At 47.8% G+C, this 85,355-nt stretch carries 83 protein-coding genes, 1 tRNA gene and 1 pseudogene; 23 read left to right on the top strand and 62 right to left on the bottom strand.

Features of this window, described 5'->3' with window-relative positions:
• The 3 genes from Q0460_RS02830 to Q0460_RS02820 form a co-directional block, all read right to left on the bottom strand.
• Positions 1-1,037, bottom strand: a 1,037-nt coding sequence (locus Q0460_RS02830; RefSeq protein ID WP_299084611.1) for a UvrD-helicase domain-containing protein, incomplete at its 3' end; no start/stop codon positions are given.
• Positions 1,024-3,933, bottom strand: a complete 2,910-nt coding sequence (locus Q0460_RS02825) for a PD-(D/E)XK nuclease family protein (RefSeq protein ID WP_299084608.1) — start codon at positions 3,931-3,933, stop codon at positions 1,024-1,026. The genes Q0460_RS02830 and Q0460_RS02825, both read right to left, overlap by 14 nt.
• 277 nt (positions 3,934-4,210) lie before the next feature.
• Positions 4,211-4,936, bottom strand: a complete 726-nt coding sequence (locus Q0460_RS02820; protein WP_297894445.1) for a response regulator transcription factor — start codon at positions 4,934-4,936, stop codon at positions 4,211-4,213.
• Positions 4,937-5,044: 108 nt separating this feature from the next.
• On the opposite strand from Q0460_RS02820, the gene Q0460_RS02815 reads away from it, so the two are divergent.
• On the top strand, positions 5,045-5,248 hold the full coding sequence (locus Q0460_RS02815) for a hypothetical protein (protein WP_299084605.1): 204 nt from the start codon (positions 5,045-5,047) through the stop codon (positions 5,246-5,248).
• A gap of 499 nt (positions 5,249-5,747) precedes the next feature.
• Here Q0460_RS02815 and carA read toward each other — a convergent pair whose 3' ends face one another.
• The 10 genes from carA to Q0460_RS02765 all read right to left on the bottom strand — a co-directional run bounded on the left by carA (position 5,748) and on the right by Q0460_RS02765 (position 18,345).
• Complete coding sequence (carA, locus tag Q0460_RS02810) at positions 5,748-6,866, bottom strand: glutamine-hydrolyzing carbamoyl-phosphate synthase small subunit (RefSeq protein WP_299084603.1); 1,119 nt, start codon at positions 6,864-6,866, stop codon at positions 5,748-5,750.
• The gene (locus tag Q0460_RS02805; RefSeq protein ID WP_299084600.1) at positions 6,866-7,417 is read right to left on the bottom strand and encodes a DUF507 family protein; all 552 of its coding nucleotides are present in this window, start codon (positions 7,415-7,417) and stop codon (positions 6,866-6,868) included. The genes carA and Q0460_RS02805 overlap by 1 nt, the downstream gene beginning before the upstream one ends.
• A 91-nt stretch (positions 7,418-7,508) precedes the next feature.
• Positions 7,509-8,759: an adenylosuccinate synthase gene (locus Q0460_RS02800; RefSeq protein WP_297924678.1), complete on the bottom strand. Its 1,251-nt coding sequence runs from the start codon at positions 8,757-8,759 to the stop codon at positions 7,509-7,511.
• Positions 8,756-9,619, bottom strand: a complete 864-nt coding sequence (locus Q0460_RS02795; RefSeq protein ID WP_299084597.1) for an ATP phosphoribosyltransferase regulatory subunit — start codon at positions 9,617-9,619, stop codon at positions 8,756-8,758. The genes Q0460_RS02800 and Q0460_RS02795 overlap by 4 nt, the downstream gene beginning before the upstream one ends.
• A complete protein-coding gene (locus Q0460_RS02790) occupies positions 9,616-13,683 on the bottom strand; it encodes a diguanylate cyclase (RefSeq protein WP_299084593.1) in 4,068 nt (1,355 codons plus the stop codon). The genes Q0460_RS02795 and Q0460_RS02790 overlap by 4 nt, the downstream gene beginning before the upstream one ends.
• 51 nt (positions 13,684-13,734) lie before the next feature.
• A complete protein-coding gene (gene modB, locus Q0460_RS02785) occupies positions 13,735-14,424 on the bottom strand; it encodes a molybdate ABC transporter permease subunit (RefSeq protein WP_299084589.1) in 690 nt (229 codons plus the stop codon).
• 1,036 nt (positions 14,425-15,460) lie between these two features.
• On the bottom strand, positions 15,461-16,309 hold the full coding sequence (locus Q0460_RS02780; protein WP_299084586.1) for an ABC transporter ATP-binding protein: 849 nt from the start codon (positions 16,307-16,309) through the stop codon (positions 15,461-15,463).
• The gene (locus Q0460_RS02775; protein WP_299084583.1) at positions 16,296-16,688 is read right to left on the bottom strand and encodes a hypothetical protein; all 393 of its coding nucleotides are present in this window, start codon (positions 16,686-16,688) and stop codon (positions 16,296-16,298) included. Before Q0460_RS02775 ends, Q0460_RS02780 begins: the two co-directional genes overlap by 14 nt.
• The gene (gene modA / locus Q0460_RS02770) at positions 16,688-17,455 is read right to left on the bottom strand and encodes a molybdate ABC transporter substrate-binding protein (RefSeq protein WP_299084580.1); all 768 of its coding nucleotides are present in this window, start codon (positions 17,453-17,455) and stop codon (positions 16,688-16,690) included. The genes Q0460_RS02775 and modA overlap by 1 nt, the downstream gene beginning before the upstream one ends.
• 101 nt (positions 17,456-17,556) lie before the next feature.
• Positions 17,557-18,345, bottom strand: coding sequence for a TOBE domain-containing protein (locus tag Q0460_RS02765; protein ID WP_299084577.1), 789 nt, complete (start codon positions 18,343-18,345; stop codon positions 17,557-17,559).
• A gap of 183 nt (positions 18,346-18,528) precedes the next feature.
• Here Q0460_RS02765 and Q0460_RS02760 point away from each other — a divergent pair, with 183 nt between their 5' ends.
• The 5 genes from Q0460_RS02760 (at position 18,529) to Q0460_RS02740 (ending at position 23,684) form a co-directional block, all read left to right on the top strand.
• Positions 18,529-19,248 carry a VacJ family lipoprotein gene (locus Q0460_RS02760; protein ID WP_298028797.1) on the top strand — a complete coding sequence of 240 codons (720 nt, stop codon included), beginning with the start codon at positions 18,529-18,531 and terminating at the stop codon, positions 19,246-19,248.
• Between the two features lie 2 nt (positions 19,249-19,250).
• Positions 19,251-19,835, top strand: coding sequence for an ABC transporter substrate-binding protein (locus tag Q0460_RS02755; RefSeq protein ID WP_299084573.1), 585 nt, complete (start codon positions 19,251-19,253; stop codon positions 19,833-19,835).
• A gap of 24 nt (positions 19,836-19,859) precedes the next feature.
• Positions 19,860-22,679 (top strand): MMPL family transporter, encoded by a 2,820-nt coding sequence (locus tag Q0460_RS02750; protein WP_299084570.1) that lies wholly within the window; start codon positions 19,860-19,862, stop codon positions 22,677-22,679.
• 28 nt (positions 22,680-22,707) lie between these two features.
• Positions 22,708-22,805 (top strand) — tRNA-Sec (locus Q0460_RS02745).
• A gap of 150 nt (positions 22,806-22,955) precedes the next feature.
• Positions 22,956-23,684, top strand: a complete 729-nt coding sequence (locus Q0460_RS02740) for a hypothetical protein (RefSeq protein WP_299084567.1) — start codon at positions 22,956-22,958, stop codon at positions 23,682-23,684.
• 156 nt (positions 23,685-23,840) lie between these two features.
• Here the strand turns inward: Q0460_RS02740 and trxB are convergent, their stop codons facing one another.
• From trxB to mqnP, 19 genes and pseudogenes are all read right to left on the bottom strand, one after another.
• Positions 23,841-24,785, bottom strand: a complete 945-nt coding sequence (gene trxB, locus Q0460_RS02735) for a thioredoxin-disulfide reductase (protein WP_299084562.1) — start codon at positions 24,783-24,785, stop codon at positions 23,841-23,843.
• 110 nt (positions 24,786-24,895) lie between these two features.
• A complete protein-coding gene (trxA, locus tag Q0460_RS02730; protein ID WP_005869718.1) occupies positions 24,896-25,210 on the bottom strand; it encodes a thioredoxin in 315 nt (104 codons plus the stop codon).
• Between the two features lie 70 nt (positions 25,211-25,280).
• Complete coding sequence (locus Q0460_RS02725) at positions 25,281-25,619, bottom strand: YraN family protein (RefSeq protein ID WP_299084559.1); 339 nt, start codon at positions 25,617-25,619, stop codon at positions 25,281-25,283.
• Between the two features lies 1 nt (position 25,620).
• On the bottom strand, positions 25,621-26,889 hold the full coding sequence (locus tag Q0460_RS02720) for a homoserine dehydrogenase (protein WP_299084556.1): 1,269 nt from the start codon (positions 26,887-26,889) through the stop codon (positions 25,621-25,623).
• Positions 26,889-28,094, bottom strand: a complete 1,206-nt coding sequence (locus tag Q0460_RS02715; protein WP_299084553.1) for an LL-diaminopimelate aminotransferase — start codon at positions 28,092-28,094, stop codon at positions 26,889-26,891. The genes Q0460_RS02720 and Q0460_RS02715 overlap by 1 nt, the downstream gene beginning before the upstream one ends.
• A gap of 519 nt (positions 28,095-28,613) precedes the next feature.
• Complete coding sequence (locus Q0460_RS02710; RefSeq protein ID WP_299084550.1) at positions 28,614-29,633, bottom strand: hypothetical protein; 1,020 nt, start codon at positions 29,631-29,633, stop codon at positions 28,614-28,616.
• Positions 29,605-30,306, bottom strand: a complete 702-nt coding sequence (gene rlmB / locus Q0460_RS02705; protein ID WP_299084547.1) for a 23S rRNA (guanosine(2251)-2'-O)-methyltransferase RlmB — start codon at positions 30,304-30,306, stop codon at positions 29,605-29,607. Before rlmB ends, Q0460_RS02710 begins: the two co-directional genes overlap by 29 nt.
• Positions 30,307-30,341: 35 nt before the next feature.
• On the bottom strand, positions 30,342-31,157 hold the full coding sequence (rsmI, locus tag Q0460_RS02700; RefSeq protein WP_299084544.1) for a 16S rRNA (cytidine(1402)-2'-O)-methyltransferase: 816 nt from the start codon (positions 31,155-31,157) through the stop codon (positions 30,342-30,344).
• Positions 31,158-31,358: a 50S ribosomal protein L31 gene (gene rpmE / locus Q0460_RS02695; protein ID WP_005869728.1), complete on the bottom strand. Its 201-nt coding sequence runs from the start codon at positions 31,356-31,358 to the stop codon at positions 31,158-31,160. It abuts the gene before it with no gap.
• A 339-nt stretch (positions 31,359-31,697) separates the two neighbouring features.
• Positions 31,698-32,354 carry a 16S rRNA (uracil(1498)-N(3))-methyltransferase gene (locus tag Q0460_RS02690; RefSeq protein WP_299084624.1) on the bottom strand — a complete coding sequence of 219 codons (657 nt, stop codon included), beginning with the start codon at positions 32,352-32,354 and terminating at the stop codon, positions 31,698-31,700.
• A complete protein-coding gene (locus Q0460_RS02685; protein WP_299084541.1) occupies positions 32,354-32,836 on the bottom strand; it encodes a hypothetical protein in 483 nt (160 codons plus the stop codon). Before Q0460_RS02685 ends, Q0460_RS02690 begins: the two co-directional genes overlap by 1 nt.
• Complete coding sequence (locus tag Q0460_RS02680) at positions 32,836-33,201, bottom strand: hypothetical protein (RefSeq protein ID WP_299084538.1); 366 nt, start codon at positions 33,199-33,201, stop codon at positions 32,836-32,838. The genes Q0460_RS02685 and Q0460_RS02680 overlap by 1 nt, the downstream gene beginning before the upstream one ends.
• A 9-nt stretch (positions 33,202-33,210) precedes the next feature.
• Positions 33,211-33,432, bottom strand: a complete 222-nt coding sequence (locus Q0460_RS02675) for a hypothetical protein (RefSeq protein ID WP_298024227.1) — start codon at positions 33,430-33,432, stop codon at positions 33,211-33,213.
• The gene (locus tag Q0460_RS02670) at positions 33,432-34,013 is read right to left on the bottom strand and encodes a 6-carboxytetrahydropterin synthase (protein WP_299084535.1); all 582 of its coding nucleotides are present in this window, start codon (positions 34,011-34,013) and stop codon (positions 33,432-33,434) included. The genes Q0460_RS02675 and Q0460_RS02670 overlap by 1 nt, the downstream gene beginning before the upstream one ends.
• Positions 34,010-34,741: a 4Fe-4S cluster-binding domain-containing protein gene (locus tag Q0460_RS02665; protein ID WP_299084621.1), complete on the bottom strand. Its 732-nt coding sequence runs from the start codon at positions 34,739-34,741 to the stop codon at positions 34,010-34,012. Before Q0460_RS02665 ends, Q0460_RS02670 begins: the two co-directional genes overlap by 4 nt.
• Positions 34,739-34,972 (bottom strand): annotated as a pseudogene (locus Q0460_RS02660) (7-carboxy-7-deazaguanine synthase QueE); the annotation flags it as partial. The gene Q0460_RS02665 and the pseudogene Q0460_RS02660, both read right to left, overlap by 3 nt.
• Positions 34,969-35,934: a GTP 3',8-cyclase MoaA gene (moaA, locus tag Q0460_RS02655; RefSeq protein ID WP_299084532.1), complete on the bottom strand. Its 966-nt coding sequence runs from the start codon at positions 35,932-35,934 to the stop codon at positions 34,969-34,971. The gene moaA and the pseudogene Q0460_RS02660, both read right to left, overlap by 4 nt.
• Before the next feature lie 80 nt (positions 35,935-36,014).
• The gene (locus tag Q0460_RS02650; protein WP_005869739.1) at positions 36,015-36,374 is read right to left on the bottom strand and encodes a hypothetical protein; all 360 of its coding nucleotides are present in this window, start codon (positions 36,372-36,374) and stop codon (positions 36,015-36,017) included.
• Between the two features lie 9 nt (positions 36,375-36,383).
• Positions 36,384-37,253, bottom strand: a complete 870-nt coding sequence (mqnP, locus tag Q0460_RS02645; protein WP_299084529.1) for a menaquinone biosynthesis prenyltransferase MqnP — start codon at positions 37,251-37,253, stop codon at positions 36,384-36,386.
• A 96-nt stretch (positions 37,254-37,349) separates the two neighbouring features.
• On the opposite strand from mqnP, the gene miaA reads away from it, so the two are divergent.
• A complete protein-coding gene (gene miaA / locus Q0460_RS02640) occupies positions 37,350-38,255 on the top strand; it encodes a tRNA (adenosine(37)-N6)-dimethylallyltransferase MiaA (protein WP_299084525.1) in 906 nt (301 codons plus the stop codon).
• A 148-nt stretch (positions 38,256-38,403) separates the two neighbouring features.
• Here the strand turns inward: miaA and Q0460_RS02635 are convergent, their stop codons facing one another.
• From Q0460_RS02635 to Q0460_RS02560, 16 genes are read right to left on the bottom strand one after another with little or no spacing between them, the layout of a single operon-like run.
• The gene (locus Q0460_RS02635) at positions 38,404-38,820 is read right to left on the bottom strand and encodes a hypothetical protein (RefSeq protein ID WP_299084523.1); all 417 of its coding nucleotides are present in this window, start codon (positions 38,818-38,820) and stop codon (positions 38,404-38,406) included.
• 43 nt (positions 38,821-38,863) lie between these two features.
• Positions 38,864-39,007, bottom strand: a complete 144-nt coding sequence (locus Q0460_RS02630) for a hypothetical protein (protein WP_299084520.1) — start codon at positions 39,005-39,007, stop codon at positions 38,864-38,866.
• Between the two features lie 55 nt (positions 39,008-39,062).
• Positions 39,063-40,829 carry an NADH-quinone oxidoreductase subunit N gene (locus tag Q0460_RS02625; RefSeq protein ID WP_299084516.1) on the bottom strand — a complete coding sequence of 589 codons (1,767 nt, stop codon included), beginning with the start codon at positions 40,827-40,829 and terminating at the stop codon, positions 39,063-39,065.
• Positions 40,819-42,348, bottom strand: coding sequence for an NADH-quinone oxidoreductase subunit M (locus Q0460_RS02620; protein ID WP_299084513.1), 1,530 nt, complete (start codon positions 42,346-42,348; stop codon positions 40,819-40,821). Before Q0460_RS02620 ends, Q0460_RS02625 begins: the two co-directional genes overlap by 11 nt.
• A gap of 7 nt (positions 42,349-42,355) precedes the next feature.
• On the bottom strand, positions 42,356-44,203 hold the full coding sequence (gene nuoL / locus Q0460_RS02615; protein ID WP_299084510.1) for an NADH-quinone oxidoreductase subunit L: 1,848 nt from the start codon (positions 44,201-44,203) through the stop codon (positions 42,356-42,358).
• The gene (nuoK, locus tag Q0460_RS02610; RefSeq protein WP_299084507.1) at positions 44,196-44,519 is read right to left on the bottom strand and encodes an NADH-quinone oxidoreductase subunit NuoK; all 324 of its coding nucleotides are present in this window, start codon (positions 44,517-44,519) and stop codon (positions 44,196-44,198) included. The genes nuoL and nuoK overlap by 8 nt, the downstream gene beginning before the upstream one ends.
• Position 44,520: 1 nt before the next feature.
• Positions 44,521-45,048, bottom strand: a complete 528-nt coding sequence (locus Q0460_RS02605) for an NADH-quinone oxidoreductase subunit J (RefSeq protein ID WP_299084503.1) — start codon at positions 45,046-45,048, stop codon at positions 44,521-44,523.
• Positions 45,045-45,962, bottom strand: a complete 918-nt coding sequence (nuoI, locus tag Q0460_RS10605; protein WP_367178647.1) for an NADH-quinone oxidoreductase subunit NuoI — start codon at positions 45,960-45,962, stop codon at positions 45,045-45,047. Before nuoI ends, Q0460_RS02605 begins: the two co-directional genes overlap by 4 nt.
• 10 nt (positions 45,963-45,972) lie before the next feature.
• Complete coding sequence (gene nuoH, locus Q0460_RS02595) at positions 45,973-46,968, bottom strand: NADH-quinone oxidoreductase subunit NuoH (RefSeq protein WP_297881368.1); 996 nt, start codon at positions 46,966-46,968, stop codon at positions 45,973-45,975.
• Positions 46,965-49,652, bottom strand: coding sequence for an NADH-quinone oxidoreductase subunit G (locus Q0460_RS02590; protein WP_299084500.1), 2,688 nt, complete (start codon positions 49,650-49,652; stop codon positions 46,965-46,967). The genes nuoH and Q0460_RS02590 overlap by 4 nt, the downstream gene beginning before the upstream one ends.
• A 1-nt stretch (position 49,653) precedes the next feature.
• The gene (locus Q0460_RS02585; RefSeq protein ID WP_299084497.1) at positions 49,654-50,361 is read right to left on the bottom strand and encodes a hypothetical protein; all 708 of its coding nucleotides are present in this window, start codon (positions 50,359-50,361) and stop codon (positions 49,654-49,656) included.
• Positions 50,358-50,588 carry an NADH-ubiquinone oxidoreductase subunit E family protein gene (locus Q0460_RS02580; RefSeq protein WP_299084494.1) on the bottom strand — a complete coding sequence of 77 codons (231 nt, stop codon included), beginning with the start codon at positions 50,586-50,588 and terminating at the stop codon, positions 50,358-50,360. Before Q0460_RS02580 ends, Q0460_RS02585 begins: the two co-directional genes overlap by 4 nt.
• The gene (gene nuoD, locus Q0460_RS02575) at positions 50,585-51,811 is read right to left on the bottom strand and encodes an NADH dehydrogenase (quinone) subunit D (protein ID WP_299084491.1); all 1,227 of its coding nucleotides are present in this window, start codon (positions 51,809-51,811) and stop codon (positions 50,585-50,587) included. The genes Q0460_RS02580 and nuoD overlap by 4 nt, the downstream gene beginning before the upstream one ends.
• Positions 51,811-52,599, bottom strand: a complete 789-nt coding sequence (locus Q0460_RS02570) for an NADH-quinone oxidoreductase subunit C (RefSeq protein WP_299084489.1) — start codon at positions 52,597-52,599, stop codon at positions 51,811-51,813. Before Q0460_RS02570 ends, nuoD begins: the two co-directional genes overlap by 1 nt.
• Positions 52,599-53,108, bottom strand: coding sequence for an NADH-quinone oxidoreductase subunit B family protein (locus Q0460_RS02565; protein WP_005869772.1), 510 nt, complete (start codon positions 53,106-53,108; stop codon positions 52,599-52,601). The genes Q0460_RS02570 and Q0460_RS02565 overlap by 1 nt, the downstream gene beginning before the upstream one ends.
• On the bottom strand, positions 53,090-53,479 hold the full coding sequence (locus Q0460_RS02560) for an NAD(P)H-quinone oxidoreductase subunit 3 (RefSeq protein WP_299084486.1): 390 nt from the start codon (positions 53,477-53,479) through the stop codon (positions 53,090-53,092). The genes Q0460_RS02565 and Q0460_RS02560 overlap by 19 nt, the downstream gene beginning before the upstream one ends.
• 174 nt (positions 53,480-53,653) lie before the next feature.
• On the opposite strand from Q0460_RS02560, the gene Q0460_RS02555 reads away from it, so the two are divergent.
• The 9 genes from Q0460_RS02555 (at position 53,654) to imm45 (ending at position 60,940) form a co-directional block, all read left to right on the top strand.
• Complete coding sequence (locus Q0460_RS02555) at positions 53,654-55,216, top strand: inorganic phosphate transporter (RefSeq protein ID WP_005869776.1); 1,563 nt, start codon at positions 53,654-53,656, stop codon at positions 55,214-55,216.
• Between the two features lie 220 nt (positions 55,217-55,436).
• On the top strand, positions 55,437-56,195 hold the full coding sequence (locus Q0460_RS02550) for an AzlC family ABC transporter permease (RefSeq protein WP_299084483.1): 759 nt from the start codon (positions 55,437-55,439) through the stop codon (positions 56,193-56,195).
• Complete coding sequence (locus Q0460_RS02545; protein ID WP_299084480.1) at positions 56,195-56,542, top strand: AzlD domain-containing protein; 348 nt, start codon at positions 56,195-56,197, stop codon at positions 56,540-56,542. The genes Q0460_RS02550 and Q0460_RS02545 overlap by 1 nt, the downstream gene beginning before the upstream one ends.
• 69 nt (positions 56,543-56,611) lie before the next feature.
• Positions 56,612-57,964, top strand: a complete 1,353-nt coding sequence (locus Q0460_RS02540) for a coproporphyrinogen III oxidase family protein (protein WP_299084477.1) — start codon at positions 56,612-56,614, stop codon at positions 57,962-57,964.
• A gap of 117 nt (positions 57,965-58,081) precedes the next feature.
• Positions 58,082-58,435, top strand: coding sequence for a hypothetical protein (locus Q0460_RS02535; protein ID WP_298956988.1), 354 nt, complete (start codon positions 58,082-58,084; stop codon positions 58,433-58,435).
• Positions 58,436-58,525: 90 nt separating this feature from the next.
• Positions 58,526-58,801, top strand: coding sequence for an Imm53 family immunity protein (locus Q0460_RS02530; protein WP_299084474.1), 276 nt, complete (start codon positions 58,526-58,528; stop codon positions 58,799-58,801).
• Between the two features lie 29 nt (positions 58,802-58,830).
• Positions 58,831-59,442 carry a hypothetical protein gene (locus Q0460_RS02525; RefSeq protein WP_299084468.1) on the top strand — a complete coding sequence of 204 codons (612 nt, stop codon included), beginning with the start codon at positions 58,831-58,833 and terminating at the stop codon, positions 59,440-59,442.
• Entirely contained in the window at positions 59,432-60,064 is a 633-nt protein-coding gene (locus Q0460_RS02520; RefSeq protein ID WP_299084465.1) for a hypothetical protein, read from the top strand. Before Q0460_RS02525 ends, Q0460_RS02520 begins: the two co-directional genes overlap by 11 nt.
• Positions 60,065-60,133: 69 nt before the next feature.
• A complete protein-coding gene (gene imm45, locus Q0460_RS02515) occupies positions 60,134-60,940 on the top strand; it encodes an Imm45 family immunity protein (RefSeq protein ID WP_299084462.1) in 807 nt (268 codons plus the stop codon).
• 625 nt (positions 60,941-61,565) lie between these two features.
• Here imm45 and Q0460_RS02510 read toward each other — a convergent pair.
• The 7 genes from Q0460_RS02510 to gltX all read right to left on the bottom strand — a co-directional run bounded on the left by Q0460_RS02510 (position 61,566) and on the right by gltX (position 69,382).
• A complete protein-coding gene (locus Q0460_RS02510) occupies positions 61,566-62,297 on the bottom strand; it encodes a DUF4197 domain-containing protein (protein WP_299084457.1) in 732 nt (243 codons plus the stop codon).
• 464 nt (positions 62,298-62,761) lie between these two features.
• The gene (gdhA, locus tag Q0460_RS02505) at positions 62,762-64,120 is read right to left on the bottom strand and encodes an NADP-specific glutamate dehydrogenase (protein WP_299084416.1); all 1,359 of its coding nucleotides are present in this window, start codon (positions 64,118-64,120) and stop codon (positions 62,762-62,764) included.
• Positions 64,117-64,809: an MqnA/MqnD/SBP family protein gene (locus Q0460_RS02500; protein ID WP_299084412.1), complete on the bottom strand. Its 693-nt coding sequence runs from the start codon at positions 64,807-64,809 to the stop codon at positions 64,117-64,119. Before Q0460_RS02500 ends, gdhA begins: the two co-directional genes overlap by 4 nt.
• 77 nt (positions 64,810-64,886) lie before the next feature.
• The gene (locus tag Q0460_RS02495; RefSeq protein ID WP_299084410.1) at positions 64,887-65,258 is read right to left on the bottom strand and encodes a hypothetical protein; all 372 of its coding nucleotides are present in this window, start codon (positions 65,256-65,258) and stop codon (positions 64,887-64,889) included.
• Positions 65,251-66,699, bottom strand: a complete 1,449-nt coding sequence (locus Q0460_RS02490; protein ID WP_299084407.1) for a nicotinate phosphoribosyltransferase — start codon at positions 66,697-66,699, stop codon at positions 65,251-65,253. The genes Q0460_RS02495 and Q0460_RS02490 overlap by 8 nt, the downstream gene beginning before the upstream one ends.
• 45 nt (positions 66,700-66,744) lie before the next feature.
• The gene (locus Q0460_RS02485) at positions 66,745-68,001 is read right to left on the bottom strand and encodes a malic enzyme-like NAD(P)-binding protein (protein ID WP_299084403.1); all 1,257 of its coding nucleotides are present in this window, start codon (positions 67,999-68,001) and stop codon (positions 66,745-66,747) included.
• Position 68,002: 1 nt separating this feature from the next.
• On the bottom strand, positions 68,003-69,382 hold the full coding sequence (gene gltX / locus Q0460_RS02480; protein WP_299084402.1) for a glutamate--tRNA ligase: 1,380 nt from the start codon (positions 69,380-69,382) through the stop codon (positions 68,003-68,005).
• 84 nt (positions 69,383-69,466) lie between these two features.
• On the opposite strand from gltX, the gene Q0460_RS02475 reads away from it, so the two are divergent.
• From Q0460_RS02475 to Q0460_RS02460, 4 genes are all read left to right on the top strand, one after another.
• Positions 69,467-70,357 (top strand): peptidylprolyl isomerase, encoded by an 891-nt coding sequence (locus Q0460_RS02475; protein ID WP_299084400.1) that lies wholly within the window; start codon positions 69,467-69,469, stop codon positions 70,355-70,357.
• A 451-nt stretch (positions 70,358-70,808) separates the two neighbouring features.
• Positions 70,809-71,108 (top strand): hypothetical protein, encoded by a 300-nt coding sequence (locus Q0460_RS02470; RefSeq protein WP_299084398.1) that lies wholly within the window; start codon positions 70,809-70,811, stop codon positions 71,106-71,108.
• 17 nt (positions 71,109-71,125) lie between these two features.
• Positions 71,126-71,518 carry a hypothetical protein gene (locus Q0460_RS02465; RefSeq protein WP_299084395.1) on the top strand — a complete coding sequence of 131 codons (393 nt, stop codon included), beginning with the start codon at positions 71,126-71,128 and terminating at the stop codon, positions 71,516-71,518.
• Between the two features lie 67 nt (positions 71,519-71,585).
• On the top strand, positions 71,586-72,020 hold the full coding sequence (locus Q0460_RS02460; RefSeq protein ID WP_299084392.1) for a hypothetical protein: 435 nt from the start codon (positions 71,586-71,588) through the stop codon (positions 72,018-72,020).
• 145 nt (positions 72,021-72,165) lie between these two features.
• Here Q0460_RS02460 and carB read toward each other — a convergent pair whose 3' ends face one another.
• From carB to Q0460_RS02425, 7 genes are read right to left on the bottom strand one after another with little or no spacing between them, the layout of a single operon-like run.
• Entirely contained in the window at positions 72,166-75,429 is a 3,264-nt protein-coding gene (carB, locus tag Q0460_RS02455) for a carbamoyl-phosphate synthase large subunit (protein WP_299084389.1), read from the bottom strand.
• On the bottom strand, positions 75,429-76,178 hold the full coding sequence (mreC, locus tag Q0460_RS02450) for a rod shape-determining protein MreC (RefSeq protein WP_298956648.1): 750 nt from the start codon (positions 76,176-76,178) through the stop codon (positions 75,429-75,431). Before mreC ends, carB begins: the two co-directional genes overlap by 1 nt.
• Positions 76,171-77,205: a rod shape-determining protein gene (locus tag Q0460_RS02445; protein WP_005869818.1), complete on the bottom strand. Its 1,035-nt coding sequence runs from the start codon at positions 77,203-77,205 to the stop codon at positions 76,171-76,173. The genes mreC and Q0460_RS02445 overlap by 8 nt, the downstream gene beginning before the upstream one ends.
• A gap of 9 nt (positions 77,206-77,214) precedes the next feature.
• A complete protein-coding gene (clpX, locus tag Q0460_RS02440; RefSeq protein WP_299084386.1) occupies positions 77,215-78,453 on the bottom strand; it encodes an ATP-dependent protease ATP-binding subunit ClpX in 1,239 nt (412 codons plus the stop codon).
• Positions 78,453-79,241, bottom strand: coding sequence for an acyl-ACP--UDP-N-acetylglucosamine O-acyltransferase (gene lpxA / locus Q0460_RS02435; RefSeq protein ID WP_299084384.1), 789 nt, complete (start codon positions 79,239-79,241; stop codon positions 78,453-78,455). The genes clpX and lpxA overlap by 1 nt, the downstream gene beginning before the upstream one ends.
• Complete coding sequence (gene fabZ / locus Q0460_RS02430) at positions 79,241-79,690, bottom strand: 3-hydroxyacyl-ACP dehydratase FabZ (protein ID WP_299084382.1); 450 nt, start codon at positions 79,688-79,690, stop codon at positions 79,241-79,243. Before fabZ ends, lpxA begins: the two co-directional genes overlap by 1 nt.
• Before the next feature lie 33 nt (positions 79,691-79,723).
• A complete protein-coding gene (locus Q0460_RS02425) occupies positions 79,724-80,857 on the bottom strand; it encodes an epoxyqueuosine reductase QueH (protein WP_299084380.1) in 1,134 nt (377 codons plus the stop codon).
• Positions 80,858-80,922: 65 nt separating this feature from the next.
• Here Q0460_RS02425 and Q0460_RS02420 point away from each other — a divergent pair, with 65 nt between their 5' ends.
• Genes Q0460_RS02420 through Q0460_RS02410 form a run of 3 tightly spaced genes read left to right on the top strand, consistent with a single transcriptional unit; the run spans position 80,923 to position 85,297 of the window.
• Entirely contained in the window at positions 80,923-84,285 is a 3,363-nt protein-coding gene (locus Q0460_RS02420) for a DUF748 domain-containing protein (RefSeq protein ID WP_299084378.1), read from the top strand.
• Positions 84,286-84,335: 50 nt separating this feature from the next.
• Positions 84,336-85,097 (top strand): 4-hydroxy-tetrahydrodipicolinate reductase, encoded by a 762-nt coding sequence (dapB, locus tag Q0460_RS02415; protein ID WP_299084376.1) that lies wholly within the window; start codon positions 84,336-84,338, stop codon positions 85,095-85,097.
• Between the two features lie 29 nt (positions 85,098-85,126).
• Entirely contained in the window at positions 85,127-85,297 is a 171-nt protein-coding gene (locus Q0460_RS02410) for a nucleotidyltransferase domain-containing protein (RefSeq protein WP_297950239.1), read from the top strand.
• Positions 85,298-85,355: the final 58 nt, after the last annotated feature.

The raw sequence follows: 85,355 nt of genomic DNA, 5'->3' as shown, positions 1-85,355 counted from the left end.
GTGATTTTAGAATCGAGCCTGAAATACAAAAGCTCGCGGTTGCTCTGCAATGCCTCTGCGCTTGGATTTAACAGCGAGTGCACGGCTGCGGTGACATCACCGAACGTAAGCTTGCCACTTTTGCGCTGCACTGATTTAAGCGCTTCGGCATAAATTTTAATTAGTCCTGCCAGCTTAGCCGCATATGCCGCATCCATCCACGCTATTTCGCGAGCTATGGCGTCTTTTAGCCTTGCTAGCTCGCCGTCAAGATGCGAAATTTTTTTAAGCTGCGAGCGCGAATAATCGAAACTGCCGTTGGCAAGAGCCGAAAGAATAAAACCCGAGGATAATTTTGACAGATCGCTAACAGGGCTTAGCCCATTTACGGCTCCAGCGCTTACGCCCGCATTTCTCGCCGCTTTTTGCAAGCGGGATAAAATTTCATTTATCTCTGCCAGCGCGGAGCTTACGGGAAGTGTGGGCGGATTTATGCTTATATCGCCTCTCCAAATGCTTTGTAAGCTATTTAAAAACTCGCTCTTTGTCATTCCTGAGTCGCTTACGTAGTCCACGACCTCTCTTAATAGCGCTTCGTTTTTACAAATCGCGCCTAAAAACGCCGCCTGCTGCACGCCCAAAATCCCTTCATCGTTTTCAAAGCTTGGATCAATGCCGCTGTTTAACGCAAAGGAGCGCAGAGCCTTTGCAAAAAACGCATCAAAGGTAAAGACGTTTAGGCTCTCGCTTAAAAATTTCGGGCTCAGTCGCTCTTGAGCTGCCATAACTTCATCCACGCTTAGCCCTAAATCAGCGCAAATTTGCTCCAGCTCGGCGCTAGGCTTTAGCGAGCCATCCTGAAAAAGCAGCAAATTTTGAAATTTCTCCACGATACGCGTTTTCATCTCAGCAGCCGCTTTTTTAGTAAAGGTAAGCGCTAAAATTTCATTGATCGGCTCGCCTTTTAGCACCAGCTCGATGAACCTTACTGCGAGATTGAAGGTCTTGCCGCTGCCTGCGCTTGCTTCAAGCGCCAGATAATTTTCAAATTTTGCCATCAATCTGCCCCTTGCAAATGATTTTATAATCGCAGTATTCGCAACTTTGCACCGCTTCCGTGCGCATAAAAGCGACCTCGCTTGCAAATTCCTTGCCGATAGAGCTTAGCGTCTCGCGCAGATTTTCTAAGCTAGGCGTTTTATCGCTAGGAGCCGCAAACGCGCAATCTTTTAGCGACAGATAGGCACATTCGCACTCTTGGGCTAAAAGCGCGCGATAAAACGTAAGCTGAAATTTTTCCATATGCTTTTTAGCTGAACCGCGTTTGTAATCGATGATGAACTTCCGCCCTGCCTTATCTTCGTCGATGCGGTCGATCCGCCCGCTCAGCCGCACTCCGTCAAGCTCGCCTTTTAGCGATACTTCACTACCGCTAAAGCTCCAAATTTGCTCATGCCCTTCTAAAAGCCTAGCTAGCTTTTCTACAGCTTTTAGCTCAAGCTCCGCATCAAAGCGCGCGATGCCTGCTTCTCGCGCAAGCTGCGAATAAATATAGCGAAATTTTTCCATACTAAATTTCATCCCCGCTCGCTCATATAAACGCTGAAAACTTGTATGTAAAATTTTGCCTAAAAGCGCATTGTCCTCGCCAAATTTTAGCCCCTCCCTCAGCCCAAAAACGTAGCGGTAATAATACTTCCTCTTGCATTCTAAAAACGTATCCAGCCGCGAAAACGATAGCTCCTCGGCAAAAAAATCATGGCGAGCCACGGGATCTTCTTGTCCGCATAAGGCGGGCTTAAATTCCTCTCTCCCAAAAAGTCGCAAATAATCCTCCTGCGAAAATTCCGCGTCTTGTTGTACTTCAAAGCTTTTCAAAAACCGCGAAAGCAATTTCTCGACGCTTTGCAGATAGCAAATCGCGCTTTTTTTAGCGCCTCTTAGCAAGCCGTCGTAGTAAAATCTTTGTAAATTTTCGCGGTCTGCGTGGCTGATGAGCCCTGCTCTAGCGCGCAAAGCGGAGTTTAAAAACATCTCTCCGCTACTGCGCTTAGGCACCAGATCATCGTTAAAATCAGGAATTATCACGCCGTCAAATTGCAGTCCGCGGCTCTCTAAAAGCCCCATTACCGTGACCTTTCCGCCACGAACATCGTCGAGCTTGATGCGCGAAATTTCTAACAAAAAAAGATCGATCAGATTGCCTAAGCTTAGGTTTTCGTCCTTAAATTTTCGAAGCAAAATTTTAATTAGATATAGCGTCTCTTTTAGCTTTTCTTGCAACAGCGCGTCGCTAATTTTAGGTAAACAGGCAAGCTTGGCAATTAGCGCTTCGAAATGCTCGAAGCTTACTTGCTTTGCAAAATCGCGTGCGAACTCGCCAAAAAGCGCCTCATCCACGCCCACACTCGCAAAAAACAGATCAAGCTCCTGCGGGTTTGAGCGCTGCGGATACTCATCTGCGCCCTCGCGCATTTTAGAGCACCTAAAGCGATCGCGCCGCTCAGGGCTTTTTGAATGCCAATCTTCTTCCTCAAGCTCTATATGCTCCCGCTGCATAGAGTATTTTGGGCTCTCTTGCTGCTTTAAAAACTTTTTTTGTTTTGCACGAGCCGAATAATCGTGCTGCTGCGCACACTCCAAAGGCTCTTGCAACTCTGCAACATCCAAAGAAAAGCTTTGCCCGTACGCGCCATCCGTGCGTTCCGCCGAAATTTCGCGCAGAATTTCAAAATTTTCCGTATTTTCAAACGCCCCTGCAGACATAAAATTTAAATCCGCTTTAGAATTTGAAAAAATTTCGCAATCAAGCTCGAAATTTTGCTGTGCTAAATTTTGCGAAATAGAATTCTCCGAAGCAAAATTCCCAAGCGCTAAATTTTGCTGTATCGCGGAATCCCCCGTATCCAAAAATTCTCCGTCCGGGCTTTTGAATGCGCGGTAATCTACGCCAAATTTCGGCATGAGCGCTTCTTTTAAGCACTGTGAAATTTTCTCTAGCGTTACGTAAAATAGGCTATCTTTAAGCTTCTCGCCCATCGCGAAATTTAGCATGCGGTGCGAGCCGCGAGCCTTTGCGATGCGCTCGTCATAAAGCCGCAGCGTGCCGGCAAAGCTCTCGTCGGGCAAAATCACCGCGATGCTCTCCGGCGCGATGCCCGCGCGCACAAAGGATGAAATTTTTTCAAAAACGTAGCTCGCCTGCAAGCTTCGTAGCTCAAAGCCTCTACACACAACCGCTCCGCCCACGCCTAGCGGCTCGCGGCTTAAAATTTCACCCGTACTAAGATTTACGCGGTATGCAAAACCTGGCTCTAGACTTATGCCGCAAAGCTCCTCCACCGCGCGCACGGGCTTGGAATTTAAAGTCGTGGCTCTAAAGTTCAATACAACCTCGCTAAGCTCCGCAGCGCGCTTAAAAACCTCGAACTCAAATGCGCTAGGATTGCCGTCGATGTTAATTTCTATCCGCTCAAATCCGCGCAGATAGGATTCGTTTAGCTCATAAAGCGCGGGCAGCGTGATCTCGTCGTAAAATCCATGCTCGCGCAAAATCCTTGCATACGCCCCCGCTAGCTCTCGAAGAATTTCAAAATGCTCGGCGTACCACGCGTAGGTGTCGCTAAGATCGAGCGCATCGATACTTACGCGCTCCGTCGCAAGCTCCTTGAAAAAGCCGAAAAGATACTCGCGGTTGCGCATAAACTCGTAAAGCTCGCTAGGGAATTTCAGCCTTTCGCCCGCGCGCTTGCTCTCGCTCACCGCCTGCTTCATAAAAAGCGCGCGATCTATCTCGCCGCAAGCGACAAGATCCGGCACAAAAAGCGCCTTTTCGTAGAATTCCGCCAACGTAATCCTTGGCGCCAGCACGCCGCCACTCTCGCTTTGTAGTGCCGCGCGTAGCGCACGCGAGCTGGTGTAGACAAAGAGATTTTTAGAGGGCAAATTTTTCAAAACAAATCCTTTATGGGCGATTCGCAGAACGCGGAATTTTGCGATATTTTAGCAAGAAAATTTTAGTTTCGCCTTTTAAGCAAAGAAGTTTTTAAAAAGCTTGAGAGGCTAAATTTTATCAAGTCAAATTTAGCAAATTGGACGAGCGTAAAATTTTAATCTATGGCGCTTTGGCGCGGAATTCTACCTCGCTCCGCATTAATCGCGGCATAATTTAAACGCAAAATTTTACGAATAAAATTCCTTAAATTACAAAGCGGCAAAAACGCGATCAAATTTAAGCAGGCTCAAGCTCGATCTTGTATCCCAGGCTTGGGACGTTTTTTATGATTTCGCCACCCACTTTATCGCGGATACGCTTGACGAAGGTACGAAGCGCCGTATCACTCACGGCTCCTTCGGTCCAGACGTAACGCTTGATCTCCTCGTAAAGCACCAGCTCGCCCACGCGACTGGCTAGCAGCGAGACAAAAGAAAGCTCCTTTTTAGTAAGCACGATCTGCTCGCCATCCTTCAGCAAAATACGGCGAAGCCCGTCAAATACGTAGCCTGCGCCCATATTTACGACTCGCACAGAGTCCAGCTTAGACTTCATCAGTGCACTTATCTCTAGCACAAATGCGGCGATATCTACCGGCTTAAAGTAATACCGCTCGACGCCAATCTCCATAACGCCTTTTAGCTGCTCCTCCCTACTGAAGCCGCTAAGCACCACGATAGGGGCATGCGGAAAGATCTGCTTAATCTGACGTATCATCGCTAGCCCATCTTCAATCGGCATTAGAATGTCGGTAATGACGAGATTAGGGCTAAATTTTTTGAATTTTTTTACACCTTCAAGCCCGTTTTGGGCATTGTAAACGTTGTTAAAAATACCCTCAAACGCCTTATGCAGCGAGGCTAGTAATTTAGTATCATCCTCGACTAGCAAGACGTCCAGCTCTTTTAAAGCGCAGCTCATAGCAGACCCCTCAAGGCGAAATTTCAAACGAAATTCTTTCAAATTTTCTCTTTTATTGAGCTTAAAATAATGTTAAGTTAAAAATTTAATTTCATAAAGTAACACAACTCTTATTTTAGGTGCAAATATGGGCGGGATTAAAAAACAGGCGTGAGTAAAAACTGTAGCCTAGGAATGGAGCAAAAATTTAAAGTAACGCGAGCTAAATCTTATCGGTGTGAAAGAGATTTAAAAGGGGTTGAAAGTAAAATTTCAAAGCTGGCGCAGGTAAAATTTCACTACGCGGCGGAGTGGAATTTTATTTTAGGCAAATGGCTTTTAGAGGGAAATGAAACAGCGCTGATAAGATTTTAGTGGATAAATGGCGCTAGATAAAATTTTACGGGCAGCAAAGCGTTTATTGGCATAACTTTGACGGCAACAAGACGACTTCTCAAATTTAAATGGCTTAAGACTGCGCGAAATGTACCGCAGGATCTGTTTTGAAAGGGCTAAGTGCACCAAGTCCAATTTTTAAATTTAAAACGCATGAAATTTAGCCGCGCGTGCGCTTAAAAGCTATGTGGAAGCAAAATCGCACAAATGAGAAGTTACGGCGCGCAGCCAGTTTAAATTTAAAATCGCGACTAGCGCAGATCCGTTTCATCCAAAAAGCTGCTTAATCCAAAATCACCGCGGCAATCCTAAGTCCGTAAAAGCGTGCTTTACACGCTACTCTAGCCTGCAATTATCCAGGCTGCGACAGGCTTTAAATTTACGACGCAAAGACCGCATTAAAATTTAAAGCTTGTCGTAAATTTAAAATTTTACCGCAGGGCCGCGGTAAAATTTCATGCAGGCAAAATTTCAAAAATCATAAAATTTCAAGAAATTCTTTGAATATATATTTGCTCTCGGTAGGCCCCGCGCTGGCTTCGGGGTGGTGCTGCACCGAAAATACGGGATAGTCTTTGTATCGCACCCCCTCGATCGTGCCGTCGAAAAGATTGCGGTGCGTGATCTCGCAGATCTGCGCGATCGTTTCTGGGACGTTGTAGTTGTGGTTTTGCGCGGTGATCTCGATCGATTTGGTGCGCAGGTTTTGTACGGGGTGGTTTGCACCGTGCTGGCCGAATTTCAGCTTGTAGGTCTCATATCCCATCGCGTTGCTTAGCAGTTGATGACCTAGGCAAATTCCAAAAATCGGCACGCGCGCTTCGACCATCTTTTTGATCTGTGCGATCTCCTCTTTAAGCATACGAGGCTCGCCCGGACCGTTTGATAAAAACACACCGTCGATCTGCCCCTCTTTAAGCTTAGCGATCAAGCTCTCCGCTTTAACATCGTGCGGAAAAACCTCTACTCCGAGCCCTAGATCGCAAAGCTCGTTTAGGATATTTCGCTTGACGCCGTAATCGATCACGGCTATCTTTTTGCCGCAGCTTGCGGGCTGAGTGTAGCTTCCGCGCTCGGCATCCCAGCGACCCGAAGTGTGCTTATACGGCGCCTTCGTGCTTACAATGCTTACGTAGTTGATCTCCTCTATGCGCGCAGACTCGCCAAGAGCCTTTTTAAGAGCCGCCTTATCGCTGATCTCGGTAGAGACGAAGGCGCGCAGACTGCCCTGATCGCGCAGCATCTTGGTTAAAAATCTAGTGTCGATGTCGTAAACGCCGAATTTTCCGTTTTGCAGAAAATAATCTTCTAGGCTCATCTGTGAGCGGAAATTTGAAGGCTCGTTGTTAAAATTTCTTACGAAAATTCCGCTGGCGTGGATTTTAGAGCTTTCTTTGTCGTTTTCGTTGATACCTACGATACCGATTTCAGGCATAGTGAAAATAATAAACTGCCCCGCGTAGCTAGGATCGGAGATGATCTCCTCGTAGCCGGTGGCGGAGGTGTTAAACACGAGCTCGCCGAATGCGCTACCGCCCTTGCCGAACGCCTTGGCTTGCAGATAGATGCCGTTTTCTATGTAGATATACGCGTTCATCACAGCATGCCCCGTTTTCTTAGCTCCTCTTCGTAGAGCTTTTCAAACACCAGCTCGTATTCTTCGGTTCCCGGGATCAGTTTTTGCTTGTAGCCCTCGATCTTTTCATAGACCACATCCTCAATCTTTTGATAATTTTTAAGATATTCGTCGATCGCGTTATAAATTATCGTCTTTAGCCTGTTTTCCGAGACTTTGTAATCGATCAAATTTTTCTTCCAAACGGTTTCTAAAATTTTATGCGATATGGTGCCATAGCGATCCTCGAAATTTAGCTCGAAATCCTCGTCGTTTGCGATGTGGCGTTTGATGAGCCAAAACATATCTTTTTTATTCACGCTCATCTCATCTAGCTCGCTTATGCGCTCATCTATCAGCTCATTTGCGCGCTCGTCTATCGCTCTTTCTTTTTGCAGATCGCCCCTTATGATCTCGTCGGCTTCCTTGGCGACGGGCTCTATGCCTGCACTAAGCGTAACGCAGCCCGAGTTTAGCAGATCCAGCGCTATTTTATGCGCGATATATGGCACGTGTGGTAGTCGTATTCGCATGATCGTTCCTTTAAATTCAGTTCTATGAGCGGTCGCGCCGCCCGCGTTTGCAAACGGCGGAATTTTAAAATTCTTAAAATTCCGCCCGATTTTATAAAATTATCGTGTCGCTTCTTTCGGGACTGGTAGAGATAAAGCCCACCTTCGCGCCGCTTAGCTCCTCTATTTTGCGGATATAATTTTGCGCGTTTTGCGGCAGATCCTCAAATTTTGAAATTCCTTTGACGCTGTCCCAGCCGGGCATCTGCTCATAAACCGGCTCGGCAGCTTCCAAATCGATCGGGAAATAATCGATCTCCTCACCCTTGTAGCGATATGCGCGGCAAATTTTAATGCTCTCAAAGCCGTCTAGGACGTCAAGCTTCATAAGCGCGAGCTTGTCGATGCCGCTAAGGCGCACGGCGTATTTCGTAGCCACTCCGTCGAACCAGCCGCAGCGGCGCGCCCGTCCCGTCGTGGTGCCGTACTCTTTGCCGATCTCGCGCATCGCCTCGCCTTGCGGACCCTTATCCTCGGTAGGAAACGCGCCGTTGCCCACGCGGGTGGTGTAGGCTTTTAAAATTCCCATCACCGTGCCGATATCTTTCGGCGCGAGCCCGAGCCCGCTGCAAGCCCCGCCCGCGATGGTAGTCGAGCTCGTGACGTAAGGATAGGTGCCGTGATCGATATCAAGCAAGCTTCCTTGCGCCCCCTCTACGAGTACGCGTTTATCGTAATCAAGTGCCTTCCACAGCATGTGCGTGGTATCGGCGATGTATGGCTCGAGCGCGCTTTTATAGCGCTTTAGCTCATCGTAAATTTCAAGCTTGCTGGGAATTTTAACCCCCGCTTTTTCAAAAACGCTCTCATGCGAAGCAAAATCGCGCGATAGCGCCTCGGCAAGCCTTTCAGGCTCTAAAAGCTCCACTACGCGGTGTCCCGTGCGCGCGATCTTATCGGCATACGCAGGTCCTATGCCCTTGCCGGTAGTGCCGATCGCAAGCTCGCCCTTGCTCTTTTCGCGTGCCTGATCGATCAGTGAGTGATACTGTAAATTTAAAAACGCCTTCTCGCTTATGAAAAATCTGCCCTTTAAATTTTCAAACTGCGCCATCTCGGTAATCAGCACGTCGGGGTTGATCACGACGCCGTTTCCGATGATGTTGATGATATTTTTGTGAAGCACGCCGCTAGGAACTAGATGCAGCGCAAATTTCTCGCCGTTTATGACGATGGTATGGCCCGCGTTGTGCCCGCCGCTGCTGCGGCATACGAAATCGTAATTCGCGCTTATCATATCTACGATCTTACCCTTGCCCTCATCGCCCCACTGGGCGCCGATGACTACGTCAACTTTACTCATTTTTCATCCTTTTGCATAATTTTTTCTATCAAAGCATCCACTAGCAGCGCAAAGCCGCTGGATTTTAGCCCGTCAATCTCGTAATTTCCGCCGTTACAATACACCGCGCCCGCGTCTAAAAATCTAAAAAATAGCGCGTCGTAGTAGCGCATTTTGGAGTAATACAGCAGCGAAACGCAGATACGCTCGTAATCCACGCCCAGGCTTAAAATTTCATCCAAGCAGGGCTTTAGCTCTTCAGGCACCTGCGCGCGCAGAACCTGTACGTCCTTTAGCGACACGGCGCGAGCCGTAGCGTCCAGCCAAGGCAAATTTTGCTCAAGCAACGTCTCAATCTTGCCCTTTTCAAAAATTTCAAGCGGCAAATTTAAAATTTCGCAAATTCTTTTCGGAATTTCGATATTGCTTAGCTGAAGCGCGGGCATAAGATCAAATTCTTTAAAAAATTCCTGCGCGATTTTAATCGCAAGGGGCAAATTTTTCTCTCCGATCAGCTCCGCGCCGATCTGATAAAACTCGTCGCTTGGGTATTTGAAAGTAGGCTGCACGTAAAATAGCCGCCTTAGCTTATCGTCTTTCAGCCGCTTGCGCACGATACGCACGACGTCCACAGTGCTGTCTGCGCGAAGCGCGAGCTCATGATTTGTGGGATCGGAGAGCTTAAGAAGCTTTTGCGGCGCGACGCTTAGGTGCTGATGATATGAAAAATATGGCGTTAAAATTTCGCTAAAGCCGTTTTTAACGAGGATTTCGCTCGCTTTATTTTCCAGCTCGCGCTTGAGCTGCGCGCTCTTTCCGAAATACAGCCTCGAGCCGTTAGGTATCTCGTGATCGAAATCGGCGCTAACGCTATCTATCATGCTGCCTCCAAATCGCTTATGAACTGATTCAACCGCGTTTTAAAGCTCTGAATGAAGCTTACCAAAACGCGGTAATCAAGCGAAAGAATATCTAAAATTTGCTTACGTATTTCTGTAGTTAACGCAAATTTTTCGCTGCCCGCGCTTTGAGTTTTGTTTAAAATTTCGCCGAATTTCGTTTTGAAGCCTTCAAACTCTCCGGGGCTCAGATCGCCCGCATCGGCACGCGAAACGAAGCTTAAAGCAAGCTCTTTGTAATCAAGCGCGTTTAAAAAGCTGATAAACTCATCTTTGTCGATGGCTGCGAGCTTGGGCGTATCTTTAAATCGCGCGATGAAAGCGTCTATCTCTTTGCGATCCAGCGCTTTTGCGATAAAATTTCCCTGCAGATAGTTAAATTTTAGATTATTTAAAAGTCGCAGCGACAGCGCATTTTCGACCCCTTGAGCGCCCAGAGCGAATCCAAACTCCCGCTTTAGCTTACCCGTGATCTCCACCATCGTTCGGATAGCATTTTTTTTCTTGCCTATGTCAAGGCAGAGCTCGCGGTCGATTTTAACGATATCGAAAGGCTGGGCATTCAAGAGCGGGACATTGCTTTTATTTGCGCTATTAAGAGCAAATTTAATCCCAAGATCTGCATAACGCCCACGCGCAGGGGCGAATTCCTTAAAATTTTGCTCGCTAAAATCGGTTATCTCAAACATCAACTCGCCTTTTGCATTAGTCCTGTCTCGCAAGCTATGAGCTACGAAATCGTAAAATTCGTCGTTTGTAAGCACGGCTAGACTTACGTTTATAGAGCAGTTTGCGCCCGTTTGAGCGTTAAATTCCATCATCTTTGAAAACGCAAATTTTGAGATTAGCAACTCAAATCGAGGCTCGCTTAATATCTGCGCAAAATCCTGCGGGGCAAGAATTCCGTGCTTTCCGCGATCCCAGCGTAAAAGCAGCTCATATCCGTAAATCTGCGCGCCGCTAATGATCGGCTGATATAACACGAAAAACTCCCCCTCTTCGATCGCTGCAGCAATCCCTTCCTCGCTAGGTTCGTCTGCTTCGGCGCGCTCAAAGATGCAGTAGCGGTTTTTGCCACTCGTTTTAGCGCGATACATCGCTCTATCCGCGCGCGATAAAAGTCCTGGAAAATCGATCTTTTCGCTGCCGTCGTAAAACGCTGCGCCAACACTGATGCTTGCGCTGATCTCATTGCCTTTGAGGTTAAATTTCATCTTTGAAATTCCAAGCAGGCGATCTAATAGCACATGCGCGGCATCCTTGCTTTGCAGATCACCTATGATGGCGCCAAACTCATCGCCGCCTAAGCGCGCCAAAATATCTCCCTTACGCAGTAGCCCGCTCATCGCCTTTGAGATCGCTTGTAAAAACATATCGCCGACCTCGTGCCCGTAGGTGTCATTGATCGCCTTAAAGCCGTCAAAATCGATGAAAAGCACCGCCATAAGCTTGGAATTTTCGCCCGAGTTTGCGGTAAATCTCTGCGCAGCCTTCATAAAATACACCCTATTTGGAAGCCCGGTAAGCGCGTCGTGGTGGGCGATCTTGGCTAGCTCGCTCTCCTTTTGTTTGATCTGCGAAATTTCGGTAAACATCAAGATGAAATTTGAGGTAAGCGAAAAATCATCCTTTATCGCAATTGCCGTAAATAGCGCAGGAAAGGTGCCGCCGCCTCTTTTTAGTCCGTAAATTTCATCTTTGTAAGAGGTCTGTTTGCCGACGAGATTTTTTCTAATCCTCTCCATCACGTCTGCTCCGCCCTCCGTAGGAGCGAAGAAATTTGGAATTTTGCCGATAGTTTGGCTTTCGCTATAGCCGGTGATTTCATAAAAGGCGTTATTAGCGCGCAGCACTCGACCGCTCTCATCTGTGATTAAGATCGCCTCTAGCGAGCGCGAAAAGACGTTGGCATTTAAATTTAGCTCCAGCTCAGTCTGCTTGCGCGAGCTGATATCTTCAAGCGTAGTTTTTACAAGGCGAGAGCGAGAGCCGTGCTTTTCGGTGACGTAGCCTTGCATACTGATCCAAGTATAGGCATTAGCGGCATTTCGCAGACGGAATTCGCAGCTAAAATCGCTTCTAAGCCCGGCGGTGCATTCGCGGATCATTTTATTGAAATTCTCTAAATCCGCGAAGTAAATTTCATAACTAAACTCCCCAAAGCTCATCGCAGTGTTTAGCCTTTTGCCGCGATATTTTAAAATTTTAAAGTAATTTTTATCAAACGATAGCGTCTGCGCGTTAAGATCGATTAAACAGGTACAAAAATTCCTAGTCTCGATTACGGTGCGGTAAAAGTCCAAATCCTCCTGCAAGCCGCGGATCGCCTTAACATCGTCATCGATATTTTGAAAATAAAACGCAGCCCTGGCGGCGGACTTTTTGACATAGATACTCACTTCGTAGCTATAGCGGATATTGTCGTTGTGGCGAATTTTATAGCTTTGAGAAAAACTTAGCTCTTCTGAGGGCATATCAGCTAAGCGGTTTAAAATTTCATTTTTAGCCTCATTCGCATCCTTTTCATCCAGCAAATCCCATAGCCTTATCTCGCCGCTTAAAAACTGCGCCGCTTCGTAACCCCAAAGCTCTTTTATATTTTTGCTAGCATCCACGATCTTGCCCGAAGTGTAGTCAAACACGAGCGTAACGATAGGCGCGTGATTTAAATACTCATATTTTTGCTTAGTCTCATCGTAAAATCTGCGATATTTTGACGCATCCAGCACCACAAAAAGGGTTGAAATTTTACTTCCGTCGCGAATATAAGATTTTTTAACATAGAGGTCTTTGACGCCATTTTTGGTTTCTTGGCGGGTTACGACATAGTTTTCTTTGACATAATTTGCGCGCTGGGTCTGATAGGCGTGATCGTAAAACGAGCCTGCTTGCAGCGCGAAGATATTCCGCCCCACGACGTCATCGCCATAAAGCTCGCGTGCGCCGTTGCTAGCGCTTTCGATCGTGCCTGCGACATTATCGATGCTAAGCACCGAAAGGGAGCTATATTTTAGCGCATCTTTAAAGCTGAGGCTAAAATCGCCGTGGCGCAGATTAGACTTCAAAACCTCGTCTATGGATTTAGAAATTTCTAAGACGGAGCTTAGTGGATTTAGCGCTTCTATATCGCGAATTTTGGAGTGATAATCCCCTTGGCGCAGAGCGTTTTGAACTGCTGCAAGCGGGATGAAAACGCGCTTTTTTAAAAACGTAAAATTTGAAATTAGAAGGATTAAATAAGCTAAAATCGCCGCTGCTAGCGCTACAACGATAAAATCGTCTGCGCCTAAAAAATAGCCGGCTCGTTCGCGAGCCATTACGAAATTATCTCCAAATTTTGCAAGATAGGCAAAGCTTAGCCCAGATTCGTCTTCGAAGCTTACCACTTCGCCTAGACGCGAAAAATCAAAATCCTGCCCTAATATATCGGTTACACTGCCAGGAGCGTTAAAAAATTTACCTTCGGCGTTAAAGACCAAAATATCACCCAGCGAAGAGAGCCTGGCAATCGGCCTAGCGGTGTTGGCAAAGCCTAGCAGATATGAATCAGCGTTTACGCGCTTGATCAAAAAATACCGCCACGCCCCATCCATCATCATATAGCGCGATACCCATTCATCCTTTTTTAGCTCGCTTGCGATATCCGCAAGCCGTATCTCGCCAAGATCCGAAATGCGCGCATCCGATGAAAAATGTGCTAAGCTCTCCTGCTCCGCGCCGCGGGCGCGCAGATAAAAAATAGCGTCAAATCTATGAGAAGATTTTACGACATTACGGATCAAATCCGCGTAAAGCTCGCTTTGTGCAGCTTCGTGCCTTGCGTCCAAAGAAAGGATAGTTTCTTTTAGAATTTCAAGCTCGCTAAAAAGCGACTCGTCGGTATTTTTAAGTAAAGTAATCGCCGTGCGCGTCCGCAAATCAAGCTGCGTAGCGATCCTAGTGCGCAAAAAGCTAATCTCGCAAACTACTACAAGTGTAAGTAGCGCAGCGCCTAGAATCAAGGCGGCGTTAAATCTTTCGGTAACGAAGTCTTTTTTGTTTTTCATGCCAAATTCCAAATTTTGCAGGATTTTAGCAAATTTCGTTTTAAAGCCTATTTAAGCTTCGATTTTTGCACCGCGCGCACCCAAAAAATGCATGATCAAAAGCACCGCAAAGCTAAAGATAAGCATCAGCGCCGAATATGCGTGAGCCTGCGCAAAATCGAGCGTTTCGGTCGCTTCGTAGATCGCGATGGAGGCGACCTTGGTCTGCTCGCTCACGCTGCCGCCGATCATCAGTACGACGCCGAACTCACCCATAGTATGCGCAAAGCAGATTACCAGCGCACTAAGCAACGAGTGACGAATCGCAGGCAAAGCGACGCGAAAAAGCTTGGAGAAATAGCTCTTATCCAGCGAATCGCACGCCCAAAAAAGTGAGCGCGGAAGCGAGCGAAAGCCCGAAACCAGCGGCGAAAACATAAACGGCAGCGAGTAGATACAGCTCGCGATCACGAGCCCGCTGAAATTAAATACGAGCCTAAGCCCGAAGTGTTTGTCGAAAAACTCGCCCAGCACCGAATACGGCGAGAGAAAAACGAGCAGGTAAAACCCCAGCACCGAAGGCGGCAGCACGAGCGGAAGCGAGATGATCGATTCGATCACGCTTTTGCCGCGGAAATTTTTTCTCGCCATAAAAAATGCAAGCGGCACGCAGATGATAAACAACGCAAATGTCGTTAAGCTCGCAAGCTTTAATGAGACGAGAAACGGCGTGTAATCAAGCCCCTTTAGAATTTCAAACATTTATCCTCCGAGCCGAGCCGCTAGGCCCAAACTATAAAATTTTAAAAGCCTAGCTCCGCTTTAAAATTTAGAGGCAAAGCTAGATAGAATTTGCACAAACGACACAGCCATAAGGCTTTGCATAATAGAATTTTGAAAAATTCTGCGCAGACCTAGCTGCGCAAGAGCTTTAGCGAAATGAAATTTTAAAAATTTCGTACAAGCTAAAGCGAGCGCAATTTATAAAAGTGCTTGGCTAATAAATTCCTTCAAGCGTGCAAATCCTGCCGAATCTTTAAGCTCTCTACCAAGCTGGCAAATTTTTAAGGCCACGAATTTTGCTGAGCTAAATTTCAAAAAGCTTCACTAGGCTTTAAAACTTAAGCGGGCAGGATTTATCTGAGCGCAAATTTCACGCAAGATATAGCCAAACGGCATTCTCTGAACAACTTAATGGGATTACATTGAGCCTGACAAAACAAAATTTTAAAATTTCGCATAAACCCAAAAGACCCGGTTAATGAAATTTTGCCGCAGCTCTTATTAAGCGAGTTTAGCACGCAAGCTTCAAGCCGTTAGAGCTTTTAAAATTTCAAAGCCACAAAATCCAGGTAAAATTCTAAATCTGAAAATTTTAAATTTGCGCGAAGCTTCACATTAAATTTTTTACCAAAATCGCATGATAGAATTCGCGCAACTCCTGCCAAAAAAGTAAGTCAAAAGTCGCTAAATTTAAAGATAAACCGACCGCCGCCAATTAATAAAAAAGAAGAAATTTAACGGCGCCTGCCCGCGCGAAATCTAAAATTTAAAGCTTAATTTCCACACGCTATCTAGTCTAGCGTTGCGGTTTTACTCTAGCCTACGTTTAAATTTTGTGTTTCATGAAAATCTAAACGCGATGCGAATGAAATTTTAAAATCTCACCGTATTTTGCGGGCAAATCTAGCTAAAATTTCGCAAAATCCCTCGTCTAAATTCCATAAAAGCCTGTATTTAAATCTCTAATCTAGTTGAAGTTTCCTACTTAGGCGCACCTAAAAGCTTGTCTGCAAGTTTAAATTTTACGCAGAGTGATATTAAAGGCTTTGGCACCCGCTTTGACCTCATCGCCTACTTGCAAGCCATCGGCTTCTGCATTGCTTAGCACCACTTCGCACAGCTGGCTGCCGATCGCTACGACAGCCACTTTGACCCCGTCGCGTGCTTGCAAATCGACAACCTTGCCCGCGAAAGAAAACTTCTGTGAGCCGCTAGTTTTGAGAAAAATTTCCTCCGGCGTACCGGTGCGGACGATCCTGCCGTCCTTCATCTCATAAACCCGCTTGCAAAGCCTATAAATCTCGCTTACGTCGTGGCTTACCAAAATCACGGTCTGATGAAACTGCTCGTGGATCTTTAGCAAATACTCTTGGATTTTTTCACGCATCGTAAAATCAAGCGCCGAAAGCGGCTCGTCAAGTAGCAAAATTTCAGGTTCTTGCATCAATGCGCGGGCAAGTGCCACGCGCTGCTTCTGTCCGCCGCTAAGACCCTCGACACCGGATTTTGCAAACTCGCTAAGCTCTAAAATTTCAAGCAGCATCGCAGCTTTTTGCGGATCGTTTCTGGCAAAAAGTAGATTGCCCGTCACACTCATATTCTCAAAAAGTGCGTAGTCTTGAAACAAAAAGCCGATCCTGCGCTTGCCCGCACTTAAGAATTCATTGCCTTCTTGCAGCACACGATCGCCGTCTTTTATGCTACCACTATCTGCGCGCAAAAATCCAGCCAAAATGCGCAGCAGTGTAGTCTTACCGCTGCCGCTGCGCCCATATAGGCACACAAACGAGCCTTTGTTAATCTCTAAGCGAGCATCAATCGAGAAATCATCACTGATTTTTTTCTTACAATCAATCGTTATCATATTTTTCTATATATATCGCAGTGGCGCTAATGTATGCGAAAACCTCGTCGCCCTCGCGTAAAGCAAGCTCCTGCGCAGAATGCGCGCTAACGAGCACATCAAAGCTTATCTTGCCTTCAAACCTGAGCGTACATAGAATTTCGCCCAAGCTTAGGCTCGTAATCTTGCCGTGAATTTCGTTTTCGCTAGATATACCGTTTAAGGCTTCGCGGGCTAGAAGCACATCGGTGCTTTTAAAGCCCACGTAAACTTCACTGCCCACCTTAAGCTCGCTACTTAGCTGCAAAAATACGCCACGCAGCTTGATGCCGCCTGCGATAAATCCTACTGAATGGATGCCGTCTTTTTGTAAAATTTCGTTGATTCTCGCTCTAATCATTAAAACTCGTATCCGTATTTAGCAAAGATCGCCTTACCCTTATCGCTTAGGATAAAATCATAAAACGCCTTGGCTTCAGCATTGTCTTTGGCGCGGTTTAGCACGACCATACCTTGAGCTATCGGCTCGTACAGCTTGGTGTCGACTAAGACGAAATTTTCACCCTCTTTGCACGGTTTGTCGTTGCAGCCGTCCTTTGCCATCTTAGGTGCATACATCGCGCTGGCCGCGATAAAGCCGACGTCGGACGCTTTAAGCGCTTGCGAAAGAGCCTCGCCAATCGATTTTGCTTCTACGATTTTGCCTTTGATATCCTCGTAAATTCCCGCTTTTTTGAAAGCTTCCACGCTTGCAGTGCCGTAAGGAGCGGTCTTTGGATTTGCTATCGAAATCGTTTTGACGCTAGGGTCTTTTAAAGCTTCAAGCCCCTTGCTAAGATCTACGCCGCGCACGCTAAACATCGCGACCTTGCCCTTTGCGTAGGTTTTGGCAGGTGCCATCGCAAAGCCCTCTTTATGCAGATCGTCTGCAAATTTCATATCCGCCGCCATAAAAATATCAAACGGCGCGCCGTTTTTGATCTGCGTGCTAAGCGCACCGCTCGCACCCAAGCTCACGTTTAGCGTGGTTTGCGGATGTAGCTTGGCAAATTCCGCCTTGATCTCGTCGAACGCATACGTCGTGTTCGCAGCGGCTGCGATGCTGACCTCGCCTGCGCTAAGCGCGCTTGCGGTTAAAATTCCTAAAAGCACTGCTTTTAACTTCATTTTATGCCTTTCGTTTCGGCTCTCGCCGAGAATTGAATTGTATCTAAAATTTTAAATTTACGCCTTAAATTTTAAAATTTTGTGCGCCCAATTTCACCCTATTACGCGCCAATAATGATCTCGCTAGGCTCGATGATCGCCGTTACTTCATCCCCTACTCCTAGAGCCATCGCGGTGGCAGATTCTCGCGTGATGATCGCGGTAATGTTTTGGTGCGAGCTCGTGCCTAGGCAGATCTCTGCGTTTACCGCGCCGATTTTAACCTCGCTAATCGTGCCCTTGATCTGATTCGTTGTGCTAAGTTTCAGCTTCTCCGAGCCTCCTTTAGCGATGATGACGCTTGGAGCCTTGAATAAAAACAGCACGTCCTTGCCAGCCTTTAGCCCTAAATTCTTTTCGCTTTCTACGGTTACTGTCGCGCATAAAATTTCGCCACCTGCGAGTTTAGCCGTGATTTGAGAATTTACAGCGCCCGTTTGAACATCCGTAATCTCAACACTTAGCTGATTTCGCGCAGAAAGCTTCATACCGATCTTCTCTAAGCTTAGAAGGCTCTCTTCGGTGATCTCGTCAAGCTTTAAAATTTCACTCAAAAACGTCTCGCCCGCGTGGCTGATAGCATCATAAGCGCGAATTAGTTTGTGAGCGTAAGGGGTAAGCTCGGAGCCGCTATTTTTCTTAGTGCCTTGAGTGCGGACGATGAGGGGTTTTTTGCTCGCGTTGTTGATTAAATTTAGCGCATCCCAGCCGTTTTTATACGACACTCCTACGATCTCTGCGGCCTTTGTAATACTTTTAGTTTCGTCCACAGCTTTAAGTAGCTTAATGTGCTTGGCTAAAAGCGATGCTTCGTTGCCAAGCAGAAATTCCAAAGCAAATTTTGCGTCCATTTTCATCCTTTCTTATTTACTTTCGCGTGATTTTATAATATATCCTCTGATATATTTCTTAAACAGCTACGGGCTTTATTCTGCGATATAAAGAGGAAAATTCTATACGAAATTTTACCCTTATTGACAAAATTTCTTTAAATTTGTAAAATCGCCACTTTGATTTATAAAGAAGGGTCGCATTTGAAATTTATAAAAATTCTATTCTTAGCCGCGGCATTGGCACTTTGCGGTTGCTCGCAAAAGCAAGACATAGCGCCTGGCGATACAGATGGTTTTGACGAGGAGTTTGCCAAGCGCGAGGTTTTCGATCCGCTTAGCGGCTATAACCGCGTTATGACGAGCTTTAACGACGTATTTTACTCATACATATTAACCCCCGTAGCCAGCGGCTACGATTACGTAATGCCCGATCCGATCCAGGGCGCGTTTTCAAATTTTTTCTATAATATTTTATATCCGATGAGGCTCGTAAACAACCTATTGCAGGGTAAATTTGAAAATTCTTGGGACGAGACGAAGCGGTTTTTGATCAACTCGACTGTGGGCTTCGGCGGGCTTAACGATATGGCGGGCAAATACTACGGAATTCCGCGCCACGACGAGGATTTCGGGCAGACGCTAGGATACTGGGGTGTGCCGGCAGGTCCGCACATCGTCTGGCCGATTTTGGGGCAGAGCAATCTCCGCGATACAGCAGGACTTGTCGGAGATTATTTTTCAAACCCGATAAATTATATTAAAGATGGCACGGTGCGAAACTCCGTCAATGGATTTAGAATATTTAACGACTACTCGCGCGATCCGAAATTTTATGAAAAAATGACCAAAGATGCAGTGGATCTATATCCGTTTTTGCGCGATGCTTACGAGCAAAATCGCGAGAAATTAATAAAGGAATAAAAATGAAAATTTTAAAAGTTCTAGCGCTTTGCGGAGCGCTTTTGATTTCGGCGCACGCTATTAGCGATGCGGATATCGAGCCGGTGATGAGCCAAAAGGTTGCCGAGGCCGTAAATATTATGCGAAGCAGTACTCCAAAAGACGCAAAGCCCGCAAAAATTTTTGCACTTTTTGACGGCTATTTTGATTATAAAATGATGGCAAAGCTCTCCCTTGCGAAGCATTACGCTAGCCTTAGCCCGGCGCAGATCGCAGAATTTGATAAGGCCTTCGAGGCGCATCTAAAGCGCTCCTTTATCGAAAAGCTTTCGCTTTATACCGATCAAGATATGAAGGTGCTAAGTAAACAAAGCCCGAGCGATAAGCGCCGCGTGCTGAAAACGCAGGTCATCGGCGAGCAGAAAAACTACGACATAGATTTTAAATTTTATCCTAACGGCGCTGATTGGCGTATCTACGACGTCGATATCGTGGGCGTCAGCTTAATTCAGACCTACCGCTCGCAGCTAGGCGACGTAACGCAAAGCTTGGGCTTTGACGAGCTTATAAAGCGGCTAAATTCCACTGTCATCAATAGCGGCGAATAGCGGCGCACTCAAAAAGAGCGGTATTTGAAAAAAATTTTTCGCTTAATCGTAGCGTTTCCGAAAATCACGCTCGCGCTGTTTACGGCGCTGGCGCTGTTTTTCGGATATTACTCCACAAAGCTTGAGATCGATGCTTCGAGCCAGACGCTTCTACTAGATAATGACAAAGACCTTCAAATTTGGCGCGAAGTATCCAAACGCTACGAAACGCCGAATTTCTTGGTGCTTGCATACACTCCCGCAGGCGATCTTTTAGCACCCGAGACGATCCGCAAAATAGCGCAGATGGACGCGGCTTTTTCCAAGCTTGATTTCGTCGCTAGCGTCACGGACATCACGAATGTGCCGCTTTTGCTAAACAAAGGTGGCGGCATGAGCGAGCTGCTTAAACACATACCCACCCTTACCGACGCGGACGTAAATTTAACCGCGGCTAGGCGCGAGTTTGCCACAAGCCCTTTTTATGCGTCAAATTTAGTAAGCGCCGATTTTCACACTACCGCAATTTTGATAAATTTAAAGCCGCAGAGCTGCTACGAGGAGCTTTTGCGCCTAAGAGACGGAGCCAAAAGCGCTCTAGAGCAAGCAGAGCATGAGGGTAACCGCTCAGGGGCTCAAATTTCAGAGCTCAAAAGCGCGCTTAAAGTTGCGGAGCAAAATTTTAAATCCTACCGCGACGAGCTGCGCGAAAAGGATCACCGAGATATTATGGCTTTGCGGGCGCTGATCGCGGGTTTTGAGAAGGAATTTACGGGCGACCGATTGTTTCTAGGCGGACTGAATATGATCGCCGACGATATGGTGGGTTACGTCCGCTCGGATCTGGCGACCTACGGACTCGGCGCTTTGGTGCTTCTGTTAGCTTGCTTTTGGCTCTTTTTTAGACAGGCAAAATTTATCCTACTGCCGCTCATCATCTGCGCGTATTCGGTCGTGCTCGCAGCGGGATTATTCGGCTTTTTGAGCTTTGAGGTCACGGTGATTAGCTCAAATTTCATAGCACTTCAGCTCATCATCACGGTTTCGGTCTGTATCCACTTAATCGTCGCATACCGCGAGTTTAGCGCGCGCTTTCACGCCTTTTCGCAGCGTCAGCTCGTTTACGCAGTGCTTCGCGAGCGCGCGATGCCCTGCTTTTTCGCAATCTTTACGACCGTTATCGGCTTTATGTCGCTAATTTTTTGCGATATAAAACCCGTAATTTCTCTGGGAATTATGATGAGCGTAGGCATCAGTATCTCGCTAGTTACGGCGTTTGGAGTATTCGGCGCGGTTATGTCGCTTCTGCCGCGTACACACAATAATCGCAGCTTCGAGCAGCACTTTAAATTTACCATTTGGTGCGCCGAAACGGCGCTACGCAGCAGAGGCGCGGTCTACGGCGTGTGTGCTGCAGCGGTGATCTTTGGGCTGTACGGTATCTTTCAGCTGCGCGTCGAAAATAGCTTCATCGGCTACTTCAAAAAAAGCACCGACATCCGCGCAGGTATGGAGGTCATCGACACAAATCTCGGCGGAACGATCCCGCTTGATATCGTAGTTAAATTTAAAAGCGCAGGCAGCGCAGATCTCGCTAGCGAGAGTGAAAATTCCGCGAGCGGTAGCGCGAATTCTAAGAACGGCGAAAATTCCAATCCCGCAGGGCGAAATTTTGCGGCAAATTCTACTCAGCAAAATTCTATCGCGCAGAATTCTACCGCCGCGGTGCAAAATTCTATTGCAGGAAATTCCATACCTCAAAGTTCCGTTGCCGCGGCGCAAAATTTAAATGATCAAAATTTTACCGAGCAAAGCTCCGTCACGACATCGCAACCAAGCGGCGCCGTAAATTTAGATCAAACCCATGCCGCAAATTTAGAGCAAAATTCCACTGCGAGCGACGATTTTGGCGATTTTGAAGCCGAATACGCCGCCAACGAAAACAAGCCGCAGTATTGGTTCACCTCCGAAAAGATGCGCATCATCAGTAAAATAGATGATTTTTTGAAGGATAAAAACGTTACGGGGCATGAGTTTATCGGCAACGTAAGCTCGCTAGCATCGCTTTTGAAGCTAGGCAAGCAGATTAATCAGGGGCGCGATCTGGACGATCTGAGCCTTGCTCTAATCTACTCTGAAATGCCGGCAAACTACCGCGAGATGGTGCTTTCGCCCTTTGTGAATATCGAAGCGAACGAGGCGCACTTTAGCGTCCGCACGATAGACAGCGATCCGCGCTTACGCAGAGCAAAATTCCTAAAAGATCTGCAAAGCGGGCTAAATTCTTTGCTCGAAGGCGAGCAGGCAAGCGCGCAGATCAGCGGCATAATGGTGCTTTATAACAATATGCTTCAAAGCCTGATGAGCTCGCAGATAGACACCCTGGGTATCACCGTGCTCGTGCTTTTCGTGCTTTTTGTGATCATCTTTCGCTCGCTTTCATACGCGCTTATCGCGATCGTCGTAAATTTAATCCCGCTTTGCGCCTGCTTCGGCATCATGGGCGTTGCGGGCATTCCGCTGGATATCATGAGTATCACGATAGCGGCGATTAGCATCGGCATCGGCGTGGACGATGTCATCCACTATATCTATCGCTACAAGCGGGAGTTTGCGCGCCTTGGCGACGAGGCCACGGCGATCCGCGCAAGCCACGCAAGTATCGGATACGCGATGTATTATACGTCGTTTGCGATCATTTTGGGCTTTAGCGTGATGATGATGAGTAATTTCTGGCCTACGATCTACTTCGGTATGTTAATATGTCTGGTGATGAGCCTGCTTCTTTTAGGCGCGCTCATAATCCTGCCGTCGCTAATAATGAGCCGAAAGGGTTTGAAATTTAGTCTCTTTAAAGCTAAATAAATTTTATCTCGCTATAATTGCGCCGTTTGGAGAGGATGGCGACCTGGTGGCGTCTGCGGACTTCAAATCCGATAGGAGGGCGGTTGACCGTTTTCCGGGGGGTTCGATTCCCTCCCTCTCTCGCCAAATTCTTTTAAAAATTCCATCTTTAAATTTTATCTTTCACACTTTTAGCCACGTACTTCGCGAATTTATCTCAAATTTCGGCTCTAAATTTATCCGTTATTAAACAGAGATGGATAGCATTGCTTGTTAACTTTTCTTGAAGGAGCGAGTATGAAATACGCATTAGGCGCTGCGCTTGCTACGTTGATTTTAATAGGATGCGGGGCGGATGAGATACAGCTCGTGAAAGACTACACTTTGCCTGATTTCAAGTCGATGAGTATTGGCACGGCGATCGAGGACTCGAAACTCTGCAAAAATGTCACGTGGAGCAAAGAGGAAAACGGCGGATTAAAGACGGTTAAAATGGTCTGCGACGTGGATGTAGAGCATAGGCTTAAATCATATAAACAAGAGATGTTAGACTCATCTTTAAAAAGGGTTATGACTTTTTATGAGGGTAAGGCTTATGACGCGCAGAGTCTGCTCAAGCTAGCAAAAGAACACTGTAAATTAAACGAAGCTAAATTTCAAGAAACGCTTAAAAACCAAAGGCAAAATAGAATTTTTGAGGAGGAATGGAAGTCGGTCGATTGCGACGACAAATTAAAAGGGGAGATACTAAAAGGAAGCGATACCGAAATCTACATAGACTCTATTATGGAGTGCTTAAAAGCAGCCATTTATTACTCGCAAATAACCGCAGAACAATTGGACGCGAGCTTCGGACATAAAGAAGGCGGATCATCAAAGCTTGCTATCGAGCTAAATTTTATCGTAAATGAGGGTAAAAGCGTAAATCTGTCTGATAAATTTAAACTTATCACGAATGGTAAAGAAGATCCCGTAAATAAAATGAAGTCAAAAGATGTCATAGCAGGCTTCTACGAAAGGCAATAAGCGCCCTATCTCGCGGCCAAATTTTATGAAATTTTAAAATTTAGCCGCTTTTTTATATCGAAATTTCATTCAAAATTTCAGGTGTGATTTTAAATTTAAAGCGGGGCGGAAGCAGTTTCGCCCGCCGCGCCGTGAAATTTTACGCCGAAGATAGGCCTATTTATCGTGTCCTTGCAGATACGCGATCGCGCTAAGAGCGGCAACCGCGCCGTCGCCTGCCGCGCAAACGACCTGTTTAGGCGCATCCTGCCTCATATCGCCCGCCGCAAATAGCCCGTGTACGCTTGTTTGCATCTTTAAATTTACCGCGACCTGTCCGCCCGGCGTGACGTCGCAGATGAATTTGCCGCTTTCGTCTTTTAGCACCTCATTTCGCACGTCAAGCCCCACGAATACGAAGATCCCAGGCAGCTGCAGCTCGCGCGTGGCGCCGCTTGTTTTATCCTTGACTACGACGCTAGTTACGCCGCTTGCATCACCCTTGATCTGCTCTACGAGCGCGTTTGTGATGAGCTCGATATTTTTACTTTCGCGCACCTTTTGCACGGTCGAAGGCGCGGCGCGAAACTCGTCCCTGCGGTGGATCAGATAGACTTTAGAGCAAATTTTAGCTAGATACAACGATTCTTCTAGCGCCGTATCGCCGCCGCCGAGGACGGCAACCTCTTTTCCCTTGTAAAAAAATCCGTCGCAGGTCGCGCAGGTACTGACGCCGCGACCGAAGAACTCATCCTCGCCCTCGATCCCCGCGCGGCGCGGAGTAGAGCCGGTAGCCACGATAACGGCGCGTGCGCGACGTGTTTGATCGCCCTCGAGATAGATCGTAAAATTTCCGTCGCCGTCTTTTGTGACGCGCAACACGCGCACCATCTCGTGCTTCAGCCCGAAGCGGAAGCATTGCTCCTGCCAAGGCGCCATAAAGCTCATCCCATCAGTCACCGCGGCGACGCCCGGGTAGTTTTCCATCTCGGAGCTTGAGGTGATCTGCCCGCCGGGCATCCCCATCTCAAACATCACGACATCCTTTAAACCGCCTCTTGTAGCATAAAGCCCCGCCGCTAGCCCCGCAGGACCGCCGCCGATAATTGCTAAATCTAACATTTTTTCTCCTTAATTATTTTATTAAGTAAAGCCGCGAGCGTTAAATTTACGAATTTAATTAATAAAACGATGAGTGAGAGGAGAAAGGGCGAAAGCCGCCCTTTTAAAATTTACAGAAGCGAGTTTAGCTTGTCGGCTATGATCTGCTTGGATTGCGCGCCGATGAGCTGAGCTTTTAGCTCGCCGTCTTTGAAAAATAGTATCGTTGGGATCGAGCGCACGCCGAACTGCACCGCAAGATCCTGCGCTTCGTCGGTATTAACCTTGCAAATTTTAGCCTTGCCGTCGTAATCGTTCGCAAGCTCCTCGATGATCGGGGCAATCATACGGCACGGTCCGCACCAAGGCGCCCAGAAATCGACTAGTGCGACACCCTCTTTAGTAACATCGAAATTCTCCGAAGTAAGCTCTATATACTTTCCCATAATGTTCTCCTTGTGTTAAAATTGCGCGGATTATAGTTCATTATCTTAAATAAATAATAAAAATTCTAATTTAAAAAGATATGTTGGCGATAAATTTTATCTGCTTTGGATAAACTTCCACGACGTTGATCTGCCACGGCTCGTCCGTATCACAGCTCATCAGATAAAATTCCGCCGTCTTTAAAATTTTAGCCATCTTGGCTCCCGTCACGCGCTCCGCGGCGTCGTAATCGCCGCTAGTGGCTTTTACTTCTACGAAGTGTAAAATCCCGTCTTTGCGCGCGATTATGTCGATCTCGCCGAAGCGGCAGCGGAAATTTCGCTTTAAAATTTCAAACCCTTCGCCGCGTAGAAATTCTGCCGCACGGTCCTCGCAAGCAAAGCCGAAAAGATATTCTTTTAAGCCCAACTTAGCTTTCTATCCTGATCATAAAAGGCTTTTGCGTGATGAAATTTTCGCCGCTAATCACGCTTATTGCGCGCTTGATATCCTTCTCACAGCACGTATGCGTCGTAAAAAACAGCGTTACCTCCTCATCCGTTTTGAGCTTCGGCTTTTGCAAAAAGCTGTCGATCGAAAGATCGTTTAAGCTCATAATGTTTGTAAGCTTCGCAAGTACGCCCTTTTCATCGCGCACGCGCAGTCTAAAATAATACTTCGTGCGGATCTGTTCGCTCGGCAGAATTTGCATAAAATTTTCACTCGGCAAAATTTTATATCCGAGCATCGGGTTTTTATTATCGCGCGCAATGTCGATGAGATCGCTTATAACCGCACTTGCCGTAGCGCTTCCGCCCGCGCCAGGGCCATAATACATACTCTCGCCGACGCAATCTCCGTAGATGCTCACGCCGTTCATCACGCCGTCTACTTTTGAAAGCATTTGATCTTTTGAAATAAGAGCGGGATGGACGCGCAGCTCGACTTTGTTGTCGCACGCGCGCTTGGCTACCGCAAGCAGCTTGATTATGAAGTCAAATTCGCGCGCAAAATAGATATCCTCCTGTGTGATCTCCTCAATCCCCTCGATTAGGATGTCTTCCGGATCGCCGTGCACGCCGTATGCGATGCTAGCTAAGATCAAAAGCTTATGTGCCGCATCGAACCCGTCGATATCGAAGCTTGGATCGGCTTCGGCGTAACCGAGCTCTTGAGCTCGCTTTAGCGCGTCTTCAAATTTCTCGTTTTTTTGCATCATATTCGTAAGGATAAAGTTGCTCGTGCCGTTTACGATGCCGATTATCTTTTCGATACGATTGGCGCTTAGCCCCTCGCGTAGGGTTTTTATGATCGGAATTCCGCCCGCCACGCTCGCTTCAAATCCAAAAGGCGTATCGCCCGCCAAAGCCTGGAGCTTGTAGCGATGATAAGCCAAAAGCGCCTTATTTGCGGTAACAACTGCCTTTTTGCGCTTTAAAATTTCACTTACGATCTCGTAGGGCTTTTCTATTCCGCCCATAAGCTCTACAAAAACGTCGATGTCGTCGCGCTCGATGATACTTTGCGCGTCGCTGCTAAGCGGAATTTGCACGCCCTTTTTTTTGCTCGTATCGCGCACGAGCCCGATTACGGGTTCTATGCTAACACCTGCGCGCGCAAGGATGATATCTTTGTTTTTGATCAAAATGTTTGCAACTTCGCTACCTACGGTGCCGACGCCTAAAATCGCTACTTTCATCAGATCTCTTTCAAATATTTTTTTATATTTCTAGCGGCCTGGCGGGTCCTGTTTTCGTTTTCGATAAAAGCGATCCGCACGTAATCATCCCCCGCCGCACCAAAGCCCACGCCCGGGCTTACGGCGACGCGCGCCTTGGTAAGAAGCTGCTTGGAAAACTCCATACTCCTTAGATGAGCCGCCGCGGGCGGTAATTTCGCCCATGCAAACATCGACGCGCTAGGTTTTGCAATCTGCCAGCCCGCATCCGCAAAAGCGTCAATCAAAAAATTTCTACGCTTCTCATAGCTCGTGCGGATCTGCTCTACGCACTCCTGCGGTCCGTCCAGCGCGATCGTGGCGGCTACTTGGATCGGCGTAAACATGCCGTAATCAAACCACGACTTGATCTTTTTAAGCGCGGCTACGAGCTTTTTGTTGCCGCTAACAAAACCCACGCGCCAGCCCGCCATATTGTAGGTTTTAGAGAGAGTGTACGCCTCAACCGCGACGTCCTTTGCGCCCTGGACCTCAAAGATCGACGGCGTTTTGTAATCGTCAAAAGCGATCTCTGCGTAAGCGATATCGCTGATGATATAAAACCGCTCCTGCCGCGCCATCGCCACGAGCCGCTCGTAGAAGCTCTTTTGCACGACGACGGTGGTGGGGTTGTGCGGGAAATTTACGACGACGTATTTTGGACGCGGAATGCTCTCGTCGAAAGTTTTTTGCAGATCGATGAAAAATTTATTCTCATTAAAATTTAAATTTTCATCATAGGCAAGCGGGATTTTAACGACGTTGCCGCCTGCGATGATGAAGGCTTGAGTGTGGATCGGATAGGCAGGATCGGGCACCACCGCGACATCGCCAGGATTTACGATCGCGCTAGTTAGATGCACGAAGCCCTCTTTGGAGCCCATCACCGCGACGATCTCGCTTTCCGGATCCAAGATCACGCCGTATTTGCGCTTGTACCAATTTGCGCACGCAAGTCGCAGCTTGTAGATGCCCTGACTTACGGAGTAGCCGTGCGTTTTGTCCTTTTGCGCGCTTTCGCAAAGCTTGTCGATTATATGCTGCGGCGTCCTGCCGTCGGGATTGCCCATCGAAAAATCGATTATATCCTCGCCGGCTCTGCGCGCCGCCATTTTTATGGCATTGACCTCGGCAAAAACGTAATTGGGCAAACGCTCGATTTTTGAAAAACGGATTTCGTCAAACATCTCAAACCTCTTATCTTAAAGTAATTTTCAAACCCTATTTGAAATTTAGCGCCTTAAACGCCGCGATCTGCTCGTACCGCACGGAGGCAAAATTTCAAGCCTTAGCGGCGATGCGGCGGCGCTTTTGCAACACTTGGGCGGTTTAAACCTTTACCTCGCTAAAATTTTAAAACCGCGGAGGCATTGATCGTTTAAATTTAGCGCGTCGCGGTCCTTTGTGGCGCTGTTTAAATTTACGTCCGATCGAAACGATCGAGGCCTTCATTTTGCAAGGCGCCATGGACGACGCATCTTAAATTTAGTGCTCTACTGCAAGCGCCCGCACCACTTAAAATTTTATCCGCATCATTAAATTTTACCTACGCCGCTTAAAAATTTTATTCAAAGCGGCGCATTTTAAAACTCTTTAAATTTACGCTCCTAGGTTTAATTTAGGTCGCACTCGCCGCAGAAAGCCGAAATTTTACCCTCAGCGTCGGCGAAGCCCTACGAGTGAAAAACCGCGCGAGAGCGAGGATTTTACCACTTTTTGCCCTTGTTTAGGCGCAGAAACTCATCGGCTGAAATTTTAGTAATATTGCCATCTTTGACGTGAAATTTTTGAGTGTTTCTTTCGCTGAAAGTTACGTTGCCATCGGCTTTACCAAGCTCAAACATCCCATGACCGGTAGAGATTAGCAGCTCCTCATCTCCTTGCGAAGCGACGATGTAAGGGGCATTAATGACCATCTCGCGCTTCTTGCCACTTTTTAGATCGATGATGCCGATCCACATCTTACCGCGCGGGCTAAGCACGATATCTTTGCTAGGCACGGGCGCGCTTTGAGTAGCGTTTTCGTCGGTAGAATTTTCCTCAGTCTTAATGCTCGCGCGCTCGATCCTGATAGAGCGGTCCAGCGCATTTAGCGAGCTTAAATTTTCATCCGCAGCAGCGGTTGCATTGGCATCTGACTTTAATGCGAATTTTTCATCTGTAGCGTTGTGCGAAACGACGTCGATACCGATGTTTTCAAGCTTTTTTTGAGTATTGTTTACAATCGGGGCGTCCGAGTAGGTGGTTTTGTTTTGCTCCCATAAAAGCGAGCCCAAAAACTCGCCGAAGCTTTTATAAAGTCCGAAATAAAAGATTGCGCCTATGATTAGCACCATCGCAAGCAGCCATAAAAGCCAACCGCTGCCGCTTTTGTTAGGGCTAACTCTTTGACCATAAACCTGCTCGACTTTGGCCTTTTTAACGGGCGCAAAGCTCTCCTTCGCGACCTCAAACTCGCTAAGCCAGTCCGATAGATCCAGCCCGAACTCGCGCTCTAAAATTTTAATGTAGCCCTTCACGTTAAAATTTGCTAGCTTCTCGAAGTCTTTGTTGATGATGTATTCTAAATTTTGCGCGTTGATGCGCGTCGTGCGCGCTATCTCTATCAGATCCATAGATTTTAATTTATCTAGATCGCTGCTTTTTGGTTGCTGCGTTTGCTCCGGCTTCTCGGTTTGTTCCGCCTGCTCGTCCGTATTATTTAACTTCTCTTTTATTTCTTCCATTTAAAATTCCATCGCATAGTATCGCAAATGCCGCGCTTACATTAAGCGAGTCCCAGCCTTCGCGCATCTTTATTGATACCGCGCGGTCGCATTTTTTAAGCGCCCTAGCGGGTATCCCCTCTTCTTCTTTCCCCATTACGAGTGCGTTTTTCGCGCCGAGCCCTAACTCCTTAAAGCTCGTCCCGCCCGCACTCGCGGCGTAAATTTCAAAGCCGCTTTGTTTAAGCTCGTTTAGCACGCTAAGTCCGTCTGCGGCCTTAACGACGTTTAGCTCATACGCCGCGCCCGAGCTTGCGCGCACTACGCCCGCCATATTTAGATTATTTGCGACGACGATCACGCTGTCCGCGCCCAAAGCATAGGCGCTACGCATTATCGCGCCGATGTTTCCGACGTCGGTAAGCCCATAAAGGATCGGCACGAATTTATCGTCTTTGACGCTAGCTAGATCGCCGAAGCTAAACTCCTCCACCTCGGCTAAGAAGCCTTGATGGTTGCCGCCGCGAGCGAGGGCTTGAGCTTTTTTTGCATCGGCGCGCTCAATCTTTACGCCGGTCGCGGCGATATTTTTAAAAATTTCTTTCTCGCACTCCTTGGCAAGGATGATGCGGATAAATTTCTGCGGATGCCGGTTTAAAAGGTGCAAAAACAGCTGCTTGCCGTAAATAATCATTTTGGGATTTTAGCGAAAAACGGTTAAAATATGACTTAGCGTATCAAATTTTTATATATTTCTTTGGCGGGTTCGCCGTTTATTTTTGAGAGTAGTTTCGCTTTTATTTTCGGCGCGATCTCAAGCGAGAGAATATCTTCTTGCGTGATTTTTTCAAAGCTTTTCTCGCCTGCGCCGTCAATCACGACGCACCATTCGCCGTTTAAATTTGCGCTTTTTAGCTCTAGCAGGACCTCTGCGGCGCTACCAAAAAATTTTTTTTCAAATTTTTTGGTAGCTTCTTTGATCACAAAAATTTTACGCTGTGCATCGATCCCCGCGATCTGCTCTATTAGCTTTACCACGCGCTTGGGAGATTCATAGAGTACGCACGGATAGGGGCTTTGCATTAAATTTAGGATCTGAGCTTTGCGCTGCGCACCGTCATTATTCAAAAAGCCTAAAAAGCTAAATTCTTTCTCCACTAGCCCGCTTGCGGCGGCTGCGAGCAGCAGAGCGTTTGCGCCGCTAAGCACCTCGTAAGGCACGTCGCTTCGCTGCGCAAATTTTACGAGCGCAATCCCAGGATCGCTGATGCAGGGCATGCCTGCGTCGCTTACGTATGCGCAAGCTTTTTCGCGCAAAAGCGCCGCGTTAAAGCTCGCGAAAAACTCCGCTTCGTTGTGCGTGTGCAGAGAGTAAAACTGTGAAATTTTAAATGAGATTTGAAATTTATCGGATAATAAGTTTAGAAGTTTTTTTGAAACCCTCGTATCCTCGCAGATTAGGATTTCGCAGCTTTGCAATACCTCAAGCGCGCGGCTCGAGATATCGCTTAGATTTCCTATCGGCGTAGGAATGAGATATAGCAACTATTTCATTCCATATTTTTGCTTAAATTTCTCGACGCGGCCCGCGCTATCTACGATCTTCTCGCTGCCCGTGAAAAACGGATGGCAATTGGAGCAGATATCGACGCGGATCTCGGCCTTGTTCGAGCGCGTTTTAAAAGTGTTTCCGCAAGCGCAGGTAACGGTCGTTTCGACAAAGTTTGGATGGATATCTTTTTTCATTTTTGATCCTTTTTGATGATTTTAAAAGGTTGCGATTATACAACTTTTTTATCTAAAAAGCAAATTTAAAGGGTTTTAAAAATCTCTCGGCGAAGCGGCGGATTTTCTTTCGAGCGAGCTTTTTGGACGCGAAAATTTTAAAATTTAGTCCGCTTCGTCGGTAAAATTTTATTTCACCGCGGCCTACTGCGGCGTGCAAAATACAGCGCGCGAATATACGCCGCGGCAAATACGCACAGTGCGTCAAGCCGCCGATAAACATAGCGGATCGCGCAGAGCAAATTTTAAATTCCAAAATTTTAAGCGCCCGACTTTTAAATTTTAAAATTTGCCGAGCGCTTAAAACATCAACTTCGCGCAAGTTGCGATCAGCGCGGTGTTTGAGCGCAAAATATAAGGGCTATTAAGCGCATAGGCGTTTTTAAATTTCTCCCTTTCGCGCGGCGAAAACCCACCCTCCGGGCCGATGAAAGCGACCTCATCGCCGCCAAAAATGTCGATATTCTTGCCGCCAAAATCAATCAGGCTTACGTTTTCATACCTTTGCGCGAGCTCGTCCGAGCCGCCCAAAACCTCGATCTGCATGATGGAATTTCGCCCGCATTGCTGAGATGAGTTGATCAAAATCCGCTCCATCCTCTGCAGATCGAGCCGCACGTTTTTCTGCGACAGATCGGCATAGACCAAAACAAGCCGCCCGACGCCCATCTCGTTTAGCGCAGGCAGGCTCTTTTCGATCACGGCGCTCTCGACGACTGCCCAAGCGACGCAAAAATCGTGCGGCGGCGTAAAAACGGAGCTTTTAAAAACTAAATTCAAAGCCGCGCCTTTGCGCGAAATTTCGGCGATCTCATATAGATAACTCGCCCCGTCCTTTAGGTTGCGCACGTCTATGCGTTCGCCCGCCCTTGCTCTCCTAGCCTTTAGGTGCAAAAACTGATCATTCTGCAAAATCAGGCTCTGTTCGCCTGCAAGCTTATCGTAAAAATATACCATCAAATAACACTCGCTATCAAAATTATCACTAAGCTTAGCCCCAAAATCACCCGCATTTTGCGCTGATACGGCGCAAAGTTTTGGCTCAGATACGCGATTTTTAGCCGCTTGTACGACGCCGCGCTAAGTATGATCATCGCTAGCGCTGCGGCCGCCATGAAGTAAATTCTAAAGCTCAAATCGAAGCGCAACACCGGTAGCATCACGCTTCCGCTAATTATCAGCGCCGCGATACACGAATAATAGGTCGGCAAAAACAGCCTGATGCGCCTAAGAAATCTAAGCCCAGATCTGCTCTTTTGCTTTAAATTTTCAGCTTGCGGCGTGGAGGCGGCGGAATTTAAAGCCTCGCTGCGAGGGCGAAATTCCGCTGCCACATCGATCTTAAGCTGGGTAAAAATCAGATAAATTATCGTTAAAATCGCCGCAGCTAGCGCGAAAAACTTATGAAAACCCAGGGCGCTTTGATACAGATAATCCATCACTTCCACCAGTGGGTTAAATTTGCAGTATAAAATTTTGTGCGGCTAGAGCCGAAACGACCGAATTTCAGCGCAAATTTTTTCAGCGCGAGATAAAGCAGACCTGCTCCGCGCCTTTGAAATTTTAAAAACTCTTCAAAGCGGCTGCGGCTATTTGTTGCGTTAAAATTTAGCGCATATTTTAATTGCGGTTCCATGCCGTATTTCTCGTGCCAAGAATGAAATTTTGCAGATAAAGCTTTATAAAATTTAAAATTTATCTGCGTAGATCGCACGGGCAAAAAAGATACTAAAATCGCGCTTGCGCGCCGCATACAAACAACACAAATTTTAAAAATTTTCAAATTTAGCCGCCGATTTTTCAAAGCTCCGTCCTATTCGGTCACCGGAAGCGGCGGCATATCGGCATTTATATCGACTTTGGGCTCGCTAGGCGCGATAGGCACGTCCTTTGGCACCTCGCTATCCACCGGCGGCTTTTGCAAGGTGTCCTTTTTCTCATCGTCGCAACCGCCCAAAGCAAGCGCGCAGACAAAGATCGCGCACGCGGCAAAAACGCGCACAAACCCCGCGCCAAATTTAAAGAAATTTCTCATCAGCAGTCCTTTGGATAGATGATTTTTTCGCCGCGCAGCAGCTTTTGCCAAAGCTCCGGCTGCCTCCACTCCTCGCGCACGGCGGGCGAAAATTCTATCTCATCCAGCGCGATCTCGCCCATCTGCGCGTTGTAAGCATCCTCGCGGAAGCACTGCGCGTAGCCGGTGGCCGTTTCGTGCACGATGACGCTGTGAAGCTTTACTTCGCGCTCGCCGTTTTGCATCTGAGTTAAGCTCAAAAGTCGGTCAATTAGAACGAAAAAAATTCTACAAAACTGCTCCGCGCTCGGATTTAGCGGTATCTGCACCCAGCGCGCGCTGTGTTTTTTTAGATCCGCGATATAGCCCGCATCATCGCGCGCATAGATCGTCGTAGCGTGGTCGAAACTATCGATAAGCTCGCGAATACCGAGCTTCATGTAGCCGAAATCATATACCATCCCCGCTTCATCCAAAAAATTTGAGCTAAGCAAAATTTCGCATTTGTAGGAGTGGCCGTGGATGCTCGTGCGACACCGCTTAGAGCCGCACAGGCGCACGATGTGAGCGTTTTCGAATTCGTATAATTTCCTGATTATCATACCCCGTCCTTCTCGCCCCAAATTCTAATGTGCAGGCGATCGGAGTAATTATAGCCGTTTTTTAGGCAAAAATCCACGCAAAATTGCGCGGCGCTTTCCAGCTCGCGACGATCTGCACCGCACGGCATACAATAAACTTCGCCGCCGCACGCCGCTAAAATTTCAGCGATCTCAGGCTGCGCGTCAAATTCTGGCGAGATCACGAACTTGTAAAAGCTATCCTTTGCGTTTTGTTTTAAGCTTCGTAGCGCGGCGAAACTCAGCCTGCGTTCACGCGGCTCGGCGGAGTTTGAGAGCTTAGGAGATATCGCAAAGACGCAGTTTTTGTAGGCGGGAAAATTTTCAAAATCCACTAAAATCGTGCCGTTGGTTTCGAAATGCACCGCGTATCCGCGTGCTAGCAGCTCGCAGACGAACTCGTAAAATAGCGCCTCTTTATGGTGCAGTAGCGGCTCGCCGCCGGTAATAACGACGATCGGCTTTTGATAAAGCTTAGCGCTCCGCGGCAAGACGGAGCTTTGCGGATTTAAATTTGAAGAATTTTGCGCCGCGAAATTTAAAGAATTTTCGCTCGTTAAATTTAAAGATTTTTCTGCGTTACCGTTTAGGCAGGGAGGCGTTTGCGCGGCGGAATTTAACGTATCGCTTTCGGAAAAAGACTCTGCGCCGCAAAAACCTGGTACAGGGCGCGCAGGTGCGGAGTAAGAGAGATCGGATAAATTTGGAATTTTATTTAAAAGCTGCGCTAAATTTAAAATTTCTTCATGCTCGAAGTGTTTTGTAAAAACCGCGCGGATCGTATCACAGCCGTGCAAGATCTCGCCGGTCTTTGGCGAAATACGCGTACTGCCGAAGCCCGCACAGCGCAGATTGCAGCCCGCAAAGCGAAAGAAAAATGCGAGCCTGCCTGCGTATTTGCCCTCGCCTTGGATACTTAAAAAGCTCTCAACAAGCCTCATCCGCCCGTCTCGTAAAATGCGCGGCTTGAAATTTCATTCGAAGCGTCAGTTTGCCAACGATTTTTTTCGGGCTTATTCGCTAAAATTTTAGCCAAAATTTCGGCGGCTGCGGCGATGTCGCCCTCTTTGACCGCCTTTTTGATACTTAGCGCGTCCTCGAAGTAAAGACACGGGATCAAAAGCCCCTCGGCGCTTAGTCTGATGCGGTTGCAGCTCTCGCAAAAATCGTGCTTGTGCGGATCGATGATACCGAAGGTGTAGCCGTCCCCGAGCGCGTAAAGCGACGCGGGCGAGCTTTGCGATTTCGGCAGAGCGGTAAAGATAAATTTACGCCTTAAAATATCTAAAATTTCGTTTGATTTTAAGCCTGTAAGGTCGCCGGCATGGGTGTTTTCCATAAATTCTATGAAGCGGATCTGACAATCCTTCTCGCGGGCAAATTCCAGCAAATAAATAAGCTCGTCGTCGTTGATGCCTTTTAGCGCGACAGTGTTTAGCTTGACCTTTAGTCCCGCTTCAAGCGCGGCGTCAAGGCCTTCTAATACGTTATAAAGCACTCCGCGCTGAGCTATAAATTTAGCCCGCTCCGGACGCAGAGAGTCAAGCGACATATTGATGCGCTTTAGCCCCGCATTTTTCAAGGCGCGCGCGTAGTTTTTGAGATAATATCCGTTGGTAGTAAGCGCAAGATCGATGTCCGGGGCATAATCCGCGATCATCTTTATAAAATCTTCGATCCCCTTTCGCACCAGCGGTTCGCCGCCGGTTATACGGATCTTTTTTACGCCGCCGTCGATCGCAACCTTGACGAATAAAAACATCTCCTCAAAGCTTAAAATATTCTCTCGCGGCACCCAGTTAAACGGCGTAGCAGGCATGCAATATCTGCATCTGAAATTACACCGCTGCGTAACTGAAATGCGCAAATAATCGATCGTTCGTCCAAATTTATCAATTAGCATATTTTGCCTTAATATCAATTTGCGGCGATTATATAAAAAACAAAGCGATTTTGCAAAATTTTATTTTTATATTGCTCTGGCTATTTTCTTACCGAGCCGATGAGCTCTTTAAGCTGATCCAGAAGCGGTCTGATCTGCTTTTCTACCCGCTCGTCGATCATCGTAGGCACTACGTCTAGTCTCTGCTCTATCGTCTCGTCGATTACGTCGGCGATCGCGTTTATATCGATATTAGGAGCGACTTTACCGCCCGAATCGATCATCTCTTTTAGCTCCTCGACCTTCTTTTTAAGCAGATAGTTTTCTTGCATAGCGTCGGTTAGCACCTGATCGAAGCGCTCGAATTTTTTATCCGCTTGCTTATCCTTAAAATATATGACGAAAAACATCAAAAATATAACGACGCAAAGTCCTAAAATGATGATAGTGTTAAGATCCATAGGGGTTCCTTAAAATAAATTTACAAAAACAAAAGCGAAAAACGCAATGCCCAAGTAACCGTTGAGCGTAAAAAAGGCGCGATCGATCTTACTAAAATCACTACGTACGATCTTATGCTCGAAGTACAAAATCGTCGCGCACGCAGCCACGCCCAGATAGGCAAAAAAGCCTAAATTTGCCGCCGCGCAAAACAGTAGCCAAAAAAGCACCGCCACGGCGTGAAAAATTTTGGAGATAAACATCGAAGCTTCCCTGCCGTAAAGCGCAGGGATGCTGTAAAGCCCAGCCGTGCGGTCAAATTCCATATCTTGAAGCGAATACAACACGTCAAAGCCGCCTACCCAAAATACTACTCCAAAGCACAGCAGCACCGACCATAGCGGAATTCCGCCGCTAACGGCGATCGCTCCCGCAATCGGCGCAAGCCCTAAGCAAAAGCCGAGCATCAAATGCGCAGTCTCGCTAAAGCGCTTAAAATACGAATACCCACCCAATGCCGCTAAAATAGGTACTGAAAGCTTAAGCGCCAAAGGATTTATAAACGCCGAAACCGCTATGAAAACCACCGCGTTTGCGATGATGAAAAGCAGCAAATTCCCACGTCCGATCCGCCCGTCCACGCTAGGGCGCGAAGCGCAACGCGGATTGGCGCGGTCGATATCCTCGTCTAAGTAGCGATTTAGCGCCATTGCGAAACTTCTCGCACTTACCGCACATAAAATCCCCAAAAAAAGCAACTTCCAGCCGAACCATACCGAGCCGCTTTGCAGCTTGCTCGCGGTAATCATCGCCGTAAAGATAAACGGCAACGCGAAAACCGAGTGTTTAAAAACTATTAATTCGTTGATGTCGGATAAAATTTCTTTAAATTTAGCCATTTTGCCCCTTATTTTGGGCACCATTGTATCAAAAAAAAGTAAGAATAGCTCTAAATTTGATATAATTTGAACGAAAAATTTACGAAAGGAAACGCCTTGAGCCAAAATCAAAACTCGCACGCAAGCCCGCAGATCGCGATCATCGGCACTACTGCAAGCGGCAAAAGTGATCTTGCGCTAAGTATCGCGCGCGAGATGGACGCCGTGATTTTGAGCCTCGATTCGCTCTGCATTTACCGGCAGATCGACATCGCAAGCGCTAAGCCAAGCGAGGAGCAGCTGAGCGAGATCAGGCACTTCGGCGTAAATTTAATCTACCCAAACGAGTACTTCAGCGTCGGCGAGTTTATTAAAGAATACGCAGCAGCGCGGGCTTTTGCGGGGCGTAGCGGCGTGCCTTTGATAATCACGGGCGGCAGCGGGTTTTATCTCAAAGCGATGTTAAGCGGGCTGGCGCCGAAGGTTCCCGATTTTAAAAGCGAAATTTCAAACGATGAAATTTACGCCCTAGCGCAGCGGATCGATCCGCAATTTGCCGCGAAATTTAGCGCGGCGGACAGCTTTCGGTTAAGAAAATGGCTAAGCATCTATAAATTTTGCGGCGAGGCTCCGAGTAAATTTTTGCGCGAGAACACCGCCCCGCCCGTGATTTCTGATATTAAAATTTTTGAGATCGACGCGCCTAAGCAGTGGCTTGCGCAGCGCATCGAAGCGCGCACGAAAGCGATGTTTGAGCGCGGGCTTTTAGAGGAGGCGGAGTTTTTATTCGCTCGCTACGGCGCGGAATGTAGGGCATTAGGCTGCATCGGGCTAAAGGAGTGCGGGCAGCTTTTGCGCGGGCAGATCTCGCGGGCGCAGTGCGGGCAGCTCGTAAGCCTGCACACGATACAGCTTGCAAAGCGCCAACGCACCTTCAACCGCTCGCAGTTTGCGGATAAAATTTCGGCGCCGCCACAAGAGCTGGAGCGTGAAATTTTAAAATTTCTTCGCCGCGAGATTTAAAATCGAAATTTATCAAAATTTGTGTGTTTGCTAGGAGGCAGTGGGGTAAAGGGAGTAAAATTTAGATTTAATTTACCGCGCTGAATCGCGTCTTTAAAATTTTGCGGGTCGCGCCAAGGTCTCGTGCGGCGCGGAATTTCGATTAAATTTAATCGCCTTCGCAAATATCAAAGCTAAATTTATCGTTGTCAAGCCTACTGAAATTTTGATTTTCCGCACTTGCATTGCGCTTGAAAATAAAGGCGTAACCGTATTTCTCGGGGTGCTGCGAGCTGTTTTTTAGCCCAACGACGCAAAGCTCGTAAGTGCCGCTTTGCAAGCCAAGTTTGAGCGTGGAATTAAATTTTCGTATCTTGCCCGCAGCGCCGCTTTGGCACTCATAGCCTAGCTCGAGTTCGCCGCTTTTTAGCTTATCGAAACGATACTGCAAAGCATCGAAGCTCGCTAGGATCGCGGAGTCGCTTTGCGGGGCGAAATACAGCTTATCGCGCTTGAAAGCTACTTCGTAGCCCGCAGGCGGCGCAAACTCCTCGTCCATGCAAACGAAGATCTCATAGCTGCGCACCGTAAGCGGGTAGAAGGGTAAAGCTTTAGCGCCCTTTACGGCGTCATAAAACAGCTGCTTGTGCGCGTCCCAGTAGCTTAGAAGCTTTTTTTGCTCTGCATTTTCGCTCCTTTAAAAACTCACTCAAATCGCGCACATCAAGCAGCGCAAAACCGTAGCCGTCAGCACTTAGCTCGCCCAAAAACATATCTCTCCTTTGCTAACAAAGCGCGGCGAGTTCAGCTCGCGCTTAAAATTTCAGCTCAATACCCGCTTAAAAAGACGAAATTATTTACCGCTCCGGTTAGAAATTTCACTAAAAACGGCGCCAGCACGCATGCTACGCTAGCTAGCACGACGGCAAATTTTATCTGCACCGAGACCGCGCTCAGTGAGCCATCAAGCTCCGCGTCCTTTCGCGGCTCGTGCAAAAACATACGCACGATGAGGCGCAGGTAGTAATACAGCGCGAGCGCGCTATTTACCGCCATGATGACGGCGAGGGCGAAGTAGCCCGAATTGACCGCGGCGCTTAGTAGATACATCTTGCCCCAAAACACGCTGAATGGCGGAATGCCCGCAAGCGAGAGCATAAAGATCGCCGCGCATAGCGCAAAGAGCGGATGGGTGCGGATCAGCCCGTCAAATTTCTCAAAAGGATGCTCGAAGCGAGCTGTAAATTTAGAGCTTTGCTCGCAAATTTCGGTGCCTGGCTCGCAAGTTTTAGTGCCAAAAAGGGTCGCTTCGGCGCCGGGCTTGCTCGCTTTAAAATTTTGCTCGTTTTCTTTGGAATTCTGCTCGCCGCAAGCTAAATTTTGTCCGTTCTCGCCTAAATTTAACTCGCCGATAGCGCCTGACTCGTAATCTTGCGAAAAAGAAAGCTTTGCGTTTGAGATAAAATTCCTCTCATCCTCGTTGCCGTTTGTATTTAAATTTAAAGCGGGGCTTTCGGTTTTAAATTTTAAATTTAACGAGCGTGCGCGCCTTTGCCGTACGCACCAGATGAACGCAAACGCCCCGAGATTTGCCACGGCGTATAGAATCCAGTAGGTGAAAAGCGCCGCATTTGCCTGCGTCGAGCCGATCACGATCGCGCAGAGTACGAAGCCTGCGTGCGAAACGGAGCTGAAAGCGAGCATCCGCTTGACGTCGCGCTGCACGAGCGCCATGAGGTTCGCTAAGCTCATCGTAACCACCGCTACGGCGTAGAGCACGATGTTTAGCCACTGCACGCCGATACTTCCCAGCGCCTCAAACAGCCTGATCGCCACGACAAAGCCCGCGATCTTAGGCACTACGGACATAAAGCCTGCCATGGCAGAACTCGCACCTTCGTAAACGTCGGGCGTCCAGGTGTGAAACGGGATCAGCGAGAGCTTAAATCCTATCGAGACGATCATAAATGAGCAGGCGGCGAAAAGCAGGACGCTGGTTTGTAAATTTGAACTCTTGGCGATCTGCGCGATATTTGAAATTTCCATAGAGCCGGTCGATAGAAAAAACATCGCCGCACCGAATGCGAAAAAGCCCGATCCCAGCGCGCCCATTATGAAGTATTTTAGCGCCGCTTCGATTGATCTGGCGCGGTTATGAAGAGCGATTAGCGTATAAAGCGCCAGCGAACCCGTCTCAAGCCCCACGAGGATCATCATTAAGCTTTCGCTCGCGACCATAAACTCATACCCCACGAGCACGAATAAAAACAGCACGAAAAACTCCGCCGTGTGGTACTCGTGCGCGCTTCTTGCGCCCAAAGACAGAAAGATGAAAAATATCGAACCTGCGAGCATGATAAGCATCGATAGCGTCGCGATTCCATCCACCAGCATCACGTCGAAAAGCCCGCGTATGCCGCTGTTGTAACCAAAAACGAGCCCGAAGCCGAGAGCTAGTGCTAGTATCGTGATAACGGCGTAAAATTTATACGATAGCGTGCGCGCAAAAAGCGAAACCGCGAGCATCAGCAGGGCAAATCCTCCAAGTATCGCCATAGGCGCGATCGAGGCTAAATTTAAAAGATTATTTTGCATCGCTTCTTACCTTAAAATTTGCTTTTTCCATATAGGCGCGAGTCGCGGTCTGAGAGGCTTTATTAAACATCAGCTCAAGGCTTTGCGTAACGCTAGGCTCGATACTCTTTAACATCAGATTCGGCGCGACGCCCAGCACTACCACCAGCACGCAGATCGGGACGATAGAGCAAAGCTCGGTCCTGTTTAGATCGCTTAGCTTTTTATTCTCCTCATACACGAGCGCGCCGAAGAAGGTCTTTTTATAAAGATTCATCGAATAGATCGCGCCCATTATGATGCCGAGTCCGCCCAAAAGCGCGTAGCTAAAGCTGATTTTAAAAATCCCCGCGAGGCTTAGGAATTCTCCCACGAAGCCGATCGTAAGCGGAAGACCTATCGAGCCTAGTAGCACGACGCAAAAACAAAACGCATAAAGCGGCATCACCCGCGTAAGCCCGCCGAACTCGCTGAAAAGCTTCGTGTGCCTGCGGTCGTACAAAAAGCCCACGAGCATAAAAAGCCCACCGCTTACGATACCGTGGCTGATCATCAAAAATACCGCACCGCTCATTCCTTCGCGGCTCATTGAAAAAATTCCAAGCATTATGACGCCCATATGCGCGATCGAGCTATACGCGATTACCTGTTTGATGTCCTTTTGCGCAAAGGCGATGAAGCTCGCGTAGATGATCATAACGATCGCTACGGCGCACATCATCCCGCTAAAATAGACGCTCGCATCCGGAAACAGCGGTAGCGAAAATCGCACGAAGCCGTATGTGCCCATCTTAAGAAGCACCGCGGCAAGCAGAACCGAGCCTATCGTAGGAGCCTGCCCGTGCGCGTACGGAAGCCAGGTATGAAAAGGAAAGCAAGGCGTCTTGATCGCAAAAGCTACCGAAAATGCCAAAAACAGAGGAATTTGCGTGCTAAGCGGCAGCGATAGGCTCTGCCAGTCTAGGATATTAAAGCTATACTCGCCCGTAGCCTCGTGGTATAAGTAGCTCATCGCTACGAGTCCTACAAGTAGAAACATCGAACCCAGGAAGGTGTATATGAAAAATTTTACCGCAGCGTAAATCCTCTTGCCGCTGCCCCACGCGCCGATAATATAGAGCATCGGAATGAGCGAAAGCTCCCAAAAGATGTAAAACAAAATCGCATCCAGCGCCACGAAAACGCCCACCATCGTCATCTCTAAAAATAGAATGCAGATGATTAAATTTTTGGCGCGCTCTTTAATGCTTAGGCTAAGCAGCGCCAAAAATGTAACCAGCGTGCTTAGGATCACTAAAAACAGCGAAATTCCATCCACACCGATAAAGTAGTTGATGCCGTATTCGCTTATGAAAGGGTGTAGCACACTAAACGCGATGCCGTCCACCGGCTCGTAAAGTATCCACAAAACGAGCGAAAGCACGAACTCTATAAAGCTCATCGTAACGGCGTAGGTCTTGATGCTCGCTTCGTCGATCAAAAAGCCCAAAACCGCAGCTACTGCTGGGAAAAATATAACCAAACTTAAAAAGTATTCCATGCCCACCTCACAGCGCAAACGCCAAAATCAGCAAAATGAAAGATCCCAAAACCATCCACCTTAAATTTGCGCTCAAATCTCCGCTATTGCTTACGCGATCCGCACCCTCGCCGCTTTTTACCGCGATGCGAGCGATCAGATCGACGCTGGCGTCTATGATCGCGTCGTCGCATTTAGCGCAGATCTCGCTAAGCCTTTCGTATCCGCGCACGATCACGCGCTCGTAAATTTGCGGGATAAAATACTGCGCGATCAAAATTTTATAAAATTTGCAATTCTTTAAATTCAGGCTAAATTTACCCTTGCCGTATGTCCAAATCGTTCCGATCGCCACCGCGCTTATCATCGCTAGCGTTAGGGCGATCAAAATTACTTCTATGCCGTGCGGGATCGAAGCTTTAAAGCCCGGTAGTATGTTAAGCACGAACTCCGCAAAATCGTGCTCGAAAAAGCCCGCGATCACTGCAGGCACGGCTAACACGCCCATCGCGACGAGAGCAAAGCCTTTCGCCTCGTGCGAATGGTGGGTAAATTTTTGCTTACCGAAGAACACGAGCATTATCAGCCGCACGCTGTAAAACGTCGTCATCGCGGCGCCCGCAAACAGCAGCGCCCAGATAAAATACGCGTCCGCGCTCCACGCCGCTTCCAAAATTTTATCTTTTGAGAAAAAGCCCGCGAACGGATAAAATCCGCAAAGCGCAAGCGAGCCTATGCACATTAAAATCGCCGTAGGCCGCATAAACTTATATAATCCGCCCATATTTTGGATATTTAGATCATCCTTCATCGCGTGCATTACGTTGCCCGCGCCCAAAAATAGAAGTGCCTTGAAAAACGCATGCGTCGCCAGATGAAATAGCGCGATCCAATACGCCCCGAGCCCCGCGGCTACGAACATATAGCCAAGCTGCGAAAGCGTGGAGTAAGCGATGATCTTTTTAAGATCGTTATGAACTAGCGCCATCGACGCCGCAAAGACCGCTACGAAGGCGCCCAAGCAGACGATAAAGCCGCTTACTTCTGGCGCGAGCGCGAAAATAGAGTTTGCGCGGATCACTAGATAAACGCCCGCCGTAACCATCGTCGCTGCGTGAATGAGCGCAGACACGGGCGTTGGACCCGCCATCGCGTCTGCCAGCCAGGTATGGAATGGAAACTGCGCGCTTTTGCCTATCGCACCGATAAATAAAAGCGCGGCGATCAGAGTTAAAATTTCAGGCTCCAAGCCCGCTGCGTTCGCAAATACAACTTCGTAGCGCAGCGAGCCGAAATTTAAATAGATCAAGAAAATTCCAAGCAGCATCCCAAGATCTGCGATGCGGTTCATTATGAAAGCCTCGTTGGCGCACCAGCTGTAATTGCTCCTATCATACCAAAAGCCGATCAGCAGCCACGAGCAGAGTCCGACCCCCTCCCAGCCGATGAAAAGCCCTAAAAAATTATCGCTCGTTACCAAAACCAGCATCGAAAATACGAAAAGCCCCAGGAAGCTGAAAAATTTAGAGAAGTTTTCATCATCCCACATATAGTAGATCGAATACACGTGCACGACGCTGGAAACGATGCCTACGACCACCATCATCACCGCACTTACGCTATCTATGAGAAAGCTAAATTTTGCGTCCAAAAATCCCGTGCTTATGAAATCGGCTAAGCTTACGCTGATTAGGCGGTTGTCAGAGACGAGCTCCATCAAAGCAAGCGACGCGATAGTGCTTAAAATCACCAGCGCCGAGCAGATTACGCCGATAAACATCTTATCTTTGGCGCGAATGAAAACGCCTGCGAAGATCGCCGAGGCAAGCGGTGCGAAAAGGGCGATTAAAAGCCACACAAAAACGGTATCAAGCATCCGGTCCATCCTTGGAAGGATTTTTAAAATTTACGAAGCTGTCAAGTTCGATGCTGCCCGTCTTCTTATACCACAAGATGAGTAGCCCAAGACCCACGGCCATCTCGCTCGCGGCAATCGCGACGATGAAAAGCGCAAAAATTTCGCCGTTTATGTTGTCGTAAAATTTCGCCACGGCGACAAGAGCTAAATTTGCGGCGTTTAATAAAATTTCGCTCGAAAAAAAGAGCATGATCAAATTTCTTCGCTTCATCATACCCGCAAGCCCGAGCCCAAACATCATCGTAGCAACGATTAGATAGTGATTTAGACCCATTTTATCCCTCGCTCTCTTCGTATGTCAAGCTCGCATCCATCTGCTTATGCGCAAGCACGATAGCGCAGATCATCGCCACGAGCAGCATCACGGCTGCAAGCTCGAAAATCGCCAGATATTTCGTAAAAATAATCATCCCAAGCGCCTCGGTATCGTCGGTGTTTAAAATTTTAAGCGTTTCTACGTTGTTCGCAACCACCGCGCCAAGCACGATAATCACGAGCAAAAATGCGATCACGCCGCTAAGCGCGAAAAATAGCCTTGCGCCCTTTTTCGGCTCGCTTACATTTTTATTCGCCCCCAAAAACATCAGCGCGAAGCCGTAAAGCACGATCACGGCGCCCGTGTAAACTATGATCTGCACTACGCCTAAAAACTCCGCATCCAGCAAGAAGAAAAATCCGCTCATAAAAACCATGCCGCCGGCCAGCGCGCTAAGGGCGTAAAGGACGTTTTTGCTAAAAACGCTGATGCCGAAAAGCGCCAGGCAAACCGCGCTGAAAAAATAAAATGCAAGCGTTTGTATCATTGCTCATCCCCCTGCGCGGCGGAGTCTTCTGCGCTTTGCGAGGCGGAATTTTCTTTAGAATTTCGCTGCGAATCAAGCGTGGAATTTCGAGCGTCCCTAGCGGAATTTTCTTTAGAATTTTCAGTGTCCGCGGCGGAGCTTTCCTTTAAGCTCGCCAGCTTGGTATTTTGTCGCTCGGCTAAAATTTCGCCGCTTAAGCCAGCACCCTTTGAAAATAAAATTTTATCGTTAGCAGCACCCTCTTTTTTAGAGCTTTCCGCGGCGCTATTTTTTAAATTTGAATCCGCGCTCTTTAAGCTTAGCTCATCGCTTGCGGCGTCGCTTTTTATATAAGCGTTCGGCGTCACCTTGATCCGAGCGCCTGCGTTTTCATCCAGGCTGCCATAGCCTGCAAACTCCTGCGCCGCGCCGTTTAAACATAAATTTTCGCCGCGAATCAAAAGATCCTCTTTGAAGCCGTAGTAGGCTCGCTGTTCGCTAGCAAGCTCATATTCGCAGCCGTGCACGATAGCGATCTCGGGGCAAACGTCCGCGCAAAGCCCGCAATAGACGCAGCGCCCTAAATTTATCGAGTAGTTATCTACCTTTTTGCGGCCGTCGCTGCCGAGGCTGGTCTCCATCGCGATGCAGTTCGCCACGCAGATCTTCTCGCACAAGCCACATCCGATGCAGCGTTCGCTGCCGCTTTCAAGCAGGCGCATAAGCTTGTGCACGCCGCGGTATCTAGGCGGCATGACAAATTTTTCCATAGGATACCGAAGCGTATGCGAGCCGCCGCGCTTAAACATATTTTTTAGCACCACCCACAGCCCCACGAAAAGCTCGCCGTTAAAGGTGCGGGCTAGGAATCTGCGAAGCTTATCGCCGCCGGATTTAATAGGGCCTCGTTTATCGATCTGGGCGTATCTTGCCATCGTACCCTCCTTAAACGATCGCTAGCGCAGTAATTAGCACGCAAGCAAGAGCTAGCGGCATGCAGACTTTCCAGCAAAGCCCCATCAGCTGATCGGGGCGCAGATGCGGCCACGCCGCGCGAGCCCATAGGAAGCAGAAAAACACGAGGCTTGATTTTAATACCATCATAACGCCGCCAGGGATAAACCAAAACGCGTTAAATCCGCCCAAAAACAGCAGCGTCGTAACGACGGAGTATGTTATGATATTGGCGTATTCGCCGATAAAAAACATACCCCAGCGCATACCCGAATATGCCGTACCCGCGCCTGCTACGATCTCGGTTTCGTTTTCGGTAAGACACAGCGGCGTGCGGTTGCACTCTACAAAGGCTGCGATGAGAAATAGCGCGAAGCAAACGGGCTCTTTCCAGATAAACCACTTATCTATGCCGCCGCTTTGCGCGCTTACGATGTCGATGAGCGAGAGCGAGCCCGTGATCATCACGATAGGGATCAGGCTAAGGCCGTTTATCACCTCAAAGCAGGTGATCTGCAAAAACGCGCGAAACGCGCCTATCGTGCCCCATTTATTGTAGCTCGCAAGCCCTCCGATCAGTAGACCATAAACGCAGGTGCCGCTAGCTCCGAGCAAAAATAAAATTCCCACATTTATATCGCTTAAAATCGGCTGGATGGTTCGCCCGCCGATCGTAAACTCCGGCAGCAGCGGCACTACCGAAAGCGCCACGAAAGCGCCCGTAGCCGATATTATCGGCGCGATTTTAAAAAGAAGCTTATTCGCTCGCGCAGGGATCGCGTCCTCTTTAGTAAAAAGCTTTATCATATCCGCGCCCACCTGCAAAAGCCCCGCAGGCCCGACCATAGAGGGTCCGATCCTGCGCTGCATAAAGGCAAGCACCTTGCGCTCGGCGTAGGTCGCAAGCCCCGAGAGCAGCGCGATGACGGCTAAAATCACGAGCGCCTTTAAGACGGTAGCTACGAAATAAAATGCACTATCGCTCATCTGCCCTCTCCTTTGGAATTTGAAATTTTCTTGATTTTCACGCTGGCGTAGCGCGAGGTTTTGAAAAATATCTCGCCGCGAAGCTTCTCGTCAAAATACGGCAGATACGCTCCGCTAAAGCCCGGATCGATCTTTACGCTAGCGACGATTTCGCGGTTTAAGCTTACGAACTCAGTCGCGCCGCTTTCGCTATTTTCGCTATTTTCATCACCGGCGCCACCGGCTTTGTGCGCGTCGCTTGCGCGATCCGTTTTTTTCGCACGACCGGCACCGCTTTTATCATTAGCGCCGCTAGTTTTTTCATCATTGCTCACGCCGTCCGATTTGTAAATTTTAACTACGTCGCCCGCGCTCACGCCCAAGCTTTCGGCGATGCCGGAGCTTAGATATAGTGTGCCCGCTTCGCCCAGTCCGCTGCTTGCGCCGCTAAATTTATTGAATTGATGCAACGGATTCGCCTCATAGATTAAAATTTCGCCCTCGCCTGCTCTAAGCGGCGCGGAAGGAGAAATTTCAAACTCCTCCTCGCTAGCGACAAACTCCTCATTTCGCAGCTCATATCCGCGGTGATTTGCGCCGCCATTGTCGTAAAAATTTTCTAAATCGTCAAATTTAACCTGCTCAAAATCTGCGCCCAAGCTTGACGTATAGCTGATCGCGTGTTCCGCGCAAACTCCCAGCGCACAGGCGATGTCGTTTAGCTCGTATCCGCCGTAATCAAGCGCCGCATTGGTAGGCACTACGCGCTTGTCGTAGTTCGTAAATGTACCCTCTTGCTGCACCAAGCTAGGCGCGTCCAGATCGGCTTCCAGCACGCCGAAGCTTATATCGCCCGCTTCGTTGTAGCCTAGCGTCTCGCCCGCGCTCATTTGCGCGCTAAGTTTACAGATGAGCGCGACGCCAAGGCTATTCGTGCGCGGCGGCACCACTAGCACTTTTAGCGGCGTGTAGCGCTGCACCAAACCGGTCAGGCGCGCGAGCATGGCGCTATTTGGCGTGCGGATAAAATCCTCGCCGATGATGAGCGAAAAACTCTCCTTTTTAGCCAAAATTTCATCTATTTTTTGCTCGTCCAGACCTAGCGCGCGGGCAAAATTTGAAATTTTACTTTCCGCAGGATTTTCGGAATTCTGCGCGGAATTTTTTGCGGGATTTTCAGCGCCATCCGCGCTTGCGGGATTTTCAGCACCGCTGGCACTCGCAACATTCCCGACGCCATTTGCCTCCGTAGAATTCTCAGGATTTTGCAAATCCACGGATTTCTCATCTAAATTTTCCTTCGCCGCGGCGCGCGAAATTTTAAATTCCGCCGCGAGTTTCGCATCCAGCCACTCAGGCAGATCGCGCCCGAATTTCTGCAAGATCCAAAGTAGGATCTGCGCCTCCAACCCCGCGGCGTGCGGCTGATGGATGAAATTTTTACTAAAGCCCTTAATGCCCTCGTCGCAAAACGGATGAAAATAGATTCCGCTTGCCTTATTTAGCTTGCAGGCGCTGTTTACCGCATAGCCCAGATTTGGAGCGTCACTGCGCAAAAATGTGCCGCAAACGACGATGAAATCGCTATTTTTAATCGTCTGAGAATCCGCATTATAAAATTTCGTGCCACTAAATTTTGAAAATTCGCGCAGGAATCTTTGATACACAAGCGCTTCGTCGTTGATCAAAGCGAGTTTAAATTTTTGCCGCAAAAGCTCTAAAATCCGAGCTTCTTCATTGGTGATGAAACTATTAAATTTAATATTTTTGATCTCGCCGTCCTCGATGCCGCGCACGATACGGCTAAAAACCGCTTCGTTTTTGCTCGCCCGCTCGTTTGAAAAATCCCAGCCAAAGCGCGCTGCGGCGTGCAGGACGCTAAAATTTATGTCGCTGCCAACGCGATAAATTTTTTCACGCGGGTCGCCTATGCCGCGGCGCTTGATCTCGTAATAAAGTAGCTCGCAATCGCTGCTGTGCGGGTTGGAAGCGGGTATTTGACGCAGCTCCCAGGCGTTTGAAACGTATTTAAACGCGCTCTCTACCAAAGCCCCCGTCGGGCAGACCGCCGCGCTCTCGCCGTAGTTTACGCAATCATCCTCATCGTTAACCCGCGCGATTAGACTTTTTTGTAGCTTATTCCACACGGCGTAGGCGTCTTTGGGCATCGCGTCCTTTTGCTCCTTACTAAGCGCGTCTCCGCCGCGCGGGACGAGCTTAAACGCATCTACGCCCAAGCGGTCCTTCGCGGCGGTAATACAGCGCTCACAGACGATACAAAGGCTAGGATCGTAACTCAAATATCCCCAATCCTGCACCTCGCGCGCCGTATCGCGGATAGCGTAGCTTTGGGTATTTGTGCGCATCAGATGGGCTAAATTTTGAAGCTCACACTCGCCGCTTTGATCGCAAACCCCGCACGCCATCGGATGGTTGATGCAATAAACCTGCGTGATCGCCTCGCGCTCGGCGTCAATCTCGGGGCTGCGGCTGTAAACGACCATGCCGTCCTTGGTCTTGGCGTTGCAGCTATAGACGCGCTTGCCGTCCGCTTCGACCATACAAAGCCTGCATGCGAGCGTCGGCGTACCGCCGCTTAGATAACAAAGCGCAGGGATAAAAACGCCGCAGCGACGTGCGACCTGCAAGATATACTCGCCCTCGTCGCACTCGCAAGCTTTACCGTCGATCGTGATCTTTGCCATTTTAAACCTTAGAAATTTCTGCGAGTTCGAAATTATAACCGCCAAAGCCCTGCCCGCCCGAGCCCAAAAGCGCGATCGTGCCCTTTAGCTCCTCATCCAAAATAAATTCTTTTTCCAAATTTAGGTGCGGCGTTTTGATGCGGACGCGATCGCCGCCCTTGATCTTTGCAACCATGCTAAAATACCTTCCGCCGATTAGTTTATCGTCCGCATCGTGTTTGAAAACCACGGCGCCGTCGAAATTCTCAGGCTCTTTTAGAGGGCTTAAATTTGCCCGCTCTTGTGCGCCCAAATCCGCTTGCTCGCCGCGTAAGCTTAAAATTTTAACCCCGAATTTTGCCGCTATGAGAGATAGAAAGACTTTGATATTTTCGGTGTCCGGATGAGTTTTAATGAGCGCATCGTCGATCAAAAGCGCGTCGCAGCCGTTTTGGAGAAACTCCGCGATCTGCTCGATCTCCTCCTCGCCCACGCTGCTTTCACCGCTTAGATACTCCAGATCCAGATCCACAAAATATTGCTCGTCGCAAAAACCAGCGCAGATTAGCGCCAGCACGAAGCTTTGCGCGCCGATCTCGCATTTTATCAGCTCGCCCGGAAGATGCGGGTCTTGCAGCGGCGATACGCTTAAAATTTCAGCGCTCTTAAAACCTTCTGCAAGCGCGGGATTTTGCAAGCTAAGCAGCGACGCAAAATTTAAAATTTTCATCCTCTCCCCTTTTTGGCGACGACCATCCAATCGACTTGGTTATAACGGATCAAGCTTAAAAGCGTAGAATTTAGCCCCTCCACCAGATCGGCGCTCTTTTGAACCGCGCTAAAATCACCCATCTCAAACATAAAGATCATTGTCTCGCCGCGAGCGGAATTTTTTAAAATTTCGCCCATGCGGTTTAAAAATTTATCGCCCAGATGCCTCAAATCGTAGCGTTTCATCGATCCACCTCGCCTAAGATAATATTCGTGCTGCCGATGATCGCCGCGGCGTCGGCAAGATACTGCCCGGGTAAAATTTCCTCATAGACCGCGCAATGCCAAAAGCTCGGCGTGCGGATCTTAAGGCGGTACGGGCGGCTTTCGCCCATCGAGCGGATATAAAATCCAAGCTCGCCCTTAGGGCTCTCGCTCGCGGCGTAAATTTCGCCCACCGGCGGGCGCAGGCCCTGCGTAACCAGCACAAAATGCTGCATCAGCGAGTAGTTTTGCGTCATGATCTGCTCTTTGCTAGGATTTACGAAGCGCGGATCGATCGCTAAAATTTGCGGATCGCTTAGCGGATAGTGTTTCGCGCACTGGCGCAAAATTTTAAGGCTCTCGCGCATCTCCGCCATATAGCACTTATAGCGCGCGTAACAGTCGCCCTCGCTCGCATACGGCACGTCGAAATCAAGCTCGTCGTAGATGAGATAGGGCTCCTCTTTTCGAATATCCCAAGCATGCCCGCTAGCGCGCAGGCTCACGCCGCTACAGCCGCAGCTAAGAGCTGCTTCGTGCGAGATCACGCCTACCCCCTCGGTTCGCATCAGCCAAATTCTATTCGTATCGAGCATATCTTCAAATTCTTTAATATCGCTCGGGAATTCGTCGCAAAATTTCAACATCTCCTCTAACCAGCCCGCAGGCAGGTCCAAAAATACGCCGCCGATTTTGATATTATTGTGCGTAAGGCGCGCGCCGCAGTATTTTTCTATGAGATCGAGTATGTATTCGCGCGAACGAAAGCAGTAGAGAAATACCGTCATCGCGCCGATATCAAGCGCGTGCGTACCCAAAAACAGAAGGTGCGAGCTGATGCGATTAAGCTCCAATAAGATCGTGCGGATGATCTGCGCGCGGCGCGGCACTTCGATGCCGCATAGCTTCTCGACCGCGGCGCAAAAGCCGTAGTTGTTCGAGCCCGATGCGACGTAATCGATGCGGTCTGTTACGGGGACGAACTCCGCGTAGATCATATTTTCTGCCATCTTTTCGATGCCTCGGTGCATATAGCCCACGCCCGGGCGGGCGCGCACGATGCGCTCGCCGTCAAGCTCCAGCACGAGCTTTAGTTGGCCGTGCGCGCTTGGATGCTGCGGACCGAAATTTAAGATCATATTCGCGCCCTCGCGCTCGTACTCGATGTTTTCGAAAAACGGTCTTAGCTTGCTTGGATTTTGCATTATTTTCTCTTTGTGATGATCTTGTAAATTCCGCGTTTAGCGCGTTTTACGAAGCGCACGCCGCCCTCTTCTTGGTATTCTTGTAAAATTTTCTCTTGCGGGCGCGGCTCGCCTCTAGCGCCCTCATGATAGAGCCGCGCAAAGTTAAAGGTATCCTTTTCATCTACGAATGCGGAATTTCGGTTTTCTTCGCCGATCCGCTCGCGCGCGCCAACCCCAAAAATTTTATCCACCTCGTACCACTTGGCAAACTCGTCTCCTTGCAGCGGATAGGACTTTAAAAGCGGGTGTCCGAACCAATCATCGGGCATTATTAGGCGCGCTAAGTTCGGATGAGCCTCTATCCAAACGCCCATCATATCGTATAGCTCGCGCTCCGCCCAGTTCGCGCTTTTGTAGATACCCGCAGCGCTTTGCAAAAAGCTCTCATTCGGCACGAAGCACTTTAGCCGTGCGCGGCGCGCTCTTTTGATATCCAAAAGCTGATAGAAAACCTCGATGCCGCCGCGAGCCTCGATAAAATCCACGCCGCTTAGCTCGCACAAAATTTCATATCCCGCGCTCTTAAGCGCACGCAGCGCCGCTAAATTTTGCGCGGGCTCCACGTAGAGCACGAGAGTGCTAAATTCCACGTATGAGTTTAAAATTTGAACGCCCCCAAGCGCGTCCAGATCGTCTTCAAAATCGCTCTCGTTTGCGCTGGATTTAGGCGTTTCCTCGGGAATGAAAAATCTGTCTTTGTAGTAATTTTTTTTACTCTGATCGCCTTTGGGATTAAATTTTCTCATCAGATCAGCCTTTTTGCCTTTTGTGCGCGGCGCGGAGTTTGAGTGCGGATCTTTTTTTGTAGCACCATCATCGCAAACTGCAGCGTCTCAGGGCGCGGCGCGCATCCGGGCAGATAGATATCCACAGGCACTATGCGGTCGCAGCCCTGCACCGTAGCGTAGGTATTAAACATCCCCCCGGTATTGGCGCAGCTGCCCATGCTGATGACCCATTTGGGCTCGGGCATCGCGTCGTATAGGCGGCGCGTAAACTCGGCGTGCTTTTTGCTAAGCGTGCCTGCGATTATCATCACGTCCGATTGCTTGGCGCTTGCGCGAAATATCGTGCCGAAGCGGTCAAAGTCAAATCTGCCCGCGCCCGCCGCCATCATCTCGATCGCACAGCACGCAAGTCCGTACGTCATCGCCCACAAGGAGTTGCTCCTGCCCCACGCGATCAGTTTATCGACGGTCGTTAGCACTACGGGAAGCCCGTTTTCGCGCGCGTAGTTTATCTTATGCTCTGCCAATTTAGCGCTCCTTTTTTCCAGGCGTAGATGAAACCGACGCCTAATAATACAATGAAAAACGCCATCTCTACAAGCCCGAACACGCCTAAAATTTTAAAATTTACCGCCCACGGAAACATAAAGATAATCTCGACGTCAAAAAGTATGAAAAGCACGGCTATTAAAAAAAAGTGGGAGTTCATTCGGTTGGGCTGTTTGACGGCTTCGGGGCCGCTTTCATAAATTTCACCCTTTAGCCGCTCGTCGCGTCTATCTGCCAAACGCGAGCCTACCAAAGAGGATAGTTTAACGATGAGCGAAAAGACGCAAAAGGCTAGGATTAGCATTACGAATATTCCGAAATACGGGCTTTGCAGCGGAATTCTAGACATTTTTCGCCTCGGTTTTAAAATTTAATGTGGATTGTAACGAAGTATTGATTTAATAAAGCTTAGCGCGCGCCACTAAATTCGCTTTTAAAAGTAAAATTTAATATACCTCGCCCGTGCGATTTAGTGGGGATTAAGGCACGTGTGGTAAAATTTCGCGGATTTTAAGGGAGAGCTATGAAATCTAGCAAGATAAGTCTCATTTTCTACGGCATATTCTGCGGCGTAACAATCTATTTTCTTATCTGGGGATTCGGTTTTATAGGAAGCGGCGATAAAATGCTATTTTTGGTTTCGGTATTTTTGGGCATCTTTATGGCCTTTAATATCGGCGGAAACGACGTGGCAAATTCCTTCGGCACCAGCGTCGGAAGCGGCACTCTTAGCATCGCGCAAGCCCTTTGCATCGCGGCGGTATTTGAAGCAAGCGGCGCGGTAATCGCAGGCGGCGAAGTAACCTCGACGATCAGAAGCGGTATAATTGATCTTAGCAAAATGGACGTGCATCCAAGAGACTTTATCTACGTAATGATGAGTGCGCTTTTTGCGGCGGGCGCATGGCTGCTTTTTGCCAGCAGAAAGGGGCTGCCCGTATCCACTACTCATGCGATCATCGGCGGTATCGTGGGCTCGGGGCTTACGCTAGGCGCCCTGCTTAATACCGCAGAGACTTCCGCATTGTGGCTCGTGCAGTGGGATAAGATCGGCAAAATAGCGATCTCTTGGGTGCTCTCGCCGATTTTGGGCGGAGTGATCTCCTTTGGAATTTTCTGGCTCATCAAACATTATATTTTGGATTACAACCGCTACGCTCAAATAAAGATCGACCGCATAAAGCGCGAAAAAAAATCCCTCCGCAAGCTGCATAAAAAGACCTTCGAGACCCTGGACGACATTCAAAAGATCGCCTATGCAGAGGCGCTAAATCACGATATTTACGCGATGCGCGATCCAGATTTCGACCCAAGCGAGCTGGATAGCGAGTATTATAAAAAGGTGATCGAGCTTGACGCGAAAAAAGAGAAGCTCAAATCCCACAAGGCCCTAGAGTACGGGATTCCTGCCGTAGCGGGTATCGGCGCCTTCGTGATCTCGGCGATGCTGATATTTAAGGGGCTGCATAATCTAAATTTCGGGCTTACGAATTTTTACAACTACCTCATCATCGGTATGTCGACGCTGATTACCTGGCTTTTGATGTTTATTTTCGCTAAAACCCTGCGCCGCTCAAATTTAAACAAATCCGCGTTTTTGATGTTTAGCTGGCTGCAGGTGCTCACCGCTAGCGGCTTTGCCTTTTCGCACGGCAGCAACGACATCGCAAACGCCGTGGGTCCGTTTGCCGCCATCATCGATACGATGGCTACGAATAGTATCAATCCTTCCACTCCCGTGCCGCAGCAGATTATGATAATGTTCGCAGTAGCCCTCATAGCGGGGCTTTGGTTCATCGGCAAAGAGGTAATCGCCACCGTAGGCACCAATCTTACGAAAATCCACCCAGCCTCTGGCTTTAGTGCCGAGCTCGCAAGCGCCGTCGTCGTAATGGCGGCGTCGGTGCTGGGGCTTCCGATCTCCTCGACGCACGTGCTAATAGGCGCGATTTTGGGAATCGGCTTGGTAAATCACAGCACGAACTGGTCGCTGATGAAGCCGATCGGGCTAGCGTGGATCATCACCCTGCCCGTCTCGGCGCTGCTTTCGGCGTTTGCATTCGTACTTTTGCGCCACGTATTTTAGGCTAAATTTAAAAATCTGCTCCCCGGAATTTTAAAATTTCGCGAATTTCTACGCAAGCTAAATTTTAAAATTTCACGGCGTCTAAGCGAGTAAATTTTGCAACTCCTCTTGCGGCGAATGACAGCGCAAAACTCGCTAGCGACGGCACAGATTCGCCCGTATGCCCTGTAAAATTTAATAAAATTTTAGCTACAATCGCGCTTTTAAATTTAGGAAAAATATGAGTAAATTTGAAATTTTTAGATCCACCCTCGCCGTGATGATGGGCTACGTGCCGCTAGGGCTAGCGTTTGGTATCTACGGTATCAGCCAAGACCTGCCCGTATGGGCGCTGGCGCTAACCTCGCTGCTGATCTACGCAGGCAGCGTGGAGTTTGTGTTGATCGCCTTCATCGTAACCCACGCCTCGCTCGTAGATACCTTCGTCGTGGCGTTTTTGCTAAATTTCCGCCATTTTTTCTATACGATGTCGCTGTTGGACGAGCTGCGCTTCGTGCGCCATAAAATTTACGCCGTATATGCCCTTACGGATGAAACCTTTGCGCTGCTAAAAGCGCGTGCGTTTTTGCGCCCCGAGGAGCTTAGCGGCGAACAGCCCGTAACGCCGCAAAGGCTAAAAGAGCTTGATCTGCTTTATAATCTAACCGCGGTCTTAAATCATTCCTACTGGGTTGCGGGCGTCGTTGCGGGGGCTGTTTTGGGAGCAAGCTTAAAACTTGATTTTAGCGGGATCGAGTTTAGTCTGACGGCGCTTTTTGCGATGCTAACCTATAAGGTTTTTAAAGCAAACCCGCAATACAAAGTGCTATTGCTAGGATTTGCCTGCGCATTTGCGGGGCTTTTTATCTTTCCTACAAAATACTTTTTATTCGGCACTCTGATTTTCGGCACAGCGGTATTGCTGCTCTTTCGCAAATACTTCGAGCGACCTTCGCACGCGGGACGCAGGCTGCGAAAGTTCCTAAAAAGGAGCAGATAGTGGAAATTTTGCCCTATATCTTTCTAGCCTCGATCGCTACGATTTTGACGCGATTTTTGCCGCTGCTTCTTTTTAAGAAAAAGACTGCGAGTCCAAATCTGGCGTATCTGCAGAAAAACTCCGGACTTTTGATAATGGTCGTTTTGACGATCTATGCGCTTAAGACGATGCTGCCTAGCTTTTCGGGCGAGCGGACTTTTAGCGCGGACGTGCTGCAAACGGCGGCGCTGCTACTTTGCCTGATTATGGCGTTTGTCGTGCATGCTAAATTTCGCAATTCCCTCGTTACGATAGCGCTTCCTACGCTAAGTTATATGGCGGCGCTACGCTTTTTATTGAATTATTGATAAATTTATAAGTTAGTTTTCGATAAACTTTAAGAGTTAATTTTTAAGTTTAAAAAAGGTTAAAGTTTTATGAATTTTATAAGTCAAGTGGTGCATAATTTCGCTAAAAAATACGCCGCCGAAACTATGCAAAAATCCCTATACAACTCCCTTAGAATCGACATCACGCAGGAAAATATCGCTAAAATTCCAAACCCCGATAAAAAATATATGCTCTACATGCACGTGCCCTTTTGCCACACGTTTTGCCCGTACTGCTCCTTTCATAAATACGCCTACGAGCGCGGCGCGTGCAAGGCGTATTTCAGCGCGCTGCGCACCGAGATGCAGCGCACGAAGGACGCAGGCTACGACTTTGAGACGCTTTATGTAGGCGGCGGCACGACGCTCATCGACGAGGATGAGCTAGCACGCACGCTAGAGCTTGCCAAGTCGCTTTTTAGCATCAAAGAGGTCTCGTGCGAAAGCGATCCCAACCACATCGAGCCTGAGAGTTTGCTGCGATTTCGCGGGCTAATAGACCGCCTAAGCGTGGGGGTGCAGAGCTTTGATGATGATATTTTACGCAAAGCTTCACGCTATGACAAATTCGGCTCGGGCGAAATTTTGCAAGAAAAGCTATCCCGAGCGGTCGGAATTTTGCCGATTTTAAGCCTGGATCTGATCTTTAACTTTCCGTTTCAAACGCGCGAAATTTTACTTCGCGACATTGAAGCGGCAAAAGCGGTGAAGCCCGAACAGATCACGCTGTATCCGCTGATGAAATCGCCTTTGATGCGCGATCAAATAGCACGGAGCCTCGGCGTTAGCAATGTAGATCACGAGGAGGAGTTTTACTCCATCATCTGCAAGGAATTTGCAAGCTGGCACCGCAGCAACGCATGGGCCTTCGCTCGCGAAAAATCAAATATGAGCGACGAGTATGTAGGCACGAATCACGAATACGTAGGCATCGGAAGCGGCGCGTTTAGTTTCTTAGGCGGCAGACTGCTCGTAAATGCGTTTAATCTCGAAGACTACGCAAGCAGAGTGCGCAAAAACGAAAGTACCGTCATCGCCACTTGCGATTTTAGCAGATCCGAGCGCGCGAAATACCTCTTTTTGACCGAGCTTTTCAACGGCGAGATCGATATCGCTAAATTTAACTCCGCAAACGATCTAAACCTGCGCCGCGAACTGGGCAGAGAGCTTAGCCTGCTAAGGCTTGCAGGAGCCGTGCGGATCGAGGGCGAGATTATCCGCACGACGGAATTCGGCGCGTATTTGTGCCTTGTTTTGATGAAAGAATTTTACACCGGCATGGACAAGGTGCGCGCGGCGTTTCGCGACGATGCCAAGATTAAGCGCGCAAAACAGCTCATCATCATGGACGAAAGCGAATCCGCCGCAACCAGCGCGGCAAAAAGCGAGATAGCGTCGTAATTTTGCGCCCGACCGCTGCTACTAGCGCTTGGGTGCGCCCGTGACTTGAGCGCAAATACCGTTTATGTATTTAAAACACAAACGAATCTTTGATTTCAAAATTTAGGAAATGCCGCAATGAAACGCAGAATGATCAAGCTATTCATTTTATTTCTGTTTTTTGTCCTTGTATTTGAGCTCGTCGGCAATCTTTTTAACTTCGGTCGCTTTCCGTTTCATAAAAGCTGCGAGGCGTTTATGATGATAAACCGCCATATAACCGGTGATTCAAACGATAGGTGCATAATGCAACTTATGGAGCAGGGCAACAAAAGAGATCTTTCGCTATATTACTATAAAACTAAATTTAATCTTGAGGAGCCATTGTCAGAGCTGGACGAAAAAGCTATAAAATTTTTAAATATTCCGAACTCGAAGATAATCACCGTAAATAAAGATGGCTTGGAAAAGAAATTTTTAATAAGCGATTAAATTTAAATAGCAAAGAAGCCCTGCTTCAATTGCAATATCAAAGCCTAACAAATCGAGAATTTTAAAATTTATAAAATTAAAGGAGTAGCAATGAATAATCTAAAACTCATACAAAACTGGTATGCTTCCAAATGCGACGGAGAATGGGAGCATCAATACGGACTTACGCTGGAGACGGTCGATAATCCCGGCTGGTTGATTAAAATCGATGGCGAGAGCGGGAAAAAGCCGATCAAAATAAATATCGATAGAGATGACGAGGATTGGTTTTTCATCAATGCCACGGAAAACGAACTCAAAGGAAGTTGCGGAGCCGAAAATTTAGAGGAATTATTGGAGCATGTGGTAAAATGGCTAACGGATTAAAATTTAGCAAGACAAATAAAGGAGCTTAGATGATCGAAGTCGAGATAAAAAACGAATCTTGCAAAAAGACCGAAGTTACGCTTGCAAATATCGAAATTGTTAAGGATGCCGTAAAGGAATTCGCCTATAAAAGCTTTAAGGGCAGCTATCTGTTTTTTGATATTTACGGCGAGATAGATAGGGATTTCCGCGTGCTTGGAGCAATCGGCGAAGGAGATGAAAACAATATCCGAAAAATAGATCTTAAAAAATATGAAAAAAGCTCCTTAGGCGCCACCAACATATCGCAAGATATAGAGGGCGTGGAATTCTGCACCTATTTCAAGCTGGATCAAAGTGAAATTTTAAAGCAAATATTATATTGTATGTCCTATGAAAGATTCGAAGGCGGTTATTACGCAAAGGGTAAATTTATAGGCAAAAACAGAGGCGATCTTATTTTTATCGGTATCTGCGGCGATATAAAAAATTGCGCCGAAATAAAGAGCGTCGATTTAGATGAAATAATAAAAAGTATGCCCAAGCTCTCGGAATCAAATAATTTTTATATTAACGAGTTTATGAGATCAACCAAACGGATCGATGAGGTAAATTCTATCGGCAACCGATTAAATTTAAAAAGGAGATACTATGAAATTTAAAATTTTGAAACCGAATGAACTATACGGCTGGGTTTTTAACAAAGATGAAGAACTTTATAAGGCTTTAGGATTTGATTGCTGGATGGATTCGTTTATTCGCATATTAGCTCAAATTCCCGGTACCAGAAAAAAAGATATTTTGGATTACCTTGAATATGAAATCTTTGATTGGTACGAATGGTTTGAACTATATGGGATTATCCGAAGCGACTATATGCTAGCGGACGAAGATAACCCTGAAATTTCAGCCTATCCGACATATGCGGGAGAGTATTTCGGAGTAATGGGTCAGCTGTTTTTAGGGGGTATGATAGACTTCGGCGTAGAGGGCGAAAATTTAAGACAGGAATGGGCTGACTTTGATACGAATTTATCCAAGATCGATCTAGGTATGTCGCTTTATGAGAAGTGGATCTATTTTAGAGATAACTTCTTTTTTGGATATAAATTTTTAGAGGAGGAGAACATAACTCCCAAATCAGAGATAACTTGGAAAAATCCTGATACCTGGAGTAGATTTAGCCACTGGATGTGTATGACTAAGGCGGGCAAAGAGTATCGTGATAAAATTTTAAAGCCGAGGCTTTATGAAAAGTATAAAGATGTGGTTATAGAGGCATAATTTAGCGATTACAAATAACGAAAATTTATTATGAACATGTTTAATCTAGCAAGCAAAAAAGGACTTTGAATGACTATCTTACCAATATCAACCTTCGACAATGATTTACAAAGAGGCGATATTATAAAATTTAACGACGATGAGCTTATGGTCTGCGATGAGCGCTGTTTCTGGACAGAAAATCCTTGCCTTTTAAATTTAAAAGATACCAGATATTTTGAGCTTTCGGATGAGATGCTATCAAGCAAAGCGGGGTTTGTCGTGGACAAGGAGCAATTGATTCGTAATTTAGCAAATTTCGGTATCAATGCGAGCCCCCAGGAGGTATTTATATGCTCCGATAATTACCTTAGTAGCGATGAACTCAAAGATTACAAAGAAGATTGCGACGAAACAATCCCTGGTTTCAGACTGATAAAACCTAGGGATAAATTCGGACGCAATAGACGCATAAAGACAAATTTGATAGAAAAGCTTAGTATTCCTCTCTTGAAATTTCGCGGAAAGATCGAGGTTGGAGATATTATCGAATGTGGAAAATCCTGCTATCCATACGAGAAAAATGTAAGCTTTATCGTAGTAAAAGCAAAAGACGATGATGGAGCAAATTTTATAAAATTGATCGTAATTAGCGGCTACAAGGCGGGTTTATGGGTTTTGCCGTTTTTATTTAAAACAGATAAAAGCGCCATTGATACGGACTGGCTAATTAAAAATTGGAAATATATTTTTTATAAGTGCTGCGATATAAGGCACACCTACGTAAATTTGCAAAATCGAAAAGAAATTTTAAATTTTACCGATAAGCAACTGGAAAATTTTATAAAAATTAAGCGAAAGAGATTAAAATTTAAAAATAAAAGGAAAGGCTTTTGAGCAAACTATTGATAGTAACAGATATGAAAGGTATAAATTTAGTAAGATATATTGCTGCTGAAGGTGAGCTTACAAGAAAGCTAATGTCCATAATAGAACGCTTAAGGAATTAAGAAAAATGGAATCGGAAAATAATAGGACTAATGAGTAAACCGGGTTTTGTGGAACATAAAGAGAGATATGAAAGAAGCGAAATTTACAAGACGGCTTTCTTTCTTTACCCTTGCTCTTTTATCGGCTACCGCCATACTTTCCGATACTCCGTCGCTTTGTAAAATTTCAGACGCTAGATATACGCGCATTCAATTGCCGCACGAATTTCTAAAACTCCGCGTGAAATTTTAAAATTTCAAATCCTTTGCGTCTTGCTAAATTTCTAAATTTTACAGTTTCAAATTTCGCGGATTAAACTCCGCGCTAAGATTATCGTCTAAAGCAAACCTACCGTAAGCGCGCGACAAACGAACTTCTAAATTTCGCCGCGCGCCCGATGATTTGCCGCAAGCAGCCGCTTCGCGCGAGCGGGCACTTTGCGCGCAGCTTTAGACTACGCGGGCGGCAGCGCGAAGCAACAGGAAGCAGCTAGCTATACGGCGAAATTTACGCCAAAGCCTCGCCGCGAGCTTTATTGAAGCACCTTGCCTAAAATCCCAGCACCTTTGCCGACGGCGCTACCGCGAAGCGCGCTTTCTTTTTCCCTCATCACCGCAAATAGCCCATCCAGCGTCTTTTTCGTGATGTAATCGTTCAAATCCTCGCCCTGCTTAGGCAGATACTCGCTCGCACCCAGCCCGCGCGCGATGTTTTGCACCGCTTCATTGCCCGCAATCTTGCTTTGCGCGAAGGAATTTAGCCCGTTATACGCCGTTGCGAAGCTGTTTTTGCTCATCATATCGCTTACGATCGGCCTAAAAACCGCCCGCAGCTTCGCGCCCGATTTGCTCTGCAGATACTCGCTAAGCGCCGTGTCGCCGCCGCCGATGAGCTTTTTAACGTCGGCATCGCTCATCGATTTCATATCTTGCAAAAATATCTTGCTCGCACCGCTAACCGCCTTGGTAGCGGCATCGTTCATACTCACGACGAGCTCACGTTCCCATTTATCGCCGCCCACCTTTCTCGCAAGCTTCGCAGCCGCCTTAAGCGAAGGAGGAAGCTCGATTTTAGCGGTCTTGCTGTGGATGTAGCCCTTGGCGAGCTCGGCTACGGCGCGGTTCGTAGCGGAAGCGAGCAGCTCTTTGTAGTTTCCGCTCCGAGTCGCACCGAGCACGTCCGCGCCCTGCTTTAGAATATCCGTCACGTCCGCATGCGCAAGCGACAGCGACGCAGCGGCGAGTAAAACCATAAATTTTTTCATATTGCAACCTTTGGATAAAATTTGCGCCATTATGCCAAACTGCGGTAAACGCTCAGCCCGTGCTCGGCTTAAATTTACGCACTGCGTGGACGATTTAAAATAAAATTTTAGGTTAAATTTTAAACACAAAATTTCAAAGCTAAATTTAACGGGCGGAATTTACCTGCCAATTTAAAGATGAAATTAGGATGCGTCGGTCTTTGTCGTGCTTGCGACTAAAATTTAAAAGCATCGCTACGACGAGCTAAAATTTTAAAACCGCACTGCTTGGCGCTATTTAAATTTACGCAGCGAACGATGCCAGCGCAAGCCGCGCAGAGCGAATTATGTCGAGAAGCTCGCATATCCTATCCTCCGCGCAAACGATTGGAATTTTATCAAAGCAGCCAAAAAGCTCGCCGCAAATTTAAAGAGCTAAATTTAAAAGCGAGCTACCGCTTTTTACAAAATAAAGCGAGTTGAGCTTAAACCAGACCTTGATCCAGCATCGCATCGGCTACGCGGCGAAAGCCCGCGATATTCGAGCCTAGCACGAGATTGCCCTCCGCGCCGAATTCCTTCGAGGTCTCGTAGCTGGTGCGAAATATGTGACACATGATCTCGCGCAGCTTGCCGTCGACCTCCTCGAAGCTCCACGACGCCATCTGCGCGTTTTGCGCCATCTCAAGCCCGCTTGTAGCCACGCCGCCAGCATTCGCCGCTTTCGCAGGGCCGAAAAGAAAGTCTTTTTGCGCGAGCATAAAATCTATCGCTTCAAGCGTACTTGGCATATTCGCGCCCTCGCAAACCATGCGACATCCGTTGGCATAGAGAGTCTTTACGTCTTGCAGATTAAGCTCGTTTTGCGTAGCGCTCGGAAACGCGGCGTCGCACGGCACGCTCCACACGCCGTTGCGACCCGCGGGATAGGCGCTTACGGGGATAAATTTTGCGTTAGGACGCTCTTTAATATATTCGCAAAGCCCTACGCGCAGCTGCTCTTTTAGCTTTTTAAGAAGCGCCACGTCAATTCCCTCGGCATCATAGATAAAGCCCGTAGAATCACTTACGGTGACGGGCTTAGCCTGCATTTGATAGAGCTTTTCGGCTGTGTAGATCGCGACATTGCCGGCGCCCGAGATCGTGCAAATTTTGCCGTGCAGCGAATCGCCTCTGGTAGCGAGCATCTCGTTTGCAAAATAGACCGAGCCGTAGCCTGTAGCCTCAGTGCGCGCGAGGCTGCCGCCCCAGCTTAGCCCCTTGCCCGTAAGCGCGCCGTCGAATCTGCGGGTGAGCTTTTTATATGCGCCGTACATATAACCGATCTCGCGACCGCCCACACCGATGTCGCCTGCGGGCACGTCGGTATTGGAGCTGATTAGGCGGTGAAGTTCTAACATAAAAGCTTGGCAAAATCTCATAATCTCGCCGTCGCTCTTGCCCTTGGGATCGAAATTTGCGCCGCCTTTTGCGCCGCCGATATTAAGACCTGTGAGGGAATTTTTAAAAATTTGCTCAAACCCTAAAAATTTTAAAACGCCCAAATTTACGCTCGGATGAAAGCGCAGGCCGCCTTTGTAAGGGCCCAGAGCGGAGTTGAACTCTATGCGATATCCCGTATGCACGCAAGGCTCGCCGCCGTCGCTCATATAGACGACGCGAAACATCATCGTGCGCTCGGGCGCCAAAATGCGCTCTAAAATTTTATTTTTCACATACCTCTCATCGCGCTTTAGAAGCGGTATGAGCGAGTATAAAATTTCGGTCGATGCCTGGATAAAGACCTCCTGACCGGGATTGGCACGCTTTAAATTTAGCAGCAAGCCGTCGATGTAAGATTTCATAGTTCCTCCTTTTGAACCGGATTAAATTTTAATTTTTTGGCTTTGGCGATAAATTTTTTCAGCGCCAGCTCCTCGCGGACGCCGATCTTATAACCAATAAATTTCAGATAATTTAAAATTTCGCGCTCTTTTATGCCGCGCGAAAGGGCGTAGCTTTGCAGGATATATCTTGGAATTTTAATACGCGAACGTAAAAATTTCGTCGCTAGGCGCGCGTAAGCCTTATCGTTTTTCACGCAGCACAGCCGCCCAAAAACAAAGGGCAAGCCCGTGCGCTGCTGCCAAATTTCGCCCAGATCGTAAAATTTATTCTTGCCCTGCGAAAGCAGTGCCTTTAGAGCATTATCGCCGATTAGCACTTCGCCGCTAAGATCCAGCACGCGAGCTAGCATATTTGAGCTCATCGACGCGGGATCAAGCCTAGGCGACGAGTTTTTGCGCACGAGTACGCTTAGTACTTCGCGCTTTGCGACGATTCCCAAAGGCAGTTTGCGATATTTTGCGCGGCGGCTTTCGATGCTGGAGATTACCGCGGCGTCTATCCTGCAATTATAAAGATCGGCGCAGAGTTTGCTCGGCACCCCTTTTTTAAATTCTATCGATTTTTTAACATAAGACGGTAGCGGAAGTGATTTTAAAAATACGTGAAATGGGAGCAAATTTAGATAATCGATTTTGCCTAATAACATAACTTTCTCCGAATTTAGCGCAGGAAAAGAGGTTAAATTCCGGCGCTAAATCGGAATTTAACCAAAAATTTCAGGATTTATTTGACCTCGGTGATCGGGATGGATTTGTATTTGCTAAACTCCACTATACCCTCACCTTTTTTGAAGTGAATGCTCACTCCGTCTTTGTTATCCATATAAATGCCGTCGGCGGCGCGGTCGCGCTTAAGATCGTAGCTCTTGCCGCTATCGTCCTTTAACACGGCGGTATTGAAATCGTCGTTTGAGCTAAGCGAAAGCTTTTTACCCTTGTCATCGACGAAATAGAAGGTCTTTGCGTTCTCTTGAGTTATTGTTTTTTCGCTCTGTGCTTGCTTATTCATAGCGCTATCCGGGGATTGGCGGAGCTGGTTTGAGCCGCATCCTAGCAAAACTAACGCCAAAGCGGCGCACGATAGAACTTTAAACATATTTCTCCTTTAAATTTAGGTTACACTCGTTGATGAGTGATTTTCGGATATCCCAAAGCTTTTGAGAGAGATCCACTTTGTAGCTTTGCGGATGGACGTTGCGAAGGTGCTCGAGCCAAAATTTGCTCTTTTGCTCCTTGCTAAAACGCGCGATCTCGCTTACCGTGCGGCGCACGCCTACGAATTTGCCCTCCTTGAAAACGGGACGTAAGAGCTTATGCGCGCTGAAATTCGTTAAAATTTTACGCTTGTAGGTGTAAAGCGGATGGAAAATTTCAAGCGGCGCGCTCTCGTCTATGCTCTCTTCATCAAGCGCGATCAGATCGGCAAGCGCCATGCCGTTATCTTTGTCGTAGAGTCTAAAGACCTGCTTGTAGCCGGGATTATTGATTTTGCGCGGATCGTTTGAAATTTTGATCTTAGCTATGATCTCGCCATCTTTTTCGATACCGCTTAGCTTATACACACCGCCGAGACTCGAACTATCTCCGCCGGTGATGAGCCTCGTGCCGATCCCCCAGTTGTCGATTTTGGCGTCGAAGAGCTTAAGCTGATCGATCGCGTATTCGTCCAGATCGTTAGATGCGGTGATCTTTGCGTTCTCAAAGCCCGCCGCATCGAGCATCTTACGCGCCTGCTTGGTCAAATACTCCAGATCGCCCGAATCTATGCGGATTCCAAGCGGCTCATGACCGCTGGCGCGAAGCTCTTTAAAAACCTTGATCGCATTCGGCACGCCGCTTGCGAGAGTATCGTAGGTATCGACGAGCAAAAGCGTGCTGTTTGGATAAATTTTAGCGTAGGCACGAAATGCCTCCAGCTCGCTATCAAAGCTCTGAATCCACGAGTGCGAGTGGGTGCCGATCGCAGGGACGTCAAATTTCTTTGCGGCGAGTACGTTTGACGTGGCGCTGCAGCCGCCTATAATCGCAGCCTTTGCACCGTAGATGCCGGCACTTTGCCCCTGCGCGCGGCGCAAGCCAAATTCCATCACCGAATCACCCTTAGCGCTAAAATTGATGCGCGAGCTTTTTGTAGCGATTAGAGTTTGAAAATTTATAGTATTTAGGATCGCGGTCTCGATGAGCTGCGCTTCCATGATATTTGCCTTGACGCGAATTAGCGGCTCGTGCGGAAATACGATCTGCCCCTCGTCCATGGCGTAAATTTCGCCACTAAATTTAAAGCCTCTTAGAAATTCCAAGAATTCCGGCTTAAAGAAATTTAAACTTTTTAGATACGCGATGTCGTCCTCGCTAAATTTTAAGTTTTCGATATAATCCACGACCTCGCTTAGGCCACAAAATATCGCATAACCGCCGCCGCTTGGGTTTTTGCGATAAAAAACGTCAAAAACCGCCGTCTGATCGGACTTCGTAAAAAAATAGCCCTGCATCATGCTAAGCTGATAAAAATCGGTAAGTAAAGCCAAATCTTTCATTTATGCCTCTTAAAATTTAATCTCGCCTCGTGCGGGAGCAAAAAATCATAGCTTTTTGGCTTCCAGGCTCTTTTTATAATCCGCAGCGTCGAACTCTTTGACGCGAGCGACGCCGTCATCTACCGCAGCTTTTGCGACCGCCGTCGAGATCACGGCAAATACGCGCGGATCGAAAGGATTTGGGATCACGTAGTCTTTACCGAATTTTAAGTTATCCTTGCCCAACATCTTGCGGATTTCCGCAGGAACCTCTTCGCGAGCAAGATCCGCCATCGCGCGCGCCGCCGCAATCTTCATATTTTCGGTGATCTTTTTGGCTCTTACGTCAAGCGCGCCGCGGAAGATATACGGAAAGCCCAAAACGTTATTGATCTGATTTGCAAAATCGCTTCTGCCCGTGCCTACGATCGCGTCGTTTCTTACTTCCTCGACCTCGCTTGGATAAATTTCGGGTACCGGATTTGCAAGCGCGAAAATGATTGGATGCGGCGCCATAGTCTTTACCATCTCTTTGGTTAAAATTCCTGGCTTACTAAGTCCTAAAAACATATCCGCACCCTTCATCGCGTCCTCTAGCGTGCGATCTGCGGTATCTAGGGCAAATTCTTTCTTTTGCTCGGTAAGATCGGTGCGGCCCTTATGGATCACTCCTTTGGAATCGAGCATTATGATATGTTTAGCGCCTAAATTACGATACATCTTTGCACACGCTATGCCAGCAGCGCCCGAGCCGCTGACTACGATCTTCATATCCTCGATCTTTTTGCCGCTGATGAGGGCTGCATTGATTAGCCCTGCGCCCGTAATCATCGCGGTGCCGTGCTGATCGTCGTGCATGACGGGGATATCGACGGCTTTTTGCAGCTCGCGCTCGATCTCGAAGCACTCGGGAGCTTTGATATCCTCTAAATTTATACCGCCGAACGTAGGCGCAAGCGCTTTGCAAATTTCAATTATCTTTTTAGGATCTTTTTCATCGATTTCGATATCGAAGGCATCTACGCCGCCAAATTTTTTAAACAAAACCGCCTTGCCCTCCATTACGGGCTTTCCGGCGATCGCGCCGATATCTCCGAGGCCCAAAACCGCCGTGCCGTTAGTGATAACGGCTACGAGATTGGCTTTATTCGTGTATTTAAACGCAGCCTCGTGATCACCTTCGATCACCTTGCAAGGCTCCGCGACGCCCGGCGTGTATGCAAGCGCCAAATCCTCCGCCGTAGCGCAGGGTGTTTTTACATTCGTTCCGATTTTACCGCCTATGTGGTACTTCAAAGCCGCTTCAACGTTTACTTTAGCCATTTTATAATCCTTTTTTGATTAAATTTGAAATTCTCGTTTTAACTTCGTCGCTTCCTAAAATTTCGCAAATTTCAAAAATCGACGGACTTACGCTTCCTCCCGTGATCGCAACGCGCAGCGGCTGGGCAAGATCCTTTAGCTTGGCGCCATTTGCGTCCAAAAACTCCATCGTCTCCTCCTCGCACTCCTTTGCATTTAAATTTGCGCTTAGGGTATCCGAAAATTTTGCGAGTAAGCTTAGCGAACTTTCGGTTACAAATTTCTTATACGCCTTCTCGTCGTAGCAGCTCGGGCGGTTTAGAAGAGCCTTGATGCCCTCAGCCATCTCCACTAGCGTCTTTGCGCGCTGTTTGTACTGCTGCGCGATGAGATGTTTTTTCGCGTGCGAACGGATATCGACGCCGAATTCCACAAGCTGCAAGACAAGCTCGTCGTCGTCAGAGTTTTTAATATAATGCGCGTTTAGCCACTCAAGCTTGGTTTGATTGAAGGTGCTGGAGCTCTTGCTGATATGGTTAGGATCGAAATATCGCTTCATCTCCTCCATGCTAAAAATTTCATCATCCCCGTGGCTCCAGCCCAGGCGCACTAAGAAATTTAGCAGAGCTTGCGGTAGATAGCCCATACGTTTGTACTCCATCACGTCGGTAGCACCGTGGCGCTTGCTTAGCTTGCTGCCGTCTGTGCCGTTGATCATCGCGACGTGGTAAAATTTCGGGATTTTAAAGCCTAGCGCGTTATACAGCACGATCTGCTTCGGGGTGTTGCTTAGATGATCGTCGCCGCGGATCACGTCCGTGACACCCATCAGCGCGTCGTCGATCACGACCGTGAAGTTGTACGTAGGCGTGCCGTCGCTTCTGGCGATGATGAAATCGTCCAAAATATCGACGGCATTAAATTTTATCTCACCCTTGATGCCGTCGTTAAATTCTATCGTTCCGCTAAGCGGGGCTTTTATACGCACTACAGGCTCGATCCCAGCAGGCGGCGTGCCTGTAAAGTCGCGATAGCGGTTATCGTAGCGCGGGCGCTCTTTGCGAGCTTCCTGCTGCGCGCGCAGCTCGTCTAGCTCATCCTTGCTCATATAGCATCTATACGCTTTGCCCTCATCTAGCAGCTTTTGGACGTATTGTTTGTAAAGATCGAAGCGTGAGCTTTGATACACGATCTGCCCATCATAGTCCAGATTGCACCACTTAAAAGCTTCCTCGATCGCCTTAGCAGCCTCCTGCGAATTGCGCTTCAGATCGGTATCCTCGATACGCAGCAGGAATTTGCCGCCGTTTGCTCTAGCGTAGAGGTAGCTAAAAAGCGCCGTTCTAAGTCCGCCGATATGTAAATATCCCGTAGGACTCGGCGCAAAACGAGTTACTATCATAAAATTCCTTTGCAAAAATTACCATTTAATGTTATAATCGCGATCTTGTAATTATAAAGCAAAAAGACTAAATAAAGGTTAAAAATGATAAAGAAACTGCTTTTTTCCGCAATGATATGTGCCGTTTGTGCAAATGCCGAAGTAGTAAACGGCGTCATCGCCGTGGTAGATAATGAGCCCATCACCGGCTACGAACTAGCCAAAGTTCAAAAACTAACGGGCGCTTCGCCGCAAGCTGCGATGGAAATTTTAATCGGGCAAAAGCTGCAACAATCCGAGATTAAACGCCGCGGCATCGCGGTAAATGACGCGGAGATCGACGCGAGACTCAAAGCGATCGCCGATCAAAATAAGCTTAGCTTAGACCAGCTCAAAACCGCCGTGCAAAAGCAAGGTATAAACTACGATGACTTTAAAGCAAATATCCGCCGTACACTGCTTGAAGAAAAGCTCTATGGCTCAATATTCGCAGACGTACAGCACCGCACGACCCCCGAAAATGTCAAAAAATTCTACACGCAAAATAGCTCTTTGTTTACAACCTTCGATAGCATCACGCTCACCCGCTATATCGCAAAATCTCAGGCTCCGCTCGATAAGATCCGCGCAAATCCGAAGCTCCACCCAAGCGACGTGTATGTGATGAAGGGCACCCTCAAGGCCAATCAAATGGATGAGGGGCTAAAATACATCGTCACAAACGTCGAGCAGGGTAAATTTTCGCCGATCATTCCTACGCGCAACGGATATGAGATGTTTTATGTAAATGACAAAAAAGGGCTTCGTACACTTGATTTTGATAGCGTGCAAGACAAGGCGATCGAAGGCTACGTAACCTCTGAGCGCAAAAAGGCGATCACCGAGTTCAACGACAGACTTCGCTCAAACGCTAATATCCGCATTATCGAGCGTCCACAGGCAAAAGCGCAAGGCGCAAAAACCGCTCCAAAAGTCAAAGTGCAAAAAAGGCAGTAAATTTTAAAATCCGCCGCCGCGTTAAATTTAATCGGAATTTTAAGATATGCTATCGCGAGAAAATATAAATTAGCAGCCTTAATGGCATTCAGTTTTAATAAGAATTCTAAAAACGTGAAATTTAAGTTCAAATTTTAAAGGTGCCTAGCGATAATAATCAGTGATTTTACCGAGTTTGTAAGTAAATAACGGTATAATTTGTTGAGGTTTTAAAACTTTTAGAAAAATCTTTAATTACCAAGATTTATATAAATTTCTATATCCGATATCTACTTCAATACCGGCTTACGAATTAACTACCAATCTAAGCGTTAAAACTCTCATTTACTCTATGCTTTGATATAAAAATTATTGGCAAACGCAATAAAAATTTAAAATTAATATTTCTAAATTTAAGCATTTTGTAGGGGGGGGGGGTATCATAATTTAAATTTTAAATAAGGAGATCACTTTGAAACTAATCATCAAAGAAAGAGCGGATAAATCTGAAGTTATGAACATCGTCACCCAATATTCTGAGGGAATAAAACTAAGAATTACGAAGATGGAGAATTCACAATATCCGCAAAATTCAGTAGATATCTATATGGGAGATAAGCAATTGACGTCGTTTTTTTGTAACAATGAAGATACAAATAAACTAAAAACCGCATTTGAAAAATTCTCCAATGTTTTAGAAATATGCGTTGAGCTTAACGAGCAAAGAGGTAAAACTTTAGCGAGCTTGCGCGAATTTTCTGCTGATAAATAATTTTAAGGTTTTACGCTATGCGCAAAATAATATTTTCTCTTATATTGACGATCGGCGCTTCGTTCGCTTATGATGCATGCGATAATAAAGAGGTACAAAAACTTCTAGTAGATAATAACTCGTTCTTACAAGAACGAAAAGCATATACTGCTTTTTTCTGCGAAAATAGTACAATGATGACCGGTACCGATTTGAAAAGATCTAAAAAAATATCTAAAAAAGAAGCTGCGTATTTAAAAGTAGAAGGAAAACTTGATAAAATCGCAGCTGATTCAATCTGTCCTGGTTTGGACGCTTTTCAGGATTTAGGTTTAAACCGAAAAGCAAATTTTATATACTTTTTTGGCAACAACGAGCCTTTTTATATAGTTACGGTAGATGACAATTTTTGCAAAAAATATGATTATTGAATTATCTAAAAATTTATTTAGTAACCATAGCGTGGAAAATATATGCAAATAACAGAAGGGTCAAAAAATGCGTAAAACAATATTTTTTCTTCTATTGGGGATCAGCATTTCATTTGCTAATGACGGATGCAATCAAAATATTGCAGTTCAGATCATGAGTGATTATGATTTAAAACAAGAGGTTGGTGAAATTGCTACTATGTTCCCTATTTTAGTCTGTAAAAGTGATACTATAACGATCAAATACACATTTCATATTACTGCACCAAATATAGATAGAGAAAAATATAAGCAAAGGCTATATAGTATATTTCTTCATAACAACAAAAATAAATACGATATAGTAGATAGGAGCTGTAGAATTCTTAATATGAGCTTGAGTGATGGCTCGAAAGCAAAAGATGCTGGCATTAAATATATTTATCAGACATATTATCTCGATAACGAGATGCTTTTCTCAATAGTAATGAACGATGAGCTGTGTCGACGACGAGGATTTTAATATCTGATATATATGCGCTGATTTCTAATATGCACTACAAAAACTTATTTTGACTTATATATTCATATCCCTAGAATTTTAAATCGTAAAATTTAACCACTAAGCCAAAATACTCAATGATTAAATTTATGATTCTTGTAAGATGCTATCTGCCGCTTAGATACTCCTGCAGCGTTTTAACTTCGAGCGCGGATTCGTCCTTTATCGAGCAGATCGAGCGCGTAGCCGCGATCGCCGCCTTCATCGTCGTAAAATACGGCAGTCTAAAGCGCAGCACGCTCTGGCGGATCTTCGCAGCATCGGTAGAGTTTGATTTGCTATCGCTGGTGTTGATGACGAGCGAAATTTCGCCGTTTTTGAGCTTGTCCTCGATATTTGGGCGACCCTCGCTGATTTTATAGACAAACTCGCACTCCACGCCGTTTTCGCCCAGCAGCTTGTGAGTGCCGCTAGTAGCGGCGATACTAAAGCCTGCACTCGTAAGAGCGCGCGCAAGCTCCACAGCCCGCAGCTTGTCATGATCGGCTAGCGACAAAAATACCTTGCCGCCGCTTGGAAGCGCGTTGCTCGCGCCAATTTGAGATTTAGCGAAACTTTTGGCGAAATTTTCGCCGATGCCCATCACCTCGCCGGTGCTTTTCATCTCAGGCCCCAGGATCAGATCCGCGCCCGCAAGCTTGTTGAAAGGAAAGACGCTTTCTTTGACGCAGATATAATTTTTAATACGCGGCTTTAAAATTCCCTTCTCTTCAACCAGCACGCCGAACTCATCGTAAAATTTCAAAGCCTCGCGTAAGCCTCCTTGCCACATCACGCGAGTAGCGACCTTAGCCATCGGAATTCCGCTCGCCTTGCTTACAAACGGCACGGTGCGGCTCGCGCGCGGATTTACCTCGATGATGTAAAGCTCATTTCCAAAAATCGCGAATTGAATATTCATAAGCCCTACGACGCCGAGATTTAGCGCGATCTCTTTAGTTTGGCGGCTTACCAGATCGATCATTTCCGCACTTAGGCTAAGCGGCGGCAGGATGCTCGCGCTATCGCCGCTGTGAACGCCCGCCTCCTCGATATGCTCCATTATCGCGCCGATATATACGTCGCGCCCGTCGCAGATCGCATCGACGTCAAGCTCGGTCGCGTCAAGTAAAAATTTATCTATAAGCACCGGCGAGTGATCGCTCACGCGCACCGCCTCGCTCATATACTGCCTAAGCTCGGCTTCGCTGTGCACGCGCCGCATCGCGCGACCGCCTAGCACGTAGCTAGGGCGCACGAGTACGGGATAGCCGATCGCAGCAGCCTTTTCGATCGCTTCAGCTTCACTTATAGCGGTATCGTTTTTGGGCTGCTTAACGCCGATACTTGCTATAAACTCGCTAAATTTCTTGCGATCCTCCGCTACGTCTATCGTGCGCGCGCTCGTGCCGATGATCTTGGCTCCCACGGTGCTTAGGCGCTTGGCGAGCTTTAGCGGCGTTTGGCCTCCGAAATGCACGATCACGCCGTCGGGGTTCTCGGCCTCGATGACCGCTCTAACGTGCTCGAAATCGATCGGCTCGAAGTATAAAATATCGCTCGTGTCGTAGTCGGTGCTGACGGTTTCGGGGTTGCAGTTATACATTATTGTAGTGATCCCCATATCGCGCAGAGCGTAGCTGGCGTGCACGCAGCAGTAGTCAAACTCTATGCCCTGCCCGATGCGGTTCGGACCGCCGCCGATGATGAGGACCTTTTTATTATCTTTTGAAATTTTACGGCTTGCGATGGCGGGCGTTATGTTGGTACTGGAGTACAGATACGGAGTAAGCGCCGCAAACTCGCCCGCACAGGTATCTACTTCGTTGTATTCAAGGCCGATGCCTTGTCTGGCGCAGGCAAAATGGATGTCGTTTTGCGTAAGGCCCAGATTGTCCTTTTTATTGATCAAATTTGCGATCATCTTATCGCTAAAGCCCCAGCTCTTGGCCTGCCTTAAAAGCGCTGCATCATTGATGATCTCCATATCGATGCGCTCTTCAAATTTTACGATCTGCTCGATCTGGCTCAAAAACCAGCGATCGATCTTGCTAAGCTCGTAAATTTGATCTACGCTCATGCCCGCTCTAAAGCCCTGAGCGATGTATAAAGCTCTATCTTGCTGCGCGTTGCGAAGCCCGAAGATGAGATCTTTTTCGCTCAAATTTAATTCCACGAAGCCGAAGTAGCCCTTCTCCAGCGAGCACAGCGCCTTTTGAATGCTCTCTTTAAAGCTGCGCCCGATCGCCATTACCTCGCCGATACTTTTCATCGCAGTGCCGAGATAGGGGTTTGCGCCGGGGAATTTTTCAAACGCAAAGCGCGGAATTTTAGTCACGATATAATCGATCACCGGCTCAAAGCTCGCAGGCGTACCGGTGATGTCGTTTTTAATCTCGTCCAGGCTAAAGCCCACCGCTAGCATCGTAGCGACCTTAGCGATCGGATAGCCCGTAGCTTTGGACGCGAGAGCCGAGCTACGGCTTACGCGCGGGTTCATCTCGATGACGATCATCCGCCCCGTTTGCGGATTTACCGCAAACTGCACGTTTGAGCCGCCCGTATCCACGCCGATCTCGCGTAAAATTTTAAAGCTCGCGTCGCGCATCCTTTGATATTCTTTGTCGGTAAGCGTAAGAGCGGGCGCAACCGTGATGCTATCGCCCGTATGCACCCCCATCGGGTCGAAATTTTCGATCGAGCAGACGATGATACAGTTGTCCTTATGATCGCGGATCACCTCCATTTCGAACTCTTTCCATCCAAGCAGGCTCTCTTCGATCAAAATTTCATTTATCGGGCTCACGTCTAGCCCATTTTGCGCGACCTCTTTAAACTCGTCGATATTGTACGCTACGCCGCTACCTGCGCCGCCTAGAGTATAGCTGGCGCGGATAATGAGCGGAAAGCCGATCTCATTCGCCGCAGCCATCGCCTCTTCGATATTGTAGGCGTATTTGGATTTAGGCAGATCCATTCCGATCTTAATCATCGCCTCTTTAAATTTTACCCTATCCTCGCCCTTTTTGATCGCTTCAGGCTTGGCGCCTAGAAATTTCACCCCCGCTAGCTCGCCGCTTTCGTAAGCCTCCATCGCGACGTTTAGCGCGACCTGTCCGCCCATCGTAGGCAGGATCGCATCGACGCTCTCACGCTTTATGATACGCAAAATGCTCTCTTTGGTGATCGGCTCGATATAGGTAGCGTCGGCAAAATCGGGATCGGTCATAATGGTGGCGGGATTAGAGTTTATTAGCACTACGCGATATCCGAGGCTCTTTAGCGTCTTGGCAGCCTGCGTGCCGCTGTAATCGAACTCGCACGCCTGACCGATTACGATCGGACCGCTACCGATCAGTAAAATCGTCTTAATATCATCTCTTTTGGGCATCAATTTTCCTTTGTAACGACATACAAAAACGCCGGCATCTCGGAGCTCACGTAGGGCTCTACGACGGCGCTTTTGTATAACTTTCCGTTTTGAATCTCTTTAACCTTCCCTACCGGCACGCCGGCAAAGAAAATTTCATCTTTCCCGCTCGTAAATACCTCATCGCCTACCTTGGGATCGAGCCATTGTGGGATGTATCTAACTACGAGCTCGTTATTCTCGCCGCCTGCGACGCCAGGAATTTGAGCATCTCCTATGAAAACAGAGAAATTACTCTTCTCGTCGCGCTGTAAGATCGCAAGCGGGCGCCCGTCTTTATTTACTAAAATTCCTGCGGTCTTGCCCTCGCTGATGAGGCCGTAAATTTTGTTTGGGTTAAAATTTTCAAAATTTACGAAGAATTTGTTGTAGTCGTTTAGATTCGCGTAGCTTAGCGCCTTTACGAGCTGGACTTTGGGCTCGTAAACGGAGCTGTTTTTGTCGATCAAAATTTTATTCAGCTCGCCTGCGAACGTACTAAGCAGCATCGCCGATTTTTTTAGCTCGGCATTTTCTTCTCGTAGAGCTTTGATCGTCTCTGCCTGGTTAAAATGCTCGTTCACGGCGCTTTTTACCCGATCGCTCACGCCGTAATAAACCTCTAAAATTCCTCCCGCAAAGCCTACGAACTTGCCGTGGATATACGAGCCGAACGTTAACGAAACGGCTACCAGCAAAACCGCGACGAGGAGGAGTTTGAGATTAGTCATTTGCCGCTTGTTTTAGCGATTTGATCTCTTCTAGGGCTTTTCCCGTGCCGTTTGCGACGCAAAGCAGCGGCTCGTCCGCGACGAAAACCGGAAGCTTTACGGTGTCGCTTAGATATTTATCTAATCCGCGAATGAGCGCGCCGCCGCCCGTTAGCACGACGCCGTTTTCAACGATGTCGGCGGCGACTTCCGGCTGAATGCTTTCAAGGACAAATTTTAACGCGTCTGCAATCTCTCTGATCGAGTCTTTGATCGCCTCTCTAACGTCCTCGCTCGTAAGATCGACCGAGCTTAAAAGCCCGCTGATCTGGTCTTTTCCTTTGACCGTGTAGGTAAGATCTTTTTGCTGTTGCACCGCCGTACCGATCTTGATCTTAATCTCCTCGGCCGCACGCTCCGAAATAAGCAGGCTATATTTTTCCTTGACGTAGTTAACGATGCTAGCGTCGATCTTATCGCCCGCGACGCGAACGGATTTGGCGCTGATGATACCGCCTAAAGAGATAACGCCGATCTCAGTGGTACCGCCGCCGATATCCACGACCAGCGAGCCGCGCGCTTCATTGACCGGCAAACCCGCACCGATCGCCGCAGCCATCGGCTCTTCGATTAGATAAACCTCGCGTGCGCCCGCTATCATCGCGCTTTCTCGCACGGCTTTGCGCTCGACCTGAGTTAGCCCGTAAGGTACCGAGATGATGATACGCGGGCTTACGAAAAAGCGGCGCTTGTGGGTCTTTTCGATAAAATATCTAATCATCTTCTCCGTCATATCAAAATCCGCAATAACGCCGTCCTTCATCGGGCGCACCGCTTCGATATCGCCCGGAGTGCGCCCGAGCATCTCTTTAGCCTCAGCACCCACGGCGATGATCCTTTGCTTGCCGTAGCGTTCGTTTTGTACCGCGACGACGCTCGGTTCGTTGATGATGATGCCTTTATCTTTTAGCAGCACGAGCGTGTTTGCCGTGCCTAGATCAATACCCATATCTCTGGAAAATAATCCTAGAATCGAATCAAGTAACATTTATCCCCTTTATGCAGTTAAATTTTGTTTTACAAGTATCGGCTTGGAGACGCCGTCTACGACCTCTTTCGAGATGATGACGTCATAGCCTTTAAGCTCAGGCAGATCAAACATAATATCGATCATGATCTCCTCGATTATGCTGCGAAGCCCGCGCGCGCCGGTTTTGCGCTTAATCGCAAGGCTCGCGACCTCCCTTAGCGCGTCGTCGTCAAATTTTAAATTTGCGCCGTCTATCGCAAAGAGCTTTTGATATTGCTTTAAGATCGCGTTTTTCGGCTCCGTTAAAATTCTGACCATCGCCTTTTCGTCGATCTCATTTAGCGTAGCTACTACGTGCAAACGCCCGATGAGCTCTGGAATTATGCCGTAATGCACGAGATCGTCAGCCTCAACCATATTTAGTAAATTTAAACTCTCTTTCTTGCTGCGCTTTGTTTGGTTAAACCCTAGCACGTTCTGCCCGATGCGGCGGTTGATGATCTCGTTTAGCCCGTCGAACGCGCCGCCGCAGACGAATAGGATATTAGTAGTATCGATCTGGATGAAGTCCTGATTTGGGTGCTTGCGGCCGCCCTTTGGAGGGATATTTACGACGCTTCCTTCGATGATCTTAAGCAGCGCTTGCTGCACACCTTCGCCGCTTACGTCGCGCGTGATGCTGCGGTTTTCGCTCATTCGCGCGATCTTATCGATCTCATCTACGAATACGATACCGCGCTGCGCCTTCTCTACGTCGCCGTCCGCGGCCTGCAAAAGGCGGGTGAGGATATTTTCTACGTCCTCGCCGACGTAGCCCGCTTCCGTTAGGCTCGTAGCGTCGCTAATGGCAATCGGCACGTCCAAAAATCGCGCCAAGGTCTGCGCCATAAGCGTCTTACCGCTGCCGGTAGGTCCGATAAGTAAGATATTTGATTTTGAAATTTCGGTATCGTCTCCCTTTGCGTCGGTCTGTCTGAAAATTCTTTTATAGTGGTTGTAAACGCCGACGCTAAAAATTTTCTTAGCGCGCTCCTGACCGATGACGTAGCGATTTAGCACTTCCATCAGCGCCTTTGGCTTGATAGCCTCGAAATCGATCTCTTTATTTTGATTTTGTATCGCCTCATTTTGGCCCTCGCTGCCGTGGATGGCGGCGTATGCCATATCGATACAATAGCTGCAGATAGCCGCCGTACCGTCGTCGTTAGGATAGATACGACGCCCGTCCGCGTCCGTCTCACCGCAAAAACTGCACTTATTTGCCATTAAATTTTACCCTTATCTAGCGGAATTCCGCGTTTTGTGTTGATTATAAACTCGCACATCTTGCGCACGTTTTGATCGCTCGTTTCGTTTAATAAAATTTGCGCCTGCTCCTTTAAGCCCCCACCCTGGTTGAATAAAAATTTATACGCCCGATTTATCGTCTCGACCGTCTCTTTATCGAAGCGGCGGCGGATGCCCGTTAAATTTAGCCCGCGGATATAGGCGCGATTCCCCTCGGCTAGGCAAAACGGCACCACGTCCTGACTAAGCGCGCTAGCCCCTGCGATCATGCAGCTCTCGCCTATTTGGACGAACTGATGCACCGGGGTAAGCCCGCCGATAACGGCATAATCGCCCATTACGACGTGACCTGCGAGCGTGGCGTTGTTGGCTAAGATTATGTTGCTTCCCAGCACGCAATCGTGCGCGATATGGCAATACGCCATCATAAATAGATTATCGCCGATGCGCGTAAATCCGTCGCCCTTATGCGAGCCCGAGCTGATCGTGCAAAACTCGTGAATCGTAGCGTTTTTGCCGATGATTAGCCCCGTGCGCTCGCCATCTTCAAAGCTCATATCCTGCGGAATTTCACCCACGATAGCGTATGAAAAAATTTTAGAGCCCTTGCCGATTTGCGTATCTCCGATGATGCGCGCGCCCTGCTTGATCGTGCAGCCGTCGCCAATTTTGGCCTGCGCGCTTACGAAAGCATACGGCTCGATCACAACCTCGGCTCCGATCTGGGCGCCGTCCTCGATGATCGCCGTGTGGTGAACTTTAGCCATCATTTATCCATTATCATCGCTTGAAGTTCAGCCTGCGCAGCCAATGTGGCGCCGTTGTTGATGTAGGCTTCGCCCTTTAGCACCCAGATGCGTCCGCGGTGTTTGATTACGCTGATACGATACTCAAGCTTGTCGCCGGGGCGGACCGGGTTTCTAAATTTAGCGTTGTCGATACTCATAAAATACACGACCTTATCGCTTAAATTGGCGCCGTCTTTCTCCATGCTCTTAAACGCCAGCACGCCGCCTGCCTGCGCTAAGCCCTCGATTATCATTACGCCCGGATAGATCGGATGGCCTGGGAAGTGACCCTGAAAGATCTGCTCGTTGTAGGTTACGTTTTTATAGGCCTTGATGCTTTCGCCTATGCTGAGCTCTTCGACGCGATCTATCAGCAAAAACGGAAAACGATGAGGTAGGATGGAGAGAATTTCGTTTATATCTATCATTGATCTGCCTTTTTTAGAAATTTTAGAATCTTATCAAATTCTTACTAAAATTTCCCTAACATCTAAAAATATGCGCGAGAGCCCGTAAATTTGAACTTTGGCGGCTCTTATCTCGTCCGTGACGATGATCGGCGAGAGCGAGCCCGCAGCGCACAGGGCGACGCGAGTTTTATTTTGGCGCGCGAGACTCGGCGGATTTTTTAGCATTTCGGATACACTTTTGAAATTTGATCTTGAAATTTCGTTAAATTTCGCCAGGTTTAAAATTTTAATCTCCCCCTTGCCGCTGCAAAAAATTTCACAATCCCGCTCCACGTTAAACTTCACGTTTTCGCGCGTAAAATGCGAGCCAAATAGCACAAACGAAGGCACAACCTCGCCGTCGAATTTAATCCATGCGCGCAACAAGCGGTAGTTTAAAAACCGATCGCGCAGCACGTTAAATTTCACACCTTTTTTTTCGAGCGAGCAAAGCTTTTTGTAAAATTTCAATTTCTCCTCTACCGAAGCGGGCAAGATTTGCCGATCAATCGGCGACATTAGCTCGTAAATTTCGGCATCGCAGGCTAAATTTCGTCTCAAATCCGCCGTCAAAATTCCGCCCGAATTCCGCTCGGTCTTTCGCTGCTCATTCCGCTGTGCCGTAAGCGCATAGATGCAACCACAGTAGTTTTGATGATAGAGCGCATCTTTTTTCGCAAGCGCAAACTGCTCGTTCGTGCCGCCGTTTTTACGAAAATTGGGCGCGATAAACTCCAGTCCGTAGCGCTTGCAAATGCGCTGTAGCGAGGCGCAGAGCTGAGAGTGCGATTTTTTGGGACTCATAAGAAGAGTCGTGGTGATTTTACGCTGGCCCAAACTTAGCGCGAGCTCGGCCGTTTTTTGCATACGAAAATCAAAGCAAAACTCGCAGCGCGCGCCTTTCTCGGGCTCATTTTCAAGCCCGCGCGCGCCGTCTAGCCAGCCCTGTAAATCATACTCGCCCGGGATAAATTTAATCCCTAAATTCTCGCAAACCCGCTTCGCGTCGTGCATTCTAAGAACATATTCGCCATAGGGGTGGATGTTTGGATCGTAGAAATAGCCTATTAGCGGCTCTTGCGTGAGCTCTTTTAAGCGGCGCAAAAAATAATCGCAATCGACCGAGCAGCAGATGTGAACCAGCAAAATTTAACCCTTTGCACGAAATTTTTGGATATAATTTTACGCTATCAAAATTAATGAGCGGAAAAATGAAAAATTTTTTTATAAAACACTGGCGTAAGTTTGCTTGCGGCTTGGGCGGATTTGCGCTATTTTACGTGCTTGCGGGCTTTTTCGGCGTGCCGCTTTTTATCGAAAAGGCGCTGCCTAAAATTTTAGAGGGCAGAGCAAGCTTTAGCGTGCAAGATGCTAAATTTAACCCCTTTACCTACGAGCTAAACGTTACCAAGCCGGAGCTTAGCACCTTTAAGCCGCTGTTTAGCGCCGATGAGATAAATTTAAAAATCGGTTTTTCAAAGCTTTTTAAAAAGACTCTCGCGGTAGAAATTTTACATCTTAAATCCCCTAAATTTCACGTCGAGCGCGAGCAAAACGGCACCTTCAATTTTGAGCCGCTACTTTCAGAGCAAAAGAGCGAAAACAAGGATGAAAACTCCAGCTTCAACGTCACGCTGAATAATTTTAAGATCGAGCGCGGCTCTCTGGGCTACGTCGATAACTCCCTAAAAAGGCCATTTTCGCTCATTTCGACCGAGCTAAATTATGAGATCAACGGACTAAATTTAAAGGATGAAACGATCGGCGAGCACGATTTAAGCGCCGTTTCGCGTACATACGACGCGCTGAGCTTCGATGGAGCCATCGACCTGGCGCCTCTTCGTCTACACGGCAAGGTAGATATCTCGCGACTGAAAATCGATCCGTTTTGGCTATCATACCTCGATCCTAGCGGCGTGCGGTTTAAAAACGGCTTCCTTTCCGCCGAGCTGAATTACCGATTGAGCATCGATGAAAATATAAAATTTGCGCTTGAAAACTCAAAGCTCGAGCTGCAAAGCCTAGAAATTTTGCAAGATCAAAGCTTAATTTCGCTAGACTCGCTGAAAATCCCGAGCTTTGAGCTGAATACGGACATCTCGAATGAAATTTCAGGCAAAGTGGTAATCCCGCAAGTGCTAGTTTCAGGCGCAAAATACGATATGAACGAAACTAAAATTTCCACGGGTTTTGAGGGCGCACGGGTCGCGGATTTTGCGCTGGATTTTAATAAAACGGGGGCAAACTTGCGGCTAAACTCCGCCGTAAAAAGCGTAGATCTAAACCGCTCAAGCTTTGCAAACCCGCAAATTTCGGTCGTCTCAAACGATACTAAAATCACGGAAAATTTCTTAAAATTTAACGCCGAAGGTAACGATACGGCCCTTCATACGGGTTTTGGCGCCTTTAGTATCGCGGATACGCAGATTACGCTAGCACGCAGCGATAAAATTTCGGTCGCCGCAACCGAGCTGGGCGCATTTAGCTACGACAAAGAGGGCATGCAAAACGGCGCAAGTCTGAAGTTTGCTAAAATTTCAAACTCCAAAATAGCAAACAAAAACGGAATTTTTAGCGGATTTGAAAGCTTCGGCGTGCAAGGGGTGAAATTTAACGTCGCGGATCTCGATCTGGGCGTGGATAAAATTTTGCTAAACGAGCCGTTTTTCAACTCGGAAGTGGGCGTTAACGGCGCCAAAAGCATAAACGATCTGGCGATCTTAAACGCAATCTCTAAAAATCACGCGAGCTTTAAAAAAACGGCGAGCGTGGGCGATACAAACCCGGCGGATGTAAACTCTACGGCAAGCGGCGCAAATTCGGATTCTAAAAAGCCCGCCAAAAGCCCCGCTTTAAAATTTAAGATCGGCGAGGCCTCCGTAACGGGCGCAAAGGCTAAGATCGGCGAGAGCTTTATCGTTAAAAACAACGTGCACGAGATCAAGGATTTCAGCGCCACGCTAAGCGGGCTAAGCTCAAATTTCGCCGAGCCCTTCGGCATCAAAGCAAGCCTTATCTCGGGCGAAATCACCGCTAACGCGGACGGCAAGGCTAGCATCGCGCCGCTTAACGCGGGCGTGAGCTTCAGCCTAAATGCGCCGAACTTGGGCGTCTTTAACAAATATGCGGCGGAATTTATCACGGGCTCCATCGCAGGCGAGCTCGCTATGCAAGGGCAGCTGAAGCTTTCAAACGCATTATCGCTCGAAGCAAAGCTTTCAGGCAAGGGCTTGGCGCTAAGCTCGGGCAGGGATAAAATTTTCTCCCTTGCGTCGCTGAATGTCGCGCAAATCACGCTAAGCCCAAGCTCTCTCACGCTAAATAAGATCACTCTTGGCTCGCCCGCGGCAAATATCTCGCTAAATAAAGATAGGCGTTTAAATTTAACTTCACTGATAAAGCCCGCCGCGCAGCTAAAGCAGACTGCAAAGCCCGCCCAAGCTGCGCCTAGAAGATCCGCAAAAAGCAAGGCAAACTTTGCCTGGAGCGTAAAAAATATCTCGCTTAGCGGCGGAAGTTTAAATTTCACTGATGAGAGTCTAGCAACACCCTTTAAACTGCGCATCAGCGATATGAAAGCAAGCATCAGCGAGATCAGCCCGAAGCGAGCGGCGGATATCAAGCTTAGCTCGCTCGTAAGCGGAAGCGGGTTAGCGAGCATCACGGCGCGCGCCTATCCGCTGGACTTTAAACGCAAAAGCGACATAAACGTCGTTTTAAAGGAGATTCCGCTTGTGCCCGCATCGCCCTATACCGCCAAATATATCGGCAATGAAATCGCGGGCGGCAAGTTAAATTTAAAACTTGCCTACAAAATCGACGATGGCAAGCTAAACGCAAGCAATGATCTAAATTTAGACCGCTTCAAGCTCGGCAAAGAGGTGCAGAGCAAGGATGCGCTGAGCCTTCCGATCGGGCTAGCGGTATCGATCCTAAAGGACAGCGACGATCAGATCGATATTAGCCTGCCTCTAAGCGGCACGCTGAGCGATCCGAAATTTAGCTACGGCGCGCTGGTTTGGGGCGCAATCAAAAAGCTGCTCTCGGATATCGTGTTAAGTCCGTTTAGATTTATGGGAAAGATCGCGGGCGTAGATACGAAAAAGCTCGAAAGTATCGATTTTGAGGCGGCGAGCAGCGAAATTTTAATCAGCGAAAACTCTAAAATAGATGATTTAGCCAAGGTCGCAAAAGCCAAGCCCGAACTTAAGATCATTCTAAACTCTGCGTATAACGAAAAGCTCGATACTCACGAGTTTAAAAGGCGCTCGCTGCAAAATACCCTCACGCTGATGTCCAATAAACAAGGCCTCTCCACGGACGAAGCCATAGCGGCGCTTAAGATCAAATACGGCATCAAATCCGGCGGCGATGAGGCGATGGAGGAGCTGATAGGGGCGCAGAAATTTACCCGTTCGCGTCTTGATGAGTTAGCCCTTGCCAGGGCGACTGCCGTGCAAGCGGCACTCGTGCAGCGCGGCGTAAGCGCCTCTCGCATAGAGATCAAAAAGCCGAGCGAAGCCGAGCTTAAACAAAACAGCTTTATCCCGCTAAGTCTCAGCGTAGAGAGGTAGTGTAAGCAAAATTTGGCTATACTAAGCGGACTAAATTTAAAGGAACGGCGATGATAAATATAGGAATTCACGGCGGAAGCGGCAGAATGGGCACGATGATCTACGAATGCCTGAAAAATTTCGATCAGGCGCGAGCAAGCGTAATCTACACGATTGCGCCGCTTGATTATACGCCCAGCTGCGCCGTAACGAGCAGCTACGACGAGCTTTTTAGCGGCTGCGACGTCGTGATAGACTTCACGATCCGAGACGGCGCAATAAATTTAATGGAATTTGCGCTTTCGCATCCAAAGCCGCTTTGCATCGGCACAACGGCTCTGGGCGATGAGGGCGAGCGGCTACTGCGCGAATGCAGCGCAAAAATGCCCGTACTACACGCTACGAATATGAGCCTGGGCGTTGCGGTGCTAAACAAACTCGTAGCGCTTGCTAGTAGGAGCCTGCGCGATTTTGACTGCGAAATTTTAGAGATGCACCACCGCCACAAAAAAGACGCCCCGAGCGGCACGGCGATGAGCCTTGCGGAAAGCGCCGCGAGCGAGCGCGAGCTAAGCTTAAAAGACGTGCGCGTAAGTGGTCGCGACGGGCTCATCGGCGAGCGCGGCAAGGACGAGATCGCCGTGATGTCGCTGCGCGGAGGCGATATAGTCGGGCGCCACACGGTGGGATTTTACGGAGATGGCGAATTTATCGAGCTAAATCATACGGCAACTTCGCGCGCAACCTTTGCTAGAGGCGCGATAAGGGCCGCAGTTTGGCTAGCGCCCCAAAATAGCGGGCTTTACGGCATAGACGACTGCTTAGGAATCTAGACCTTTGCGGCTAAATTTAAGAGGAAAAAATGCCAACCAAAGATGAAATTTTAAATTTTTTGCGCGAGCTAAAGCCCGAGCTTGAAAGCTTTGGAATTTACAAAGTCGGACTATTTGGTAGCTACGCCAAAGGCGGAGCGAATATCGCCGAGAGGTTTAAAATTTCAGCCGATCTATTTGATGAGGCGCCGGCAACATGACGGACGGCAAGCCGTCAATGATAAAACAAAATATAGATAAATTTCTAAAAAATAAAAT

Origin of the sequence: uncultured Campylobacter sp. (assembly GCF_937980635.1) — a bacterium.
In the GTDB taxonomy this organism is placed as follows: Bacteria; Campylobacterota; Campylobacteria; order Campylobacterales; family Campylobacteraceae; genus Campylobacter_B.
This window is presented reverse-complemented; position numbering and strand designations above follow the sequence as displayed.

Coding starts and splice junctions, on each gene's coding strand:
- Q0460_RS02420 (WP_299084378.1), top strand. CDS start 80,923: ATGAAAAATTTTTTTATAAAACACTGGCGTAAGTTTGCTTGCGGCTTG.
- nuoH (WP_297881368.1), bottom strand. CDS start 46,968: ATGAGCGATAGTGCATTTTATTTCGTAGCTACCGTCTTAAAGGCGCTC.
- Q0460_RS02520 (WP_299084465.1), top strand. CDS start 59,432: ATGAAATTTAAAATTTTGAAACCGAATGAACTATACGGCTGGGTTTTT.
- moaA (WP_299084532.1), bottom strand. CDS start 35,934: ATGCTAATTGATAAATTTGGACGAACGATCGATTATTTGCGCATTTCA.
- Q0460_RS02590 (WP_299084500.1), bottom strand. CDS start 49,652: ATGGCAAAGATCACGATCGACGGTAAAGCTTGCGAGTGCGACGAGGGC.
- nuoK (WP_299084507.1), bottom strand. CDS start 44,519: ATGGGTCTAAATCACTATCTAATCGTTGCTACGATGATGTTTGGGCTC.
- Q0460_RS02675 (WP_298024227.1), bottom strand. CDS start 33,432: ATGAGAAATTTCTTTAAATTTGGCGCGGGGTTTGTGCGCGTTTTTGCC.
- Q0460_RS02555 (WP_005869776.1), top strand. CDS start 53,654: ATGAAATCTAGCAAGATAAGTCTCATTTTCTACGGCATATTCTGCGGC.
- Q0460_RS02630 (WP_299084520.1), bottom strand. CDS start 39,007: ATGTTTTTGGGCGAGCTAAGTGCTGACGGCTACGGTTTTGCGCTGCTT.
- Q0460_RS02475 (WP_299084400.1), top strand. CDS start 69,467: ATGATAAAGAAACTGCTTTTTTCCGCAATGATATGTGCCGTTTGTGCA.
- Q0460_RS02715 (WP_299084553.1), bottom strand. CDS start 28,094: ATGTTTGACGAAATCCGTTTTTCAAAAATCGAGCGTTTGCCCAATTAC.
- Q0460_RS02580 (WP_299084494.1), bottom strand. CDS start 50,588: ATGAAACGCTACGATTTGAGGCATCTGGGCGATAAATTTTTAAACCGC.
- Q0460_RS02540 (WP_299084477.1), top strand. CDS start 56,612: ATGAATTTTATAAGTCAAGTGGTGCATAATTTCGCTAAAAAATACGCC.
- gltX (WP_299084402.1), bottom strand. CDS start 69,382: ATGATAGTAACTCGTTTTGCGCCGAGTCCTACGGGATATTTACATATC.
- Q0460_RS02795 (WP_299084597.1), bottom strand. CDS start 9,619: ATGATAGATAGCGTTAGCGCCGATTTCGATCACGAGATACCTAACGGC.
- Q0460_RS02500 (WP_299084412.1), bottom strand. CDS start 64,809: ATGTTATTAGGCAAAATCGATTATCTAAATTTGCTCCCATTTCACGTA.
- Q0460_RS02800 (WP_297924678.1), bottom strand. CDS start 8,759: ATGAGTAAAGTTGACGTAGTCATCGGCGCCCAGTGGGGCGATGAGGGC.
- modA (WP_299084580.1), bottom strand. CDS start 17,455: ATGAAGTTAAAAGCAGTGCTTTTAGGAATTTTAACCGCAAGCGCGCTT.
- mreC (WP_298956648.1), bottom strand. CDS start 76,178: ATGACTAATCTCAAACTCCTCCTCGTCGCGGTTTTGCTGGTAGCCGTT.
- Q0460_RS02720 (WP_299084556.1), bottom strand. CDS start 26,889: ATGAAAGTAGCGATTTTAGGCGTCGGCACCGTAGGTAGCGAAGTTGCA.
- Q0460_RS02620 (WP_299084513.1), bottom strand. CDS start 42,348: ATGGAATACTTTTTAAGTTTGGTTATATTTTTCCCAGCAGTAGCTGCG.
- Q0460_RS02460 (WP_299084392.1), top strand. CDS start 71,586: ATGCGTAAAACAATATTTTTTCTTCTATTGGGGATCAGCATTTCATTT.
- carB (WP_299084389.1), bottom strand. CDS start 75,429: ATGCCCAAAAGAGATGATATTAAGACGATTTTACTGATCGGTAGCGGT.
- trxB (WP_299084562.1), bottom strand. CDS start 24,785: ATGTTAGATTTAGCAATTATCGGCGGCGGTCCTGCGGGGCTAGCGGCG.
- nuoD (WP_299084491.1), bottom strand. CDS start 51,811: ATGCAAAATCCAAGCAAGCTAAGACCGTTTTTCGAAAACATCGAGTAC.
- Q0460_RS02525 (WP_299084468.1), top strand. CDS start 58,831: ATGATCGAAGTCGAGATAAAAAACGAATCTTGCAAAAAGACCGAAGTT.
- trxA (WP_005869718.1), bottom strand. CDS start 25,210: ATGGGAAAGTATATAGAGCTTACTTCGGAGAATTTCGATGTTACTAAA.
- Q0460_RS02805 (WP_299084600.1), bottom strand. CDS start 7,417: ATGCGAATACGACTACCACACGTGCCATATATCGCGCATAAAATAGCG.
- modB (WP_299084589.1), bottom strand. CDS start 14,424: ATGTTTGAAATTCTAAAGGGGCTTGATTACACGCCGTTTCTCGTCTCA.
- Q0460_RS02765 (WP_299084577.1), bottom strand. CDS start 18,345: ATGGACGCAAAATTTGCTTTGGAATTTCTGCTTGGCAACGAAGCATCG.
- imm45 (WP_299084462.1), top strand. CDS start 60,134: ATGACTATCTTACCAATATCAACCTTCGACAATGATTTACAAAGAGGC.
- mqnP (WP_299084529.1), bottom strand. CDS start 37,253: ATGGCTAAATTTAAAGAAATTTTATCCGACATCAACGAATTAATAGTT.
- Q0460_RS02755 (WP_299084573.1), top strand. CDS start 19,251: ATGAAAATTTTAAAAGTTCTAGCGCTTTGCGGAGCGCTTTTGATTTCG.
- dapB (WP_299084376.1), top strand. CDS start 84,336: ATGATAAATATAGGAATTCACGGCGGAAGCGGCAGAATGGGCACGATG.
- rlmB (WP_299084547.1), bottom strand. CDS start 30,306: ATGATTATTTACGGCAAGCAGCTGTTTTTGCACCTTTTAAACCGGCAT.
- Q0460_RS02550 (WP_299084483.1), top strand. CDS start 55,437: ATGAGTAAATTTGAAATTTTTAGATCCACCCTCGCCGTGATGATGGGC.
- Q0460_RS02605 (WP_299084503.1), bottom strand. CDS start 45,048: ATGATACAAACGCTTGCATTTTATTTTTTCAGCGCGGTTTGCCTGGCG.
- gdhA (WP_299084416.1), bottom strand. CDS start 64,120: ATGAAATCTTACATCGACGGCTTGCTGCTAAATTTAAAGCGTGCCAAT.
- Q0460_RS02670 (WP_299084535.1), bottom strand. CDS start 34,013: ATGATAATCAGGAAATTATACGAATTCGAAAACGCTCACATCGTGCGC.
- Q0460_RS02690 (WP_299084624.1), bottom strand. CDS start 32,354: ATGGTATATTTTTACGATAAGCTTGCAGGCGAACAGAGCCTGATTTTG.
- Q0460_RS02490 (WP_299084407.1), bottom strand. CDS start 66,699: ATGAAAGATTTGGCTTTACTTACCGATTTTTATCAGCTTAGCATGATG.
- Q0460_RS02685 (WP_299084541.1), bottom strand. CDS start 32,836: ATGGATTATCTGTATCAAAGCGCCCTGGGTTTTCATAAGTTTTTCGCG.
- Q0460_RS02780 (WP_299084586.1), bottom strand. CDS start 16,309: ATGATAACGATTGATTGTAAGAAAAAAATCAGTGATGATTTCTCGATT.
- Q0460_RS02465 (WP_299084395.1), top strand. CDS start 71,126: ATGCGCAAAATAATATTTTCTCTTATATTGACGATCGGCGCTTCGTTC.
- Q0460_RS02625 (WP_299084516.1), bottom strand. CDS start 40,829: ATGCAAAATAATCTTTTAAATTTAGCCTCGATCGCGCCTATGGCGATA.
- Q0460_RS02495 (WP_299084410.1), bottom strand. CDS start 65,258: ATGTTTAAAGTTCTATCGTGCGCCGCTTTGGCGTTAGTTTTGCTAGGA.
- Q0460_RS02570 (WP_299084489.1), bottom strand. CDS start 52,599: ATGAGAAAATTTAATCCCAAAGGCGATCAGAGTAAAAAAAATTACTAC.
- rpmE (WP_005869728.1), bottom strand. CDS start 31,358: ATGAAAAAAGATATCCATCCAAACTTTGTCGAAACGACCGTTACCTGC.
- Q0460_RS02710 (WP_299084550.1), bottom strand. CDS start 29,633: ATGGAAGAAATAAAAGAGAAGTTAAATAATACGGACGAGCAGGCGGAA.
- fabZ (WP_299084382.1), bottom strand. CDS start 79,690: ATGATAGATATAAACGAAATTCTCTCCATCCTACCTCATCGTTTTCCG.
- Q0460_RS02410 (WP_297950239.1), top strand. CDS start 85,127: ATGCCAACCAAAGATGAAATTTTAAATTTTTTGCGCGAGCTAAAGCCC.
- Q0460_RS02485 (WP_299084403.1), bottom strand. CDS start 68,001: ATGGCTAAAGTAAACGTTGAAGCGGCTTTGAAGTACCACATAGGCGGT.
- nuoI (WP_367178647.1), bottom strand. CDS start 45,962: ATGGCAAGATACGCCCAGATCGATAAACGAGGCCCTATTAAATCCGGC.
- carA (WP_299084603.1), bottom strand. CDS start 6,866: ATGAACGCGTATATCTACATAGAAAACGGCATCTATCTGCAAGCCAAG.
- Q0460_RS02585 (WP_299084497.1), bottom strand. CDS start 50,361: ATGAAAATTTTAAATTTTGCGTCGCTGCTTAGCTTGCAAAATCCCGCG.
- Q0460_RS02510 (WP_299084457.1), bottom strand. CDS start 62,297: ATGAAAAAATTTATGGTTTTACTCGCCGCTGCGTCGCTGTCGCTTGCG.
- Q0460_RS02775 (WP_299084583.1), bottom strand. CDS start 16,688: ATGATTAGAGCGAGAATCAACGAAATTTTACAAAAAGACGGCATCCAT.
- clpX (WP_299084386.1), bottom strand. CDS start 78,453: ATGGCAAATAAGTGCAGTTTTTGCGGTGAGACGGACGCGGACGGGCGT.
- Q0460_RS02740 (WP_299084567.1), top strand. CDS start 22,956: ATGAAATACGCATTAGGCGCTGCGCTTGCTACGTTGATTTTAATAGGA.
- nuoL (WP_299084510.1), bottom strand. CDS start 44,203: ATGCTTGATACCGTTTTTGTGTGGCTTTTAATCGCCCTTTTCGCACCG.
- Q0460_RS02535 (WP_298956988.1), top strand. CDS start 58,082: ATGAAACGCAGAATGATCAAGCTATTCATTTTATTTCTGTTTTTTGTC.
- Q0460_RS02650 (WP_005869739.1), bottom strand. CDS start 36,374: ATGGATCTTAACACTATCATCATTTTAGGACTTTGCGTCGTTATATTT.
- Q0460_RS02790 (WP_299084593.1), bottom strand. CDS start 13,683: ATGAAAAACAAAAAAGACTTCGTTACCGAAAGATTTAACGCCGCCTTG.
- Q0460_RS02445 (WP_005869818.1), bottom strand. CDS start 77,205: ATGTTACTTGATTCGATTCTAGGATTATTTTCCAGAGATATGGGTATT.
- lpxA (WP_299084384.1), bottom strand. CDS start 79,241: ATGGCTAAAGTTCACCACACGGCGATCATCGAGGACGGCGCCCAGATC.
- Q0460_RS02560 (WP_299084486.1), bottom strand. CDS start 53,479: ATGTCTAGAATTCCGCTGCAAAGCCCGTATTTCGGAATATTCGTAATG.
- Q0460_RS02530 (WP_299084474.1), top strand. CDS start 58,526: ATGAATAATCTAAAACTCATACAAAACTGGTATGCTTCCAAATGCGAC.